The sequence below is a fragment of the Duganella sp. genome (assembly GCF_039595735.1).
Classification (GTDB): Bacteria; Pseudomonadota; Gammaproteobacteria; order Burkholderiales; family Burkholderiaceae_D; genus Rugamonas.
Window position 1 is genome coordinate 54816 of record NZ_JBCNLB010000015.1, and the last position, 102962, is coordinate 157777.

The window sequence follows — 102962 nt, forward strand, 5'->3', positions numbered from 1 at the left end:
TGTCGTCGCGCCTGAGCGACGATTGCCTGGCGCCGAAAGCGTCCGACAACTTCCCCTTCTTCACCACCTACGGCTACCACTTCGACGCCACCTTGCTGGGCCAGTTCCTGCAGCAGCGCGCCACCGCACTGGGCGTCCAGCACAAGGTCTGCCACGTCACGCACGCGGTGATGAACGAGCGCGGCGATATCGCCGCTGTCGCCACCCAGGAAGGCGAGCAGCTGGCGGCCGACTTCTTCATCGACTGCTCCGGCTTCTCCGCTCTGCTGATCGGCAAAACGCTGGAGACGCCATTTGTCAGCTATGCCGACAACCTGTTCAACGATGCCGCCATCGCTATGCCGAGCGGGATCGGCGACAAAATCCCGACCCAGACCGTATCGACCGCCATGCGGCATGGCTGGGCGTGGAAAATCCCGCTGACCAACCGCTATGGCAACGGCTACGTGTACAGCTCCGCGTTTGTGTCGGCCGACGAAGCCGAACGCGAACTGCGCGCCAGACTGGGCCTGCTGGAATCAGACACGCCGGCGCGCCACCTGAAGATGAAACTGGGCCGCGTGACCAAACACTGGAACCGCAACGTGCTGGCGGTCGGCCTGTCGCAAGGCTTCCTTGAACCGCTGGAAGCGACCGCGCTGTACCTGACCCAGATGACCGCGGCGATCTTCCTGCTGTTCCTCGAAAAAGGCGATTTGAGCGAGCGCGCCCAGGACCTGTACAACCAGGAAATCCACAACTACTTTGATGGCCATCGCGACTATATCGTGGCCCACTACAAGACCAACAGCCGCAGCGACACGCCCTACTGGCGCGCCAATGCGGAAAATCTCGGCACCGTGTCCGACTCGCTGAAGAGCATCTTCCAGACCTGGATCGAGGGCAAGGATCTGGCGGCGGAAATCCGTCGCCAGGACATCGAGCGCTATTACCCGGTCGGCTCCTGGTATGCGCTGCTGGCCGGCATGGGCTCCTTCCCTCAAATCGAGGCGACGCCCGGGCCGGACAGGCTGGCGCCGCTGGACGATTTCATGCGCCGCTGCGCCCTCAACTTCCGTGATCACCGCACCGTGCTGAATGAGCTGGGGCAGACGCCCGCTGCGTAACCGCTTCATTGTGTAGTCTGTTTCCCGCCATGGCTCCCCCGGCCTGGCGGGATTTTTTTTACGCCGCAGCCGCGCCAAAGATCAGCGAATGGTGCGCGCCGACGCCGGCCATGGCGCCGTCGGCCACCGCCAGCGCCACGCTGCCCGCCATGCGCGCAGCGTCGCCGCACACATAGACGCCGGCGATGCTGCTTGCCTTGGTCATGTCGGTGCGGACGTAGCTGCCCATCGGGCCTTGCTCCATATCGCAACCCAGCTGCTCCGCCAGCGGACTGGCGCTATGCAGGCGGCTGAGCACAAACAAGCCCGCCTGTTCCAGTGCGCGGCCATCCTGCAGTTCAACCGTGGCCACGCCGCTGATGGCGCGCAGCGGCGTGCGTTCAACCGTGACGCCCCGCTGCGCCAGCTTGCCCAGTTGCTCTTCGTCCGGCTCAAAAGCGCCGTTGAGGAACAGCGTCACCGTGCCCCAGTCGGGCAGCATCAGCGCATGGTGCATCGACAGCGCGCTGGTTGCCAGTACGCCGATGCGGCCCTGCTCCAGTTCATAGCCATGGCAGTACGGGCAGTGAAACACGCTGCTGCCCCAGCGCTCGGCCAGGCCCGGCACGGCCGGCAATTCATCGACCATGCCGGTGGCCAGCACCAGCCGCCGGGCGCGGAAGCTGGCGCCATCGGCGGTAGCGACGTCAAAGCCGTCATCCGCCGCAGCGGCCTGCGTGGCCGCGCCTTCCAGCCATTGCACGGTCGGATATTTCATCAGTTGCGCCTTGCCGTCAGCGGCGATGGCAGCCGCCTCGCGCCCATCCTGGCCAAGAAAGCCGTGCGAATGCAGGGCGTAACGATTGCGGCGCTGCCCGGCGTCGATCACCAGCACGCGGCGGCGTGCGCGCGCCAGTTGCGTGGCGGCCGAAATACCGGCATAGCTGCCGCCAATCACGGCGACGTCAAATTCATCGATGCTCATGGTGCACTCCTTTGTGATGTGTATTGAAACTGGCCGACAACTGCGCCAGCGTGACGTTGCGGAAGCGCGAAATCAGCAAGGCCTCGGCCTCGTCGAAGGCACTGCCCAGCGCTTCGTTGACGGCGCGCTCCACCAGACATTGCGGATGCTCGTCGCGGTTCCCCATCGCGAATACGGTGGGGGCACCCAACGCTTCGTAGATGTCGTATAGCGTCACCTTGTGCAGATCACAGGTGATGCTCCAGCCGCCGCCGTGGCCCTTGTCGGAGCCGACATAGCCGCGCTCACGCAAGCCCGCCAGCACGCGCCGCACCAGCACGGGATTGGTACCGAGGAAGCCCGCCAGCTCTTCGGAGGTGAATGGCCTGTCGCCGTGCGCCATGTGCAGCAGCACGTGCAGAATGGAGGATAATTTGCTGTCTCGTCTCATGTAACTAATGATAGTACATAATCGCAAAACGTGCACGCAACCCGCTAAACACATGCTCAAAATGGCAAAGTGATTGTCGCCGGCGCACGGCGGCGCTACATTGGACGGCATGAGATACCTTCCCTTGCTTCTGGCTCTGATCCTGCCGCTGGCCAGCGCGGCGCCGCGTGATGTGAAAACCCAGGCGGTCTACGATTACCTGCTCGGCATCTGGGGCAAGCAAACGCTTGCCGGCCAGGCCGACCTGACCTGGCGCGACGCCACCGACATGGCGCAGCGCGTGCATGACGACACCGGCAAATATCCGGCGCTGATGGGCTATGACTTCATGAACTATGTCGACGCCACCGAAGGCGATGGAAGGCATCAGACCGAAGAGGCCATTGCCTGGGACGCCAAGGGCGGCCTGGTGTCCTTCCACTGGCACTGGCGCATCGGCAACGGCAAGTTCTACACCAAAGAGACGCCCTACCGCCTGCCGGCGGCCGACTACCGCCAGATCGACGCGGACATCGACCGCATCGCAGTGGAGCTCAAGCGCCTGCAGGACGCCAAGGTCCCGGTGCTATGGCGTCCGCTGCATGAGGCGTCCGGCGGCTGGTTCTGGTGGGGTACTTCGCGCGAGGGCTACATCCAGCTCTGGCGCCACATGTATGAGCGCCTGACAAAGACGCATGGCCTGCACAACCTGATCTGGGTATGGAATGGACAAGACCCGGCCTGGTATCCGGGCGACGATGTGGTGGACCTCACCGGCTACGACGTCTACGAAAACAACTACGCCGAAGCATGGCGCAAGACCGCGCTACACGGCAAGCCGGTGGCGCTGTCCGAAACCAGCCATATTCCCGATCCGGTGGATGGCCAGCGCTGGCTGTGGTTCATGGTGTGGAACGATGGCGCCGGTCCTGCAGGCGTCACCAGCCCGGATAATTTCTGGACCGGTGAACACCACAACACCAACGCCCACAAGCGCAAGATCTATAGCGATCCGAACGTGATTACGCTTGAGCGGCTGCCGAAGTTTTAGCAGCGCGACGACGGGCCGCCATGCCCACCAATGCCAGGCCGCCCAGCATCATTGCGTAGGTTTCCGGTTCCGGCACGGCCGCCAGGATGAAGGCGTGGTTATCGGTTTCCATCGGATTGATGGTGTTGAATTCAATGCGCGTGAACACGCTGCCGGCGGTCGAGTACAAGCCGAGGTAATAGCTGCCGCCCACCGCGCCGGATGGCACCAGGCTTGCCAGTTCGCCTTCTGCGTACACGCGCGAGGTGCCGTCGCTGCTGTACACGGTCAGCGTGTTGCTGGCGTCGGCCGAACCGAGATAGAAACCGAAGTAGCTGGCGCCAAAGCCGCTGTCAAAGGTGACGGTGGTGCTGCCGCCGCAGCAGCCGGTGCGCAGGTATTTGGTGGTGTCGAAGGCTGGCGCCTCGTAGTTGTTCTGTTCCGAACCGGAGACCAGGTTCAGGCCTTCATAGTGAATGCCGGCCGGGATGTCGCTATCAAAGGTGACGGTGGTCGGCGGCGCGATTGGCGTGAACTGGCCGGCGGTGATCTGGGTTTTGGCTTCGTTGACGGCCGCGTTGGCGCCGATGGTCAACACCGACAGCAGCGCTGCCAGCAATGGTTTGCAAATACGCATAGGGAGATTTCCATAGTGGTTAATGAACAATATTATTGAATCATTTTCATCCCCCGGACGTAAAGCAGCCCATGTAGCACAAACGTGCTACATGGGCTGCAAATAAACCATTTGACGTTACGGCTTCTGGGCGGCGGCTGCGGCTTTGGCTTTGGCTTCATCGCCCGCCACCGCTACCGACAGCTTGTTCGGATCGATGTACTTGCGGAAGGCGGCGTTGACCTGTGCCAGCGTGGCTGCTTTCAGCTTGGTCTCGTAGTCCTTGCTCCAGGTGTAGGTGCGGCCCAGGTACAGGTTGCGGGTCCAGCCCGAGGCCACCACGTTATCCTTGGCGCGGTTCTGCAGGCGTTGTTGCAGCAGGCCCGATTTGGCGCCATCCAGCTCCGCTTGCGTGAAGCCGTCCTTCAGCGCGCGCTCCAGTTCTTCCTTGATCGCCGCTTCCAGCTTCTTCAGGTTCTGCGGCGCGGCGATGGCGCCCATGCCGAAGGCGCCGGCGCGGTCTTCATCGCCCGCGTGCACGCCGCTGCCGCCGCCGTAGGACAGGCCATCCTTCTGGCGGATGCGGTCCATCAGGCGTGATTTCAGCGCGCCGCCGCCGAACATGTAGTTGGCCAGGTCGAGCAGCGGATAGTCGGCGTCGTTGACGTTCAGGTCGAGCGGCTGGCGCGCGCTGTAGGAACCGTTTTCCTTGTCCGGCGCATTCAGCGACACATGCAACGGCGCCTTTTCCACATTGGTGTTCAGGATCGGCGCATACGAGACCTTGCTGTTCCAGCCGGTGAAGCTTTCATCGATGGTCTTGCTGATGGCGGCCTTGTCGAAGTCGCCGACGATCGCCAGCTCGCCGTGGCTGGCGCCATAGAACTCACGGTGGTAGGCAATCACGTCTTCCAGTTTCAGTGCCTTCACCGCTTCCAGCTTCTCGGCGGTGGTCATGGCATAGCGGATGTCGCCTTTCGGGTAGTGGTTGAAGTGCTGCTCGATGGCTTCATTGGCCAGCACCTGCGGCTCGCTGCGCGAGTATTCCAGGCCGACGATCCACTGCTGGCGCAACTGCTCGAACTCGGCCTGCGGGAAGCTGGCGTCCTTCAGGATGTGCGCCACCAGGCGCAGCGCGGCGTCCAGATTCGGACCGGTGGTTTCAAAGTTGTACGGGGTGCCGGTGATCTTCAGTTTGGAGAAGGCATCGGCCAGCTGCTCGCGCGTGTACTTGCTGGTGCCGCGCGTCAACATCTCGTTGGCAATGGTGCCCGCCATCCATTTGTTGGTCAGATTCTTTTCGTCGCCCCAGTGCAGGCTGAGATTCACGGCCACGGTTTCGCCGCGGTTCTTCTTCGGCAGCAGCGCCACTTTCAGGCCGCCGATGGTCTTGATCTCGGTGCGGGCGTTGATGTTGTCCTGGCTCGGATCAAACACTTCCGAAGTCAGCACGCTGTCCTTGCCCTTGAAGTCCTTCATCACCTCGGCCACCGATGGCGCGGGCGGGATGTCCGCGCGCTGCGGATTGTCTTCCGGGATGAACTCACCCACCACGCGGTTATCGCGCTTCAGGTAGCGCGCCGCCACCTCGGCCACCTGCTGCGAGGTGATGCTGGGCAGCTTGTCGCGGCCGGCGAACAGCAGGCGCCAGTCGCCCAGCGAGACCTCTTCCGACAAGGTCACGCCCACGCGCTGCGGATCGTTGAGCGACTTCTCGATGTAGTTGGCGAAGTTGCGGCGGGTGCGCTCCATCTCTTCTTCGGTCGGCGGCGTTTTGGCGAAGCTCTCCACCGCGTCGGTCAGCGCCTGGCGCACCGGTTCCAGCGGCTGGCCCGACTTGACCACGGCGCCAATGATCTGCAGGCCCGGCGCGTAGCCGGTCATGCCAAAGCTGAACACCTGCGCGGCCTTGCCGCTTTCCACCAGCTGCTTGTGCAGGCGGCCGGTCGGCTCGTCGCCCAGGATTTGCGACATGAAGCTGATCGCATCGCTGTCGGCCTGCAGCGCGCTTGGAATCTTGTAGCCCAACGCGACAATCTGCACGTCGCCCTTGCGGCGCACGGTGAAGCTGCGCTCACCGTCCTGGGTCGGCTCGACGGTCCAGAATGGCGGCAGCACGCGCTTCGGCTTTGGAATCTTGCCGAAGGAATTGGTGATCCACGACAGCGTCTGCGCCGGATCGAATTTGCCGGCCACCAGCAGCACGGCGTTGTCCGGCTGGTAGTAGGTCTTGTAGAAAGCCTGCAGGTTCTCGATCTTGACGTTCTCGATATCGCTGCGGTTACCAATGGTCGAGCGGCCATATGAATGCCAGTCGTAGGCGATGCTCTGCATGCGCTTCAGCAGCACGCCGAACGGGCTGTTCTCCCCCGCTTCGTATTCGTTGCGGACCACGGTCATTTCCGAGTCCAGATCCTTGCGCGAGACGAAGGAGTTGACCATGCGGTCGGCTTCCATCTCCAGCGCCCACTTCAGGTTCTCGGGGCTGGCCTGGAACACCTCGTAGTAGTTGGTGCGGTCGTTGGCGGTGGTGCCGTTGAATTCCATGCCGCGATCGGCAAACTCTTTTGGAATCGCCTTGTTCTTGGGCGAGCCCTTGAACAGCATGTGCTCCAGCAGGTGCGCCATGCCGGTCTCGCCGTAGTTCTCGTGGCGCGAACCGACCAGGTAGGTGACGTTGACGGTGACGGTCGGCTTGGAGGCGTCCGGGAACAGCAGCACTTTCAGGCCGTTTGGCAACCGGTACTCGGTGATGCCTTCGACCGATGGCCCTTTCACCACGCCGGCCGGCAGCTTGACGGCAGGTTCGGCAGCCCAGGCAGTGCCGGTGGCAACAAAGGACATCCCGCACAGCAGGAGGCTGGCGGCGGCGGCGTGTTTCAGACGGCTGTTGTTCATATTCTCTCTCGAAAAAAGATCAGAACACGCAGCATACGCCCACCCGGCGGGCGTGGGTAGATACTTAAGGAAAAATTAATTCTTTTCGGGAACGAGGCAGGCGTCGACCACTTGCAAATCGTTGTCCTTGGCGAAGGACAGCACGAAGTGATAGGCCATCGGTTCGAGCTGGCGCAGCTTGCCGTTGACCACCACCGATTTGACGCCGTTGACCACGGTCGGGGTCACGTACGGCGAGAACTGCAGGTGGGAATCGCGGCCGCCGCCGGAGCCTTCCGGCTTGAAGCAGGCCATCACACCGCACAGGCGCTCAGCCCAGTCGCTGGGACGGAACTGCCTGCCATTGCTGGTTTGGCCAAGGATGAAGAACGAATCTTGCTGTTCTGCCGGTTTTTGAACTGACATAGGCGCGGCTGCTTCTGCGTAGAGGAGGAAGGAATCTTACGTATTATATCTTATAGAAGACCTAAATAAGTAAGCCCTTGATAAAGCACGTCTTTTTCAAGGAGTATCCTACTTTGGTGCAGAAAAACTGCCTCCTGCACCAAGGCAATGCGCTATTGTACCCTGCTTACGGCGATCCCCCGAGCCAAACAGCGCTCGACAGCAGCAGCAGCAACATCATCCACAACAGCAGCGCGCGCCAGACCAGGCCGACGGTGCTTTGCAGGGCGCGGATATTCGGCTCGTCGCCCGGCATCACGTCCGGCTCGACCTCGACATCGACCGTGGTGGCATCGACAAATTGCGCCTTGACGGCGTTTTCCGCCGGCGTGCCGAGGCGCACGCCCATGGCGCCGCCGCCGGCCGACAGGATGATGCCGATCGCTTCATTCGACCAGCGGTGGGCGAAATTGCGCCAGGCGTAGATTGCGTCTTCGAAGTTGCCGACCACGGCAAACGCCACGGCGGTCAGGCGCACCGGAATCCAGTCGATCCAGTAAAAGGCGCGCGCGGCAAACTGGCCGAAAGCCTCGTTGCGCATGTGCTCAGGCTCGTTCCAGGCGCGCGCCAGGTGCTCGGCCACGCGGTACATCACGGCGCCGGCCGGGCCGAGCGGCATCAGGAACCAGAAGAACACGCCAAACACATTGCGGTGCGTGGTCACCAGCGACTTTTCCACCGCAATGCGGGTGATCTCGGACACTTCCATGCCGACCGTGTCCAGCCTGGTCCACTCGGCCAGCAGCGCGCGCGCGGCCGCCTCGTCGCCGGCATTCAGGGCCAGCTGGATCGAGGTGAAATAGTGGCTGTAATGGCGGAAGCCCAGCGTCAGGTAGACAATCAGCACATTCCAGGCAAACGCCGCCAGGAACCAGTCGTAGTGGCGCAGCACCCAGTAGATGGCCGCGGTCGGGATCATCAGGATGGCCATCATCAGGAACCAGCCCAGGCGGCCGTGGGTCGAGTGGCCGGCGTTAAACCAGGTCTCCATCCGCAACGCCAGCGACTTGATCTCGGCGTAAATCGGATTGTCTGCGCGCAGCGGTTTCATCTGCTCGATCAGCAGCGCGCATAAGATGGAAAGAAAAGTCATGTATGTCCTTAGTGTCGTCCTGCCCTTAATGGACGTTACGATAGCCTAGTTCTCACTCTGCACGCAAGAAATGGAACAGATTGCGCAGCATGCCGGCGGTGGCGCCCCAGATGTAATAACCCTCGTAGGGCATGGCGTAGAAACTGCGGCGCCCGCCCGGCAACTCGACCGACAGGCGCTGGTGGTTGGCGCCATCCATCAGGAAGGCCAGCGGCACTTCAAAGATGGCCGCCACCTCGTCCGGATCGGCGGTGACTTCAAACGGCGGCTGCAGCAGCCCCACCACTGGCGTGACGCAATAACCGGTGCCGGTCAGATACTCGGGCAAGGCGCCCAGCACTTCCACATGGCGGCGCGCCAGGCCGATTTCCTCTTCCGATTCGCGCAGCGCGGTGTCGATGGCGTCGCGGTCATAGTCTTCGGCGCGGCCGCCGGGAAAGCTGATCTGGCCGGCGTGGTCGGTCAGGTGGGCGGTGCGCTGGGTCAGCAGCAGGGTCAGCCCGGTGGGACGCTGCACCAGCGGGATCAGCACCGCAGCCGGGGTCGGCGCGCGTTCAGCGCGGCCGGGCATGACGCGTTCGCGGTCTTCCGGCGTCCAGGCGGCGGGCGGCGCGGCAAAGCGGCTGCGCAGCCAGGCCGGCGTCAGGCGCTGCGCGGGGACGGCGGCTTCGCCGGCAATGGCGTCGATGGGCAGCTGCTGCGGATCGAACGAGGGCTTGACCATGTGGAACTCCTTTGAAAACAAAAAGGCGCCAGTGGCGCCTTTCGTGGGCGCCTGCGAAGCGCCCTCTCCCAACACAACCGATATTACTCGGCTGCTTTCGCCGCTGGGCGACGGTTTGGCAGTTTTTCCTTGATACGTGCCGATTTACCGGAACGATCACGCAGGTAGTACAGCTTAGCGCGACGTACGTCACCGCGGCGTTTCACTTCGATCGAAGCGATCAGCGGCGAGTACAGCTGGAAGGTACGCTCAACGCCTTCGCCGGACGAGATCTTGCGAACGATGAAGTTCGAGTTCAGGCCGCGGTTACGACGGGAGATGACCACGCCTTCGTAAGCCTGGGCGCGCTTGCGGGTGCCTTCGACTACGTTCACGTTGACCACCACGGTATCGCCAGGAGCAAACTCAGGGATGTTTTTGCCCAGGCGAGCGATTTCTTCTTGCTCAAGTTGTTGAATCAGGTTCATTTTTAATGACTCCAAAAACCATCGTGCTGGCGCGCTGTAAAGAATGCCCAGTAGAGGATGGGGTTATAACAGACAGGCTTACAGGCCTGCCAAAAATTGCTCGTCGCGCTTGGTGAGCAGTCCTGCCTCACGCGCTTTGATAAGCAAATCCGGTCGCTTGCGCGCGGTCGCCTCCAGCATGCGCTGGCGGCGCCATTTTTCAATCTCGGCGTGGTTGCCGCCCATCAGCACCGGCGGCACGCCCACACCTTCATACGTTTCCGGCCGCGTGTAGTGCGGCGAATCCAGCAGGCCATTGACGAAGCTGTCCTCGATGGCCGAGGCGTCGGTGTTCAGCACGCCGGGAATCTGGCGCATCACCGCATCCATCAAGGCCATGGCCGGCAGCTCGCCGCCGGACAGCACGAAATCGCCGAGGCTGATTTCTTCATCGACCACGCGGTCCAGCAAACGCTGGTCCACCGCTTCGTAACGGCCGCACAGGATCACCAGACCGGGCTCCTGCTTCAGCTGCATCACGCGCGCATGCGTCAACTGCTTGCCCTGGGGCGACATGAACAGCACGCGCGGCGCCGGCAGACCGGCGTCGGTCTGGCGCCGCTTCGCTGCGTTGATGGTCAGCTCCAGCGGCTTGGCCAGCATCACCATGCCGGGGCCGCCGCCATACGGGCGGTCATCCACGGTGCGGTGATTGTCGGTGGTGAAATCCCGCGGATTCCACAGCGACAGGCCACATTTATTCTGTTCAAACGCGCGCCGGGTGACCCCCGACTGCGTAATCGCGGCAAACATTTCCGGGAACAGGGTTACGACATCAAATTGCATGGCGAACCGCCCTTCAATGTTGCGTGCTTAGTAATCAAGGCCCCAGTCGACGATGATCTTCCTTGCGTCCTTGTCCACCTTGTTGATGTACGCGTCCACAAACGGGATCAGGCGCTCCTGCGCCTCAACTTCTTCGGGATCGGCATCAGCGGCTGCGACCGGATTGACGCGCAAGATCGACTGCGGACCATTGCTCATCATGTCGGTCACCTTGCCGAGGTGCTCGCCTTGCAGATTCTCTACATCCAGACCGATCAGCTCGGCCCAGTAAAACTCATCGTCGGACAAGACCGGGAAGCGGCTTTGCGGAATATAGACAGCGGCGCCCTTGAGCGCTTCCGCCACGTTCCGGTCAGTCACGCCGACCAGGCGCGCCACGACATCGCCGCCATGCAGTTTGACCTGCTGGACATCCACAGCGCGCAACGCCGGCTTATCCAGCCACCAGGTTTTGACCTTGAGGAGTGCATCCGCATCTTCCGAGAAAGGACGTATCCTCACCCAGCCTGCGACGCCGTAGGCACCGAAGACAAAGCCTACCTGTGCCAGATCGTCGGGGATTTTCACCCCGGATGCAGTCTTATCGGTCAAACCCGTTACCAGCCAGACTTAGGCTGCTTTTTTGTTCTGAGCAACCAGACGAGCCACGGTAGGCGACAGTTGTGCGCCAACCGACTGCCAGTGCGCCAGGCGGTCTTCGGTAATGCGCAGGCCTACTTCGCCACCAGCTGCCATTGGGTTGTAGAAACCAATGCGCTCGATGAAACGACCATCGCGACGGTTACGCGAATCGGTTGCAACGATGTTGAAGAAAGGGCGCTTTTTGGCACCACCACGAGCTAAACGAATAACGACCATAATATTTCCAAAAATTGTGCTAGGACGGAAAAAGCCGCAAATTATAGCGCGCTTTGCCGCGAAGCAGCAAGCGTTAATGAAATAATTGGGCATGTTGGGGTAATCAAAGATTATCCCTTGTTCCGGCGTCCGGGGCAATAGCTTTGCCCGCAAAAAAGGCGTGCCGGGGGCCGTATTATGCCTGATACTGCTGGTTTACCGACTATTTTGCTAAACAACCATGCCTGTTTTGCATCGCCCCCGTCACAAAAACAAGACAATCGCCGCCCTGCTGGCCTTCCTGTTCGGCGGCCTCGGCCTGCACCGCCTGTACCTGGGCGGCTGGCGCGACCGCGGCCTGTGGCTGCATCTGAGCTGCCTGCCGCTGGCGCTGCTGGTGGCGCTGGCCGCGCCCGATGCCAACGGCTTCTACAAGCTGCTGCCGATTACCCTGTCCGGCCTGGCCGGCTTCCTGGAAGCGCTGCTGCTGGGACTGACGCCGGACGAGCAATGGGACGCCCGCCACAACCCGGCTTCCGGCCGGCAATCGGACACGCACTGGCCGGTGGCGGTGGTGCTGGTGGCCTGCATGATGGTCGGTTGCGGCAGTTTGATTGCCACCATCTCGCGCCTGTTTGACTTGTTGTACACTGGTGGCGCCTACGGTTAACAACAAGGAGAACAAACATGTCCAACCGTTCCATCATGGCCGCCATCCTGCTGGCCAGCCTGGCCACCGCAGCCCAGGCACAAAGCCCGAAAGAGCAATACAACGCAGAAACCAAGCGTCTTGCCACCCGCTACGCCGAAGACAAAAAGCTGTGCGCCGACGAGCAGGAATCCGGCCAGCGCATGCAATGCCTGCGCGACGCCAAGTCCGAGTACGACAAATCGCTGGCGCTGGCCAAGGCGCAATACAAAGCCAGCCCGGCCAAGCCAGGCGACTGCCGCGACTGCGGCAAGGTCACCTCGGTGGTGCTCGGTGAAAAAGCCGGTGAAGGCAGCGCGGTCGGCCTGATCGCCGGCGGCGTGGCCGGCGCCCTGCTCGGCAACCAGGTCGGCAGCGGCCATGGCCGCCAGCTGGCGACGGTGGCCGGCGCGGCCGGCGGCGCCTATGCCGGCAAGAAAATCGAAGAAAAAGCCAAGTCCACCAAGCAGTGGACCGTACACGTGCAGTACGACGACGGCCGCCAGGCCAGCTTCCACTTCGACCACGATCCCCAAATGCTGACCGGCGACCGCGTGCAAAACGCCAACGGCAGCATCGTCCGCCGCTAAGCGCCATATGACAGCCCCCACCTTCCCCACGGCGTGGCAGCCACTGGTCGACCAGGCGGCAGGCGCCTTGCGCGCGCTGGCGCTCGATGAGACGGCCAAAGAGAAATTCTGCAACGACCCGCTGCTGCGGCCGTACATGCACAAGGTGTCGCAGCGCTATGTGGCCGGACAGACGGTGGCGGAAGCGCTGCAACGGGTGGAGCAGATCATCGGGCGCGGCCATGCGGCGTCGGCCGAGTACATGGGCGAAAGCGTGCGCGACGAGGCGTTTGCCATGGCCGAGACCGAGGTCTTCATGGATCTGGTGCGCGCCATCGGCCAGCGCAACCTGAACTGCTCGATCTCGTTCGACCTGTCGCACGTGGGTTCGCTGGTGGATAGCGAACTGGGCTACCGCAACGCGCGCCGCATCGCGCTGGCCGCGGCCGAGATCAACCGCGAGGTGATGATCTCGATGGAAGGCATCGACCGTGCCGACCACATCTACGCCATCTACACCCGGCTGCAGCAGCAAGATGATTTGCGCAACGTCGGCATCACCGTGCCGGCCAGGCGCCACCGCACGGCGCAGGACTTGCCGGCGCTGATGAAACTGCCCGGGCGCATCCGGCTGGTGAAAGGCGCTTTCCTGGAACCGGACGGCGTGGCGTATGCGCGCAACAGCCCGGAACTGGCCACCGCCTACCGCCGCTACGCGCAGGAACTGCTGCTGAGCGGCCACAAATGCTCGATCGCCACCCACGACCGCAGCATCCAGGCCAATATCAGCGACCTGATCCTGCAAGAACGGATCGACCCGCGCTGGTTTGAATTTGAATCGCTGATCGGCCTCGGCACCGAGCAAATCGACGCCCTGCAGGCGCGCGGCTTCCCGACCCGCGAATACGCGGTGTTCGGGCAGGAACACTTCCTCTATGTGCTGAACCGCATTGCCGAAGAACCGGTGCGCGTGTACCAGGCCATCATTGACGTGATGGCTTAGCGTAGCCGGTGGCAATCGCGTGTGCCCAGTCCGGGCGGCCATTGCGCGCGGCCAGCGTGGCCATGGCCTGCCAGTCATAAGGCACCGCCAGCAGCGCCGCCGACCAGCCTTGGGCGCTGCGCTCGACGATGGCGTAGCGCGCATCGGTCGAACCATTCTGCATGACGTGATAGTGAAGATGATCATCGTCGTAGGCCTGCAGCCCCACACTGCCGGGATTGACGATCAGGCAGCCGGCCGCGGTACGCACCGCCCGCGGCACATGGGTGTGGCCGCAGACGATCAGCGCCGCCTCGGCGCCGGCCATGCGCGCCTCGATTTCCGCCGCCGTGGCCAGACGCACACCGCCCGGCTCGACCGTCTCAAGAAAATATTCATGATCGCTGCGTGGCGTGCCGTGGCACAGCAGCACTTCCGGGTTCAGGCGCAGGCTGGGCTGCAACGTCGCCAGCCAGGCCAATTCCGCGTCGCCCAGCTGGGCGTGGGCATGAACATCCGAAGCGGTGCGCTGGTGCGGATACAGAATCTGCCGTTCGTGATTGCCGGCCAGCTGCAGCCAATCCTGCGCCATCAAAAAGCGCGCCGTATCGCGCGCCAGCAGCGGCCCGGACAAGCTGTCGCCCAGATTGACGACCCTGTCCACGCCGCGCCGCGCGATATCGGCCGCGACCGCCTCCAACGCAGGCAGATTACCGTGAATATCAGAAACAGCAGCTATCCGCATAAAAACTCCGGGGTCAGGTCCAACAATTCTACACGGCCTGAGCAGTAGCAACGCCAGTGCAGAGCCCGTGTAGAAATGACGGACCTGACCCCGGAGTTAGAATTGCTCGATGTCCAGCGCCAGCACGCCGGCGCTGCCTTCGACGATCGAGGTGCGGATGCCCGACGATAGGCTCAGGAAGTGGTCGGCAAAGAAGCGCGTGGTGGCGATCTTGGCTTTGTAGAAGCTGGCGTCGCCTTCGTCGGCGCTCAGCTTCCGCTGCGCGATCACGGCCGCGCGCGCCATCTGCCAGCCGCCCAGCACGATGCCGGCCAGTTTCAGGTACGGTACGCTGCCCGAGAACACGCCCTTGATGTCGGCCTTGATGTTGCCCACCACGTAGTCCACCACCGCTTCCAGATCGGCCGCGCCCTGCGCAAGGTGCTTGCGGATGGCGGCGAAATCAGCACCGTCCAGCTTGGCCATTTCGGCTTCGGTCGCACGCACTTGCGCGATCAGCTCCTTGGCCACCTTGCCGGCGTCGCGCACGGTCTTGCGGCCGATCAGGTCGTTGGCCTGAATGGCGGTCGTGCCTTCGTAGATGGTCAGGATCTTGGCGTCACGGTAGTGCTGGGCCGCACCGGTTTCTTCGATGAAGCCCATGCCGCCGTGGATCTGCACGCCGTCGCGCGTGACGTCCTGCGACAGCTCGGTCGACCACCCCTTGATGATCGGCACCAGGTATTCGTACACAGCCTGGCTTTGCGCGCGCTCCTCGGCGTCGGCGCTGTGGTGCGCCTTGTCGTACAGCGAGGCGCCAACGTAGGCCAGCGCGCGCGCCGCTTCGGTCTGCGAACGCATATTCATCAGCAGGCGGCGCACGTCCGGGTGGTTGATGATGGCCACGCCGGCCGGCGAGCCGTTCAGGTCGCGCGACTGCACGCGGTCCTTGGCATAGGCCAGCGCGTGCTGGTAGGCGTGCTCGGACAGGCCGATGCCCTGCATGCCGACGCCAAAGCGCGCCGCGTTCATCATGATGAACATGTATTCCAGGCCGCGGTTCTCTTCGCCCACCAGGGTGCCGATGGCGCCGCCATGGTCGCCGAACTGCAGCACGGCGGTGGGCGAGGCCTTGATGCCCAGCTTGTGCTCGATCGACACGCAGTGCGCATCGTTGCGCGCGCCCAGCGAGCCGTCGGCGTTGACCAGGAACTTCGGCACGATGAACAGCGAGATGCCTTTCACGCCCGGCGGCGCATCCGGCGTGCGCGCCAGCACCAGGTGGACGATGTTTTCGGTCATGTCATGGTCACCGTAGGTGATGAAGATCTTGGTGCCGAAAATCTTGTAGGTGCCATCGGCCTGCGGCTCGGCGCGGGTGCGCACGGCGGCCAGGTCGGAACCGGCCTGCGGCTCGGTCAGGTTCATGGTGCCGGTCCACTTGCCGGTCACCAGCGGTTCCAGGTAGGTGGCTTTCTGCTCATCGCTGCCGGCCATCAGCAGCGCTTCGATGGCGCCGTCCGACAGCAGCGGGCACAGCGCGAACGACAGGTTGGCGCCGTGCAGCATCTCCACGCACGGCGTGCCGATCAGCTTCGGCAAGCCCTGGCCGCCGAAGTCGGTCGGATGCTGCAGGCCTTGCCAGCCGGCGTCGGCAAACTGGCGGAAGGCCTCTTTGAAGCCCCTGGACGTGATCACGCCATCCTTGGTCCAGTAGCTCGGTTCCTTGTCGCCGGCGTGGTTCAGCGGGGCGATTTCGCCGGCCACGAATTTCGCGCTTTCTTCCAGCACGGCTTCGGCGGTTTCCGGGGTGGCGTCCTCGCAGCCGGGCAGCCGGCTCACGGCTTGCAGGTTGGCCAGTTCGTTCATCACGAACAGCATGTCTTTGATCGGTGCTTGATATGGCATCTTATGTCTCCAAGAAAAAGGCCACGGGATCCGGCGTTCCGGATCAGCGTGGCCTGAGGGTGCTTTACGCGGGTTTAGCCCAGTTCAGCAACCAGTTGTGGCACGACTTCGAACAGGTCGCCAACGATGCCGTAGTCGGCAACGGAGAAGATCGGTGCTTCCGGATCCTTGTTGATGGCGACGATGGTCTTCGAGTCTTTCATGCCGGCCAGGTGCTGGATCGCGCCGGAGATGCCAACCGCGATGTACAGGTTCGGCGCGACAATCTTGCCGGTCTGGCCAACCTGCCAGTCGTTGGGCACGTAGCCGGCGTCCACGGCGGCGCGCGAGGCCCCCATGGCGGCGCCCAGCTTGTCGGCCAGCGGTTCCAGGATCTTGAAGGCTTCGCCCGAACCCATGCCGCGGCCACCGGACACGATGATCTTGGCGGCGGTCAGTTCCGGACGGTCCGACTTGGCCACTTCGCGGCCGACGAAGGCCGACTTGCCGTTGTCGGCCACAGCGGCCACGGTTTCCACCGCGGCCGAACCACCGGTGGTGGCAGCGGCGTCGAAGCCGGTGGCGCGCACGGTGATGACTTTGACCTTGTCGCTCGACTGCACGGTAGCGATGGCGTTGCCAGCGTAGATTGGACGCTCGAAGGTGTCCGGCGCATCGACTTTGGTGATTTCCGAAATCTGCGCCACGTCCAGCTTGGCGGCCACGCGCGGCAGGATGTTCTTGCCGTAGGCGGTGGCTGGCGCCAGGATGTGGCTGTAGGAACCAGCCACGGCCAGCGCCTGCTCAGCGACGTTTTCGGCCAGGCCGTCCGCGAAGTAAGCGGCGTCGGCGTGGAGGACTTTCGATACGCCGGCCACAGCGGCGGCGGCGGCGGCAGCGGCACCCGCGTTCGAGCCGGCCACCAGCACGTGTACCTCACCGCCGGCCTGGGCGGCAGCGGTTACGGTGTGCAGGGTGCTGGCCTTCAGGCTGGCGTTGTCGTGTTCTGCGATAACTAATGCGACCATGTTGGATTTCCTTTAGATGACTTTAGCTTCGGTGCGCAGTTTTGCGACCAGGGTGGTGGCGTCCGGAACGATGATGCCGGCCGAGCGCTTGGCCGGCTCGGCAACCTTGACGGTCTTCAGGCGCGGGGTCACGTCGACGCCCAGGTCTTCCGGCTTGGTCACATCCAGCGGCTTTTTCTTGGCCTTCATGATGTTTGGCAGGGTCACATAACGCGGCTCGTTCAGGCGCAGGTCGGTGGTGACGATGGCCGGCAGGGTCAGCGCCAGGGTTTCCAGGCCGCCGTCCACTTCGCGCGTCACGGTGGCTTTGCCGTCTTCCAGCACCACTTTCGAGGCGAAGGTCGCTTGCGGCCAGCCCAGCAGCGCAGCCAGCATCTGGCCGGTCTGGTTGGAATCGTCGTCGATGGCTTGCTTGCCCAGAATGATCAGTTGCGGCTGTTCCTTGTCGGCCAGCGCTTTCAGCAGCTTGGCCACGGCCAGCGGCTCCAGTTCGGTGGCGGTTTCCACCAGGATGCCGCGGTCGGCGCCGATCGCCATGGCGGTGCGCAGGGTTTCCTGGCACTGGGTCACGCCGGCGGACACGGCCACCACTTCGGTTACCTTACCAGCTTCTTTCAGGCGGGTCGCCTCTTCCACCGCGATTTCGTCGAACGGGTTCATCGACATTTTGACGTTGGCGATATCAACACCGGTGCCGTCCGACTTCACACGCACCTTGACGTTGTAGTCGACCACACGTTTGACGGGTACCAAGACTTTCATAGCTGTGCCTTTGTGGGAAAAATAAGAATTCGGGACAAATAATGTGGGCTAGATTATATGAGAAATCCAGCCCGCACAAGAAATTTAAGCACGATCGTGCGTTTTTTAGCTAGTAGAAATCGTCTAAAAAATAAATCGCTTAGACGCATTTCTTGAAGGAAAAATACAGCGGCTATTATTTGCGCTGCATCAAAAAGACAAACTCACGGCCGATCTGGACGTGGGACAACAGGGCGTTGCCGGTTTGCTTGCAGAAAGCCTGGAAATCGCGCACGGAACCCGGGTCGGTTGCCATGATGCGCAGTACTTCGCCGCTTTGCAGCTCTGCCAATGCTTTCTTGGCCTTAAGGATAGGCAAAGGGCAATTCAGGCCACGTGCATCCAATTCCTTGTGGAATTCGATGGTGTCGTTTTCAAGTATCGTTTCGCTCATCAAGAAACCCGCTCGTTTGTGGGGAGGTGTCGTCATACTACTCCTTTTCCGGGCTAATGACGCGCCGCACCAAAATAGTTCGTTGTACGTTGCAAGTTTGCAACGGGAACTGGAAAGTATACAACAGGACTCATCATACGACAACGGCCTGCGCACGCCCCGCAGGACACGCGCAGGCCGCATGGGCACTGCATTACAGCGGCTTGGCCAGCGTTATGCGCGCTCGCCCACCCAGGCCGCGACGCCAGCCAGCGCGCCTGCCAGACCACTTGGATCGGTGCCGCCGGCTTGCGCCATATCAGGGCGGCCGCCGCCTTTGCCGCCCACTTGTTGTGCGACAAAGTTGACCAGCTCGCCGGCCTTGACCTTGGAAGTGGTGTCGGCGGTGACGCCGGCAATCAGGCTGACCTTGCCGTCGTTGACCGAGGCCAGCACGATGGCGGCGGTCTTCAGCTTGTCCTTCAGTTTGTCCATGGTTTCGCGCAGGCCGGTCACGTCGGCGCCGTCCAGCGTTGCCGCCAGCACCTTGATGCCCTTGATTTCCACCGCTTGCGCGGCCAGTTCATCGCCCTGCCCTGCGGCCAGCTTGGACTTCAGTGCCGACAGTTCTTTCTCCAGCGACTTGACCTGATCCTGCACCGCGCCGATCTTGGCGGTCAGCTCGTCCGGGTTGGACTTCAGTGCGGCGGCCGCTTCGTTCAGCTTGCGGGCCATGCCCTGCACCAGCGCCAGCGCGCCTTCGCCGGTCACCGCTTCCACGCGGCGGATGCCGGCGGCCACGCCGCCTTCCGACACGATCTTGAAGAAGCCGATGTCGCCGGTGCGGTGCACGTGCACGCCGCCGCACAGCTCTTTCGAGGTACCGATGTCCAGCACGCGCACTTCGTCGCCGTACTTCTCGCCGAACAGCGCCATGGCGCCGTGCTTGACGGCGTCGTCAAACGACATGTGCTGGGCCTTGGTGGCGTGGTTTTCCAGGATTTCCTTGTTGACCTTGGCTTCCACTTCGGCGATCTGCTCGGCGGTCAGCGGGGCGTTGTGGCTGAAGTCGAAACGGGTCTTGTCCGGATCTACCAGCGAGCCCTTCTGCTGCACGTGCGCACCCAGCACTTCGCGCAGGGCCTTGTGCATCAGGTGGGTGGCCGAGTGGTTGCGGATGGTACGGCCGCGCTTGGCCTGGTCCACTTCCGCGCCCACGCTGTCGCCGACCTTCAGCACGCCGGCGGTGACTTCGCCGTGGTGGCCAAACACGTCGGCCTGGATCTTCAGGGTGTCCTGCACCTCGAATTTGCCGGCGGCCGCCTGGATCACGCCTTCGTCGCCCACCTGGCCGCCCGATTCAGCGTAGAACGGGGTGGTGTCCAGCACCACGATGCCTTGCTGGCCGGCTTGCAGTTCCTGCACCGGCGCGCCGTTGGCGTACAGGGCAATCACTTGCGAGTTGTGCTGCAGCTGATCGTAGCCGACGAACTTGTTCTTCTCGCCGCTGTATTCGACGTTGGCGGCCATCTTGAACTTGCCAGCGGCACGGGCGATCTTCTTCTGGTTTTCCATGGCGGCGGCAAAGCCTGCCTCGTCCAGCGTGATGTTGCGCTCGCGGCAGATGTCGGCGGTCAGGTCCAGCGGGAAGCCGTAGGTGTCGTACAGGGTGAAGGCGGTGGCGCCGTCCAGCTTGGTCGGGTCCTTGGCCAGCTGCGCTTCCAGGATCTTCATGCCGTTTTCCAGCGTTTCGCCAAAGCGCTCTTCTTCCGCTTTCAGGGTGGCGGCCACGCGCGCCTTGGCTTCGCGCAGTTCCGGATAGGCGGTGCCCATTTCCAGGTCCAGGTCTTCCACCAGCTTGTAGAAGAATGGCTTGGTCTGGCCCAGCTTGTGGCCGTGACGCAGCGCGCGGCGGATGATGCGGCGCAGGACGTAGCCGTGACCTTCCGAGCTCGGAATGATGCCGTCGACGATCAGGAACGAGGCGGCGCGGATGTGGTCCGCGATCACGCGCAGCGATTTCGATTCCAGGTCGGTGGCGCCGGTTTCGCGCGCGGCGGCCTTGATCAGGTTCTGAAACAGGTCGATCTCGTAGTTGGAGTGCACGTGCTGCAGCACGGCGGCCAGGCGCTCCATGCCCATGCCGGTGTCCACGCATGGCTTCGGCAGCTTGTGCATCACGCCGGCTTCGTCGCGGTTGAACTGCATGAACACCAGGTTCCAGATTTCGATGAAGCGGTCGCCGTCTTCTTCCGGCGAGCCCGGCGGGCCGCCCCAGATGTCCGGGCCGTGGTCATAGAAGATCTCGGTGCACGGACCGCATGGACCGGTGTCGGCCATCTGCCAGAAGTTGTCCGAGGCGTAGCGCGAGCCCTTGTTGTCGCCGATGCGGATGATGCGCTCTTTCGGCACGCCCACTTCGTTGGCCCAGATATCGTAGGCTTCGTCGTCTTCGATGTAGACGGTGACGGTCAGTTTTTCGGCCGGCAGCTGGTAGACCTTGGTCAGCAGTTCCCAGGCGTAGTTGATGGCGTCGCGCTTGAAATAATCGCCAAAGCTGAAGTTGCCCAGCATCTCAAAGAAGGTGTGGTGGCGCGCGGTGTAGCCGACGTTTTCCAGGTCGTTGTGCTTGCCGCCGGCGCGCACGCAGCGCTGCACGGTGGTCGCGCGCGAGTACGGGCGCGTGTCGAGGCCGAGGAAGACGTCCTTGAACTGCACCATGCCGGAATTGGTCAACAGCATGGTTGGGTCGTTGCCAGGCACCAGCGGGCTGGACCGGACAATGGTATGACCCTTAGATTCGAAAAATTTGAGGAACTTCTCGCGGATTTCAGATGATTTCATGTCGTTAGGGGTATAGAGCTGGCTGGTGCAAAAGGTTGATTATGCCACAGCCAGCGCCGTTTTCCGCCCCGACGCCCCACTAACGCGTTGCCAATCTCACCACTTGCTCGCCGATTTCACCGGTTTCCGCCACCCACACCGGCACCGCCATCAGCACTTCCCCGCCGGGCTCGCCATATTGTTCGCGGTCGATGCGCACCTGCAGCTTGCGGTCCAGCGCCACAAAGGTGTTGTGGTTGGCGGCGATCATGCGGTGTTCGCCCTGGTCGTCGATTTCGCCGTAAAGCACGGTGCCGACGCCGCGCAGCCGCAGGATCTGCCCGTTGGACAGTTCATACGCACCGCGGAATTCGTTCAGGTCCGCCACCGTCATGTGGTGCTGCTTTGCCGGCAGCTCGATTTTCAGGCGTGGTGCGGGAATGGTCACGCTTTCTTCGCCTTGTTGCGCCTGCGCTCCCAGCATGGCGGCGCACAGGGCGGCGCCCAACAGCCATTGGTTGTTCATGATGAATACTCCTAGTCTTGTTGATCTGGCGCCATGCGACAGTGGCGCTTTCACAAGTCTAGGCAGCCGCCGGCCGCAAAGCATCACTCAAACGACTGAGCCTGCCCCACCGCGGCCGGCATGCCGTGCAGGATCGAGACCAGCTCGCCCTGGCGCCGCGTGCCGGTCTTGCGGAACAGCTTTTGCAGATGGGTTTTGACGGTGTGCATGCTGATGTCAAGCGCCGCCGCAATATCTTCCAGCGCCTCGCCATGGGCCAGCGCCTGCGCCACGCCGGCTTCGGCCGGGGTCAGGTCAAACAGTTCCATCAGCAACTGGCGCGGCAGGCGGTGCGCCTCGGGATCGCTGGCCAGCAGGATGGCGCAGGGCGGCAAGGACGGCAGTTCCGGCGTGGGCACGTAAGGCACGGCTGTCAGCAGCAGCGGCTGGCGGTGACGCCGCGGCAGGCTGAGGGCATGCGGTGTATCGGCATCGGATGGCGCCGCCAGCACGGCAGCGACCAACTGCGCCAGTGTGCGCTCGCCGCCGATGGCGTCCTGCAGCAGTTTGTCGCCATGCCGGCGCAACGCCGTATCGCGTTCCAGCAAGGCCATGGCGGACGCGTTGGCGTGCAGCAGATGGAGTTCCGCATCCACCAGGAAGACCGCGATGTCCATGCGATTCAAGGCGGCGTCCAGATAGGTGGCGACCGCGTACGACGTAAGCGCCGGCTGCATGCTCCCCCCTCTTCATTCTTTTTTTCAGAATATATACCGGGAACGGGGCGCGGGGCGCGAAAAGATTTTTATGAAAATCGTCGGCTCAGAAGTTTGGGCCGATCAGATCGATGCGGTCGGTGCAAAAGCCGTCCACGCCCCAGGCCAGAATTTCACTGCCGCGCGCCCGATCGTTGACGGTGTAGCAGAACAGGCCGTAGCCGGCGGCCTTGATCTGCGCCGCCAGTTGCGGCGTCAGGTGCTTGTGGTTGGTGTGGATGGCCACCGCGCCCAGCTGTTGCGCCTGAGCTTGCCAATCGGCCGGGATCGTGTCCAGCAAGTAGCCACGCGGCAGCTCAGGGGCGCTATCGCGGGCCGCCGCCAGCGCCGCAAAGCTGAACGAGGACAGCAAGGGATAGCCGGCCGGATCGCCGGCCGCCAGCTCTGCGGCATAGCGCTCGCGTGTGATTTTTGCCACCCAGGCGCCGGTTTCTGTCTCAAAACCGTCAGCCGGCTTGATTTCCACGTTCATCCAGATGCGCTGCGCCTTGCAATAATCGATGAACTGGGTGTAGAACGGAACTGGCTCGCCGCGGAATTCCGCGCCGAACCAGCTGCCGGCGTCCATCCCGGCCAGCACGGCGGCATTGGTGCCGGCCACGCTGCCCTGCCCGGCCACGGTGCGGCCGAATTCGGGATCGTGCACCACCATGCCGATGCCGTCGCGCGACAGCATGACATCGAACTCGACGGCGCGGAAGCCGTAGGCCAGGCCGGCGCGCAGGCCGGCCACGGTGTTTTCCGGCGCCAGCGTGCCGCCGCCGCGATGAGCAACAATTTTAGGGTAAGGCCACATAGCGCGACTCGGAGGTTGTTATGGCAATGCGAGCAACGTTATCACGAATCACAGCCCTGCTGCTAGCCGCGCCTTTGGCCTGGGCCGCCGCCCCCACGCAGGACGAGGTGATGGCGCGCGCCGCCATCCTGTACGCCGGGCGGCTGGCCGAACAGGTCCTCGATCACAACGCCCAGTTCACCGAACGCGTGCGCGCCATTGCCGATGTGCTGATTGCGCAAGCCATGCACGATTATCCCGAGACAGCGGACTGGGCCTGGGAAGTCCACACCACCGACGACGCCGACCAGAGCGCCGACTGCATGGCCGGCGGCAAAATCCTGGTCAGCAAACCGTATGTCGACCGGCTGGGCCTGAACGATGCGGAGTTGGCCATGCTGCTGGCGCACGAAATTCAGCACGCGGCACTGCACCACAACCTGAAGGAGTACCAGGCGGCGCTGCGGCTGGAGCCGGCATGGGCGCAGCGTCCCTTCATCGAACTGGAGCACGCGGTCGACCACGACCACGCGCTGATGGCCAAGCTGGCCGCCACCAATTACGCGCAGGAAGAGGAAGCCGACCGCGAAGGCTTGCGGCTGGCATGGCGCGCCGGCTGGCCGGCCGAGCGCCTAGCCGGCTACTTCCGCAAGATGATGCGCGCCAGCGACTGGCCACGTTTAAGCAAGGCCGATTACCCCTCGCCGGCGCTGCGCTGGCGGGCCGCACAGGCGGTGGCGGCCGACTTGCAAAAAAAATGATGCCCCGCCACACTAGCGGCCTGCTTGTTATTTTAAAAATACTCAAAAGGTAAACATTCATGACAGCTCAAAAAGCGCTGGGCCATATCCGCGTGCTCGACCTGAGCCGCGTGCTGGCAGGACCATGGTGCTCGCAGAATCTGGCCGACCTCGGCGCGGATGTGATCAAGATCGAACGTCCCGGCAGCGGCGACGACACGCGCGCCTGGGGCCCGCCGTATGCACGCGACGCCGAAGGCAAGGACACCACTGAAGCGGCCTACTATCTGTCGGCCAACCGCGGCAAGCGCTCGGTCACGGTGGACATCGCCAGCGCCGACGGCCAGCAACTGCTGCGCGAGCTGGTCAGGCAAAGCGATGTGGTGCTGGAGAACTACAAGGTCGGCCAGCTCAAACGCTATGGCCTGGACTATGCGTCGCTGAAAGCCATCAAGCCGGACCTGGTGTACTGCTCGGTGACCGGCTTCGGCCAGGATGGTCCCTACGCGCACCGCGCCGGCTACGATTTCCTGATCCAGGGCATGGGCGGCTTGATGTCCGTGACCGGCGAGCGCGACGACCTGCCCGGCGGCGGCCCGCAAAAAGCCGGCGTGGCGCTGACCGACCTGATGACCGGCATGTACGCCACCATCGCCATCCTTGCCGCGCTGACGCACCGCGACCGCACCGGCGAAGGCCAGTACATCGACCTGGCCTTGCTGGACGTGCAGGTGGCCATGCTGGCCAACGCCGGCAGCAACTACCTGAACAGCGGCAAGCCGCCCAAGCGCTGGGGCAACGCGCATCCGAACATCGTGCCGTACCAGACCTTCCAGTGTGCGGACGGCTACATCATCGTCGCCACCGGCAACGATGGGCAGTATCAGAAGTTTGTGGAGGCCGGCGGCCGTGCCGACCTCGCCTTCCACGAACGCTACGCCACCAATCCGCTGCGCGTGAAGAACCGCGATGAACTGGTGCCGATCCTGGCCGAGATGGTGCTGCAACAGCCGCGTGATTTCTGGATCAGCAAGCTGGAAGAAGTCGGCGTGCCCTGCGGCCCGATCAACAACCTCGACGAGGTGTACAAGAACCCGCAAGTGGAAGCGCGCGGCATCGTGATGGAAGTGCCGCATCCGACTGCCGGCACCACCAAACTGGTGCGCAGTCCGATGCGCATGTCCGCCACGCCGACCGACAATGCCGTCGCGCCGCCGCTGCTGGGCCAGCACACCGATGCCGTGCTGCGCGAGCTGTTGGGCCGCAGCGACGATGACATTGCCACCCTGCGCGCGAAAGGGGTGCTATAGGCAGCTAGCGCTCGCGCCGGCGTTCAAGCTCAAGCTCGCGATCGTCACGCCGCAATTCCGCGCGAACGGCGCGGCGGACGCCGCGTATCGCCCCGGTCAACGGGGCGAAAAAGCGGCGCAGACTCTCCCTGAACATACGCTTGGCGTAACTTTCTTCAGCATCAGTTTTTTTCATAAGCTGCCCTTCGCCACAATTTGCGCGCTGCGTAGTAACAGACGGCCACCAGCAGCACGGCATCCATCACCAACAGCAGGTGCGCGGTCCCCGATAAAATATAGTACGAAAAGTCACTGACGCCGAACCAGCGCATGCCACGCGCGAACAGCTCGACAATGACCGCGCCTGCGGCCACGACCATAACGTACAACAGACTGTAGCCAAAGTGCATGATCAAGTCCTTGTGGATTTGCTTATCATCCATGTCACTCAGGCCCTTTGATGGCGGCCTGCTCCTTTAGACACTCATATCGCGCTTTAGTTCCTGCATCTGGCGGTGCAGCTGCGTGACGGCGCCCTTGATCTGGCCGGAGAGTGTGGGGATGTAATCGCAGATGCGCTTGGCGCGATCGGCTTGTAGTTCCATGTCACGGATCAGCTTGCGGATGCGCAGTTCATCATTGCCCGGCAAGACCTCGCGGGCGGCGTCGGCCTGCTTGTCGAGGCGTTCCAGGCAATCGCGCAGCTCGCGCGGCAGCCCTGGTTCGGCCGACGCAGCCTGCGCCGCCAGCCGTACCGCGCGGTCGACAAAATAAAAACGGTGCTGGATTTCGTTGGTATGCAACATGATGGTCTCCTCCGTGGTTCCGGATTCGACCGTCCTGCAGCTCAACAGTTGCACCAATCAGCCACAGCACTGACGCAGATCAAACCACTCCGGGGTCAGGTCCGCCATTTCTACACGGCCCCTGCCGTAGCGACTGCTACGGCAGGGGCCGTGTAGAAATGGCGGACCTGACCCCGGAGTTTTACCTACGCGCCATGTCGTTGAAGGCCGGCAGCGCCGGAGAAGGCAAGGACACCCAGCGCCTGGGCGCCGACGCAGTGCTGCTGCGCCGCGACCGCACCATGGCCATGGTCGGCGTGCTGACCGAACTCGATCCGCCGCCGGCCGGCTACAACCTGATCCTGGGCCGCAAGTCGGTGGCCGGCTCCGCCATCGGCGGCCTCAAGGAGACGCAGGAGATGATGGATGTCTGCGCCGAGCACAACATCGTCAGCGATGTCGAAATGATCGCCAGCCAGGATTTCAACCGCGCCTACCAGCGGCTGGTGATGAATGACGTGAATTACCGCTTTGTGATCGATATGGCCACGCTGAAAGCGCCGTCCTGAACAAAAGCGCGCCCGGTGCCGGCGGGGCGCGCGCATGAACTAGCCGTGCGACAAGTTTCTCCGGGCTTCTGCTAGTATCAAGCGACATCATCCTTGCCCGGGCACCCGAGATGGACAGACTCCCGCAGCCAGCATACAGCCGCGCCCCCGAGCGCCCGCGCAGCGCGCGCGCCAGGGGCAAGCGGCAAGCGGCGGCCTTCGACGAACTGTTCGACACCAGCCGCTACTTCGCGTTTGCCATCGACGAACGCGGTTGCCTGCTGGCGTACAACCAGCATGCGGCGTCCGTGCTCGGTCCGCTTTCCGCGCACACCCCGGCCAGCGCCCTGTACGCCGCCTGGGTATTGCCGATGCTGCAAAACGAGGCGCTGCCGGCCGCCCGTGTGCGCGGCTACTGGCGCGGCGAGGTGGAACTGGTGGGGCAGGACGGCAGCCACCACCCGGTCACGCAAACCATCGAGTGGCGCGCGCAGGCCGAGCCGCCGGCCTTTCTGTGCCTCGCCTATCCGCTCGATGATTACGACGTCTACGAGTCGCGCCTGCGCTTCAAGTACCTGTTTGAAGCCCACCCGCACCCGATGTGGGTGTACGACCTGGAGACGCTGCGCTTCCTGGTGGTGAACGCGGCGGCCGTGGCCCAGTACGGCCACACCGAGGCCGAGTTCCTGCAGCTGACCATCCGCGACATCCGCCCGCCGGCCGAGTTGCAGCGGCTGGCCGACAATCTGGCCGCGGCGCCCGCCAAGGGCGCCGAACAGTCGGGGGTCTGGACCCATATGCGGCGCGATGGCAGCCGCATGCGGGTGGACGTGTCCTCGCACTCGGTCACCCTGTCCGGGCGGCCGGCGCGGCTGGTGTTCGCGCACGACATCACCGAACGGGAACAACTGAAGCTGGCGCTGCAGCTGCGCAGCCGCGCGCTGGAAGCCAGCATCAACGCCATCGCCATCACCACCCATGCCGCCGAAGGCGAGCTGATCGAGTATGCCAATCCGGCCTTCGTGCGCCTGTTCGACCACAATCCCAGCGCCGTGCTGGGCCGGCGCCTGGAAACCCTGCTGGACCTGCCGCCGCACGACGAGCAATACCAGGCCCTGCAGTCGGCCATGCAGTCCCAGACCGAGCAGACGCTGCTGCTGCGCCCGCGCCATCGCGACGGCACGCTGCTGTGGACGCAGCTGCACGTGGCGCCGGTGCATACCCCCGAGCGCGACATCGGCCACCATGTCTGCGTGCTGACCGACATGACCGCCATCATGGAATACCAGGAACAGCTGGAGCACCAGGCCAACCACGACGCCCTGACCGGCCTGCCCAACCGCGTGCTGCTCAACGACCGCCTGGCGCAGGCGGTCACCTTTTCGCAGCGCTTCAAGCACAGCCTGTGGCTGGTGTACATCGACCTCGACAACTTCAAGATCATCAACGACCATCTGGGGCATCAGCTGGGCGACCAGCTGCTGTGCACCATCGCCAACCGTCTGCGTGCCTGCGCCAACGACGGCGACACCGTGGCGCGGCTGGGCGGCGACGAGTTCGTGCTGCTGCTGCCGATCGCCAATCAGCGGCCGATGACCAGCATCCTGCAGCTGGTGCAGGATGCGGTGGCGGCGCCGGTGACGCTGGAGCAGCAGGTGCTGACGGTGACCTGCAGCATCGGCGTCAGCGTGTTTCCGGCCGACGGCGCCGATGCGGCGCAATTGCTCAAGCATGCGGACATCGCCATGTTCCGCGCCAAGGAAGCGGGCCGCAACCAGGTGCAATTCTACGAAGCGGCGATGCACACCCGGGTGGCCGAGCGGGCCCAGATCGAGGCCGAGCTGCGCCACGCGCTGCCGCGCCAGCAACTCAGCCTGGTGTACCAGCCCAAAGTCGATCTGCACAGCGGCGCGGTGACCGGCATGGAGGCGCTGGTGCGCTGGCAGCACCCGACGCTGGGGGCGGTGTCGCCGGCGCGCTTCATCGGCGTGGCTGAGGAGACCGGCCTGATCGTCGCCATCGGCCGCTGGGTGCTGCGCACCGCCTGCGCCCAGGCCGCCGCCTGGCAGCGGGCCGGCCTGCCGCCGCTGCGGGTAGCGGTCAATCTGTCGGCGCGCCAGTTCCGCGATCACGCCCTGCTGGATGAGGTGCGCGCCGCGCTGGCGGACAGCGGCCTGCAGCCGCAATACCTGGAACTGGAGCTGACCGAGAGCCTGATGATGCACAACGTCGAGGAAGTGGTGGCCGTGATCGCCAGCCTCAAGCAGCTGGGCGTGGCGCTCTCGATCGACGACTTCGGCACCGGTTATTCCAGCCTGGCCTACCTCAAGCAGTTCCCGGTGGACTACCTCAAGATCGACCAGTCCTTCACGCGCGACATGCTGACCGAACCCAAGGTGGCGGCCATCGTGCGCTCGGTGATCGCGCTAGGCCACAGCCTGGGCTTCAGGGTGATTGCGGAAGGGGTGGAAACCGGCGCGGAACTGCATTACCTGCGCCAGCACGAGTGCGACGAGATGCAGGGCTACTACTACAGCCGCCCGCTGCCGGCGGACGCCTTTGCCGCGCTTATTTCTCAGCCTGTCCCAGCGGCGCCAGCGTCCGCAAGCGCAAGGCAATCAGCAGCGCCAGCAGCAGCGCACACGCCAGCACCGCCACCACTCCCGGCCACGCGGCGCGGCCCCACATGATGCCGGTGGCCGAGCCAATCACGCTGGACCCCAGGTAGTAGAAGAACAGGTACAGCGCCGAGGCCAGCGCCTTGTTGCTCAGCGCGCGCCGCCCTACCCAGCTGCTGGCCACCGAGTGGGTGGCAAAGAAGCCGTAGGTGCACACCGCCACGCCGGCCAGGATCAGCGGCAGCCAGTTCGACAAGGTCAGCAGCAGGCCGCCCAGCATGATCAGCGCCATCAGCCACAGCACGTTGCGGCGGCCATAGCGGTCGGCCAGCCGGCCGGCCCACACCGAGCTGTAGATGCCCAGCAGGTAGAAAAACGACACCGCGCCCACCACGCTCTGGCTCAGGCTGAACGGCCCGCCCAGCAGGCGGTAGGCGATGTAGTTGTACAGGCTGACAAACGCGCCCATCAGCAGGAACGCCAGCGCGAACAGCCACGGCAGGCCGGCATCCGACAGGTGCAGCCGGAAGCCGGCAGGCAGCGCGCGCCAGCCGCCATGGGCCGGCGCGAAATGGCGCGAAGCCGGCAGGCTGCGCCAGAATTCGATGGCGGCCGCGATGCCGGCCACGCCCACCATGGCCAGCGCCAGCCGCCACGAGAAGTGGTCGCTCAACACCGACGTGATCACCCGCCCCGCCATGCCGCCAAAGGCGCTGCCGCTGATGTACAAGCCGATCGACAGGCCCAGCGATTGCGGCTCGATTTCCTCGCCCAGGTAGGCCATGGCAATGGCCGGCATACCGCCCAGGGCCACGCCCAGCAAGGCGCGCATGGCCAGCAGTTGCGGGTAGTTGTGGGCAAAGGCGCACAGCACGGTCATGATGGCGGCAATGGCCATCGCCGCCATCATCAGCGGCTTGCGGCCCAGCCGTTCGGACACGGCGCTGGAGGCCACCAGCGACAGCGCCAGCGCGCCGGTGGAAATCGACAGCACCATGCTGCTTTGCGCCGCGCTCAGGGCGAATTCATGCGACAGCAGCGGCATCAGCGGCTGCACGCAGTACAGCAGCGCAAACGCGGAGAAGCCGCCAAAGAACATGGCGCGGTTGCTGCGTTTGAATTCCGGGCTGCCCAGGGCAATGCGGGGTGCGGCGGCGACTAACATGGCGGCGGTTCCTGCGAGGTACGATGACTCATCTTAGGATTGCCACAATAAGCTGTCCAATATATATTTAAACCGTCAGTCATACTTTTTATAGATAATGGAATTACGCCATCTGCGCTACTTCGTGGCTGTTGCCGAGGAGTTAAGCTTTACCCGCGCGGCCGAACGGCTGCACATCGGCCAGCCGCCGCTGAGCCATCAGATCCAGCAGCTGGAGGCGGAAGTGGGCGCGCAACTGCTGGAGCGCAGCAAGCGCTGGGTGCGGCTGACGGAGGCCGGCAAGCTGTTCCTGGAGGATGGGCGCCGGGTGCTGGCCCTGTCCGAGCAGGCGATGCAGACCGCGCGCCGGGCCGAGCGCGGCGAGGCCGGCGAACTGCGGGTCGGCTTCACCTTTTCCACCCCGCTGACGCCGCTGTTTGCGGCGGTGATCAACCGCTATCGCCAGCGCTATCCGGGCGTGCAGCTGACCTTGCAGGAGATGTCGACCGTGGGCCAGATCGAGGCGCTGGCGGCGCGGGAGCTGGATCTGGGCCTGGTGCGGCCGCCGGAACTGACCTTGCCGGTATCGGTGGAGTTGACGGTGCTGCGGCGCGATCCGCTGGTGATGGTGCTGCCGGTGCGCCATCCGCTGGCGAAAAAGAAAAGCATCGCCATCCAGGATTTGCAGGGCGAGCCGCTGGTGATGTATCCGGAAAGCGCCGGCACCGGCATCCACCCGCAGATCAACCGCTTGTGCCGGGAGGCCGGCTTCAAGCCGACGATTGCGATGGAGGCGGGAGAAGCGTCCACCATCATCGGCCTGGTGGCGGCCGGCTGCGGCGTGTCGGTGCTGCCGAGTTCTTTCGACATCATCCGCATGAGCGAGGTATGCTACCGGCCGATGGCCGACGCCTCGGCCACCACCGCGCTGTATCTGGCGAAACGCAAGGACGCCGTTTCGCCGTTGGTGGCGGCCTTCGTTGCGGTGGCAACGGAGGCCGCGGGGGCTCAGGAGTAATCCGCGTCCAGCTCGGAACCGGCGTAATTCTCCAGTTCCGCGAACAGCGTTTTCATGGCCGTGCGGCCCTTGATGTTTTGCAGCACGGTGCAGGTCTGGCGATAGCTGTCGATGCGGTCCAGCAGCACCGGATGATGCTGCACCGGCACCTTGGCCACCAGCTCCGCCCAGCCGGCCTCGTAGTCCGGCTTGTTCTTGCGCACCGCTTTCACAAAGCGCTCGAACTCCTTCTGGCCGGTACGCGCCACGATCATGCCGCCGCCCTCCACCGCAAAGATGATGGCCAGCGCGATCACGCCTTCCGCATTCAGGTCGGCATCGCTGACCGGGCCTTCGCTGTTGTGGCGGCGCAGCCAGTTGGCCAGCCGCACCACCGCCTGCACTTCCTTGCGCTGCTTGAACTGCAGCGCATAGCGCGCCGTGCCGTCCCAGTTCTGGTTCGGATCGGTCTGGCAGATGTCGATGAACTTGTCGCGCAGGCGGCGTTGCGCATACACCGGGTCGTTGTCGTACTCGCCGACCAGCGCATCTTCCGGCATGCCCGACAATTCCTTGATCATGCGGAAGCCGAGCTGGAACGCGTGTTCCGCGCCCTCGTCGATCAGCAGGTTCAGCGCGGCCAGGTCATCCTCGTCCGGCAGCGCATGGTCCAGCCCCAGCGACACGCAGCCGACCGTCAGCTGCAGTGCCTTCTGGATGCCTTCGGCGGTGCGGTCGTTGGTGAACTTCTCGGCCACCATGGCGGTGATGCCGGTCAGTTCATCGGCCAGCGTGTAAGCGGCGTCATCGTCCGGGTGCCTGGCGAACTGCTGGATCGCGCGGGTCAGGCGCGGCAGGGTTGCTACTACGATTGCTGGCAGCATCGATCCGGCACCCATCACGAGAAGATCTTGGTGCCGACCGAGCGGCGCGAGGTTTTCGCGGCGCGCGTGGACGGGACTTGCTTGCGCAGGCGGTACAGCAGTTCCTTGGTCGAGCGCTGCAGGATGCTCGGCTCGGCGTCCGGATCATCGTCGTACTCGGCGTCGGCCAGATCGGCGCTGTGGCGGAATTCCGGGAACAGCTCGAACAGCGCGCGGTCCCAGCCGTCTTCCGAGGCCTGCGCCAGGGCGATCGCCACCGGCACGATATCGCTGTCGGACGAGGTCTGGCCGGTCAGGTACGGGCCTTTGGAAATCACTTCGCCGGCCACTTCCAGAATCTCCTTCGGCGCCAGCGAGAACAGGATGGCAAACACGGTGGCGCCATGGTCGGTGGCCGAAGCGGCCGCCAGCAGCTCGTTGCGGCGCTCTTCGTCGTCGGTGGCAAACACCACGCCGTGCACGTGCGCGAACAGCGATTCGGCAATGCGCTCCGGATCGTCTTCGATCTGGTCGTCCGGCCAGGTGGCGGCGATGAAGGCCAGGCTGTCGGCCCAGGCTTTGGGCGGCACCAGCAAGGTGGTCAGCGACATCTTGCCGCCGTCAAAACCGGCCATGTGCAGCGCCGTCACTTGCGGTGGAATGTTGTTCAGCACTTCCACCACCGCCAGGTCGCCGAATTGGTCGGCCGCTTCGGCAAAGGCTTCCTCGGCGTGGCTCAGCGAGCCGGCCAGCACCAGTTCCGTCACTTGCTTGCTCAGTGCCGGCAGATTAGATTTCTCGGACATGCTTACTCTCCATCCTGGTCGAACATTTGCGCGAAGTCGTCGCTGGCCACATCTTCATCGTCGATATCGTCGCCATCGTCGTTGGCCGACAGCTGCTCCAGCGACTGGTCGTCGTCGTCCCACTTGCGCGGATTCTTGTGCAGGAAGGCGGTGATGATGGCCTGGCGCGCCAGGTCCGGCATGCTGTCGGCAATTGCCGCATACATTTTGGCCGCTTCTTCGCCCTTGCACTCGGCCATGGCAAACACGCGCGCGGCGTCGCCGAACTCGTAATCCTCGGCTTCCGCCAGCAGGGCTTTCGGGTTGTTGAACTCGATATGGTCGACCAGCGCGAACGCCAGCATGTTGACGTCTTCAATGCCGCCGCCGTCGGCATACTCGCCCACCAGCGCCTGCACCATGCGCTGGTAGTTCTTGTGATCCGGCGGATCGCCGAGGATGCCCTCGATCTGGCCTTCCAGTTCGCGCGCCTGATAGGCGAACTCTGGGTGTACTTTTCTCATTGCTTGCTTTCTTCTAAAACGGGATGGTTCACGCCGCCGGCAGCGTGGTGCCGTGCAGGGCGAACACCGAACGCCACAACTGATACGCTTCCGCCTCGGCGTCGATGATGATGCGGTGGTTGAGGCTCTGGTTGTATTCCTCGCGCTTGACCGGGTCCGACAGGATCTCGTAGGCCTTGGTCACTGCCTTGAAGCGCGCATCCGCGCCGGGTTCGGGATTGCGGTCCGGGTGGAACCGCATGGCCAGCGAGCGATAGACCTTCTTGATCTCATCTTCGCTGGCGTTCGGCGCGATACCCAGTGTATTGTAGTAATTTTCCATTTTGGAAACTCCGGGCCGTGGTGCCATGACAAATCAAATTAATCGATCATTATACCGTGCCGCCATGTCCCCACTGGCAATACGGTAAAATGCAGCAATATAGAACTTTTGCACAGCCAACTTTCAGATGAGCAACGATAAAAACAGCCCAGCGCCAGCACTACCATCCAATTTCCTGCGCGCCATCGTCGAACACGACCTCGCGGCCGGTACCCACGTCCGCGACGGCATGCCCAGCGTCATCACCCGCTTTCCGCCTGAACCGAACGGCTACCTGCACGTGGGCCACGCCAAGTCCATCTGCCTGAATTTTGGGCTGGCGCGCGATTATCAAGGCCGCTGCAACCTGCGTTTCGACGACACCAATCCGGCCAAGGAAGAACAGGAATACGTCGACACCATCATCGACAGCGTGAAATGGCTGGGCTTTGACTACGATTACCCACAGAAAGACGGCTCGGTCGAGCACCACCTGCACTACGCCTCGGACTATTTCGAGCAGCTGTACCAGATGGCCGAATGGCTGATCGAGCAAGGCTATGCCTACGTCGACAGCCAGTCGGCCGAAGACATGGCGGCCAACCGCGGCAACTTCAGCACCCCGGGCACCAACTCGCCGTTCCGCAACCGTCCGGCGGCCGAATCGCTGCAACTGTTCCGCGACATGCGCGCCGGCAAATACGCCGACGGCGAGCACATCCTGCGCGCCAAGATCAGCGAAGATGCCATGGCCTCGCCCAACATGAATATGCGCGACCCGGCCATCTACCGCATCCGCCACGCGCACCACGTGCGCACCGGCGACGCCTGGTGCATCTACCCGATGTATGACTACACGCACCCGATTTCGGACGCGCTGGAAAACATCACCCACTCGATCTGCACGCTGGAATTCCAGGACCACCGGCCGTTCTACGACTGGCTGCTGGAAACCCTGTCGAAAGGCGGCTTCTTCAAGCTGCCGGTGCCGCGCCAGTACGAATTCTCGCGCCTCAACCTGACCTATGTGGTGACCTCCAAGCGCAAGCTGCGCCAGCTGGTGGAAGAAAAGATTGTCGACGGCTGGGATGACCCGCGCATGCCGACCATCGTCGGCCTGCGCCGCCGTGGCTATACGCCGGAGTCCATTCATCTGTTCTGCGAGCGCATCGGCGTGACCAAGGCCGACGGCTGGATCGACATGAGCACGCTGGAAGGCTGCGTGCGCGAAGACCTCGATCCGAAGGCGCCGCGCGCCACCGCCGTGCTGCGTCCGCTCAAGCTGATCATCGACAATTATCCGGAAGGCCAGACCGAAGAGTGCAGCTCGCCGGTCCACCCGCACCACCCGGAAATGGGCGTGCGCACCTTCCCGATCTCGCGCGAGCTGTGGATCGAAGAGGAAGACTTCATGGAAGTGCCGACCAAAGGCTATTTCCGCTACTACCCGCCGATCGGCGACAATCCGGGCAGCCGCGTGCGCCTGCGTCACGGCTATGTCACCGAATGCGTCGGCTACGACAAGGATGAAAACGGCAAGGTCATCGCCGTGCACGTGAAGTACTTCGAGGATTCCAAATCCGGCACGCCGGGTTCGGACAACTACAAGGTCAAGGGCAACATCCACTGGGTGTCGGCCGCTGCCGCGCTGGAAGCCGAGGTGCGCCTGTACGACCGCCTGTTCACCGACGCCCAGCCGGACGCCGGCGGCAAGGACTTCCTCTCGCTGCTGAACCCGAACGCCAAGGAAGTGGTGCAAGCCTACCTGGAGCCGGGCATGGCGGCCGCGCAGGCCGACCAGCGCTACCAGTTCGAACGCCACGGTTACTTCGTGGCCGACCGCGTTGATTCGCAGCCAGGCAAGCCGGTGTTCAACCGCATCGTCACCCTGAAGGATAGCTGGGGGCCGGCCAAGTAAGCCTGTCCTGCCCTTATCAAACAACGGCACCTGCGGGTGCCGTTTTTTATTAACACTCCGTATAGGACAAATGCAATTTTTATAAAATTGCTTGACGGCTTGAACCAGTATTTCCTATATTCAAAAAACTATCGGTTGCACAAAGGGCGAGCAGTGCCTGCATTTCCCGGACTTAAACAGCTGTTGTCCTCTTCACGCCCCGCGTGGTGGGCCGGGGTGCTGTTGTCCTCCGCGATAGGCGGATTGTTCTACCTGGCGGCCGCCAAGACCATCGAGTATGACGCCGGCGAGCGCTTCATGCATCAGGCGCAGAACGCCCAGTACAACATCAACTCGCGCATCAACGCCTACACCGACGTGCTGCGCAGCACGGCCAGCTTCTTCCATGCCGCCGAACAGGTCGACCGCAGCAGCTTCCACCGCTACGTCAGCGGCCTCAACATCGAGCGCCAGTTCCCGGCGCTGGACAATATCAACTACGCCCAGTACGTGCGCCACGCCCAGCGGCCCGCCTTTGAAGCGGACCTGCGCCACAAAGCCGGCGACGCCGCGCTCGGTTATCCCGAGGTGACCACGGTGTCGCCGCCGGAGGCGCGCGACGAGTACTGGGTGCTGACCATGATCGAGCCGCTGGCCGAATTCCGCGAAAAGATCGGGCGCGACATCGCCTACCGCGCGCCGGTGGCGCGCGCGCTGGCGCAAGGCCGCGACAGCGGCGCCATGAGCGCTTCCGGCACGCCGATCGACAGCGTGCACCAGCCGCTGGGCGCCGGGCTGGCGCTGCGGCTGCCGGTGTACCGCAAGGACCTGCCGCTCAACACCGTCGAGCAGCGGCGGGCCGCCTGCATCGGCTCGGTGGGCATCGGCTTCAGCGTACCGCGCCTGGTGCAGGCGGCGCTGGAGCAGATGCAGGTGCGCGACGCCCGCCTGGTGCTGATCGACAGCGGCGACAGCATCACGCCGCGCCAGCCGGTGCAGCTGTTTGACAGCAAGCCCGACAGCGCGACGCTGGCCGCCGCCGACCAGTTCAACGTAGTGCTGCCGATCGACTTCAACAACCGGCATTGGAATGCCCATTTCAGCGCGCCCAAGGCCAGCTGGTACAGCCGCTTCGACAGCTGGCTGCCGTGGATGGCAATGGCGTCCGGCTTCACCGGTTCGCTGCTGTTTTTCCTGCTGTTCCACACCCTGTCGTCGTCGCGCATGCGGGCGGTCAAGATGGCCAAGGAGATGACGCGCGAATTGCGCAACAGCCAGGCCCGCTTGCAGCAGTCGCACCACAAGCTGCGCCGCCTGGCCGCGCACTCGGACCAGATCAAGGAGCAGGAGCGCAAGCGCATCGCGCGCGAGATTCATGACGACCTCGGCCAGAACCTGCTGGTGCTGCGCATCGATGTCGACCTGCTGACCTCGCGCACCCGCCACCGCCACCCGCGCCTGCATGCGCGTGCGTTGCACATGCTGGGCCAGATCGACAGCAGCATCAAGAGCGTGCGCCACATCATCAACGACTTGCGGCCGACCGTGCTGGACCTGGGCTTGAACGCGGCGGTGGAATGGCAGATCGCCCAGTTCCGCGCGCGCTCCGGCATGGTGTGCGAGCTGATCGATCACGACACCGACATCCGCGTCGACGACCATTGCGCCACCGCGTTCTTCCGCGTGCTGCAGGAATCGCTCAGCAATATCCTGCAGCATGCCCACGCCAGCCTGGTGCGGGTGGAACTGCGCCAGGCCGACGGCAAGCTGAGCATGACCATCAACGACAACGGCATCGGCGTCCACGACGCCCAGCGCAACAAGGCCGGCTCCTTCGGGCTGGTCGGCATCGAGGAGCGCATCAGCCTGCTGGGCGGCACCTGCTCCATCACGGGCAGCCCGAACGGCGGCACCACGGTGGCGGTTTCGGTGCCGACCGGCGCCGGCGCGGTGCCCCACACCATCACCGAGGCGATCGATCTGACGCTGTGAATTTCTTTTCAAACATTGATTAACCTCAAGGAACACTTGTCTCCCATGGGCAAAATCAAGCGTGTCTGTTGCTTCTTTCAACCCGCATCAATACGCAAAGGAAATCCTGATGAATGCCCAAGACATGCACGCCATCGCCGCCCTTGACCTGGAACCGATCAAAGTCAAGCTGATGCATGAGGAGTCCGGCGAAGGCTGGACGCTGGAACGCGCCAACGCGGTGGAATTCGAGTACCGCCGCTTCCTGTACCTGATGAAAAAATTTCCCAACGAGCAGACCGCGCCGCTGGTGGACGTGGACACCTTCTGGCATTACCACATCCTCGACACCATGAAATACGCCGCCGATTGCGACGCCGTGTTCGGCCACTTCCTGCACCACTTCCCCTACATCGGCCTGCGCGGCGAAGATGACGAGGCGGCGCACGTCCGCGTCGGCATGCGCATGAAGGAACTGTACGAAGCCACCTTTGGCGAGGATTATGTGCGCGCGGATGCGCCGGCCAAGGCCGCCCACTCGGGCGTGGCGGCGGCGTCGTTCGCGCATTCGGGCGTGGTGGGCACGCGGTTCGCGCACTCGGGCGTGGCGGGCGCGAAAATCGCGCACTCCGGTGTGGCCGGCGCGCAGGTGGCCCACTCGGGCGTGGTGGGCGCCCAGGTCGCCCATTCCGGCGTGGCGGCGGCCAGCTTTGCCCACTCGGGCGTGATCGGCGCCAGCGCGCTGCAGGCCGAAGCAGTGATCGCCGCGGCTCAGCAGTCGAGCTTTTACAGCCAACGCCCGCGCCTGACCACCTGACCAGCGACGGGACGAAAAAAAACGGCGCTGACTGGAAAGTGGGCGCCGTTTTTTTTTATCGTCCGTCCGGAAATCAGGACGCCATCATTTCGCGCAGTTCGCGAATGCTGAAATCGCTGATCTCGTGCATGCGGATCAGGATGGTGGCGCCGATCGGCAGCGTGTTGTGACGGATTTTGGAGATGACCGGTGGCGCCACTTCCAGCGCGCGCGACAGGGCGGCATCGTTTTTCAGCTGCAGCTTTTCAATGATCGCGTCCAGCACGCGGTTCGGGTTGTACGTAGGCGATGCGGTGATTTCTTTCAGGGACATGATATTTAGCAGGTTTCTTCGCCGCCTTTGGAAAAAAAACGACACAAAACCAATAAGAGTGAGAATTGGATAGATTCTAACCCTATTTTTTATGCTATGGCGAACTTTGTTGTAAAAAAAAGTATCAAACCATGTAAAGATCAGCTCGGCTGACGGACGCCAGCCGCCAGGAAACACCACTCGACCGCCATCAAAGTGGCCAGTTGTGCAATGGTGCTGGGAAGAAACAACGTAGAGGAGGAGAAGTGATCAGACGCGTCGCCGTAATGCCAGCCCAACTGCCGGCGGATTTCTTCCGGCATGGGTGGCGGGCGATGGCAAAACTCGCGCTGACGCTGGGCCATGTAGGCGCGGACTTGCTCCTTGGTTGGCTGCGAACTGGCTACCATGCGCGCACTCCTTCTTGGAAGATGGCTGACATTATCTTATCACGCGCGACGACTTGCTTGATCCTCGTCAAACGTGCAACTTATAATTTTGTCATAAAAAACTGACACCAGAATTACATTTCATTAATCATCATTACTTCTTTACATAACTTTACAACCCCTGCAGCAAGGCCCCGACGGTCGGATAGCGCAAGCGCACACCCAGCTCGCGTTTGATGCGGCCATTGCGCAGGCGGCGCGACTCTGACATGAACGACAGCAGCGCCGGCGTGACCACCTGCTGCAATTCGGCCCGCGGCAGGCGCGGCGGACGCGGCAAGCCAAAGGCATCCGCCACCGCGTCGAAATACTGCGCCATCTTCATATCGCTGTCATCCACCGCATGGTAGATACGGTTAGCCAACGCACGAAACAGGGCCCGGGCGATAATTGCCGCCAGGTCGTCGGCGTGGATATGGTTGGTGTAGACGTCATCCGCCTCGATCAGGGCCGGCGTGCCCTGCTGCAGACGCTTGAGCGGCAGGCGGTCGGCGGCGTAAATCCCGGGCACGCGCAGGATGGACAGCGCGGCCCCGCTGCGGCGCGCCCAGCCGCGCAACACGCGTTCGGCGTCAACCCGGCGCAGCGCGCGCGGGTTGCGCGGCGCGGTCGGACGGCTCTCGTCGAACAGCGCGCCGCCACAGTCACCATAGACACCGGTGGTGCTGACATAAACCAAGCGTCCTTGCTCGGGTAAAATGGCGGTCAAATTGCGCGTGCGGGTATCCAGTGCGCCCTCGGCAGGCGGCGGCGCCAGGTGGATCACCCACGGCGCCAGCCCGGCCAGACGGCGCAAACTGGCGGGCTGATCGAGATTGGCCACCAGCGGCACCGCGCCGGCGGCCCGCAATTCGGCGCAGCGCTCCTGCTGGCTGGTGGTGGCAAACACGCGGAAATGAGCGGTCAGCAGCGGCAACAGGCGCATGCCGACATCGCCACAGCCGACGATCAGCACGCGCGGCCGGTGGAATTTGTGATTTTTGAAGTTTTTCATCTGAAAGATTGTATGACGTTTCAAATAACTGTACAGCCTAGCGGCCATCAATTCAGCTGCGAGGAAGACGAAACCATCCTTGCGGCCGCCATGCGCGCCGGCATCGGCCTGCCTTACGGCTGCAAGAACGGCGCCTGCAGCTCCTGCAAGGGCAAGGTGGTGGCCGGCGCGGTGCGTCACAAGGCGCACCAGGAGCGCGCCCTGACCAAGGACGAGGAAGCGGCTGGCTACGCGCTGTTCTGCTGCGCCACCACCGAGGCCGACCTGGTGATCGAGGTGCGCGAAGTGGCCGGCAGCGACGACTATCCGATCCGCAAGATGCCGTCGCGCGTCAGCACGCTGGAAAAAGTGGCGTCGGACGTGATCATCATGACGCTGCAACTGCCGGCCAACGAAACGCTGAAATTCCGCGCCGGCCAGTACATCGAATTCATGCTGCGCGACGGCAAGCGCCGCAGCTACAGCATCGCCAGCGCGCCAGAGCAAGGCCAGCCGCTGGCCCTGCACATCCGCCACATGCCGGGCGGCCTGTTCACCGACCAGGTGTTCAGCACCATGAAGGAACGCGACATCCTGCGCTTTGAAGGGCCGATGGGCACCTTCTTCGTGCGCGAGGATTCGGACAAGCCGATGGTGCTGCTGGCGTCCGGCACCGGCTTTGCGCCGATCAAGGCCATCGTCGAGCACCTGCGCGCGCAAGGCTCGACCCGCCAGATGACGCTGTACTGGGGCGGCCGCCGGCCGCAGGACCTGTACATGGATGCGCTGTGCCGCGAATGGGCCAACCAGTTGCCGAACTTCCAGTACGTGCCGGTGCTGTCCAACCTGCTGCCGGAAGACCACTGGGCCGGCCGCACCGGCTTTGTGCACCAGGCGGTGATGGCGGACTTGCCCGACCTGTCCGGCTACCAGGTGTATGCCTGTGGCGCGCCGATCATGGTGGAATCGGCCAAGCAAGACTTCGTCGCCCAGTGCGGCTTGCCGGAGGATGAATTCTACGCCGACGCCTTCACCACCGAAGCCGACATCCACAAATAAGCATGCAACCCGCAGGGCCTTTCGGGATGCAGCGTCCCAAGCGGCCCTGCTCCTGAAAGTCCCAATGTCAGACAGTTCTTCCCACAACGGCTTCAGCGTCCTGCGCCACCGTAACTTCACACTCTACCTCTCCGCCCGTACCCTGGCCACCCTGGCCGTGCAAATGCAAAACGTCGCCATCGGCTGGCAAGTCTATTCGATGACGCACAACCTGTTCGACCTGGGCCTGATCGGCCTGGCGCAGTTCCTGCCGTTCCTGCTGCTGATCCTGATCGCCGGCCACGCCGCCGACCGCTACGACCGCCGCAACCTGATCGCACTGGCCATGGGCGCGCAGCTGCTGTGCGGCCTGATGCTGCTGGGCTTCACCTACACCGGGCTGAGCGCCGTATGGCCGGTGTTTGCCGTGCTGGTGCTGTACGGCAGCGCGCGCGCCTTCATGGGGCCGGCCACGCAGGCCATCCTGGTCAACCTGGTGCCGCAGGAAAGCTTCAGCAAGGCGGTGGCATTGAGTTCGTCCAGCTTCCACGTGGCGGTCATCCTCGGCCCCACGCTAGGCGGCCTGTTCTACCTGGCCGGGCCGAAAACGGTGTATATGATTTCCTCCGCCCTGCTGCTGGCGGCGGTGGTCATGATGTCGCTGGTGAAGTCGGTCAAGCAGGCCAGCGCCAGCGGCCCGGCTTCCTGGCACACGGTGCTGGAAGGCTTGCGCTTTGTGTGGAACAAGAAGGTGGTGCTGGGCGCCATCTCGCTCGACCTGTTTGCCGTGCTGTTCGGCGGCGCCACCGCCCTGCTGCCGGCGCTGGCGCATGACGTGCTGCATATCGGCCCCGGTGGCCTGGGCGCGCTGCGCACCGCGCCCGGCATCGGCGCTGCGCTGTGCTCCATCGTGCTGGCCTTCTTCCCCATCACGCGCCGTGTCGGCGCCTGGATGCTGGGCGGCGTGGCGGTGTTTGGCGTCTGCACCATCGTGCTGGGCGCCACCACCAGCTTCATCGTTGCGCTGGTCGCGCTGTTCCTGATGGGCGCCGGCGACATGATCAGCGTCTACGTGCGCCACCTGCTGGTACAGTACGAAACGCCGGATGAGATACGCGGCCGCGTCAGCGCGGTCAACTCGGTGTTCATCGGCGCCTCGAATGAGCTGGGCGAATTTGAATCCGGCATCACTGCCGGCTGGCTGGGCCTGACGCGCGCCGTACTGTTCGGCGGCGCTGCCACGCTGGCCGTGGTGGGCGCGTGGACCGTGCTGTTCCCGGTGCTGTCGCGCATGGACCGTTTCCCGCACGAGGATAAAAAATGAAACTGCGCCTGCCGCTGCCCGCCATCATCCACAGCCGCCCGCACCTGAGCACGGCCATCGTGCTGGCGGCGGCGACGGCCCTGTTGCTGCCGGACGCCTGGCCCTGGGTCACGCAAGTGCTGGCCTGCTGGGACGTGCTGGTGTGGAGCTACCTGGCCATGATGGTGTGGATGATGGTGCAGGCCGACCACCACGACATCAAGCGCGCCGCCTGCAAGCAGGATGAAAAAGGCCCGGTGATCCTGGCCGTGCTGTCGCTGGCCGTGATGCTCAGCCTGGCCGCCATCGTCTCGCAACTGGCCACCACCAAAAATCTGCCGGACGAAACACTGGCGCTGCGCTACGGGCTGGGCGTGCTGACGCTGATCGGCTCCTGGTTCATGGTCGGCATCATGTTCTGTTCGCATTACGCCCACCTGTACTACACCGACGACAGCGGCGACAAACCGCTCGGCTTCCCGGACCGTGACCTCACGCCCAACTACTGGGATTTCCTGTACTTCTCGTTCACCATCTGCGTGGCGGTGCAGACCTCCGACGTCACCGTGCGCAACCGCCGCCTGCGGCAGGTGGTGCTGGGCCAGTCGGTGCTGTGCTTCTTCTACAACCTGGCCATCCTCGGCCTGTCCATCAACACCGCCGCCTCTTTGCTCAATGGGTGACTTATTTAACGTGCACTTAAGGCAGGAAGGAGTAAGATGGTTACGCAGTTCAACAACAGGAGCAAGCGTATGCAAATCCAAATCAATACCGACAAAACCATCGATCGTCATTCTGGTCTTGACGAACACGTGCAATCTGTCGTGAGCAATGCCCTCCACCGCTTCGGCGAGCAAATCACCCGCGTCGAAGTCCATCTCAGCGATAACCTGGGCCAAAAGTCGGCCGACGGCGATAACCGCTGCCTGATGGAAGCACGTCTTACCGGTCTTCAACCTATTGCCGTCAGCGACCATGCGGCCACCCTGCACCAGGCCATCAGCGGCGCCACCGACAAGCTGAAACGCGCGGTCGACAGCGCGGTGGGCAAGCTGCATGACAACAAGCGCCATGCCGCCGGCGTGGCCACGGCCTCGGCTGCCGTCGTCGCCGACGAGGAGTAAACGGACGCGGGGGCTAGCGCTGCGCCAGCTCCCGCAAGTATTTCAGGCCCTGCAGCGAACGGCTGCCGTACCACGACATCATTTCCCCATCCACCAGCAGCACCGGCTTGCCGATCTGCCGCTCCAGCACGTCCGCATGGGCCTCGGTAAAGCGATACGGCTCGCTCGACAGCAAGACGCCGTCTATGCCCGCAATCAGCTCGGACGACCAGCGGAATTCCGGGTAGCGCGCGGCGCCCAGGTCCGGCACGCTCCAGCCGATTTCTTCCAGCATGCGCGCGATGTAGGTGTCTTGCGAAATCGTCATCCACGGGTCCTGCCATATGCAATACAACATCTTTTGCGGCGGCCCTTTGGGGGCGGCCTGCAGCAGCGCGTATTCCGTCTCAAACGCGGCGCACCACTCGGCGGCCGGCCGCGCGCGGCAGAATATCCCGCCCATCAGGCGCGCCAGTTCCAGATTGTCGCGCGGACGCATGGGATGGGTGACCACGATGTTGGGCACGAATGCGGCCAGCGCGTCGGCGGTCGGCTTTTCGTTTTCATCGATATTCAGCACCACATGGGTCGGCGCCAGCTTGCGGATCTTGTCCAGATTGACATCCTTGGTGCCGCCCACCTTGGGAATGGACTGCACCACATCCCAAGGATGGATGCAGAAACCGGTGCGCCCCACCACCTGTCCGGCCAGCCCCAGATCGCACAGCAGCTCGGTAATCGACGGCACCAGCGAGACGATGCGCGCCTCTGGATACGGTTGATGCTCAATGCCCAGCGCGTCAATGTAAGCCATGTTGTATCCCGTCAGGTTGCGATGCCGATATTGAAGCACTCCTCACCGCATTCGTGCAACAATATGACTACTATTGAACCATCGATTGCTTTTTTGCATGAAACAAATCAGTACCTTCGGCTCATCGAGCTACCAGATCAGCGATTTGCAGCTGCTGCGCAACTCCAACGATGACGCCGCCGTCGCGAGGCTGCTGGCACACTGCCCCATCATGCAACTGGAAGCCGATGAAGCCGTCACCGAATCCGGCCGCGCGCGCCTGTACATCCTGCTGCGCGGCGCCCTGTCGGTGGCCAGCGATACCCGCACCGGCATGGCCGACGGCACCATCAGCAAAATCCTGCCGGGCGAAAGCGTGGGCGAGCAATCGGTGCTGGATGAGGAAGCCAACCTGTCCAGCATCGTCGCGCTGGAGCAGAGCCAGGTGCTGGTGGTCGAGGCCGACCTGGTGTGGCAGCTGATCGATGAATCGAATGTGCTGGCGCGCAACCTGCTGCGCCTGCTGTCCTTCCGCATCCGCGCCGCCAACGCCCAGTTGCGCCGGCGCCAGAAGCTGGGCGAGTTCTACCGCCAGCTGTCGATGATCGACGGCCTGACCGGCCTGTACAACCGGGCCTGGCTGAACGACCTGCTGCCGACCATGGTGGCCACCGCGCACGGCTCCAACGCCCCGCTGGCGCTGATCATGATCGACCTCGATCACTTCAAGAAATTCAACGACAGCCACGGCCACCTGGCCGGCGACGAAGCCTTGCGCTCGGCCGCGCAGGTGCTGAGCGGCGCCTTGCGTCCGACCGATTTTGCGGTGCGCTACGGCGGCGAGGAAATGATGGTGCTGCTGCCCGATACCAGCGACAAGGTGGCGGCGTCGGTGGCCGAGCGCCTGTGCGAGCGCATGCGCCAGGCCAAGGTGTTTGGCGACATGCGCCTGCCGCTGCCGCACATCACCGCCTCGCTGGGCGTGGCGGTGCTGCAGCCGCAGCAGAACGAGCACGACCTGATCGCCAGCGCCGACGCGGCGCTGTACCGTGCCAAGGAAAACGGCCGCAATCAGGTTGCGGCCGAAGCCTCTGGTTCTGCTTCGGCCGGCTTGGGCTGATGGGCGGCGATGAAATCGGCAAAGCCTTGCTGCACCAGATCGTAGGTCTTGTCGATATTGCTGGCGATGTCGCCATTCAGCACCTTCAGGCCTTGCAGCACGTCGCGCGCCTCCTTGAAGCCCTGGTCCACGCCTTTTTTCAGCGTATTGATGAAGTTATTCAGCGTTTCAGTCTCATCCCCGCCGGGATGCTGCTGTTTATAGGCTTCGTAAAATGCGGTGGACAACGATACAATGCGGCTCGCGGTGCCTTCCGGCGTATTGTCCTGCGACACGGCGTTCTGGATGGCGTTATCGCCAAAATCGTCCTTGAGCGCCTCGTTAATGCCGGTCAGCGCGGTTTTCAGCACCACCGACAAGGGTTCATTGGAAGAATTAAGCGATACCGTCAAGGAAGCTTGTACGATAGACACGTTTAAGTCCGCCTTGGCCCGGGCGGCCGGCGACAGCGGCTTGTCATCCTTGGACTGGACCGCGGCGGCCGTATTGCCTGAAGTAGCAGAGACTGGAGTAGCCATAATATTGCTCCTCATTGAACACGCTGGAATTATCGGCAGAATTTAAAATTACTGTAGCACCTATGACCAATCAGACCTTCCTCTGGCACGACTACGAAACCTTTGGCGCGGTGCCGCGTCGCGACCGTCCGGCCCAGTTTGCCGCGATCCGCACTGACGCCGACCTGAACGAGATCGGCGATCCGATCATGCTGTACTGCAAGCCGGCCAATGATTTCCTGCCCGATCCGCAGTCCTGCCTGATCACCGGCATCACGCCGCAGCAATGCCTGGAATGGGGCGTGCCGGAGCACCAGTTCGCGGCCACCATCGAGCAGGCGTTCTCGCAGCCGGGCACCATTGGCGTGGGTTACAACACCATCCGCTTTGACGATGAGATCACCCGCTTCATGTTCTGGCGCAACCTGATCGATCCGTACGCGCGCGAGTGGCAAAACGGCTGCGGCCGCTGGGATCTGCTGGACGTGGTGCGCATGACCTATGCCCTGCGTCCGGATGGCATCCAGTGGCCGGCCAGGGAGGACGGCAAGCCCAGCTTCAAGCTGGAAGACCTCGCCAAGGCCAACGGCCTGCTGCACGAAGCCGCGCACGATGCGCTGTCCGACGTGCGCGCCACGATTGCGCTGGCGCGGCTGATCCGGCAGCGCCAGCCGAAGTTGTTCGACTTCTGCTTCGCGCTGCACAAGAAAGACCGCGTGGCCGACGAGATCGGCATGCACCTGGCGGCCAATCTGCGCCAGCCCTTCCTGCACGTGAGCGGCATGTTCCCGGCCGAGCGCGGCTGCATCGCCCTGGTCTACCCGCTGGGCACGCATCCGACCAACAAGAACGAAATCATCGTCTGGGATTGCAGCTACGATCCGAGCGAGCTGTACACGCTGGATGCGGACACCATCCGCACCCGCATCTTCACCCGTTCGGAGGCGCTGCCGGAAGGCATGACGCGCCTGCCGGTCAAGAGCATCCACCTGAACAAATCGCCGATGCTGGTGTCCAACCTGAAGACCTTGTCGCCGGCCATGGCGGCCCGCTGGGGCATTGATCTGGAACAGGGCAAGGCGCATGCGGCCATTGCCGCGGCCGGCCGCGATCTGGCGCAGGTATGGGAAGAAGTATTTTACCGTCCGGCCGGCGAGCCGCTGGATGTGGACGAGGATCTGTATAACGGCTTCATCAGCAAGGAAGACCGGCGCCTGCTGGACAGCTTGCGCCGTGAATCGCCGGCGCGGCTGGCGGTGGCGTCGCCATCGTTCAGCGATGGGCGGCTGGCCGAACTGCTGTTCCGCTACCGCGCGCGCAACTTCCCGGAGACCCTGTCGGACACCGAAATGGAGCATTGGGAACAGCACCGCGCCGCGCGCTTCTACGAAGGCGCGGGCGGCGCGCGCACCATAGACGATTTCTTCGCCAGAATCGATGAGCTGCAGCAGCACGCCGACGAACGCGCCGAGCAAATCCTTGGCGAGCTCTACGAGTATGCCGAGCTAGTCGCACCGCCGCATTAACACTCCGGGGTCAGGTCCGTCATTTCTACACGACCTCAACCGTACGCAAGCGTACGGTTGAGGTCGTGTAGAAATGACGGACCTGACCCCGGAGTTTTGACCCCGGAGTTTAGGTGCGGTGGTGGTTGATGGCGTCGCGCGTTTCCTGGGCGACGCGGCGTGCCGCCATGGCGAAGTCCTCGCCGGCCTGCGGCGGCGCATACAGGATGGCGCGCGAGGAGTTGATCATCATGCCGCTGCCATTCGCGCTGCGGCCCGATTTGACGGTCGCGGCGATGTCGCCACCCTGCGCGCCAATGCCCGGCACCAGCAGCGGCATGTCGCCCACAATCGCGCGCACCTGCGCCAGTTCTTCCGGGAAGGTGGCACCCACCACCAGCGCGCACTGGCCATGCTGGTTCCACTTCTGCGCCACCAGCTGCGCCACGTGCTGGTACAGCGGCTTGCCGCCCACATCCAGGAACTGCAGGTCCGAACCGCCAGCATTCGAGGTGCGGCACAGGATGATCACGCCGCGCTCGCTCCATTCCATGTACGGCTCGACCGAATCAAAGCCCATGTACGGGTTGACGGTCACCGCATCGGCGCCGTAGCGGTCGTAGGCCTCCCGCGCATACTGGCGCGCGGTGGCGCCAATGTCGCCGCGCTTGGCGTCCATGATCAGCGGAATGTGCGGGTAGTTGGCGCGCACGTAGTCGCAGATCTGCTGCAGCTGGTCTTCCGCGCTCAGGGCGGCAAAGTAGGCGATCTGCGGCTTGAACGAGCACGCCAGGTCGGCTGTCGCGTCGATGATCTCGCGGCAGAAGTGGTAGATGCCTTGCGGGTCATGCTGGAACTGGGCCGGCAGCTTGGCCATGTCCGGATCGAGACCGACGCACAGCAGGGAGTCGTTAGCCGTCCACGCGGCGGATAATTTGTTGATAAAAGTCACGACGGCCCCCTAATGAAAATTGCAAACCCTCTATTGTAACCCGCCCACCGGTGGCTGTTAAAATTTGCCATCTCCACCCAAGAAAGACACCCCCATGAAATTATCGAACAAAGTCGCTGTCGTGACCGGCGCCACCCAGGGCATCGGCCTGGCCTGCGCCCAGCGCATGATTGCCGAAGGCGCCAAGGTCATGTTGGTGGACATCAAGCCGGAAGGCGCCGAGGCCGCCGCCAAGCTGGGCGAACACGCCCGCTTCTTCGCCGCCGACGTCAGCCAGAAGGCCGATGTCGATGCCATGGTGGCCGCCACCGTCGCCGCCTTCGGCCGCATCGATATCCTGATCAACAACGCCGGCGTCACCCACGCCGCCAATTTCCTCGACCTGTGCGAGGAGGATTTCGACCGCGTCATGCGCATCAACCTGAAGTCCATGTTCCTGTGCGGCCAGGCGGTGGCGCGCGTGATGGTCAAGCAGCACAGCGGCGCCATCATCAATATGTCCAGCGTGAATGCGGAACTGGCGATCCCGAACCAGGTGCCGTACGTGGTGTCGAAGGGCGCGATCAACCAGCTGACCAAGGTTATGTCGCTGAACCTGGTGTCGCACGGCATCCGCGTCAACGGCATCGGCCCCGGCACCATCCTGACCGAGCTGGCCAGGCAAGCCGTGATGGCCAGCCCGGAATCGCGCCACACCATCTTGTCGCGCACGCCGATGGGCCGCTGCGGCGAGCCGGAAGAAGTGGCGTCGATCGCCGCCTTCCTCGCCAGCGACGACGCCAGCTACATGACCGGCCAGACCCTGTATGTCGATGGCGGCCGCCTGGCGCTGAACTACACGGTGCCGGTCCAGGACTAATTCCCGGCCAGCGTGGCCGCCTGCTCCAGCCAGCGCGCCACCACCGCCAGCTCGGCCGCCGTGAAGCCGGCCGTGAGATGGTGGTTCATTTCATCCAGCAGACGGCGCGACTGGCGGCTGGCGCGCTCGCCATCGGTGGTCAGGCGCAGACGGGTGGCGCGGCCGTCGCTGTCATCGCCGGCGCGCTCGATCAGGCCGGCCGCCTGCATGCGCTTGGACAGGTTGGTCACGGCCGCCGGCGCCACCTGCAAGGCCTCGGCAATCTCCCCGATCTTGGCGTCGCGGTGCGCCTCCAGAAAGAACAACAAGCCGACCTGGGCCGAACTGATGCCCTCCCACGCATTGGGACGCGTTTCCACCCAGCGCTGCAAAGCGCGCTGGGCCCGGTTCAACAGGAATCCAAACCGTGGCGCGCTCATGCCGCCGCCAGCAGCCAGTTGCCCACCTGCGGCCACAAGGCACTGGCGCTGCGCTGGCGGAAAAAGCCCATGTGGCCGATGGCCGGCAGGCCCGCCTCGACCGGCGCCACATGGCGGCGCTCGATCTGCGCATGGATCAGCGGCCGCAACAGCAGATCCATGGCATGCCGATTGGCCCAGGGATCATCCTCAAAGCCCAGCACCAGCAACGGCAGGCGCACGCGCGCCGCGCGCCGCGCGGCGTCCATGGCCGGATCGTCGTAGAAATACTGCGGCAAGGTGGTCCAGCGGCTCCATTGCAGCATCACCGGCCCCGGCAGGTCTTCGCCCAGCCCCAGGCGGCGTCCGGGCATATAGCCGAACAGGCGGCACAACAGCGGCGCCAGCAGCCGCATCACGCACCACACCCGTAGCCGCTCCACGGCGCCGCGGATGGTGCGGGTAACGCCGGCATGGGCCGCCACCAGGACCGCCGCGCGCAAATGCGGCGTGGCCGACGACAACGCGATCGCATGGCCGCCAACGCTGTGCCCCACCGCCAGCAGCGCCAGCGCCGGAAAGCGCGCAGCCGCCCAGCGCGTCACGGCGCCGACATCCTCCTCCATCCAGTCGGCCATGGAAACGGCGCAATCGCGCAGGGAGCCGCGCCGCGAGCGCCCGGTGCCGCGGTAGTCGTAGGTCAGCACGTGCAGGCCCAGCCCGTGCAGATAGGTGGCGAACGCCTGGTAGTAGCGTTGCGTCACGGCGGTGGCCGGATGCAGCAGCACCACGGCGCGCGGCTGCGCGGCCTGCCACAGGGTGGCCGCCACCACGCCGGCGTCCGCCACGGGAATGTCGAATTGCTCCATATACCTCGCCCGAATTAGTTAACGTGTTAACTAATTTAGTGCGGAGCACGGCCGCTGTCAACCGCGAGGACAGAGTTATGTCCTAACCTGATGACTGGTATCTGAAACAACAATTAGACACATATCTGGCGACGCAGCATAATTACACCTGTCTCCACTATTCTCCTCCAAGAAAATAGTTTTAAGCCCGCTCCCAGACAGCGGGCTTTTTTTTTGCGTGCTGTCATGATGGCGTCACAAAGGCTGCCTATACTGGCTACATCTTAAGTACATGCAACCGATACGCATGACTGAAGAAAAGGCGCGCCGGGCCTGCCCGGTGCGCCACTCCCGTTTTCTCGCAGCGCATGGTATCGTCTGCCCATGCTCAAACAAATCCTCCTCACCACTTCCCACGCCCGCCTGCGCTACTGGACCGCCATCGTGCTGTACCTGCTGATCCTGATCCTGGGTTCGATTCCCGGCGCGCGCCAGGACATCGGCCAGGTCGCGACCGGCGTGATCCTGCATTCCATCGCCTACGCCGGCCTGGCTTTCCTGATCTACACCGGCAGCCGCGGCAGCCTGGCCCAGCGTGCAGTCAAGGCCGTGCTCACCATCGCGCTGATGGGCGCGCTAGACGAGTTTGTGCAAAGCTTCTTCCCGTACCGCCACGGCGCAGTGTCGGACTGGCTGGTGGACTGCAATGCGGCGGTGCTGGCGTCGGCTTTCATGTGGGTTCTGTGGAGTCGCTATCGCATCCTTCCAGCAAACTGACCGGACCGGTTGCGAGCTCCACGTCCAGACGCATTTCCTGGAGTTGTTCGGCCTTGGCCACGCGAACCAAGCCGTGCAGTGCATGAAGAAAAAAGTGCCGGGTGCGAACATCATTGCAAGTGGCATCAATTAACTCTTCGATAATAGTGTCTGTCACGCGTGTCAACATATCGATGTCCTTTAAAGTGATACCGGACAATTATTGCGTGTAGGTAGCATGTTTCAATTGATGTACATCAATTCGAGACTGAAGTCAGGGAACCATACGCCGCCGCGCCTCTCTCACGCTATTTAAGGGGAGGTGAAGATGAAAAAGATGACACTGTGTGCCATGGCGCTGTGCGCGCTTTCCATGGCAGCCTGCGCCGACAGGATGAATAACGGCTCGCGCGGCAGCGGCAGCTATGCGCCCAGCAGCATGACCGGGCCGTCGACCACCAGCACGTCGCAAACCACCTATGGCGTGGTGCAGGCCATCGATCAGATGCAGCGGCAAGATGTGGGTGTCGGTCTGGTCGGCGCAGCGGCGGCCGGTGGCAGCACCGGCACGCCCACCGACAAAGTCTACCGCGTTACCGTGCGCATGGACGATGGCAGCAGCCAGATGGTGGTGCTGGACTCCACGCCCAGCTACAAGATTGGCGACCGCGTCCGCTACAACAACGGCACGGTGCAGGCCTATTAATACAACTGCTCGACCTGGTAGCCGCGCCGCTTGAGCAATTGCGGCAGGCCGTCATCGCCGACCAGATGCAGCAGGCCGACGCCAACGAAGGCCACCTGGTCCTGCTGCATGATGCGTTCGATGTTGGCGGCCATTTCGGGGTTGCGCTTGCCAAGCAGGACCCGGTTCATGAAACCGGCGGAGACGCTGTCGCCGCTGATGGCCGACTGCCACGCGGCGTTAATGCCGGCGCCGTCGGCGGCGCTCCACGCCTCAAGCAGCGCCATGGATTTTTTCAGCGAATCGCCATCGGCCAGGTCGGCCAGATTCTCCAGCAGGTATTGCTCCTGCTGGCGTTCGTCCAGGCTGTCGAACAAGCCCAGTTGATAATCCGCGCTCTCCAGTTCGCGCACCGTCTTGTCCTGCTTTTGCGCGGCGGCCAGCAGCGCGTATTCCACCGCCTGGCTGCGCTGGTAGCCGTGACGGTCAAGCTCGGCGCCCACCAGCAGATTGGCGATCAGCCACGGCTTGTACTGTTGCACCGATTGCAGCGAAATGCCGGCGCGCGACAGCGCCTGCACCAGCAGTTCCAGTGTGGCCGGGCTCAGATGGCGTTGCACCGAATCGCCCTCCGGATAACGCGCATGGCGCGCCAGTGCCAGCTGAAAAGATTTGTCTTCGCGAATATCCAGCTCAATTACCAGCGCCTTGGAATCCAGCAGCGCGCGCGACGCCACCGCATCCAGCGGATACGTGCCATCGCGCCCGACGTGGACGGTGCCATACAGATAACTGGTTTTACCTTCGTGGGTGACCCGGTACAGCTGACCGGCGGCAAAAACGGACTGGCAGCAAGCCAGCAGCAAGGCGAGAAAAAGAGTGCGTGCCATCGCAGTAGTGGTGACATTGGAGAGTTTCCAATGGTAAAGCAGGATTATACGGCCGCAGAAACTTTTTTTAAAAAGCGTCGGCAAAATAAAACATTATCTCGGGCCATTTTGATAATACTGAATATTTTGCTCACATTTAATTTTTAAAATAATATTATTTATTATTCATTCGCCTTATTAATATTTTATCGTTTCCCAAATCAGCCGGTCGCCAGCAGGATTAGACCAACCTGTGTAGGATTGCCAGATCACTTCAGATTAGGTAGCACCATGATTCCATTTTCCATCCTCGATCTGTCCCCGATTGCCGAGGGCAGCAATCCATCCGCCTCGTTCCGCAATACGCTGGATCTGGCGCAGCACGGCGAACGCTGGGGCTATCAGCGCTACTGGCTGGCGGAGCACCACGGCATGCCGGGCATCGCCAGCGCCGCCACCGCCGTGGTGATGGCGCACGTGGCCGGCGGCACCAGCAGCATTCGCGTGGGCGCCGGCGGCATCATGCTGCCGAACCACTCGCCGCTGGTGATTGCCGAGCAATTCGGCACGCTGGAAGCGCTGTTCCCCGGCCGTATCGACCTTGGCCTGGGCCGCGCGCCCGGTTCCGACCAGACCACCGCCCGCGCCCTGCGCCGCAACCTGGAAAGCGATGCCGACGCCTTCCCGCAAGACGTGCTGGAACTGCAGGATTACATGTCCGACACGCCACGCGGCCGCGTGCTGGCCGTGCCCGGCAAAGGCGCCAAGGTGCCGCTGTGGATACTCGGCTCCAGCACCTTCGGCGCGCAACTGGCGGCGCATCTCGGCCTGCCGTTCGCGTTTGCCTCGCACTTCGCGCCGCAGATGATGATGCAGGCGCTGTCGCTGTATCGCGCCAACTTCCAGCCATCCGCGCAACTCGGCAAGCCTTACGTCATGCTGGGCTTTAACGTGTTTGCCGCCGACACCAACGAGGAAGCACACTTCCGCGCCACCTCCATGCAGCAAGCCTTCGTCAACCTGCGCACCGGCCGCCCTTCGCAACTGCCGCCGCCGAAAGCCGGCTACCTCGAATCGCTGGGCCTGCCGGAACGGGCCATGCTGGACTCGGTGCTGTCATGCACCGCGATCGGCGCGCCAGACACCGTCCGCCAGCAGTTGCAGGACTTCATCGCCCGCACCGGCGCCGATGAGCTGATGATCACCTCGCAAATCTACGAGCACGCGCAACGCCTGCGTTCCTATGAAATTACCGCTGAAGTGCGCCAGGCGCTGTCGCGTGCGGAAGCGGGGCTGTAATCGATGACGGATGCAAAACACGAGCTTTCCCCCGCCATGGTCTGGCTGTTTGCCATCGCAACCGGCCTGATCGTCGCCAATCTCTACTACGCGCAAACCCTGATCGGCCCGATCAGCAAAGCCACCGGCCTCGATCCCGGCGCGGCCGGCCTGATCGTCACGCTGACGCAAATCGGCTACGTGATCGGCCTGCTGTTCATCGTGCCGCTGGGCGACTTGCTGGAAAACCGCCGGCTGATCTTCATCGCCCTGCTGACCACGGCAGTGGCCTTGCTGGCGGCCTCGATGACGGGCAGCGCCAACCTGTTCCTGTTTGCCGCGCTGTGCATCGGCATCGGCTCGGTGGCGGCGCAGATCGTGGTGCCGTTCGCGGCGCACTTGTCACGCCCGGAAACGCGCGGCAAGACCGTCGGCAAGGTGATGAGCGGCCTGCTGATGGGCATCATGCTGGCGCGGCCTGTCGCCAGCCTGGTCACCGACGCGCTGGGATGGCACGCCATCTTCGTGCTGTCGGCCATCACCACGGCCGGCCTGGCCTTCCTGCTGCGCGCCAGGCTGCCGGAACGCCGGCCGGAAGGCGGCATGCACTACTTCGCGCTGCTGGCGTCTATGTGGCATTTGCTGCAGAGCACGCCGATCCTGCGCCGCCGCGCCGCGTATCAGGCCTGTATGTTTGGCGCCTTCAGCGTGTTCTGGACCTGCGTGTCGCTGGAGCTGACCGGGCCGTATTTCGGCATCAGCCAGAGCGGCGTGGCCATCTTTGCGCTGGTGGGCGTGACTGGCGCGCTGGTGTCGCCGATTGCCGGCCACCGCGCCGATCAGGGCAAAAGCCGCTCGACCACCTTTGCCGCACTGACGCTGGGTGCACTGGCGTTCGCGCTGCCGTTGCTGATCCACAGCAGCCGGCTGGTGGATCTGGGCTTGCTGGTACTGGCCTCGATCATTCTGGACATGGGGGTCTCGGCCAACCTGGTGACGGGCCAGCGCGCCATCTTCGCGCTGCCGGCCGAAGTGCGCAGCCGTCTGAACGGCCTGTACATGGCCTTGTTCTTCATGGGCGGCGCGATCGGCTCATCGCTGGGCGGCTGGATGTTTGCGGCGCACGGCTGGACTGGCGTGCTGTGGACCGGCCTGGCTTTCCCGCTGATCGCGCTGTGCATCTTCGCCACCGAAAAGCGTTAGTGCCCCCAGAAGCGCACCTGTCCCTGTAGCGACACCGTGCCGTTGATATTCAGGCTGCCGAGGCTGTTGGTCACCGGCGCGACGGGGTCGTTCTGCACGCTCAGCGACTCGAAGCCGAGGTTGGTGTAGTGCACATAGCCCGGCAGCCCGATGGCGATGTAATCGCCGCCGCCGTCGCTGCGCGTCTGCACGCCCAGGCTGACGGCAAACATGTCCACCGTGCCGCGCACATTCTTGAACACGATGTAGCGATTTTGCCCGCCGCCGCTGAAGCCCAGCGACAGGCGGCTGTCGCTGACCGCGCCCACCAGCGTCGGATCGTTCAGCACCACGTGCGCCGCAAAGCTGATGCCATCGCCGCCGCTGACCTGCGACAGCTCCCGGTCATCCAGCGCGCGCAGCTCACCGGCCTGCGCCGCGCCGGCCAGCATCAGCAGGAACAGGGCACGCTTCATCATTGCTTGAATTTGATATCCAGATACTGGATCTGCACCGACCCAATGCGCGACGAGCCGAGATCCACCGCCGGCTGCCCCGGGCTGACAAACGAGATATTGTCGACCACGATGCTGCCCGCCGACGCCTGGCCATTGCCATAGCGCGCATCCGGCCAGTCAATGCCGATATGCAGACGCGGTCCGCTCTCATCGTTCAGCGCATTGATCACCGCCGGCTGCGCCGCCACATGCGCGATCACCCACGGGTTGCCGTCCACGCCGCCGATATGCACGCCGCTCAGCACCATGGCTTCGGTCGCGTCATCCCGCCCGCGCGGCTGGAACGACAGCTGGCCGATATCCATCTTCAGCGCCGCCCCAAAAGCGATGCCGTCATTGACTTGCGGCGTGGTGAACTGCAGGCCGCCGCCATAAAACACCATGTCCTTGACCACCACACTGCCCTGCTCGCGCACCACGCCGTTGGCGCCCACGCCCCAGTCATAGGCCAGTTGCCAGCGCTGGTCGCCGTTGGCATTGGTCGGGAAAGCGATGTTGATGTAGTCCGCCAGCCCCGGCGCGGACGGCAGGATGTCGAGGCGGTAGGGATCGGAAAACGGCAGCGGATTGTCGCTGCGCGCGGCGTGGAATTTTTCCACGTACAGACTGGTGCCGAGCGGGGTGGTATAGCTGACGCGCGCGTCGCCGGTCATGGCAAAGCCATGCAGATCAAAGCTGACGCCATCGCGTCCGCGCACCGCCGACAGCGCGTTGTCGCTCAGCGGCTCCATGCCCCACGCTTGCGTGCACAGCATCAGGCCCACCGCCAGCGCGCAACGCATTACCGCCCCTTCGGCAGGTTGGGCGGCGTGACGCCGTTGGTGGACAGCGCCTGCAGTTTGTCGCGCCAGTTCAGCCACATGCCGGCTTGCGCCGTGTCGGCGGCCGGCGCGCCGTTGGTGGTGGGGAATTGCACGGCTGTCTTCAGCATCGACATCCAGAAGTCACGGCTGCCGCCGCTGGCGTCGCCGGCCGTCACGCCGCCCAGTTGCGACAAGGTCAGGCATGGCGCGGTGCAGGAACCATCCCAGCGCTTGCCGCCCAGCGCATCGGTGCGCGAGTCCAGCGTGATGGTGCTGCCATCGGCAGCGGTGCCGCTCACCTGCATCGAGCCGGACAGCGTGGTGATCTGCAAACCGATGTCGCCCTTGATCGATTCAAAACCGAAGCGCATGCCGATTGCCTCGCGCGAAGTGTTGTCGGCGGCATTGCGGTACACGAATTCAAAATACGGATTACTGATCTGCACCAGGCGCTGGGCGTCGGTGCCATCGCTGCGGCCGAATTGCAGCAGCGGGATATCGAGGTCGGCGCCGCTGCCGTTGCGGGCGGCGTAGGTGTACTCGCCCAGCCGCATATTGCGCAGGTTGGCGCTCAGCGTGATATCGGCATCGAGCGCGATCTTGCTGAAGTCGAAGCCGTTCAAGCTGGTGTTGGTCATGCTGACCAGGCCCTGGCCATTGACGGCCGCCAGCTCGTCTTCGCTCAAAGGCTGCATCTGCGCCGACCCCGCGTGCATGCCGCACAGCAGCGCCGCGCCCGGCAGCAGCCGGCGCAATAGTGTAGAAGTCATGATAGGGAGCAGCGGCCCCGCCCCCGGGGCCGCCGCCGCTCAACTGATTAGTGAGCGAAGATCCACACGGTGGTGCCGCGCATGTCGATCTGGTTCATGGCGACCGAACCAAACGAGGCAGCATTGTTGCCCATCTTGATCGAGTCGACCGACACGTTCAGATAGTGGCCATCCGCCACCACGGTCGATGGAATGGCGATCTGCACCACGTCGCCGCCGGTGGCCGGGTTGTAGAAGGTGCCTGGGTTGGTCACGCCAGCGGCGCCGGCCGCGGCCAGGAAGGAGTTCTTCGACAGGATGTCGATGTTGGCGGCGATCAGGCCGTTGACCTTGATGCCGTTGAACGAGACCGAGCCGCCGCCCAGGCCGTTGGCGTCCAGCGCATCGGTGTCGGTGTAGGTGAAGGAGTTGATCTTGATGTTCAGGTTGGCCGCGATCGACACGCCATCCTGGCCGCTGACAGTGCTCAGCTCTGCGTCTTGAATAGGGGTCATGGCCGATGCCGAGAAAGCCACGGTTGCCAGGGCTGCTGCAATGGCGGTTTTGAAGAATTGCATGTGATCGTCTCCGTTAATGGTTTTTTATCGCTGTGTGTTTTTTTGATACTGCGGGACCAGTGTATGGCCCCGCAGTCAGTACCGTCCATGACTCCTCAGGCCAAGCTACAGGCCTGGGAAGCCGCGCCGATCAGTGCGCGAAGATCCACACGGTGGTGCCGCGCATGTCGATCTGGTTCATGGCGACCGAACCGAACGAGGCAGCGTTGTTGCCCATCTTGATCGAGTCCACCGACACGTTCAGGTAGTGGCCATCCGCCACCACGGTCGAAGGGATGGCGATCTGCACCACGTCGCCGCCGGTGGCCGGGTTGTAGAAGGTGCCCGGGTTGGTCACGCCAGCGGCGCCGGCCGCGGCCAGGAAGGAGTTCTTCGACAGGATGTCGATGTTGGCGGCGATCAGGCCGTTGACCTTGATGCCGTTGAACGAGACCGAGCCGCCGCCCAGGCCGTTGGCGTCCAGCGCGTCGGTGTCGGTGTAGACGAAGGAATCGATCTTGATGTTCAGGTTGGCAGCGATCGACACGCCGTCCTGGCCGCTGACGGTGCTCAGTTCGGCGTCCTGGATCGGGGTCATGGCCGATGCCGAGAACGCCAGGGTTGCCAGGGCTGCTGCGACTGCGGATTTGATGATGTGCATTTGGTATCTCCGGTTGTATGAGTAAGTTTTTTATCTGGCTCACGGCCGTGCGGCGCGCCCAACGCTCCGGGTAGGAGCCCCGGCGCGCCGCGCTCCGGTCCGTGAAAATCTTAATATTTGAATATTAATTAAATTAATCATATGAGTCGGTCGCGCCACGGGTCCAGCATGGCGCGCTGACCGCGAAAGCCAACGACTTGGCCCTGAGAGCCATCCAGAGTGAGCGCTGTGTTGTGCGCCTGTTGCGTGCCGTAGCATAAGTTCCAAGCCAAAACCTAGAGTCACGTTTCTAAAAAAGGAGATGCGGCGGCGCGGAAAACCATGCGTTAATGACTTACAAAAATGAAAAGACGAGTTGTCGCTTAAATAAAGCACGACCGTTCTAATCGAGAACATTGGAGACACAGCATGAAATCAGCACTGGGGCGCCGGACGCCTCTGGGCGCAGCCTACGCCCGCACTTTTTCCCGCCTGCGCGCGCACGTGGTCTACGTGGTCTGAACCATGCTGGCACTACTGCTGGGCGTACTCGCCGCCATCATCGGCGGCGCCGGTGTCATGTCCCGACACGAACCACAAGACCGTCCCAAGGACCAGTACGAGATGCCGCAGCCCCTGCTGGGCGGCGGCGCCTACGTGCAATCGGTGCGGCTGGAGCCGTTCTCCGAGCTCAAGTACAAACACATCGTGCGCCAGGCCTTTGACTACAGCTGCGGCTCGGCCGCGCTGGTGACCATCCTCAACTACCACCTCGGCGTGATGGTCAACGAACAGCAAGCCATGGAAGGCATGCTGGAGAAAGGCGAGAAGGACAAAATCATCGAACGGCGCGGCTTCTCGCTGCTGGACATGAAGCGCTATGTCGGCTCCATGGGCCTGTCCGGCGCCGGCTTCAAGGCCGAGATCAAGGACCTGAAAACGCTGGACGAACCGGCCATTGTGCCAATTGACTATGCCGGCTCCAAGCACTTCGTGGTGCTGCGCGGCATCCGTGACGGCGTGGTCTACATTGCCGATCCGTCGGCCGGCAACATCGTGTTCTCGGTGGAGGAATTCGCCCGCTGGTGGGACAAGAACACCCTGTTCATCATCTCGCCGGCCCAGGGCCAGCAACCGGTGCGCCAGCTGGCCCTGAGCGACCAGGAACTGGGCGTGGTGGACATGGACCGCGTGACCGGCAAGGGCCGGCAGGACCCTCTCAGCAATTCCGCACAGCTGCTGATGCGCGCCGTGAACTCGGGCGCAGCCGGCACCTGGATGCACCGCAATTAATCCCCTCTTTCAAGGAAGCCGACATGATGTTACGCACCATCCCTTTCGCTGTCGTTCTCGGACTCATGGCCGCGCCCGCGCTGGCACAGCAAGCTGCCACCGCTGATGCCGCGCGCGACGCGCTGGCCAAGAAAGAAGGCGAAGGCGACCAGAGCGCCCTGCTCAAGCAGACCCTCACCGCGGTCGACAAGCAATATACCCTGATCCGCCGCAACCAGCTGGCGCTGACCTATGACCTCAGCTACAGCTATGTGGGCGAAGAACGCATCGTCACCGACATCGCCAACGGCAGCGCCAGCCTGTTCAACATTGAAAACAACAACTCGCACACGGTGACCAACACCTTCTCGGCCGACTACGGCGTGCGCGACAACCTGACCGCCAACCTGACCCTGCCGCTGATCTCGCGCTACGCCGACACCGCCGCGCGCAGCGGCCTGTCGAATTCGATCGGCGACATCGGCCTGGGCGCGCGCTGGCAACCGTTTGAAGCGCGCCGCGACCAGCCCGGCCTGACGCTGACCGGCAATGTGCGCCTGCCGACCGGCCGCAGCCCGTTCAAGATCATCGCCGGCAGCGGCGAAGCTACCGGCAGCGGCGTCGGCGCCGCCACCGTCGGCGTCAACGTCAACAAGATCGTTGATCCGGTCGCGCTGTTCGGCTCGCTCAACTTCACCGCCAGCCTGCCGGCCAGGAACCTGTGGCAGGTGAACGGCACGCGCATCCTGACGCGCGTGGCGCCGGGACCCAGCGTCGGCTTCGGGCTGGGCTTCGCGTACGCGCTGTCGTATGGCATCTCCACCACCGTCTCCTTCCAGGAAGCGATTTCGGCCGGTTCCAAGCTGCGCTTTGCCGACGGCCTGGAAGCCAAGACCCATATGCAGACTTCCGGCATCCTCAACCTGGGCCTGGGTTACCGCATCTCGCCCAAGACCACGGTCAACTTCTCGGTCGGCATCGGCCTGACGCCGGACTCGCCCAATCTGATCGTGGGCATGAACCTGCCGCTGAGCTTCTGATATGCGCCGCCTCGCCATCGCTACCGCCGTGGCCGGCACGTTGAGCGTGCCGGCGCATGCCGCGCTGACCGAAAACCTCACCACCAGCGTGGTGGCGATGGCGCTGGGGAATGCGGTGACGGCCGACCCGCCGGGCATCGCCTCGATCCACTTCAACCCGGCCGGCCTGGCGCGGCTGGAAGGGGACAGTGAAAGCATCCACAACTTCGTGGCCTCGATCCGCACCAGCGCCAGCTTCAAGCCGGGCGAGGGCTTTGACGTCGGCGGCTGGCGCGACGATCCGTTGTCCAACACCTCCACCGGCCCGGTGCGGCAAGTGATGTACGTGCCCGGCTACGGCATGCCGGGCTGGCGTCTGCCGGCGGTGGCCGTGCCCGGCATCGGCATGGCATGGAACAAGCCCGGCTCGCCGTGGACTTTTGCCACCGACAGCTATATGTCGCAGGCCATGAGCCTGGACCGCACCACCGATCCCAACGATCCCGGCCAGTACCAGGGCCGGCAACAGCAGATCCAGCGCCTGGTGTACGCCGCGCCGTCGGTCGGCTACAAGTTCTCCGACACGCTGCGCTTTGGCGTGTCGGTACCGATCGCGCACGCGGCCTTTGTGGTCGACACCAATATGCGCTTCCCCAACGAACTGCTGGGCGTGTTCGGCCAGCTGCAAAAAGGCTGGTGCCCGGAAAACGGCGGCAACATCATCGACGTGTTCGGCTTTGGCGTGTGCGGCGGCGGCAAGGACGGCATGGTCAGCCCGTTCAAGAAAGCGGCCAATATGCGGTTGGAAATGACCGCGCCATTCGACCCGACCATCAACATCGGCGTGCTGTGGGAACCATCGCCCAAATTTGCGCTGGGCGCCGTCTTCCAAAGCGGCTCCAAAACGCACTACACCGGCAGCTACGTGTTCAAGGCCGAGCCCATGCTGCGCAACTTCGTGCGCGGCATGAATGCCAGCCTGCTGGGGCCGATCGCCGGCGCGGTGCTGGGCTTCCCCTCGTCGATCCCGGCCGAACAGAAGGGCAATATGAGCGCCACCATCCCCTTCCCTGCGCACCTGCAGGTGGGCGTGAAACTCAAGCCGGTGAAATACATCCAGTTGAATGTGGATGCCAGCTACGCGCGCTGGAGCGACTGGGATGCGCTGCGCTTCCAGTTCGACCAGAGCGTCAAGCTGCTGGAAGTGGCACGGCTGTACGGCATACCGGATTCCGGCAAACTGATCATCCCGCGCGGCTACAAGAGCGTGGTCAACCTGGCCTACGGCCTGCAGCTGAACCCGATCGAGCGCCTGACCGTGCGACTGGGCTACGAGCCGCGCAAGACCTCCATCCCGGCCGACAAGATCGACCTGCTGGCGCCGCTGCCCAACACCAGGCTGCGCAGCGCCGGCATCGGCTTCCGCATCAACAAGAACCTGGACATCAACGTCACCGGTTCCTACATGACCGGCAAGTTCACCACGCCGGCCAACACCAGCTGCAATATGAACTGCAACACCTTCCTCAACGTGATTTACAACCCGTACGCGGGACAAGACGTACGCGGCGACATCCACGTCCGCTACTTCGGCTTTGAATTGAACAAGCGTTTTTGATTTACCCTTGGAGGAGCACATATGAAACAAGCCAAACACGGTCTGATGCTGCTGGCCTTGAGCGCAGCCTGCCTGAGCGCGCACGCGGCGCCGGTTACGCCGGCCAAGCAGGCGCTGGTGGATCAAGTCCTCAAGCTGTGGAACATTGACACCATCGGCCAATCCATGCTGCAGGTGCCGGTGGCCGACGCGGTGCAGCAGGCACGTGCCATGCTGCAGGGGCGCGCCACGCCGGACAAGCGCGACGCCGCCATGAACGACATCGTCGGCGCGGCCAAACAATTCATGGCCGACGCCACGCCGATCACGCGCGCCAGCGCCGACAGGCTGATTCCCACCACCATCGCCCCGCTGCTGGCCGAGCGCTACACAGAAGAAGAACTCAGGCAGCTGATCGCCATCCTCGAATCGCCGGTCAAGAAAAAATTTGAAGCCATGCTGCCGGAAATGCAGAAAACCCTGGGCGAAGGGGTGGCCGCCGACACCCGGCCGGTGATCGATCCCAAGCTGCAGGGCCTGAAAGAAAAAATCGGCCTGCGTCTGCGCGCTGCGGTCACGCCATGACGTACTGTTCCGCCCTGCATCTGGTGCGCGGCGTGAAATCGCGCCTGGCGCAATCCGGCGTGCAAGCAGAAGCGCTGTTTGCACAGGCCGGACTGGACGAAGGCGATGGCATCGCGTGCGACGCCCTCACCCTGTCGGACAAACTGAGCCACCTGTGGCAACTGCTGGTGGAACAATCGGGCGACCCATTGATCGGGCTGAAAATCTCCACGCCGCACCGGCTCGGCTGGCTGGGCGTGATGGGCCACATCATGCTGGTGTCGCCCACCGTGCAAAGCTCGATCGAGCGCTGCCATGGCCACACGCGCGTGGGGCTGGTGTTGCCGGGCGCGCGGCGCGAGGTGCCGCAGCAGCGCTACGACTTCGTCTGGTGCGTGCTGCTGCGCTCGCTGCGCTGCGCCGCCGGGCGCGACGACATCGCCCCGGTGGTGGTCGAATACAGCTTCCCGGCGCCGGCCAACGCCCGCGCCTACGAGGCAACCTTCGGCTGCCCGGTGCATTTCGACATGCCGCACAACGTCATGGAATTTTCCGACACCGACCTGGTCTCGGCGCTGCCGGCCAGTCCGCCGCTGATGAACGGCGGCGGCGAAGGCGTGCTGGCCACGCTGGCGGCGGCGCAACCGCCGACCTTCAGCGCCAAGGTGCAAACGCTGCTGGCCGGCCTGCTGCCGAAAGGCCCGCCGCACCGCGACGACGTCGCCGCGCAAATGATGATGAGCGAGCGCACCCTGCAGCGCCGGCTGGCCGAGGAAGGCACCAGCTTCACCAACCTGGTCGACGACACCCGGCGCGAACTGGCGCGGCAATCGCTGAGCGCCGGCGAACTATCGTTGAAAATGCTGAGCTTCCAGCTGGGCTTTTCCGAGCCGAGCGCGTTCTACCGCGCCTGCAAGCGCTGGTTCGGCATGGCGCCGTCGGACATCCAGCATCTGGCGCACCAGCCGGGGCCGGGGCCGGACGTGCTGCAGGCGCCCACCACACCGCGCAAATCCGCCTGAGGAGAACGAGATGGGATGGCTATCAAGCAACCAACACAAATCGATGCTGGGTCAGCTGCTGGTCAAGCAACAGCTGATTACCGAAGAACAGCTGGCCAGCGCAATCGAACTGCAGCGCAAGACTGGCCAGCGGCTGGGCGACATCTTTGCCGACCTCAACCTGATCACCCAGGAGCACATCGAAAGCGCCCTGCGCAAGCAGCGGCGATTGCGGATGGCGGCGGCGCTCGCCACCTCGCTGCTGGCGCCGCTGGAAACCTACGCCGCCTCGGCGCTGCCGGCGGCGGCGCTGACGGCCAGCGCGCCGGTCAGCAACCGCGCGCTGCGCGCCATGAGCGAAGAAGAGCTGGGCGGCACCTCGGCGCAAGGCCTGAGCGACGAGCTGGTCAACGCCGTCAAACGCGCGCGCGGCAGCAACCTGGAAGTGGTGGGGGAAATCAGCAAGGTGCTCAACCCGGTGCTGGGTTTTCTGGAAGCCGACACCAGCATGAAAAACGTCGTCTACGACCCGGGCAAGGCGGCGGCCACCATCAACAAAGACGGTTCACTGACGCTGAGCCTGCCGTCCTCGATAGGCGAAATCGCCTTCAACAACATCCGGGTAAAAGGCACCGAAGGCAGCAGCTTTGGCAGCATCTCCATCAAAGGCATCGACCTGACCGGCACCACCATCACCCTCAGCGTCCGCTAACTCCGGGGTCAGGTCCGCCATTTCTACACGGCCTCTGCCGTAGCGACGCTACGGCAGAGGCCGTGTAGAAATGGCGGACCTGACCCCGGATTGTTAGTTGCGGGGGACGGCGAAGGCGTCGCCGGCTTTCCACTCGGGCAGCTTGGCGCCGTTGGCGATCAGGCGCCCCAGGTTCAGCGTGTATTGCGCGGTCTGGACCATGCCGGACAGGTCCCAGCCAGGGTCGTATTCGTCGCTGGCCTGGTGGTAGCGCTTGCCGTAGGCGTCGGCCTTGGCTTTGGCGCCCGCCGGGTCCTTGATGTAGTCGCGGCCCGAGGTGACCGAGAACGCCGGCACGCCATTTTTCGCGAAGTTGAAGTGGTCGCTGCGGAAGTAGCCACCCGCCAGATCCGGCTTGGCCGCCGCGATCTGCATGCCCATGGCCTTGGCCGCCGTTTCGGCCAGCTTGCCCAGCTCGGTACGCTCGCTGCCTTGTGTGCCGATGTCACGCGTGGTGCCGATGAAGTTCAGGCTGTCCAGGTTGAGGTTGGCCGCGGTTTTCGCCAACGGCCACAGCGGCGACGAGGCATACGCCGCGCTGCCCAGCAAGCCCTGCTCTTCCGCCGCCACCCACAGGAACATCTGGCTGCGCCTGGCCGGCGCCTTGCGCGCCTGTTCGGCCATCGCCAGCAGTGCCGCCGAGCCGGAGGCATTGTCAACCGCGCCATTGAAGATCGTGTCGCCACTGTCGCCCTGCTTGCCCAGGTGGTCCCAGTGCGCGCTGTAGATCACGACTTCGTCTTTCAGTTTCGGATCCGTGCCCGGCACCACCGCCGCCACGTTGAACTGCTCGACCTTGCGCACCGCCGCCTTCATGTCGCCATGCAGTCTGGCGGCCAGCGGCACCGGCTTGAAGTCTTTCTTCTCGGCGGCGGCGCGCAGCGCGTCCAGGTCCTGGCCCGCCGCGCTAAACAGGGCGCGTGCCGTGTCGTCCGTGATCCAGCCCTGCAGCGGCGTGCCCAGCGTGCCCGCCGCCAGCTGGAAGCGTTCCACGCCCGACCAGCTGTTCTGGATCACGCTCCAGCCGTACGATGCCGTCGGCGTGGTGTGGATCAGCAGCACGCCGGCCGCGCCCTGGCGCTGCGCTTCCTCAAATTTGTAGGTCCAGCGGCCGTAGTAGGTCAGGCCTTTGCCGTTGAAGCGGTTCGGCTGCTCGGCGCTCGGCTGCGGGTCGTTGACCATCATGACCAGCACTTTGCCTTTCAGGTCCATGCCCTTGAAATCATTCCACTGCTGGTCCGGCGCGGTGATGCCATAGCCGACGAATACCAGCTCCGCATTGAAGCTGTGCGCGGCGGTCGCGTCGCCCGGCGCAAATACCCAGTCCCTGCCAAAGGCGAGGTCCAGCGGCTTGCCGCCCGCTTCCAGCTTCAGCGTGCTCTCGGCCGGCTGCGTTTTGACGCCGGCGATCAGTACCGACTGCCGGAAGCTGTCGCCATTGCCCGGCTTCAGCCCCAGCGCCATGGCCTGCGCTTCCAGGTACGCCACGGTCAGGTCGCCGCCGCGCTGGCCGGTGCCGCGGCCTTCCAGCAGGTCGCTGGCAAGGAAGGCCAGGTGCGCGCGCAGCGGCGCTTCCTGCACAACGGCGGTCTGACCCGCGTCTGCGTGGGCCGGGAATGCCAGCACGAGGCTCATGGCCAGTGCCGAGGCAGCTAAGGATGTCTTCATTTTTGTCATGATGTCCTGAGAGCGTAAGTGGTCGGTGCGGGATTTCCGCGCGCACATTGTATGCGAAAATATCGGCATGACTGCTCGACTTCCCTACATCGGCCGCTTCGCGCCCTCGCCTACCGGGCCATTGCATATCGGCTCGCTGGTGGCCGCCATCGCCAGCTATCTCGATGCCAAGGTGCATCACGGCCAGTGGCTGGTGCGCATCGAGGATGTGGACGGCGCCCGCAATGTGGACGGCGCCGATCAGCACATCCTCAATTCGCTGCAGCGCTGCGGCATGCTGTGGGATGGCGAAGTCACCTGGCAAACCCAGCGTTATCCGCTGTACCAGCAGGCGCTGGAACAGCTGGGCGACCTGGTCTATCCCTGCGGCTGCTCACGCAGGGAGATCGCCGACTCGCAAGTGAACCAGTCGCTCAGCCCGCACCACGCGCCGATTTATCCCGGCACCTGCCGCAACGGCCTCGCGCCCGGCAAGGTCGGCCGCGCCCTGCGCCTGAAAGTGCCGCAGTCGCCGCACTGCGTGCTGTCGTTCGAGGACCGCTGGTTCGGCCGTTACAGCCAGGATCTGACCACCGAGGTGGGCGATTTCATCATCGTCCGCGCCGACCGTTACTGGGCCTATCAACTGGCGGTGGTGGTGGACGACGGCGCGCAAGGCATCACCGATATCGTGCGCGGCGTCGATCTGCTGGATTCCACGCCACGCCAGCTTTACCTGCAACAGGTGCTGGGGCTGCCCCAGCCCAGCTATCTGCATGTGCCGGTGGTGCTGAACGAAAACGGCGACAAGATGTCCAAGCAAACCGGCGCCATCGCCTTTGACGATGGCAGCGATCCGCAGCAATTGTTGCGCACCGCCATGCTGCCGGCCGCCCGCTTCCTCGGTCTGGATATACAGGCGGAAACGATCGATGCCTTCTGGCGTGCCGCCGTTCCTGCCTGGGCGCAACTATTGCAGACCTTGCCGCGGCAGCCGTAAAAACGTGCGCCACCGGTCTCCGCTTTTGCCTACACTGAGCTGATGGAAGTCGAACTCAAACTCTTGCTCGCCCCCGAGGATAACGACAAGCTGCTGCATCACCCGCTGCTGGACACGCCCGCGCGCGTGCAGCGGCTGACCGCGCGCTATTTCGATACACCCGACCTGCATCTGCTGCGCCACGGCGCCGGCCTGCGCGTGCGCAAGGAAAACGGCGAGTGGGTACAGACCATGAAGGCTGGCGGCAGCGTGCAAAGCGGCCTGCATCGCCGTAACGAATGGGAAGGCGTGGTGGATCGCTGCTGGCCGCGTCTGGCCAGGCTGCGCAAGCTGATCGGCAATGATGAACACTGGCTGTCCGTACTGGGCACGCCGGATCTCAAGGACCGGCTGGATTCACTGTTCGTGGTTGATGTAGAGCGCCACAGCTGGGAAGTGGAAAGCGCCGGCAACCGCATCGAAGTGGCGCTGGACGTCGGCCACATCGAGCGCAAGGCGCACAAGGTCGCCGTCAACGAGATCGAACTGGAATTGAAGGAAGGCGATCCGGCCGGCCTGTATGCGTTTGCGCTGCAGCTGCTGGACGATATCCCTCTGCGCATCAGCAACATCAACAAGGCGCAGCGCGGCTACCTGCTGGTGCGCGAAACCGGCCACGCGCCCTTCCGCGCGCAGGCCTTGCAGCTCGACGCCGGCACCACGCTGGCCGAGGCCCTGCCCGCCGTGCTGGGCAACTGCCTCGAACACATCCAGCGCAATGAAGTCGCGGTGGTGGAAGGCCATGATCCGGAAACGCTGCACCAGATGCGTGTCGGCGTGCGCCGCCTGCGCTCGGCGCTGAAGCTGTTTTCCAGCGTGGCGCCCTGCCCGCCGGCGCTGCAGGAAGATATCGATTGGCTCGGCACGCAGCTGGGCGCGGCGCGCGACTGGGATGTGCTGCTGACTTCCACGCTGTCGCGCATCGATGCGCCGCAGATGGAGTTGCAGGCGCTGGCACTGGAAGCCGCGCACGCCAGGCGGCGCGAGGCGGCGCAAGCCATCCTGTCGCCGCGCTACACGCATCTGATGCTGACCTTGGGGTCGTGGATGCTGCAGGCGGCGCCGCTGCTGAATGGCTCGGCGGCCAGATTCTCGCGCCAGAGCATGCAGCATCTGCATAAGTCGCTGATCAAGCGCGCCAACCGCATGAGCGAGGAGGACGCCACCAGCGCCCACCGCACGCGCATCGCCGCCAAGCGCGCCCGCTACGCATTGGAGTTCTTCCATTCGCTGTATCGCGCCAAGGGCACGCATACGTATCTGAAAACGCTGGCGGCGGTACAGGAGGAGCTGGGGCAGCACAACGATGTGGTGGTGGCCGAACGGCTGCTGCAGGAACTGGCGCTACAGCATCCGCAATCGGCGGGGGCGATCCAGTTCGCGCGCGGCTACCTGCTGGCCCAGCAAGCCACCCGGCACGCCGACCTGGATCAGATTTGCGACCGCCTGCATGCACTGCGGCTGCCGCACATCAAACACTGATCAGCGGCGCGCCTGTTTTACGCTGACGTTCCAGCTCAGGGTGCCGGGACATTTGGCCTGCCGCACAGCGGCCAGCGTGTCATCCGCTTCAGTGCTGGCCTGCGCATATTCCTTGTGGCCGGCGACCTTGAAGTGCAGCGATGGCGCGGCTGTGCTGGCGGTCTTGGACAGCGTCGGCACGAAGCCACGCTCGGTCAGGATCTTGCGGCAGGCATCCATGCCGGTCAGCTTGTCCGATTCGATCTCGATGCTGAACACCCAGCTTTCCACATAGCCGCGCGCGGCGCGTTCCGGCACCGGCAGCATCAGGTCCGACGGCAAGGTGGCGGCGTGGGCGGCGCCGGCCAGCAAGGCAGCAATCAACAGCGCGGTGCGAGGAAACATGGGCAATCCTTCGAAAATCCGGTAAAGCCGCTATGGTATCAGGCCAGCATAGGATACAGGGTTGCCACCAGCAGCAGTGCCATCACAATATTGAAGACGCGGACCGAACGCGGGTCCTGCAGCACGCGGCGCATCGCCACGCCAAACAGCGCCCAGGCGCCGACACAGAAGATACCGATGATGCCGAACACGCCCGCCAGGGTGGCCACGTCGGCCACCTTGAAGCCCTGCGGCAGATAGGTGGTCAAGGCGCTCAGCGACATCACCCACGCCTTCGGATTAATCCACTGGAAGGCAGCCGCGCCAAAGAAGCCCATCGGCTTGGACAGGCCGGCCTGCTCGCCGCTCATCGGCGCCGCGTGCGCCAGTTTCCACGCCAGCCAAAGCAGGTAGATGGCGCCACCGTATTTAAGAACAATCTGCAGCATCGGCACCTGTTCGAACACCGCGTGCAGCCCCATGCCGGTGGCGAAAATCATGAACGCAAAGCCGCAGGTAATACCGAACAGATGCGGCAGCGATCGCACAAAGCCGTAATTCAGGCCGGAGGCCAGGATCATGGCGTTGTTCGGGCCGGGCGTGATGGAACTGACGGCGGCAAAAGTGCACAGGGGCAGCAGCAATTCAAGCGACATTGGAGTGGTTCCTAGGCTAAGTGTATTTGCATTGTACGGTCAAGTGTACTGGTATTGACCAGTACACTTATGCAAACAGTGAGCACCACTGTATTGGTCACTTTACCGATACGATTTGCGTTTTCCCAGCCGTTTGGTGAAGCCTTCCAGCTCGCGCGCCACCAGATCCTGGCCGTTTTCAATCACAAAATCCTGGAACGACGCCGCCACTTTGGGAATGGGCTGGTCGGAAAGGTGCATGATGTGCCAGTCCGCTTCCACCAGGTTGATCGGCAACGTGGCCAGCAGGCCGGCTTCAAATTCCAGACCGCAGGCGTGCACCGACAGGAAGCCGACGCCCAGCCCGGCCGCCACCATGCGCTTGATTGCCTCGTTGCTCGATACCTCGGAGCCGAATTCCGCCGCATGCCCCTCTTCGCGCAGCAGCTTTTCCACCGCCGTGCGCGTGCCTGAGCCGCGTTCGCGCACCAGCAGGTTGGCCGCCATCACATCGTTGAGGGTGATTTTTTTCTTCTTCATCAGCGGGTGCGACGGGCTGGCGACAAAGGCCATCGGATGGCGCGCGAACTTGGCGGCGTTGGTGCGCAGCTCACGCGGCGGCGTGCCCATGATGGCCAGCTCGATCTCATGCCGCGCCAGCATGTTGATGATCTCCGTGCGGTTCCCCACCTGCAGCTTGAGGCGCACGTCCGGGCGCTCCAGCGTGAACGGCACCAGCATCGGCGGCAGCAGGTGTTCCGCCGTGGTCACCGCGCCGATGCGCAGCGTACCGGAAGTCACGCCCTGCAGCGCCGCCAGTTCATCGGTGGCCTGCTCCCACAGGCGCAGGATGCGCTCGGAGAATTCCGCCATCACTTCGCCGGCCGCCGTCAGCTGGATGTTGCGGCCCACCTTGCGCGTAAGCGCGATGCCGGCGATCTCCTCCAGTGTGCGGATTTGCAACGACACCGCAGGCTGCGTCAGGTGCATGGCGTCCGCCGCCCGCGACACGCTCTCGTGGCGCCCCACCAATACCAGCGACTGGAGCTGGCGAAAACTCGCGTGATACATAAGCATTCCTTATCGTTTATCGAAAATCTTTAATTTTTCTTTTGTTCATTCTACCTCTATATTGATAATCATCTGACATCGTTGAGCGAGAATAATATGAGCATAGACGTGATCTTCATGGGCCTGGACGGCGTTCTGTTTGATACCGAAGCGCTGCACCTTGCAGCCTGCAACGCGGCGTTCGCCAACGCCGGCCTGTCGGTACGCTGGACCTTGCCGGCGCTGCGCGCTGCCGCCGCCGCACATGGTTACGCCCGTGCCATCGCTGCCGTTGTCGGCGTGCCGCCACTGTCGCGCGAGAAGCAGCGCGTGGCGGAGCTGTATGAAGACAAGCACCGCCAGTTCCATCAGGCGATCCTGACGAAACCACCGCAGGCGCAAGCCGCCGCGCTGGCGCTGATCGAGGACGCCACCGCTGCCGGCTGCAAGATCTGCATCCTGACCGACCTGCCGGCGCCCGCCACGTCTGCGCTGCTGGATCGCTATTTCGGCGCCGATGTCACCAGCCTGTTCAGCGTAGTCGCCGGCGGCGTGAACTTCGACAACGCCAGCGGCGCCGGTCCTTATGTCCACGCGCTGAACGCGGTCGGCGCAGCGCCGCACAACGCCATCGCCATCGACACCGCGGTGCCTGCGCTGCGCGCCGCCGCCGATGCCGGCCTGTGGACCGTCTCCGTCGCGCCATACGGCACCGACGTGGTGCGTCCACGCCAGTTCATCACCTTCGATGCCCTGCACGAGCTGCAGGCCAGCCCCTACACGCCGGATCAGCGGCGCCCCGCACCGGGGCTGCACCGAGCCGCATAGTTTTTTAATCTGTACTGGAGGCGCAATATGGAAACCATCGTCATCGTCGGCGGCGGTGCGGGCGGGCTCGAACTCGCCACCCGCCTTGGAGACACGCTCGGCGCCAGCAAGCGCGCGCGTATCGTGCTGGTGGACCGCTGGCCCGGCCACTTCTGGAAGCCCTTGCTGCATACGGTCGCTTCCGGCAAGTGCGACCCGCAGGTGAGCGAACTGCCATTCAGCGCGCAGGCGCTGGATCACGATTTTGAATTCGTGCAGGGTGATATGCTGTGCATGGATCGCGCACATCAAACCATCACCCTGTCGCCACGCAACGGCGGCGATGGCGCCTGCCGCGTGATCGCTTACGACAAGCTGGTCCTGGCGCTGGGGTCCGTCACCAATTTCTTCGGCGTGCCGGGCGCGCAGGAGCATGCGCTGACACTGGACAGCGTGGCCGATGCGGAGCACTTCCGCCGCCGCTTCTTCGACGTCTGCATCCACGCCGGCGAAAACAGGCAGCCGGTCAATGTGGTGATTGTCGGCGGTGGCGCCACCGGCGTGGAACTGGCGGCGGAGCTGAGCAACACGGCGCGCACGCTGGCCGCGTACCGTGTGCACGCACTGGACCCGGAGCAGGATATCCGCATCACGCTGATCGAACGCGGCCAGCATCTGCTGCCGCAACTCGATCCGCTGCAGGCGCAGCGCGCTGCGCGTCATCTGCGCTCGCTGGGGATCGATGTGCTGACTTGCACTGCGGTAGCCAGCGTCAGCACCGATGCGGTGACCGATGCCGAAGGCAAGGCCCATCCGGCCGACTTGACCTTGTGGGCCGCCGGCGTGGAAGCGCCGCCGTTGTGTGCGACATTGGGACTGAGCGTCAATCACCTGAAGAAGATCATGGTCGATGGCAGCCTGCGCTCCACCAACGACGGCCGTATTTACGCGCTGGGCGACTGCGCCAACTACGTCTGCCCGGTCAAAGGCCCGACACCGCCGCGCGCGCAGGTGGCGCACCAGCAGGCCATGTTCCTGGCCGATCTGCTGGCGCGCAAGGACGATACGCCGCGTCCGGACTTCCGCTATCACGACTACGGCTCGCTGATCTCGCTGGGCCAGCAGGCGGCGGTCGGCGCGCTCACCGGGCCGGTTACCGGCAGGAGCTACCGCGTTGGCGGATCGATGGCCAGTGTGTTGTACCGGCTGCTGTATCAGAAGCATCTGCTGCAGCTGCATGGCACCTTGCCGATGCTGACGCACACGCTGGCCGACTGGCTGCGGGCCAAGGTGCTGCCGCCGGTAAGACTGCACCGCTAAAACCACCGCGCCGGAATGACGGCTTACGCGACATTGAGCCTATAATGGGTCCATGACGACGATAACCTCTCTGACCCGGACCACCCCGGCCGCTGCCAACCCGGCGACGGCTGGTGTCAGCACGTCCACCTCCGGCGCTACCGGCAGCAGCGGCAGCGGCTCCTCCACCGTGGTATCGCTGGGCGGCGCGACCGGCGACACACCGGCCAAGGCGCTGGTGTGGGAAAACCGCACCCGCAGTACCGCCGCCAATATGATGGCGCGTAATTTCAACGAGCAGCCCGCAGCCGGCCGCCTCAAAGGCCTGGGCGGCGAGCTGCTGAAACAGGTGGCATATGACGGCGAGGACTTCTCCCAGGCCGTTCAGCAGGCGCCTGGCGGCGTGCAAGCCAATACCTACGACATGCTGGTCGCGCCGACGCAGGTGTCGCAGCACGGCATGGGCGACAACCAGATCGCGCTGACCGTCACCACCCGCAGCGGCGTGAAGGTCGAATTCAAGCTGGACGCCGGCGACAACAGCATCGCCATTGAAGCGCACAGCAGCGGCAAGTTGAATGAGGCAGAGCGCAAGGCGCTGGGCAAATTAGCCGAGGCCTTCCAGAAATCGATCGACGGCCTGACTGAAGATCCGCCGCGCATCGACGTAGGCGGCCTGACCCAGTTCGATCAGGGCGCGCTGTCGTCGGTGGATTTGAAGGGGCAGATCAAGCTCAGTCCAACCCAAACGCAGCAACTGGAATTCCACGCTGACGCCGCGCAGCGCACGCTCAGCTTCAACGGCCCTGCCGGCAGCGCCAACATCAAGGTGGACCTGAGCCAGCCGGCCAGTTGGGGCAGCAAGGAACAGCAAGCCAAGGCGCTCAACAAATATCTGCAGCAGGTCGACCAGGCCGGCGCGCGCGGACAAGGCAACGGCGCCATGATCTCCATGTTCAAGGACGCCTTCACCGGCATGAACAGCGACTACGGCACGCCCGCCATTGCACCGCGCGGCATTGTGCTGACCGACCAGGATCGTGCCATGACCACCGGGCTGGCCGACTTCAACGCATCGTTCGCGCAGACCGAGGTGGCGTCCAACCCGGCGCGCATCACGGAGAAGGACAGCTTTGCCTACGAACTGTCGCAAAAGACCACCATCACCGGCACCTCGCAGCTGGACCGCGGCATCTCGCAACAGCAGCAGTCGCACCTGAAGGCGCGCTACCACGCGCCGGTGAAGGCGGACGCCCGACTGGCGCTGGACCTGTCGCCCAACTCGCAGAATTACAAATACATCACCATCGATGACTCGGCCAGCAGCACCACCAACATCGCCTACGACAAAGGCGCACTGGCCAAGGCCACGCTGGAGATGCAGGCGCAACAGACCACCCGCGTACTCACCTACACGCTGGGCAAACTGAAAGACGACCAGACCACGCCGTCCGGCAAAACCATGACGCGCGACCTGCTCTCCACGCTGGAGCCGGAGCGCGACGGTCTGCCGGCACTGAGCAGTGAAGAGCGCACGCTGGTGCTGCAAAAACTGAACGACCAGATCTTCCTGCAATCCAATCCTTTCGCCCTACCGAATGAGCACACCTGAGTACTTCGCCCTGTTGGCCCGCTACAACGCGGACATGAACCAGAAGCTGTACGATGCGGCGGCCCAGCTGCCGCCGGACGAATTCACCGCCGACCGCAAGGCTTTCTTCGGCTCCCTGTGCGGCACCCTCAACCACCTTCTGACAGCCGATACCATCTGGCTCAGGCGATTCAGCGCCCACCCGGCCGGTTTCGCGGCACTGCAAGCCGCAAAGGCGCTGCCGCAGCCAACCAGCCTGACGCACGCCTTCGGCACCGAGCTGGCGACGCTGCGCGCTTACCGCGAACAGCTGGACGCTATCATCCTGGCGTGGGTGCCGCAACTGACCGAGGCCGAGCTGGCGCGTACCTTTGAATACCGCAGCATGCGCGGCGACGCCTACCGCCGCCACTTCGGCAGCGTGCTGCTGCACTTCTTCAATCACCAGACGCACCATCGCGGCCAGGCTAGCACGCTGCTGTCTCAAGCCGGCATCGATATCGGCGTCACCGACCTGCTGGTGTGGGCGCCGGAACTGCCATGAAAATCGCCGTCTACAGCGCCCAGCCCTACGACCGCCGCTTTCTCGACGAAGCACGTCCAGGCGGCGTTGAAGCGGTCTATTTCTCCGACCGGCTGGAGCTGGACACCGTGCCGCTGGCGCAAGGCTGCAGCGCCGTCTGCGTGTTCGTCAACGACAAGCTGGATGCGCCAGTGCTGCAAGCCCTTCAAGCACTGGGCGTGCGCGCGGTGCTGCTGCGCTGCGCCGGCTTCAATAACGTCGATGTAAAAGAAGGCGCGCGTCTGGGCCTGTTCATGGCCCGCGTGCCGGCCTACGCGCCGGAAGCAGTGGCGGAACATGCGCTCGCCCTGGTCATGACCTTGAACCGTCGCACCCACCGTGCCTACGCGCGCGTCCGCGAAGGCAACTTCGCGCTGGACGGCCTGCTGGGCATGACGCTGCACGGCAAAACCGTCGGCATCGTCGGCGCCGGCCAGATCGGTGCTGCCGCTGCGCGCATCTTCCACGGCATGGGCTGCAAGGTGCTGGTCAGCGATCCCGCACCGACGCCGCAACTGGATGGCGTGGCCGAACGCGCCGGGCTCGATGCGGTGCTGGCGCAGTCGGACATCGTCTCGCTGCATTGCCCGCTGCTGGACGCCACCCGCCACATGATTAACACCGCCAGCCTGGCGCGCATGAAGCGTGGCGCCATGCTGGTCAACACCTCGCGCGGCGGCTTGATCGACACCGCCGCCGTCATCGACGCGCTGAAGTCCGGGCAACTGGGCGCGCTGGCGATCGACGTCTACGAGCAGGAAAGTACCCTCTTCTTCCACGATCACTCCAGCGACATTATTACCGATGATGTCTTCCAGCGACTGATGACCTTCCCGAATGTACTGGTCACAGGGCATCAAGGCTTCTTCACCATTGAAGCCATGCGCGAAATCGCCGCTGTCACATTCGCCAATCTGGCCTGCTTCTTGCAGGGCTCCCATTGCGCCAATGCGCTAAACATACCCGGTTAATAAAATAAGGAAGTCCATGTCGCTCGCCTATCGTGCCAACGCCGATTTCGCCAAGCTCAATCACCCGATGCGCGTCCCGCTATCGGCTGAAATCCACTCTCGCCCCTTCCTGCAATTGCAGGCGCCCGAGAGCATCACCCATTTCGCGCTCTATCTTCAGCAAGACCAGCCCTCGCGCCAGAACCACCGCAGCAGCCAGCACCAGATCCTGGAACAGCTTTGCCTGCACTACGGGGTGGCCGGTCCGCACGAACAGGCGCGCTACTTCTTTCACGATTTTGGCCGCTTCCGCCTGAAGTGGGAGTGCCACACCGAATTCGCCACCTACACCTTCGTCGAACGCGGCGAAGCGGGCATGGACTTCCGCGCCGCATTCGAGCGCATGCCGGTGCAGCACGTGCCGCAGGAATGGCTGGCCGGCCTGCACGGCAAGATCATCGTTGCCGCCCATGTCCTGCTGTGCAAGGACGCCTCCGATGACGACAGCTTCGCCGCCAGCATCCGTGATCTGTACCAGGGCAAATCGCTGGTGGGCAGCAGCGGCGGCGGCAACGCTGAAGTATGGACCGACTTCCTGATCCATCCGGATGGCTTCAGCCGCTTTGTGGTGCGCGACCAGCATCTGCGCGAATTCCAGCCCGGCCGCCTGGTCGGCCGCCTGCTGGAAATCGAAACCTACCGCATGATGGCGCTGCTCGGCCTTCCGCAAGCCGAGGCCACCCAGCCGGCGCTGAACGGCATCGAGAACGAACTGGCCGACCTGACCGCCACCCTGGTCAAAAACCAGGCCAACGGCGACCAGGAAATGCTGCAACGGATTACCAGCCTGGCCGCGCAGCTGGAGAAAATCTCGGTCAACAACAGCTACCGCTTCGCTGCCTCGCAGGCTTACTTCAACCTGGTGCAGTCGCGCATTCAGGAATTGCGCGAAGTGCGCATTCCCGGCACGCCGACGCTGGCGGAATTCATGGGACGACGCCTGGCACCGGCCATGAACACCTGTACCTCGGTGACGCAGCGGCAGGAAGGCCTTGCGAAACGTATCGCCCGCACCAATGACCTGTTGCGCACGCGGGTCGGCATCGAACAGGAACAGCAGAACCGAAAGATCCTGCAATCGCTGGACGCGCGCGCGGCGCAGCAACTGCGGCTGCAGCAGGCGGTGGAAGGCCTGTCGGTGGCGGCGATCTCGTACTACACGCTGGGATTGGTGGGCTATGTCGGCAAGGCCCTGAAGGCCAGCGGCACGCCGGTCAATCCGGACCTGATGACCGGCATCGCCGTGCCGCTGGTGATCGGCGCCGTGTGGCTAGGCCTGCGCCGCCTGCATCACCAGCTCACCGGGAAGCATTGAAACGGCTCGCCAGGAAACTGGCGATGCGGGTCTGCGTGGATTCCAGATAGGGGATGTTGATGTGGTCGGAGTCGGGCACGATTTCGTCCGCATGCAGCGCCCCCAGTTTTTCCACCAGCAGATCGGTATGCGAATGCGGCACGATGTCATCCACCGCCGCGCGCAGCACGTAGGTCGGCGCCTTGATCTGATGCGCGTACTTGATCGACTCGAATTTATGCTGCAGCACATACTCCACCGGAATCGCCTTGAACTTGCGCTTGGCGATCGCCAGGATCGAGTCGTAAGGCGTAATCAGCACGATGGAATTGGCGTCGCGCTCCATCGCCACCTGCACCGCCACGCCGGAGCCAAGGCTGCGGCCAACCACCGCCATGCGCTTTGGATCGACGTGATGGCGTTCGCTCAGCCAGTCGTACAGCATGCGGCCATCTTCCACGAAGTGTTCTTCCGCCGGGTCGCCATGCGAATCGCCATAGCCGCGGTAATTCACCGCCAGCACCGCCATGCCGGGAAACAGCTTGCCGGCGTCGCGCGCCACCCAGGACACTTCTTCCGAGCGGCCGCCGAAATACACCACGCCTGGCGTCTGGCCGGCCAACGGAGGTGTCATCAGCCAGCCGGACAAGCGTGTGCCATCCTTGGCCCGCACCACAATAGGACGGGTGCGATGGCCACTGCTATAAGGCTTGAGTACCTCACGCTTGCTGCCAAGGGGGTTGAACAGCAGCCGCTTCTGACTCGCGGCCACCGCTGCGGTTACCCCCATCCACAACACGCTGGCGAGACCTGCCAGGCCTGCGAATTTTTTAGAATTATTCATAGCTTCTACTCTACTCCTGTCCCGCGCAAAAAGTGCACGGAGTGGTATAGACAATACACAGGTATAATCCCCGCTTCGCTTTTTTCATACCAGGCTGATAATGAAACCTGCTGTCGTCCTGCTGCATAGCTCCATGAGTTCCAAGTCCCAGTGGTCGTCGCTGAAAGCGCAACTGGGTGATGCTTACCGCTGCATCGCGGTCGATCTTCTTGGCTATGGCGCATCGCCGTTCCCGGCCGATGCCGCCGAAGATTATACCCATACGCTGGCGCACGAGGTGGACGCGGTGATCGCCGCCACCGCCTCGGAGCTGGAGCCGGGCGAAGCGTTCCATTTGATCGGCCATTCCTTCGGCGGCGCCTGCGCCCTGCACATGGCGCGCCGCATGCCTCAGCGCGTGCTGTCGCTCACGCTGTTCGAGCCGGTGGCCTTCCACCTGCTGCCGGCGCAGCATCCGGCCAAGAGGGAGATAGTCAGCGTGGTGGAAGGCATCAAGGCCAGTGCGTCGGATCGCGACGCCACCCGCATTTTCATCGATTACTGGAATCGCCCAGGGGCCTTCGAGGATGCGCCGCGCGGCGCGCAGGACAAGATGGTGGCGCAGATCGCCAAGGTGCGGCTGGACTTCGAGGCGCTGTTGGGTGAACCGGCAACGTTGGCGGATTTGTCCATGTTGACCATGCCGTCGCTGCTCATGTCCGGCGAACGCAGCCCGGCCTCCACCCGCCTGCTGGTTGAGCAGCTGGGGGCCGCGCTGCCGAATGCCACCGCCATGCAGACACGCGGTGGCCATATGGGGCCTGTGACCCACGGCGATGTGGTGAATCCCGTCATCGTCAACTTCGTCAACGGCGCGGAAGTCACCACGGACTAAACCGCCGCAGCGCTCTAGTTAGGCGAGGTGCCGTAGATGATGCCTCGCCCGCTGTTAGGCGCGATATAGACCGTGCCGAAGGTCTTGGGATCGCCCACCACCAGCGAGTAGCCGCCCCACTGATGCGCATTGTCGTTGATGCGCACCCAGGTGGTGCCGGTATCGGTGGAGCGGAATATCCCCTGCACGCCGTTCACGGTTCCCGCCAGGTACATGGCCGGATAGGAAGCGCCGCTGGCCGCCTTGCCAAAGCCGATCGAGTTAGCCGCCGTCACCACGCCGGAATACATCTGAGTCCAGCCGGAGCCGGAACTGGTGCTGCGATACAGGCCCGACGACGTGGCCAACCAGACATCGCCCTGATTGCCCGCCACCGTGACCGCCTTGCCGCCCGTCCCCAGCCCGGATGCCGCCGTGTACCAGTTCACGCCCTTGTTGGAGCTGGCGTAGAAGATGCCGGTGGCGGCGTTGTAGGCGTAGAACAGGTTGGCGTTCAGCCCATCCGACAGGATCTGCCACGATCCGCTGACCGGCAGCCCGGTCGAGGTCCAGCTGGCGCCGTTGTTGGTCGAGTAAGCCGGCGACACATCCTTCGGCCCCCAGACAATGGTGCCGCCGTCGGCCGAAATGGCCACCGTGCCGTCGCCCTGGGTGGAGCCGGCCTGGCTGGTGAACGGCGACCAGCTGGTGCCGCCGTTGGTGGACACCGCGCCGAACACCGAGCCGCCCGTTCCCACCCGCACAATCTTGGACGGCAGCGCTTTGGCGTAATCCAGGCCGGTGCCGTTGCCGCAGATCGGGTTGCTGTGCATGCCAGCCGGCGGCGACACCGTCAGGCTGGTATGCACGAAACCGCAGATATCCCCCAGACCGCTGATCAGCGGCGCGCCGGAGGTGGGCGAAATCAGCGCCAGCGTGGCGGTTTCCTCGATACCATTGGCGCCGATGGTCCAGCTGGTGCCCTGGCCGGCATCGGCATTGGTCAGGTTGGTGGTGGTCCACACCGTCTGGCCGGTGCCATAGAATGCGCGCGCCGAGTTGGTCGGGTCAATCACCACCTGCCCCCAATTGCCAAAGGCTGCCGTGGCGGCGCCAAACTTCACCCATGGCGACACGCTCGGATCGCGGCTGGACGCGGCGCCCACATCAACCCAGTTGGTGCCGCCGTTGACGCTGCGGAACATGGTGTCGCCAGGCCACCAGCGGTCCATGGTCATCACCACCAGCGTGCTCGGCTTTTGTGGATCGACCGACAGGCCGCCGTAACCGAAGCTGTAATTGTTCGGATTGGGCGGCGTGATGTTCTGCCAGGAGTTGCCGCTGATGCTGTACTTCCATACCTGGCCGCTGGTCATGCCGTTGGGGCCAATCGCATTGCCGTAGGTGATGTACAGATTGCCGTCCGGGGCGATCTGGCCGTGGTTCGGATACTGGCCGGTGGGGCCGCCAGTAATCGCAGACCAGTGGCTGCCGCCGTCGGTACTTTTATACAGGGTGACGCCGGCCGAGGCGGCTCTGGCGCTGGAGACGCCGGCGAAGACGACCGGTGTCGCGCTGCCGTTGTTACCGGACGTCTTGTGATAGGTGACGAAGGCCACGCCGGCGCCGCTGCCGCTGGTATCGTTGTCCAGCGCGGTGAAGCCGCTCAGCCGGGTCCAGCTCTGGCCGCTGTTGGTGCTCTTCCAGATGCCGTTGGTGGCAGTCTGCGAGGCATCGTTGAAGGTGCCGTACATCAGCACGGAGCCAAAGTTGGGATCGACCTGCAGGCGTTCACCGGCATTGCGGCCGTCGTTATTGCCGCCGGTACGGAAGCTGAGCGGGTAGGAGCTGAAGCTGGCGCCCTTGTTGTTAGAGACCAGAACCGTCGCGTTGCCATCCCAGTTCTGGGTGTACATGCCCGCCACCATGTACAGCATATTGACATTGCGCGGATCGATCGCGATCGACTCGATGCCCATATGATGCCAGTTGGACGGCGCGGTCCAGTCATTGAGCGGCACCCAGGTGCCATTATCGTAGCGATAGGCGCCGCCAATGTCGGTGCGTGCATAGAACAGGCCGGACTGGCCGGGATGGCCGACGATGCCGTCGACGTAGCCGCCGGCCACCACCCGCACATTGTTCCAGGTATAGCTGGCCGCCTGCGCCGACGGCATTGCGGCCGTCGCCAGCGCCAGCGCCGACACCGCCAAGACACGGCGCCAGCGCCCGCCTCCTGCGCCAGCTGCGCTCGGAGCGGAAAGATTTTTCTTCATGAATTGTCTCCTCTATGTTATTGGTGGATACCACAAGGTACGCACGCCCCACACATGGCTGGGCGAACGCGTCATCCGTCCATGCGAACGGAATCCTGGGATCCAGCGACCGGGCGCTGGCGGCATGCGAGGCAGATCAGGTTGAGAAGGCTGAGGCGGGGCGGGAAGGTATCGCGGCGCGGTGTACGCCGGGCGACGCAGCGGGCATTGACGCAGCAAGGCGTCCGGCACAAGTCTTCATTGCGGCTGTCTCCACATTGTTATCTCCGCGCGATTCTGGTCGCGCGGGTTTGTCAACATTGTGCGCAGCTCGGCAATCGTGCGCAATTATGAAAAACGCCAACTGGCAAACAAAATTACACACGCCCTTTCACGGCGCCGGCGGCTGTCCCGTCACGATATCGATGGTGTTTTCCAGCCAGATGCCAAGGTTGGGCGTGCGCGCCTGCTGCGCCGCCGGCCCCAGCTCGCCCGGCGGATTGAACTTGGTGCCGATCGGCAGAATCGCGTTGAGGAAGGAGATATCGCCCGGCGGGAAGTCCATATGCGTGCCCTTCGGCTCGAAGCCTTCGCCGCTGGCTTCCCTCGGCGTGAACACGCGCAGGGCGATGTCGTCCGCGTGGTTGATGAAGGTGATCGGCAGGTTCCTGGTCGCCAGCGTGGCCCAGTAGACTTTATCGTGGAAGCCCTTGAATTCCGGATAGTTCCACGAAAGGCCGGTGACCGAGTCGTTGTAGTCCTTTTGCCAGACGTCGAACTCCACGCCTTGCGTGCGGTTCTTCCATACGCGATAAGGGCCGCGTCCCAGCCAGCGCATGGATTTCACTTCACTTTCGGGATAGTCGAAGGTTACGCCCAGCGCATCGACATAGCGGCTGGCTTCCATCTGGTAGCCATAGTTCACGCTCAGCTGGCCGGCCGCCGTCAGGCGCCAGTTCACCTTGCGCAGATTGCCGCTGTATTCGGCCGCCACCAGCACGTCGTTGCCCTGGCGCGTGGCCTGTATGCGCTTCAGCTCAGCTTTGCCGCTCACCAGGCGCGGACCGTTGGTCAGCGGTGCAATGACATCGCCTTTTTTCAGCTCGCGCAGATAGCCGGTGGCTTTGTCGATGGTCACGCTGAGCGCCCCCGCCTGCAGGCGATAGCCGTCGGCCAGCTCGGTCAGCGTGGCCTGCGCGGCTGGTGCCGGCTGCAAGGCCATGCGCTGCGCCACCTGTTGCGGACTGGCGATCATCCATGACCAGGTGTAGATCTGGCGGCCGTCGGCGCCGGTGGCGGTCAGGTACAAGGCATCCTGCTGGCGCCAGTCGGGCGGCAAGACAATGTTGGTGACGCCGCGCATGCCGGCCGCCACGTCGGGCGCCTTGGCGCTGCCCTGCGCCACGACCGCATGGCCTGGCTCCTGGCCAAAGCGCACCAGCTGCCAGCTGAATTTCAGCTGTTTGAGGTTGGTGAAATCGTAGCGGTTTTCCAGCGTGATGACGCCATCAAACGTCGGTGGCAGCGATGCCATTTCCGACAGCGGCAGATACACCGGCGACCAGATCTTCTTGACCGCGAAGTAGCTGCCCTCTTTCTCGCGATATGGTCCCACGATGCCATCCGGCGCCAGGTTGCCGGCAACGTCGATCGCGCCGCCACGGTCTTCGCGCACAATCCCCTCGTCGGCAAACGACCAGATAAAGCCGCCCGCGCTGAGCGGATTGGCCAGCATGGCGTTCCACCAGTCATTCAGGCTGGCGCCGGCGCCGCCGTCATACAGGCCGTGCAGGAACTCGGTCGGCATGAACACGTCGCGGCCATTGAACAGCGAGGTGGCGCAGCAGTTAAAGGTGGGATAGTGCGCGGTGTCGATGCCGCCAAAGTTCTCCCATGGGTGGATCACCGGCCGTTTTTGCACATCCCAGGTGGCATACAGGCGATCGAGGTCACGATTGAAGCCGCCCTCATTGCCATTGGCCCAGAAGATGATCGACGGGTGGTGCTGGTCGCGCTGCACCAGCTCCTTCACCAGCGGCGTGGCGACGTCGGTATCGTAGGCTTTCTGCCAGCCGGTCAGTTCGTCGATCACGTACAGACCCACTTCGTCGGCCACGTCCAGGAAATGCGCGTCCGGTGGATAGTGCGACATGCGCACTGCGTTCATGTTCATGTCCTTCATCAGCTTTGCGTCCTCGTAGCTGAGCGCTTTGCTGGTGGTGCGGCCGGTGGTGGGCCAGATGGAATGGCGGTTCGAGCCTTTCAGGCGCACCTTACGGCCATTGACGTAGACGCCGTCGCGCGGGCGCAGCTCGATGGTGCGGAAGCCGATGGTTTTGCTGACTTCATGCACGGTCCTGCCGCCGCCAAGCAGCTGGAAGCGGACCTGGTAGCGTTGCGGATTCTCCGCCGACCAGGGCACGATACGGTCCACATGGCCGCGCAAATGGGCTTTGCCGTCAACCACCTCCGCACGCATCTCCTTGCCCAGCGGGGCACCTGTCAGTGTGGTGATGCGCGCACTGACCTGGCCGCCGCTGGCGCCGGCCAGAAACACGTCTGCCTCAAAGTCACCGGTGTGGCGCGCATCGAGGCTGATGCGTTCGATATTGGTGGTCGGCTTGGCCTCCAGCCACACTGGCCGGTAAATGCCGCTGAACAGCCAGAAGTCGGCGCTGCGCTCGGCGCGGTTCACCGACCTGTTGGCGGAGTAGCGGTTGACCGTTACTTCAAGCTGGTTGTTCTCACCCGGCTTGAGCAGGCGCGTGACGTCGTAGCGGAACTCATAAAAGCCGCCCTGATGCACCGGTCCCGCCGGCTGGCCGTTGATCTTGACCAGCGTGTCGGTCATTGCCGCGCCGAATACGATCTCGATCTGCTTGCCGCGCCAATCAGCGGGCACATTGAATTGATGGCGGTAGATGCCGGTGTTGTCCGGCGCCGGGTCCTGCTCCCAGTCGCTGAAATAGCGGTAGGTGCCGAAACCCTCCATCTCCCAATTGGAGGGCACCGGGATCTTCTTCCACACGCCGCTGTTGCGGCCACCGTTCACATGGAAATCCCACTCGACACGGTGATCCTTGTCGGTGCCGCTCAGGTACTGGATCTGGGTGGGAACCGCAACACACTGGCTGCTCAGGGCCAGTAATAAAGCACTCAGCAGCCAACGCATTACAAACTCCTTCCGAACTGTTTACTCTCGCCTGCCTTGAGATTTAACGGCACGACCTTGTCGCCATAACGCACCGCACCCGCACCTGTGCCCGCGGTGCGGCGGATGGTGGCGGAGGTCAGCTTGCCGTTTGCCCAGCGCAGGTCCACCTCGTAGCCGCCGCGCGCGCGCAGACCTTTGACCGAACCATTGGCCCAGGCGGATGGCAGCGCTGGCAGCAGATGAATTTCACCGGTCTGCGATTGCAGCAGCATTTCGCAGATGGCGGCCGTGGCGCCGAAATTGCCATCGATCTGGAACGGCGGGTGAGCGTCCAACATGTTCGGGTAGGTGCCGCCGGCGTTATTGCTCTCGGTGCCCGGCCCGTTCTGCTGAGCGGCGCGCGCGCCTGGCTTGGCCAGCTGGCCACGCAGCATTTTGTAAGCGTGGTCGCCGTCCAGCAGGCGCGCCCAGAAGGCGGTCTTCCAGGCCATCGACCAGCCGGTGCCGGCGTCGCCGCGTGCTTCCAGCGATTTGCGTGCGGCGGCGGCAAGGGCCGGCGTTTTGGTTGGCGAGATCTGGCGCCCCGGGAACAGGCCAAACAGATGCGAGACGTGGCGGTGCGTATCGCCCGGCGTGTCCAGCACCTTGTCTTTTTTCTCTTCCATCCACTCCAGCAGTTGGCCCCAGCTGCCGATGCCCGGCGTGGCCAGCCTGTCGCGCAATGCCGCGACGTGATTGCGATAAGCGGTGTCGCCCAATGCTTCCGCCGCTTCCACGGTGTTATTGAACAGGTCCCAGATGATTTCCTGGTCATAGCTGACGCCATCTTCAATCGGGCCGTGTTCGGGCGACCAGCCGAGAGGCGCGGCCAGGCGGCCGTCCGGCAGCTCCTTCAGGTAGTCCTCCCAGAAGGCGACCGCCTCCTGCATCAGCGGATAGGCGGTGGTGCGCAGGAAGGTCTGGTCCCGGGTGTAGGCGTAGTGCTCCCAGAAGTGCTGCATGTACCAGGCGTTGCCAGTTTTGTTCCAGACATAGCCCATGCCGCCGAAAGGATTGGATTCGGTACGCACGGTCCAGCCGCGCACCGGCTTGCCGGACTTGCCGACAAAGGTCTCTTCGCGCTGCACGGCTTCGCCGCTCAGATCCGGCTGCGCCATCTGCACAGATTCCGGATGGGCGATGGCTTGCGCCGCGGTGTCGGCCACCAGCTTGCGGTAGACCGGGGCGACGCTTTGCACGAAATCGAAGAACGGCTTGTGGTGCTCGGACAGATTGGCGGGTTCGGCCGGCCAGTAGTTCATCTGCACGTTGATGTTGGTGTGGTAGTCCGACCTCCACGGCGGCGTGGGGTTGTTGTTCCACAGGCCTTGCAGGTTGGCGGGCAGCGAACCGCGCGAGCTGGAGATCAGCAGGTAGCGGCCGAACTGGAAAAACTGCGCTTCCAGTTCGGGATCGTTGCCCTCGGCGGTGTAGGCCTCGATGCGCTGATCGGTGGACAGCTTGCGGCGCGCGGCCGATGCGGCGCCAAAGTCCACCTCCACACGGCCAAACTGCGCCGCATAGTCGCGCTGATGCGCGGCCAGCAGCACATCCCAGACCCGCGATGCCGGCGCGGCAGGTGTGCGGCCCGGCGCGGCTGAAGTGCGGCCCGGCGCGGCGGCGGGCAGTGCGGTATTGCGGGTAGTGCTCGTCGCAGCGGCGACTTGCGCGGCCACGCGCGGCAACGGCGCCTCGCCCTGGAAGCGGCGGGCGGCGTCGATGCTGTAGCTGGTGCCGGCGCCGAGAATCAGCGTGATCGCATCGCTGCCGGTGAAGGTGATCTTACTGCCCTCGACCACCAGCTTGCCGCCCTCGTTCAGCACCTGCACCTGGCTGGCGTACTGCATCGCATTCGGCAGCGCACCCATGGCCACGATGCGGCCATCCTGCGCGCTGATTTTCGCTCCATGCATATCGGTCAGCTCGATGGCGCCGGTGTACTGACCACGCTTGCTGGCAGTCAGCCGCAGCGCGATCACCTGCGCCGGATAACTGGCCAGCGCCTCGCGCTTGAAATGCACGCCATTGTGCGTGTAACTCACCGTATGCACGCTGCGGCTGATATCCAGCCGGCGCGCATACGCTGTGGTGCCCTGCTCATGCCCTGGCAAATGGATGTAGACGTCGCCAAACGGCTGGAACGCGCCCATCTCCTTGTCGTCGCCGGTCCACAGCGTGATGTCATTGAACTGCAGGCGCTCACGCGCCAGCTGCCCGAAAATCATCGCGCCGATCCGGCCATTGCCAATCGGGAGCGCTTCTTTTTCCCAACCCGCCGCCGTGTCCGGAGCGGGCTGGGAATAACGCAACGTCAAATCCGGTGCGGCAGCCGCGCTGGCGGCCACCAATGCCAGGGCCAGCAGCTTCATTGAGGATTAATCTTGATCAGCACCACGTCGTTGACTCGCATCTTCACCTTCACCGACGCCGCGCCGGAAGCCGGTACGCGCACCGTGCTGTTCTGCGGACGATCCATGGTCAGGGCATTCAAGCGCTCGATCTCTTTCGGGGTCAGCGTCTTTGGCGAACCCATTTTCAGGTACGCCGTATGCGCATCATTCGCCTCGAAGCCGGTGCGGTAAACGCTGACCGTGTAAGCACCCGGCTTCAAGCCTCTCAGATCGAGGCTGACCGGCGCGCCATCACGCGTCGGCTGCACGGTGGTGTAGAAGCCGCGATTGCTGCGGCCTTGCTTTGGCGTCTGGAAATCCCAGGCCAACACCTGCACGCCACGGCCATCCTTGGCCGCATAGCTCTGCGTATCGGCAGTCTTGATCGCCTCATTGCCCAGCTGATTCAGATACTTGTAGGCGAACCACGACGGCTTGCGGATGCCCTGCGGATTCATCAAACCAAAGCCGCCTTCAAACGGTGCGGTCGGCGGACCTGGCTCCTCAAACAGATCGCTGTAAGTCCAGTAGCTCATGCCCTGCACGATGCCTTCGGTCGCTTTCAGTTTGCTCAGGATGTAAGGTGCGCTCATGTAGGAATCGTGCACCGGATCGCGTGGCGTGTAGCTGGTGCTCCACTCGGTGAAATACAGCGGCATGTCCGGATGGCCGGCCGCCTTCATCTCATTGCGCACCTTGCGCACATCGCCCACGATGGCGTCCGGCGACGGCGACAGCTTGGTGTCATCCTTGCCATTCTCGTCGAGGAAGCCGCCATCCACGCCATAGGTGTGCGTGGTCACAAAGTCCACCACCGAGCCGGATTGCCTGGTGTGCGCCAGGAATTCCGGCACCCACGCCGCGCCCGCAGTCGACGGACCGCCCACGCGCAACGCAGGATCGATCGCCTTGATGGTGCGCGAGGTATTGTCGTACAACTCAAAGTACGCCTTCTGATCCGCCTTCTCCCAGAAGCCATCCAGATTCGGTTCGTTCCACACTTCGAAGAACCAGGAGCGCACTTCTTCCTTGCCGTAGCGCTCCTGCACGTGGCGGATAAACGCATCGACCAGGCCCGCCCACTTCTTAGGATCGGGGTGCGAGGTATTACCCTTCCAGTAGAAGATGCTCAGGTCCGAGCTGCGCATGGCCAGCGGCGTGAAGCCCAGCTCCACGAAGGGCTTGACGCCCATCTTCAACAGACGGTCATACAGATAATCGAGCTTGGTCCAGTCGTAGACAGGCTTGCCGTCCACTTCCTTGTAGGTGCCCAGCACGTCGTGGAAGATGGCGTGGAAGCGGATATAGCGGAAGCCCAGTTCGTCCTTGGCGGTCTTCAACTGCGCCAGGCTGTCGTCGCGGATCAGCGTGCCCGGATAGTCCGAGCCTACCGACAAATCGGCAAAGCGGTCACGCGGGGTGGTGGGTGCGGCGGCATCCACCACAATGTGACGCACATCGGCCGCGCCGGCAACACCGGCCAGCGCCATCAGAAACAATGCAACGGAAGTCTTCATTTTTTCACCGTGATGGATTTACCTTCATAGCTGACTACCTTGTCAGCCGCGTCGAAATTATCGGTGCTGGAGTCGCCAGGCTTGATGAAGCGCACCTTGAACTGGCGCTTGGCCACCATGCCTTTGTACTGGCCAGTGCGATCGCCGATGGTCACCACGCCGGTCTTGTCGTTGTAGCTGAGCGGAATGCGGCTGAACTCACCACGCAGATACGCATTGCTGACGCCATCGTCTTCATACAGGCTGAATTTGCCGTCCGCGCCGGTGTAGATATTCAGCGTGATCGGCGCATCCGGTTTCTCATCCACGTATTGCGTCACCGGACCGACCGGCAGGATGGCGCCGGCCTTCACCAGCACAGGGATGCGCGTTTCCGCCGCCTTGATGGTGGCCGTGCTGCCGCCCTTGTACAGTTCACCGGTATAGAAGTCATACCAGTTGGCGCCCTTCGGCATGTAGACGCTGCGCTCGCGTGCGCCGTACGCCGTCACCGGCGCCACCAGCATGCTGCGGCCGAACAGGTATTGGTCTTTGATGTCCTTTACCGCTTCGTCGTTCGGGAAGTCCATCACCAGGCCGCGCATGATGGCGCCGGACTCGTAGTGAATGTCGGCAGCGGCCGAGTAAATGTAAGGCATCAGGCGATAACGCAGCTTGTCGTACCAGACCATGGACTCGCGCATCGGCGAGCCTTCCGGCGAAATCTCATGAATCTCGCGCTTGACCACTTCACCGTGGGAGCGGAACAGCGGCGAGAAGGCGCCGAACTGGAACCAGCGCAGATTCAGCTCACGCCATTCCTTGATATCCTCCGGATTGCCCTGCTTGACGCCGGTGCTGCGGTTCTCCTGCGCCGAGCCGACCTCGCCGACCTGGAAGCGCGTCTCCTGCGCGTAGCCGCCAATATCGTGCGTCCAGTTGGCGATGCCCGACATGGATGCGCTCACACCCGCCGAAATCTGGTCGTACAGATTGTTCCAGCGGCTGGCCGTGTCGCCGCTCCAGATGGCGGTGGCGTTACGCTGGATGCCGGCAAAGCCCGAACGCGACAGGATGAACTGGCGCTTCTCCGGCTGGTCCTTTTTCAGGTGGCTGTAGAAGCCCTCCGTATGCACCAGGCTATACGGGTTGAAGGTGATCTCGCCGGCGCCGTAAATGGTCGGGCCGATCAGCTTCTTGAAATCGGCGGGACGGGAGTTGGACAGCACGTCCGGCTCGGTGTTATCCATCCACCAGGCGTCAAAGCCCAGGTCCACCAGCTTGGACTTCATCTGGCGGTAGTAGATATCGCGTGCTTCCGGCGCATACGGCGAGTAGTGGCTGTTCTTGTAGCCAGGACCGACCCAATCCAGCGCGCCATCTTCGACGTTCTTGGTCCACATATGGCCTTTCGCCGCCAGCTCCTTGTAGTTGTCGGTGTTGGAGTAGAACTTGCCCCAGATCGAAATCATGATGCGCGCATTGGCCTTGTGGACTTCATCCACCATGGCTTTCGCGTCAGGGAAGCGCGCCTTGTCGAAGTCGTGCGAACCCCAGCCGTTTTCCGGCCAGTAGAACCAGTCCTGCACCATGTTATCAACCGGCCAGCCCTGCTTGCGGTACTCGCGCAGGACGCCCAGCAGTTGCTCCTGCGTCTCGTAGCGCTGGCGCGATTGCCAGAAGCCGTAGGCCCACTTCGGCATCATCGGCGCCTGGCCGGTCAGGTGGTGGTAGCCGGCGATGACCTTGTCGATGCTCTCGCCGCTGATCACGTAGTAATTGATGCTCTGCGCGACTTCCGACGAGAAGGTCAGCGAGTGGCGCTCGGCTTCCGGCAGCGGGTCGTTGTGGGTCATCGCCACCATGCCGCCGCTCGGCTTCCATTCAAGATGCAGCTTGACCGGCTTGTTGGCCTCGAACTTCACTTCGAAATTGTGATACCACGGATTCCAGCCCTGGCGCCACACATCCATGACTTCCTTGCCGTCCACGCTCAGCTTCGCATAGTCCGACGAATACAGCTGCATCTTGTGCACGCCCGCTTTCGGCGACGACATCGTGCCTTCCCACACCACCTTCAGGTTTGCCGCTTTTGGATCGCCGGCTTCCTTCGGCCAGTTCTCCGCCACGTCCTTCAGGTATTGATAGGCGATGTCCTTTTCCTGACGGGTGAACACCAGTTTGTCGCCCACGTAATAGCGTGCCGTCAGGCCGCCGGTCTTGCCGTCGGCGTCGGTCAGCTGCAGATCGCGGCTCAGCCACGCATACGGTTTGCTGTCGCCAAAGCGCGAGATCGAGTTGTTATCCCACAGGACGCCGTAGTTTTTATCGGAGACCACGAACGGCACGGCAATCGCCATATTGTGCTGCATCAGCAGCACGTCTTCGCCGTTCAGGTTCATCTGGTGATTCTGGTGCTGGCCCAGGCCATAGAACGCGTCCTTGGTGCCGTAATTGAAGCCCTGCTTCACCGCCAGGAACGGCTTGCCATCGACATCCACCGGCGCCATGCTCTCGGCCTGCTGCGTCAGGAATGCTTTGCCGGCGGCGTTAAAGAACTGCACCTGGCCGGTGGCCAGCGAGACCGCCACCGAAATCTTCTTCGCCTTCAGCGTGACCTTGTCCTTGCCCGATGCGGCGACACTGAAGTTACCGCTAACAGGTGCAGCCACGGTCATCAGCGATGGGGTGAGCGCTTTGCCCGCCTGATCCAGCTTCACCACGTGGATGATGTTGTCGGCCATGACTTCGAGCCGCACTTCCCTGGCGGCGCCGCTGTCAGGCTTGACCACCACGCCGGTGGCGGTCTTCTCAAACGAACCGGCCAGGGCGTGGCCGGACATCATCACTGCCAGGCATGAAGCCGCGTGAGCGATGGTTTTGATACGCATAATGTCTCCGTATTTTTTAGTAAGTACCAAGCTTCACCTTCAACACCACCGGATTGCCGGTCAGGTTGAGGCCATAATCGGTCTGGTCGCCGTTCCAGTTGCGCTCCATGATCCATTTGCCGGAAGGGTCGTAGCGGCCCTCCTCCACGCGCGCCCACATCGACGGCTTGCCGCCGGCATGGTCAATCTTCACGCGCGCGCGCTGGCCGACGATGATGAATTCGTTCTCGCCGATCTGCGCGATGGCGACGCCGCCGTTCGGCTTCTCGGTGCCGGCCGGCAGATCCTTCACATCCTTGAAGTATTTGCTCTCGCCGAACTGCCACTCGCGGAACGAGATGGTCGCCTTCCAGCCCTTCATGTCGACCGTTTGCGGCTGGCGATCGTCGCCTTCCGCCACGCCGTAGGTACGGCCTTCAAACGCCCACTTGGCCCACTGGCGTTCCATCGGACGGAACACGGCGTAGATTTTGCCGAACGGTTCCACCATGGTCTTGTCGGTGGCCTTGTTCCCAAGCGGGAAATTGCTGTAGTCCGCATAGTCGATGCCGAACGGCGAGAAGCCGATGGCGCCGCGGCCCAGCACCTGCCAGGTGTAGCGCACGTATTCCGAGGCGTTGCTCATCTCCGGCACCATCAGCGGATTGTCCGGGCGCTGGAAGCGATCGAGCGTGGCCGTGAATTTGTTCGACTCCGGACCATAGATGTCCGGGCCGGCGAAATCGATATGCGGCGCGGCGGCGCGGTAAATATCGAGCACGTCATAGGTCGGGCCGCCGCTGGCAAAGTTTTCCTTCCACGGTTTGACCGGATTTTCCAGCGGGTCGCGGATCGCGTTATTCACGTACATCGGCAGGTTGTAAACCGCGCGGCCTGCCTTGGCGATTTCCTCGATATAGCTGGCGATGGAATACGCGTGGAAGTACTCGTCGGCGTAGTCGCCGTAGACCTGCTTCCAGGTGCCGCTCTTCGCCAGTTCCACCGGCGATTTTTTATGGTCCAGCACCACTTGCGGCACCGGCTGATTGAACAGCGCTTCCGCCTTTGGCGCGTAGTCGCGCGCGAAGCCGTAGGTGCCGACTTCATTCTCGACCTGCACCATGATCACGGTGCGTTGTGCTTCGTCGATTTTCTTAATGTGGGTCATCAGCGCCACAAAGGCCTTCTTGTCGGCCTTCAGCGTCTCCTCGCCCTGCGGCGACAGGCAGTAGGTGATCTTGCCGTCCTTGGAGACCATGCGCGGGAAGCGCGCGTTGTTGAACTTGACCCACTCCGGCGCATAGTTGGCGCCGGTGTTCTTCCAGGTGCCAAACCACAGCAGCACCAGTTTCACTTTATTCTTGCGTGCTTCGGCGACCAGCGTGTCGACGTAGCTGAAATCGAATTTGCCTTCCACCTGCTCGATCTGTTCCCAGGCCACCGGGATTTCGAGGGTGTTGGCATTCATGTCCTTGATCGCCGCGAAGACCTTGTTCAGGGCCAGCGGGTAATTACTGGAATTCTGCGCCTGTCCGCCGAGGATGACGAAGGGCGCGCCGTCCACCATCAAGGCGAAACGGCCGTCCTTCTTCACTATCTGCGGGATGTCGGCGGCCGCCGCGCCAGCTGCGGCCATCAAAAAACTGAGGGAGGTAACCAGCTGGCGGGCGGATTTCTTCATCTAGATAGAACCTTTCAATTAAAAGTCATAGCTGAGTTTAGCAACCACGCGACGGCCGGTCTTGAACCATGCGCGACCCATCATACCGATATTTTGCTGCATCAGCTGTTTATAGGTCGAATCGGTCAGGTTTTGCGCTTCCACGCCCAGCTGCACCTTGTCGCTGAACTTGTAGAACACCGACGCATCCAGCTGGCCGTATGCATCCGACCAGGTAGGCAGCGCCCAGGCGACGTTGGTCTGGCCGTAGGTCGGGCTGGCCGGATTGGAGTCCGTGGCATCGCCGCCCTTGGTGCCGTTGACGTTCACGCCTTGCAGCGACTTCGAACGCCAGTTGTAAGCCAGGCGCGAGGACCATGGGCCTTTGTCGTACAGCAGCGCGATGTTATACGACTGGCGCGACAGGTTTTCCAGCGGCAGGTTGCCGAAGGTGGTGCCGTTGGTATCGCAGCCATTCAGGTTCAGGTTGACGTTGGCCGCGTTGTCGCCGCCGGTGCAGTACTTCGAATACACCGGGTTGTACAGATCGCGCTTGCTGTCGACGAAGGTGAAGTTGGCTTGCAGACCCAGGCCGGACCAGGCGCCAGGCAATTGGTCGAAGTACTGCTGGTATGCCAGTTCGACGCCGCGTGCATGGCCTCTGGCGCCGTTGACCGGACCGGTGACCGTGAAGTTCTGCATCTTGCCGGTGCTGTCTGGCAGCTGATAGTTGTACACCTGGTTGACGATGATGTCTTTCAGGCGCTTGTTGAACACCGCCACGGTGAACGAACCAGTCGGCGCGAAGTACCATTCGGCCGTCAGGTCGACCTGCTTGGAGGTGGTTGGGCGCAGCAGCGGATTGCCGGTGCCGGTGCCGCTCTGGGTCACGCTGTTGACGTTGGTGACGCCAGTGCCGGTATTGGTCGTGGTGTCGGCGGTCTGCGACAGCACGGTGTAACCCTGCAGCTGGGTGAAGTCAGGACGCGACAACGCCGATGCGGCGGCGAAGCGGAACTGCAGCTTGTCGCTGGCCTTGAGGCGCAGGTTCAGGCTAGGCAGGACGTTGTGGTAGCTGTTCTCGAAGTCCTGGGCCTTGGAGAATGGCGCGATCGCCGGAATCGGCACGCCGGTCAGGTTGCCGCTTGGGACGGTCGAGCTGAACACGGTGTAGCCATGCGCGGTCGAATCGGTCTTCACATAACGCACGCCGACGTTACCATCCACCGGATACTTCAGCTCATCCCAGCCGAAGCGCAGCTGGCCATACAGCGCCTTGGTTTTTTCCGACTGATCGTTGGTGCCCGCGGGATCGGTGCCGAAGGTGGCTGGCGTCCATGGCGAGCAGGTGTTGCCCTTCTCCGCGCACAGGATGTCGTGGTAGGTGTGCAGCTGTGCGTAGGTGCTTGGATAGCCTTGCGCCAGCGATGGGTTAGGGAACACCACCGATGGCACCGACACGCCGCCGTTGAAGAAGTTGTCGAAGCTGTGCAGGCTGGTGTTGCCGGCGAAGCGTGGATCGCCCAGGTAAGCCAGGTGCGAGATCTCGCCCTGCCATGGCTGGGTGATGGCCGCCCAGTTGTAGCTTGGGTTGGAGTTGGTGGTGGTGGCCGAACGGTCGGTCAGGCGCACACCAAAGCGCACGTCGCGCAGCACCGGATGATCGAAGTCATATTTGACGTCGGTCTTCCACGCGGTTTCATCCGCCTTGCTGCGGTCCAGGTGTTCCATGGTGAACGCCCAGTAGTAGTTGTTCGGATTCGCCAGGTAGGCGCGGTCCGCATCGTCGAAAATCAGCTTGGGCACATTGCCGGTCAGGTCCAGCTGCTCTTTCGGCATCTGCACGCCGGTGGCCACGGTGGAGTCGAAGCTGTGGGTCTTGGCCTTGATGTGCTGCAGGTCGGTGGTGACGGTCCAGCTGTCCTTGCGCCAGCGCAGGTTCCACGACACGTCGGTGGTATCGGAATTGCGCTTGGCCGAACGGGTGTCGTCGCCGAAGTTGATGCCGGCGCCGGTCGAATCGGTCAGGGTGCCGGTCAGCAGCTGGCCATTGGAGCCAAAGGTGGCGTCAGGCGAGACACGGATGTTGTAAGGGCTGGACTGGGCGAAGATCGCCTGCTCGTCCCACTGCATCTGGTACTTCGATTTGAAGTAGGTCAGGCCGCTGGACCACTCATCTTTTTTCCATTGCAGCGCGCCGTATGCGCCTTCGCGCTTGCGGTTGAATTCCAGCGTACGCCACTGCGCGCCTTTCGGTACGTAGACCGGGTTGCCCTTGGCGTCTTTCAGCGGATAGTAAGGCTCGACCTGGAAGGCGTCGGTACGGGTGCCGCTTTCCGAGTACGCCAGGTCCAGCAAGGCGCCCACTTCACCGATCGGGGTTTTCCAGCGGTTCGACACCAGGCCCGAATACGATGGCGAGGTCTTGCCCTTCTTCAGTTCCGACCAGGTACGGTCGGCCGAGATGGACGCCTTGAAGCCCTTGTAGTCGAATGGCATGGCGGTACGCAGGTTCACCAGGCCGCCGACGGCGCCTTCGATCTGCTCGGCCGACGGGTTCTTGTAGATATCGACGCCTGCCACCAGTTCCGGCGGCACGTCTTCAAAGTTCAGCGAGCGGCCGCCGTTGGCCGAGAACGAATCGCGGCCGTTCAACTCCGAGCGCACATAGCTCAGGCCACGAATCGATACGCCCGAACCTTCCACCGAGAAGTGCTCCGGGTCGCCCTTGGCCATGGTGCGGTCGATGGTCACGCCGACCACGCGTTGCAGCACCTCGGTCACCGAACGGTCAGGCAGCTTGCCCATGTCCTCGGCGACGATGGAGTCAACGATTTCGTCGGAATTCTGTTTAATCTTCTGTGCCGATTGCAGCGCTGCGCGCTGGCCGGTCACGATCACCGCTACCGGTTCAGCGGCAGCATCGGTTTTAGGGGTGTCAGTCGTCTGGGCTACGGCTGCGCCGCTCAGCATCATCGTCATCTGGGCCAGGCCCATTGCGATGGCTGTTTTCTTGAGATGTTTCATCTACGCTCTCCAAAGTTGTACGAATTGGCGATAGCTCTGTGGCTATTCATTTTGTATTTCTCGTCGTCTGTGGGGTGAATCTGGATGCGGGAGGTTGAGCTGTCCCGCCGGCGCTGCATCAGCGCGCAAATCTGGTCTTCATTGAATGTCGTCTCACTCGCTGTATTTTTTATCGCGGCGGCCAGCTGGCCGGGTGCCAGTGCGCGCGAATTTGAATCATTGTGCAAGTTAGACCATGAAGCGGCAATTGCGAAATTCACCAAGGGGGCGAATGATAATAAGCAATCGTAGCGTGCGGAACACAGATGCACGGGACCGGGCGGCCCCGTGTTGCAAACTTACTTACTCATTTATTTATCCCGAGCTGCGCCTGGGTGTAGAAGCCATCCTTCACCACCAGGTCCACATTGGCCTTGGTCAGCGCGATGGGCTTCAAGAATACTGAATCCACGTCCTTGAAGCCATTGTTGTACTTGGCGTTGAAGGCCGGCTTCTCATTACGCACCAGCTGCACCGACAGCTTGGCCGCTTCCGACGCGATCAGCTTCAGCGGCTTGTACACCGTCAGCGTCTGGGTGCCGGCGATGACGCGTTTAACCGCCGCCAAATCGGAGTCCTGCCCCGACACCGCCACCTTGCCGTCCAGCTTTTGCGCAGCCAGCGCCTGGATCGCACCACCGGCGGTGGCGTCGTTGGAAGCCACCACGGCATCGATCTTGTTGCCGTTGGCAGTCAGCGCATTCTCAACGATGGACATCGCCTCGGACGGGCTCCAGTCCTTCACCCACTGCTTGCCCACCACCTTGATGTCGCCCTTGTCGATCAAGGGCTGCAGCACCTTCAACTGGCCTTCGCGCAGCATCTTGGCGTTGCTGTCGGTCGGCGCGCCGCCCAGCAGGTAGAAGTTCCCTTTCGGCTTGGCCGCCAGCACGCCTTGCGCCTGCAACTGCCCCACCATGTTGTTATCGAAGGAGATGTAAGCGTCGATATCGGCGTTGAGAATCAGGCGGTCGTAAGAGATCACCTTGATCTTCGCTTTCTTCGCTTCGCGCACCGCGTTGGTCAGCACGGTGGCGTTGTAGGGAACGATGACCAGCACGTCGACACCGCGCGAAATCAGATTCTCGATCTGCGCGATCTGGCGCTGCTCGCTGGCGTCGGCCGACTGCACGAATACCTTGGCGCCCTGCTGCTCGGCGGCGGCGACAAAATAGTCGCGATCGCGCGCCCAGCGTTCAAGGCGCAGGTCATCGATGGAAAAACCGATCTTCGGATTCTTGGCGTCGGCCATGGCGTTACCGCCGGCAAAAGCCATCATGACGGCGATGGCCGCCGTGCTGAGTATTTTCTTCATCGTTCCTGTCTCCGCTGTTGTACCTAGTGATTGTGGCGCGCCATGTTATCGGCCACGCCACGATATGGTACAGCGAGTTCCATGCAGGCGCCCGATTCCATCTGGCCTACCGTGCTGCGGTAGATTTCCTGCCATGGCGTCTGGCTGGCAGGGACTGGCGGAACGCCATCCTGCTTGCGGCGCTCCCACTCGGCCGGATCGACCAGCGCGTCGCAGCGGCCGGCGTTGAGGTCCACGCGGATACGGTCGCCGGTGCGCAGCCATGCCAGCCCGCCGCCCACCGCGCTTTCCGGCGAGGCGTTCAGGATGGACGGGCTGTCCGAGGTGCCGGACTGACGCCCGTCGCCCAGCGTCGGCAGCCAGTTGACGCCGCGCCTGACCAGCGCATCGGGCGGCTGCATGTTAACCACTTCCGCCGAACCGGGCCAGCCCACCGGGCCGGCGCCGCGGATCACCAGCATGCAGTCTTCATCAATATTGAGCGAAGGGTCGTTGATGCGCGCGTGGTAATCGCCCGAGCCATCAAACACAATCGCGCGGCTTTCGAAGATATTCTCCTGTCCCGGCTTGCTCAGGTAGCGCGCGCGGAAGGCCGGCGAGATCACGCTGGTTTTCATGATGGCGAAGTCGAACAGGTTGCCACTCAGGACGAAGAAGCCAGCGTCTTCCTTCAGCGGTGCGCTGAACGGATAAATCACTTCGCGGTCGGCCGTCTCGCGGCCCACCAGGTTTTCCTTCATGGTGCGGCCGGTGACGGTGGCACGCTCCGAGCGCAGCATGCCCTGCTGCTCCAGCTCCCACATCACCGACGGCACGCCGCCGGCACGGTGGAAACGCTCGCCCAGGAATTTGCCGGCCGGCTGCATGTTGAGCAGCAGCGGCACCTTGTGGCCATATTCCATCCAGTCGCTCGATTTCAGCTCCACGCCGGCGTGACGCGCCATGGCCACGATATGCTGCTGCGCGTTGGTGGAGCCGCCGATGGCGGCATTGACCACGATGGCGTCAAGGAAGGCTTCGCGCGTCAGGATGCTGGACGGCTTGATGTCCTGCTTCGCCATCTCGACGATGCGGCGGCCGGTCTCGTACGCCATCTGGCCGCGTTCGCGGTACGGCGCCGGAATGGCCGAGCAGCCGGTCAGCGACATGCCCAGCGCTTCCGCGATGGCGTTCATGGTCGATGCCGTGCCCATGGTGTTGCAGTGGCCCGCCGATGGCGCCGAGGCGGCGGCGATCTGCAGGAACTTCTCGTTGTCGATCTGCCCTGCCGCCAATTGCCGGCGGCCCTTCCAGATGGCGGCGCCGGAACCGGCCAGCTCACCTTCGAACCAGCCGTCCAGCATCGGTCCGCCGGACAGCACGATGGCGGGAATGTCCACCGTGGCCGCGGCCATCAGCTGCGACGGCGTGGTCTTGTCGCAGCCGGTGGTCAGCACCACCGCGTCGATCGGGTAGCCGTGCAGGATCTCGACCAGCCCCATATACGCCAGGTTGCGGTCAATGGCGGCGGTCGGACGGCGGCAGTTTTCAAAGATCGGATGCAACGGGAATTCCATCGCAATCCCGCCCGCATCGCGGATGCCGTCGCGCACGCGCCTGGCCAGTTCCAGGTGGATGCGGTTGCACGGGCTGATGTCGCTGCCGGATTGCGCGATGCCGATGATGGGGCGGCCGGAGCGCAGTTCTTCCGGCGTGATCCCGTAGTTCATGAAGCGCTCCAGGTAGAGCGCGGTCATATCGATGTGGTCCGGATTATCGAACCAGTCCTGCGAGCGGTAGCGGCGCGTCATGTCATGCCCCGTACCAGCCGGCGTCGACGAAATATTCGCGGCCGGAGCAGCGCGCCGCGCTGTCCGATGCCAGGAACAAGGTCAGCGCCGCCACGTCGGCAATCTCCACGCGCTGCGGCAGGCACTGGCCGGCCAGGATGCGGGCTTCTTCTTCCGGCGTATGCCACAGCGCCTCCTGGCGCGGCGTGCGTACGCCGCCAGGAATGATGGCGTTGACGCGGATGTTGTCGCGCCCCAGATCACGCGCCATGCCGCGCGTCATGCCTTCGATGGCCGCCTTGGCGGTCATGTACAGGGTCAGGTCCGGCAAGGCCAGATGCCAGGAGATGGAGCTGAAGTTGAGGATCACGCCGCCGCCCGCTTCCTGCATGCCCGGCACCACGGCCTGAGCGCAGAAGTACAGGTGGCGCAGGTTGACCGCCATGCGGTTTTCCCAGTACGCCGGGGTCACATCCTTGATGGCGTGGCGGTCGTCGTTGGCGGCGTTGTTGACCAAAACATCTACCGGGCCGATGGACGCGAACACCTTGCCGACTTTTTCCAGATCGGTCAGGTCGCAATGCACGAACTTCGGCGGCGCCGACAGGGTCGACAGGCGCGCCTGCAGCTCCAGCGAATCCTTCTCCGCGATATCAAGGAAAGTCACCTGCGCGCCCTGGCGCGCGAAGGCTTCCACAATGCCGGAACCGATGCCGCTGCCGCCGCCGGTGATCACCACGCGCTTGCCGGCCAGGCTGGGATAGATGGCCTGCTCCGGGGTGGTCTGCGGCTTGGCTTTGGTGCTGACAGAACGCGCGCCGATGCCGCTGCGCGCACGTTCCAGCAGCGCGCGCACGCCATAGGTCCACGGCGCGATGGCATCGCTGCGCTGCACGTGGTTGACCAGCGCGCCCAATGCCGGCGTGGAGATGGTCACGCGGTCGCCCAGGTGGTGGGTGAAGCCGCCGCCCGCCGCATCGCGGTCCTTGATCGGCGAGAACATGGTGCCCAGGAAGAGCATGAAGCCATCCGGGTATTGATGGTGGCGGCCGCACACCTGGCTCACCAGGTCGAGCGGATCGCGGCTGATCTCGCGCATGCGGCTGGTGCCGGCCAATTGGAAGTCGTCATCCTTCCCTTCGATCAGCATGCTCAGTTCCGCATCGCGCACGGTGTCGATGGTGAAGTGCTCGTCGAACAAACGGATGAACGGGCCGATAGCGCACGAGCCGTTGTTGTCCTTGGCCTTGCCCAGCAGGAGCGCGCTGCGGCCTTCGATGTCGCGCAGATTAACGTCGTTGCCGAGCGTGGCGCCCAGCACCTGCGCCTTGCTGTTGACGGCCAAAACGACTTCCGGCTCGGGGTTGTTCCATTTCGAATCCGGGTGCAGGCCGACGTCCGCGCCCACGCCCACCGCCGACATCGGCTGCGACTTGGAGAACACTTCCGCATCCGGGCCGATGCCCACTTCCATGTAAGGCGACCACAGGCCGCGCGCGATCAGGTCTTCCTTCAGCTTGAGCGCCGCCGGCGAACCGGGCTTGATGGCTGACAGGTCGGAGCCGATGATGTTCTGGATTTCCGCGCGCAGCGCGTGGGCGCGCGATGGATCGCCCGCCGCCTGCTCTTCAATCACGCGTTCCAGCAGACTGACGGCGAAGGTCACGCCGCACGCCTTGATGGCCTGCAGGTCGCACGGCGCCAGCAGGCGCGGCACACTGGTCTCATTGATGTCGTTGCGCAGCGCCGCGGCCAGCAGGTCCTGCACACTGCCGAGCGATACGCCCGGTGCGGAACGGGCGATTTCCAGTGCGTCCTGGCGTTCCAGCAGGTCGGACATGGTGGGTGCATGCGCGGAGATGTCGAACACCTCGCCGGCACGCACCGCCACCACGCAAGGTCCATTGATTTCACCGTGGCGCCATACACGGCCCACCAGTACAGCGCGTGCCGCGTCTACGGGCAGCAGCGAATTGATTTGTGTTTCCAAGGTCTATTCTCCAGGCATCTAGCGGTTAGCTGGAGAATTCTGACCCGCCTAAATATTAGCCGCAATTATGAAAATCACCAATCGCGGTCATAATTTACGCCGCCAGTTCAGGCGCTGGCAGCGCCGAGCCGTCATCCACGATGCCCATCATGGCGCGGTCCTGGTAGGTGCGCGGCGTGCACCCAAGCTCGCGCTTGAACACCGCGTGCATGTACTGCACCGAGGTGAAGCCGCAGCACAGCGCCACCTCGGCTATGCTGCGCTCACCGCGCGCCAGCATCGATGTCGCGGCATCGAGCTTGAAGCGCAGGATCACGTCATGCACGCTGCAATTGAGCTCCTGCCGGAAGTAGGACTCCAGCGAGGAGCGCGAAATGCCCACGTATTCAGCCACCTGGTGCGTCTTGATGCCCTGGCAGGCGTACTGGCGGATAAAATGGCGCGCGCGCATCACGTGCGGATGCTTGGGCGCTTCGTGCTGGGTCGAGGCCAGCACGTTGATGCCGACCGGCGGCACCAGCACGCGCGTACCGCTCATGCGCACACCGTGCAGCATCTGGTCCAGCAGGTGGGCGGCGGTGCGGCCCATCTCCTGCGCGCCCTGAATCACGGAGCTGAGCGGAATACGGGTCAGCATGCGCGCCAGCGGATCGTTGTCGATACCGATCAGCGCCACCTGTTCCGGCACGGCGATGCCGGCCATGATACAAGCCTGCATCAACTGGCGCGCGCGCGCATCGGTCACGGCAATGATGCCGACCGGCTTCGGCAAACTATGCAGCCACTTGATCTGCTGCTCCACCGCCTCGTCCCACGACGGCGCGCTGGTGCCCAGGCCGCGGTAAATATGCGGCTCCATCTTGTCCGCGCTCATGAGCGTGCGGAAGGCGTGCTCGCGCTCCTGCGCCCAGCGGTTCTCCTGCGCCTCCGGCAGCGAGAACATGGCAAAGTGGCGCAGGCCGGCCTCGATCAGGTGATCGCGCGCCATTTTGATCAGCTTGAAGTTATCAGTGGCGACGTAAGGCACATCCTCCGGATAGGCCGACTGGTTTTCATACGAACCGCCCACCGCCACCACCGGGATGCGGCTGCGCGTCAGGGCCTCGGCCACGGCCGGATCGTCAAAGTCGGCAATGATGCCATCGCCCTGCCAGTGCTCGATGCCGGGCAGGCGCAGGCGGAAATCCTCTTCCAGGAACAGATCCCAGGACGCACGCGTGGAGCTCAGGTACGCGGCAATGCCGGCGATGACTTCGCGATCAAATATCTTATTTGCATTAAACAGCAGCGCAATCCGGTGTGACTTCATCTGCATATCAACTACCCCGCTCCAGGACGTGTGTGGCCGTCTTGATGGTACATGGCGCCCGGATGGTGCAGATATGAAAAATTTCGCTTGATCCATAACGAAATTGACTAAATTCTTTAAAGAAATTACGTTTTCGGCTTACCGTACACGATGCCGCGGCCGGCCGTGCT

96 protein-coding genes and 1 pseudogene (1 of these 97 only partly in view) are annotated in these 102962 nt (G+C 63.4%); 39 read left to right on the top strand and 58 right to left on the bottom strand.

Annotation, left to right across the window (positions count from 1 at the left end):
- Positions 1-1106: the 3' portion of a tryptophan halogenase family protein gene (locus tag ABDW57_RS21140; RefSeq protein WP_343732132.1), read on the top strand. 406 nt of this gene lie to the left of the window's left edge; only the last 1106 of its 1512 coding nucleotides appear in the window; its start codon lies beyond the left edge, outside the window; its stop codon occupies positions 1104-1106.
- A 58-nt stretch (positions 1107-1164) separates the two neighbouring features.
- Here ABDW57_RS21140 and ABDW57_RS21145 read toward each other — a convergent pair whose 3' ends face one another.
- Both ABDW57_RS21145 and ABDW57_RS21150 read right to left on the bottom strand, forming a co-directional pair.
- Entirely contained in the window at positions 1165-2070 is a 906-nt protein-coding gene (locus tag ABDW57_RS21145; protein ID WP_343732133.1) for an NAD(P)/FAD-dependent oxidoreductase, read from the bottom strand.
- Positions 2057-2500 carry an Rrf2 family transcriptional regulator gene (locus ABDW57_RS21150; protein WP_343732134.1) on the bottom strand — a complete coding sequence of 148 codons (444 nt, stop codon included), beginning with the start codon at positions 2498-2500 and terminating at the stop codon, positions 2057-2059. Before ABDW57_RS21150 ends, ABDW57_RS21145 begins: the two co-directional genes overlap by 14 nt.
- Positions 2501-2624: 124 nt before the next feature.
- Here ABDW57_RS21150 and ABDW57_RS21155 point away from each other — a divergent pair, with 124 nt between their 5' ends.
- Positions 2625-3530, top strand: a complete 906-nt coding sequence (locus tag ABDW57_RS21155) for a glycosyl hydrolase (protein WP_343732135.1) — start codon at positions 2625-2627, stop codon at positions 3528-3530.
- On the opposite strand, the gene ABDW57_RS21160 is transcribed toward ABDW57_RS21155, so the two are convergent.
- From ABDW57_RS21160 to rpsP, 9 genes are all read right to left on the bottom strand, one after another.
- Positions 3502-4146: a PEPxxWA-CTERM sorting domain-containing protein gene (locus ABDW57_RS21160; RefSeq protein WP_343732136.1), complete on the bottom strand. Its 645-nt coding sequence runs from the start codon at positions 4144-4146 to the stop codon at positions 3502-3504. The two genes, ABDW57_RS21155 and ABDW57_RS21160, sit on opposite strands and share 29 nt — an antisense overlap.
- A gap of 117 nt (positions 4147-4263) precedes the next feature.
- Positions 4264-7023 carry a pitrilysin family protein gene (locus ABDW57_RS21165; RefSeq protein WP_343732137.1) on the bottom strand — a complete coding sequence of 920 codons (2760 nt, stop codon included), beginning with the start codon at positions 7021-7023 and terminating at the stop codon, positions 4264-4266.
- A gap of 75 nt (positions 7024-7098) precedes the next feature.
- Entirely contained in the window at positions 7099-7428 is a 330-nt protein-coding gene (locus ABDW57_RS21170; RefSeq protein ID WP_343732138.1) for a DUF3579 domain-containing protein, read from the bottom strand.
- 166 nt (positions 7429-7594) lie between these two features.
- Entirely contained in the window at positions 7595-8560 is a 966-nt protein-coding gene (locus ABDW57_RS21175) for a CobD/CbiB family protein (RefSeq protein ID WP_343732139.1), read from the bottom strand.
- A 52-nt stretch (positions 8561-8612) separates the two neighbouring features.
- Complete coding sequence (locus ABDW57_RS21180; protein WP_343732140.1) at positions 8613-9284, bottom strand: CoA pyrophosphatase; 672 nt, start codon at positions 9282-9284, stop codon at positions 8613-8615.
- A gap of 83 nt (positions 9285-9367) precedes the next feature.
- Complete coding sequence (gene rplS, locus ABDW57_RS21185; protein WP_155463638.1) at positions 9368-9751, bottom strand: 50S ribosomal protein L19; 384 nt, start codon at positions 9749-9751, stop codon at positions 9368-9370.
- Between the two features lie 78 nt (positions 9752-9829).
- Positions 9830-10576: a tRNA (guanosine(37)-N1)-methyltransferase TrmD gene (trmD, locus tag ABDW57_RS21190; RefSeq protein ID WP_343732141.1), complete on the bottom strand. Its 747-nt coding sequence runs from the start codon at positions 10574-10576 to the stop codon at positions 9830-9832.
- Positions 10577-10603: 27 nt separating this feature from the next.
- Entirely contained in the window at positions 10604-11167 is a 564-nt protein-coding gene (gene rimM, locus ABDW57_RS21195) for a ribosome maturation factor RimM (RefSeq protein WP_343732142.1), read from the bottom strand.
- Positions 11168-11185: 18 nt separating this feature from the next.
- Positions 11186-11434: a 30S ribosomal protein S16 gene (rpsP, locus tag ABDW57_RS21200; RefSeq protein ID WP_176646534.1), complete on the bottom strand. Its 249-nt coding sequence runs from the start codon at positions 11432-11434 to the stop codon at positions 11186-11188.
- A gap of 220 nt (positions 11435-11654) precedes the next feature.
- On the opposite strand from rpsP, the gene ABDW57_RS21205 reads away from it, so the two are divergent.
- Genes ABDW57_RS21205 through ABDW57_RS21215 form a run of 3 tightly spaced genes read left to right on the top strand, consistent with a single transcriptional unit; the run spans position 11655 to position 13673 of the window.
- Positions 11655-12083, top strand: coding sequence for a TM2 domain-containing protein (locus tag ABDW57_RS21205; protein ID WP_343732143.1), 429 nt, complete (start codon positions 11655-11657; stop codon positions 12081-12083).
- Positions 12084-12100: 17 nt separating this feature from the next.
- Entirely contained in the window at positions 12101-12691 is a 591-nt protein-coding gene (locus ABDW57_RS21210; protein WP_343732144.1) for a glycine zipper 2TM domain-containing protein, read from the top strand.
- Between the two features lie 7 nt (positions 12692-12698).
- The gene (locus tag ABDW57_RS21215) at positions 12699-13673 is read left to right on the top strand and encodes a proline dehydrogenase family protein (RefSeq protein ID WP_343732145.1); all 975 of its coding nucleotides are present in this window, start codon (positions 12699-12701) and stop codon (positions 13671-13673) included.
- On the opposite strand, the gene ABDW57_RS21220 is transcribed toward ABDW57_RS21215, so the two are convergent.
- The 9 genes from ABDW57_RS21220 to ugpQ all read right to left on the bottom strand — a co-directional run bounded on the left by ABDW57_RS21220 (position 13654) and on the right by ugpQ (position 23365).
- A complete protein-coding gene (locus ABDW57_RS21220) occupies positions 13654-14397 on the bottom strand; it encodes a metallophosphoesterase family protein (protein WP_343732146.1) in 744 nt (247 codons plus the stop codon). The two genes, ABDW57_RS21215 and ABDW57_RS21220, sit on opposite strands and share 20 nt — an antisense overlap.
- Before the next feature lie 96 nt (positions 14398-14493).
- The gene (locus tag ABDW57_RS21225; RefSeq protein WP_343732147.1) at positions 14494-16284 is read right to left on the bottom strand and encodes an acyl-CoA dehydrogenase; all 1791 of its coding nucleotides are present in this window, start codon (positions 16282-16284) and stop codon (positions 14494-14496) included.
- A 74-nt stretch (positions 16285-16358) separates the two neighbouring features.
- Positions 16359-17291 (bottom strand): FAD-binding protein, encoded by a 933-nt coding sequence (locus ABDW57_RS21230; protein WP_343732148.1) that lies wholly within the window; start codon positions 17289-17291, stop codon positions 16359-16361.
- A 12-nt stretch (positions 17292-17303) separates the two neighbouring features.
- The gene (locus ABDW57_RS21235; RefSeq protein WP_155463628.1) at positions 17304-18053 is read right to left on the bottom strand and encodes an electron transfer flavoprotein subunit beta/FixA family protein; all 750 of its coding nucleotides are present in this window, start codon (positions 18051-18053) and stop codon (positions 17304-17306) included.
- 175 nt (positions 18054-18228) lie between these two features.
- Entirely contained in the window at positions 18229-18486 is a 258-nt protein-coding gene (locus ABDW57_RS21240) for a sulfurtransferase TusA family protein (protein ID WP_155463666.1), read from the bottom strand.
- Between the two features lie 213 nt (positions 18487-18699).
- A complete protein-coding gene (alaS, locus tag ABDW57_RS21245; RefSeq protein WP_343732149.1) occupies positions 18700-21309 on the bottom strand; it encodes an alanine--tRNA ligase in 2610 nt (869 codons plus the stop codon).
- 79 nt (positions 21310-21388) lie between these two features.
- On the bottom strand, positions 21389-21814 hold the full coding sequence (locus ABDW57_RS21250; RefSeq protein WP_343732150.1) for a hypothetical protein: 426 nt from the start codon (positions 21812-21814) through the stop codon (positions 21389-21391).
- 83 nt (positions 21815-21897) lie between these two features.
- On the bottom strand, positions 21898-22530 hold the full coding sequence (locus ABDW57_RS21255; protein ID WP_343732151.1) for a helix-turn-helix transcriptional regulator: 633 nt from the start codon (positions 22528-22530) through the stop codon (positions 21898-21900).
- An 85-nt stretch (positions 22531-22615) separates the two neighbouring features.
- Positions 22616-23365: a glycerophosphodiester phosphodiesterase gene (ugpQ, locus tag ABDW57_RS21260; RefSeq protein WP_343732152.1), complete on the bottom strand. Its 750-nt coding sequence runs from the start codon at positions 23363-23365 to the stop codon at positions 22616-22618.
- A gap of 74 nt (positions 23366-23439) precedes the next feature.
- Here ugpQ and ABDW57_RS21265 point away from each other — a divergent pair, with 74 nt between their 5' ends.
- Both ABDW57_RS21265 and ABDW57_RS21270 read left to right on the top strand, forming a co-directional pair.
- Positions 23440-24105: a M48 family metalloprotease gene (locus ABDW57_RS21265; protein ID WP_343732153.1), complete on the top strand. Its 666-nt coding sequence runs from the start codon at positions 23440-23442 to the stop codon at positions 24103-24105.
- Positions 24106-24164: 59 nt separating this feature from the next.
- Positions 24165-25394: a CaiB/BaiF CoA-transferase family protein gene (locus ABDW57_RS21270; RefSeq protein WP_343732154.1), complete on the top strand. Its 1230-nt coding sequence runs from the start codon at positions 24165-24167 to the stop codon at positions 25392-25394.
- A gap of 4 nt (positions 25395-25398) precedes the next feature.
- On the opposite strand, the gene ABDW57_RS21275 is transcribed toward ABDW57_RS21270, so the two are convergent.
- From ABDW57_RS21275 to ABDW57_RS21285, 3 genes are read right to left on the bottom strand one after another with little or no spacing between them, the layout of a single operon-like run.
- Positions 25399-25569, bottom strand: a complete 171-nt coding sequence (locus tag ABDW57_RS21275) for a hypothetical protein (protein WP_343732155.1) — start codon at positions 25567-25569, stop codon at positions 25399-25401.
- Positions 25556-25816 (bottom strand): hypothetical protein, encoded by a 261-nt coding sequence (locus ABDW57_RS21280; protein ID WP_343732156.1) that lies wholly within the window; start codon positions 25814-25816, stop codon positions 25556-25558. Before ABDW57_RS21280 ends, ABDW57_RS21275 begins: the two co-directional genes overlap by 14 nt.
- A 33-nt stretch (positions 25817-25849) precedes the next feature.
- On the bottom strand, positions 25850-26179 hold the full coding sequence (locus tag ABDW57_RS21285; RefSeq protein WP_343732157.1) for a hypothetical protein: 330 nt from the start codon (positions 26177-26179) through the stop codon (positions 25850-25852).
- A 158-nt stretch (positions 26180-26337) separates the two neighbouring features.
- Between ABDW57_RS21285 and ABDW57_RS21290 the strand changes: the two genes are divergently transcribed.
- Together ABDW57_RS21290 and ABDW57_RS21295 are read left to right on the top strand one after the other, a co-directional pair.
- Positions 26338-26727 carry a hypothetical protein gene (locus tag ABDW57_RS21290; RefSeq protein ID WP_343732158.1) on the top strand — a complete coding sequence of 130 codons (390 nt, stop codon included), beginning with the start codon at positions 26338-26340 and terminating at the stop codon, positions 26725-26727.
- Between the two features lie 350 nt (positions 26728-27077).
- Positions 27078-29237: pseudogene (locus ABDW57_RS21295) on the top strand (EAL domain-containing protein); the annotation flags it as partial.
- A 37-nt stretch (positions 29238-29274) separates the two neighbouring features.
- On the opposite strand, the gene ABDW57_RS21300 reads toward ABDW57_RS21295, so the two are convergent.
- The gene (locus tag ABDW57_RS21300) at positions 29275-30489 is read right to left on the bottom strand and encodes an MFS transporter (RefSeq protein WP_343732159.1); all 1215 of its coding nucleotides are present in this window, start codon (positions 30487-30489) and stop codon (positions 29275-29277) included.
- A 97-nt stretch (positions 30490-30586) separates the two neighbouring features.
- Between ABDW57_RS21300 and ABDW57_RS21305 the strand changes: the two genes are divergently transcribed.
- On the top strand, positions 30587-31486 hold the full coding sequence (locus ABDW57_RS21305) for a LysR substrate-binding domain-containing protein (protein ID WP_343732160.1): 900 nt from the start codon (positions 30587-30589) through the stop codon (positions 31484-31486).
- Here ABDW57_RS21305 and ABDW57_RS21310 read toward each other — a convergent pair.
- The 4 genes from ABDW57_RS21310 to ABDW57_RS21325 are packed head-to-tail and all read right to left on the bottom strand — an operon-like array spanning position 31477 to position 33959.
- Entirely contained in the window at positions 31477-32349 is an 873-nt protein-coding gene (locus ABDW57_RS21310) for a hypothetical protein (RefSeq protein WP_343732161.1), read from the bottom strand. The two genes, ABDW57_RS21305 and ABDW57_RS21310, sit on opposite strands and share 10 nt — an antisense overlap.
- 14 nt (positions 32350-32363) lie before the next feature.
- Complete coding sequence (locus ABDW57_RS21315; protein ID WP_176646514.1) at positions 32364-33134, bottom strand: hypothetical protein; 771 nt, start codon at positions 33132-33134, stop codon at positions 32364-32366.
- Between the two features lie 2 nt (positions 33135-33136).
- Positions 33137-33637: a hypothetical protein gene (locus ABDW57_RS21320; protein WP_343732162.1), complete on the bottom strand. Its 501-nt coding sequence runs from the start codon at positions 33635-33637 to the stop codon at positions 33137-33139.
- 28 nt (positions 33638-33665) lie between these two features.
- Entirely contained in the window at positions 33666-33959 is a 294-nt protein-coding gene (locus ABDW57_RS21325; RefSeq protein ID WP_176646512.1) for a DnaJ domain-containing protein, read from the bottom strand.
- Between the two features lie 127 nt (positions 33960-34086).
- On the opposite strand from ABDW57_RS21325, the gene ABDW57_RS21330 reads away from it, so the two are divergent.
- From ABDW57_RS21330 to ABDW57_RS21340, 3 genes are all read left to right on the top strand, one after another.
- Positions 34087-35856 carry a glutamine--tRNA ligase/YqeY domain fusion protein gene (locus ABDW57_RS21330; RefSeq protein WP_343732163.1) on the top strand — a complete coding sequence of 590 codons (1770 nt, stop codon included), beginning with the start codon at positions 34087-34089 and terminating at the stop codon, positions 35854-35856.
- A gap of 216 nt (positions 35857-36072) precedes the next feature.
- Positions 36073-37827 carry a CHASE domain-containing protein gene (locus ABDW57_RS21335; protein ID WP_343732220.1) on the top strand — a complete coding sequence of 585 codons (1755 nt, stop codon included), beginning with the start codon at positions 36073-36075 and terminating at the stop codon, positions 37825-37827.
- A gap of 109 nt (positions 37828-37936) precedes the next feature.
- Entirely contained in the window at positions 37937-38623 is a 687-nt protein-coding gene (locus ABDW57_RS21340; RefSeq protein WP_343732164.1) for a glycine-rich domain-containing protein-like, read from the top strand.
- A 73-nt stretch (positions 38624-38696) separates the two neighbouring features.
- Here the strand turns inward: ABDW57_RS21340 and ABDW57_RS21345 are convergent, their stop codons facing one another.
- From ABDW57_RS21345 to ABDW57_RS21355, 3 genes are all read right to left on the bottom strand, one after another.
- Entirely contained in the window at positions 38697-38936 is a 240-nt protein-coding gene (locus ABDW57_RS21345) for a hypothetical protein (RefSeq protein ID WP_092278423.1), read from the bottom strand.
- Positions 38937-39076: 140 nt separating this feature from the next.
- Complete coding sequence (locus ABDW57_RS21350) at positions 39077-39325, bottom strand: hypothetical protein (RefSeq protein WP_343732165.1); 249 nt, start codon at positions 39323-39325, stop codon at positions 39077-39079.
- A gap of 151 nt (positions 39326-39476) precedes the next feature.
- Complete coding sequence (locus ABDW57_RS21355) at positions 39477-40358, bottom strand: SDR family oxidoreductase (RefSeq protein WP_343732166.1); 882 nt, start codon at positions 40356-40358, stop codon at positions 39477-39479.
- Positions 40359-40370: 12 nt separating this feature from the next.
- Here ABDW57_RS21355 and ABDW57_RS21360 point away from each other — a divergent pair, with 12 nt between their 5' ends.
- The 4 genes from ABDW57_RS21360 (at position 40371) to ABDW57_RS21375 (ending at position 43802) form a co-directional block, all read left to right on the top strand.
- Complete coding sequence (locus ABDW57_RS21360) at positions 40371-41396, top strand: CDP-6-deoxy-delta-3,4-glucoseen reductase (RefSeq protein WP_343732167.1); 1026 nt, start codon at positions 40371-40373, stop codon at positions 41394-41396.
- Between the two features lie 64 nt (positions 41397-41460).
- Positions 41461-42699 (top strand): MFS transporter, encoded by a 1239-nt coding sequence (locus ABDW57_RS21365; protein WP_343732168.1) that lies wholly within the window; start codon positions 41461-41463, stop codon positions 42697-42699.
- Entirely contained in the window at positions 42696-43361 is a 666-nt protein-coding gene (locus tag ABDW57_RS21370) for a DUF1345 domain-containing protein (protein ID WP_343732169.1), read from the top strand. The genes ABDW57_RS21365 and ABDW57_RS21370 overlap by 4 nt, the downstream gene beginning before the upstream one ends.
- Positions 43362-43430: 69 nt before the next feature.
- Positions 43431-43802 (top strand): HPF/RaiA family ribosome-associated protein, encoded by a 372-nt coding sequence (locus tag ABDW57_RS21375; protein ID WP_343732170.1) that lies wholly within the window; start codon positions 43431-43433, stop codon positions 43800-43802.
- 13 nt (positions 43803-43815) lie between these two features.
- Here ABDW57_RS21375 and ABDW57_RS21380 read toward each other — a convergent pair whose 3' ends face one another.
- Entirely contained in the window at positions 43816-44595 is a 780-nt protein-coding gene (locus ABDW57_RS21380; protein WP_343732171.1) for a helical backbone metal receptor, read from the bottom strand.
- Between the two features lie 97 nt (positions 44596-44692).
- Here ABDW57_RS21380 and ABDW57_RS21385 point away from each other — a divergent pair, with 97 nt between their 5' ends.
- Positions 44693-45694, top strand: coding sequence for a GGDEF domain-containing protein (locus tag ABDW57_RS21385; RefSeq protein WP_343732172.1), 1002 nt, complete (start codon positions 44693-44695; stop codon positions 45692-45694).
- Here ABDW57_RS21385 and ABDW57_RS21390 read toward each other — a convergent pair.
- Positions 45646-46212: a DUF5610 domain-containing protein gene (locus ABDW57_RS21390; RefSeq protein WP_343732173.1), complete on the bottom strand. Its 567-nt coding sequence runs from the start codon at positions 46210-46212 to the stop codon at positions 45646-45648. The genes ABDW57_RS21385 and ABDW57_RS21390 overlap by 49 nt on opposite strands.
- Positions 46213-46274: 62 nt before the next feature.
- Between ABDW57_RS21390 and sbcB the strand changes: the two genes are divergently transcribed.
- Entirely contained in the window at positions 46275-47717 is a 1443-nt protein-coding gene (sbcB, locus tag ABDW57_RS21395) for an exodeoxyribonuclease I (RefSeq protein ID WP_343732174.1), read from the top strand.
- Between the two features lie 109 nt (positions 47718-47826).
- Here sbcB and pyrF read toward each other — a convergent pair whose 3' ends face one another.
- Complete coding sequence (gene pyrF / locus ABDW57_RS21400; protein WP_343732175.1) at positions 47827-48648, bottom strand: orotidine-5'-phosphate decarboxylase; 822 nt, start codon at positions 48646-48648, stop codon at positions 47827-47829.
- A 94-nt stretch (positions 48649-48742) separates the two neighbouring features.
- Between pyrF and ABDW57_RS21405 the strand changes: the two genes are divergently transcribed.
- Positions 48743-49507 carry an SDR family oxidoreductase gene (locus ABDW57_RS21405; protein WP_343732176.1) on the top strand — a complete coding sequence of 255 codons (765 nt, stop codon included), beginning with the start codon at positions 48743-48745 and terminating at the stop codon, positions 49505-49507.
- Here ABDW57_RS21405 and ABDW57_RS21410 read toward each other — a convergent pair.
- Together ABDW57_RS21410 and ABDW57_RS21415 are read right to left on the bottom strand one after the other, a co-directional pair.
- Positions 49504-49926 (bottom strand): MarR family transcriptional regulator, encoded by a 423-nt coding sequence (locus ABDW57_RS21410; RefSeq protein WP_343732177.1) that lies wholly within the window; start codon positions 49924-49926, stop codon positions 49504-49506. The genes ABDW57_RS21405 and ABDW57_RS21410 overlap by 4 nt on opposite strands.
- Complete coding sequence (locus tag ABDW57_RS21415) at positions 49923-50774, bottom strand: alpha/beta hydrolase (RefSeq protein ID WP_343732178.1); 852 nt, start codon at positions 50772-50774, stop codon at positions 49923-49925. Before ABDW57_RS21415 ends, ABDW57_RS21410 begins: the two co-directional genes overlap by 4 nt.
- Before the next feature lie 363 nt (positions 50775-51137).
- Here ABDW57_RS21415 and ABDW57_RS21420 point away from each other — a divergent pair, with 363 nt between their 5' ends.
- On the top strand, positions 51138-51530 hold the full coding sequence (locus ABDW57_RS21420) for a VanZ family protein (RefSeq protein ID WP_343732179.1): 393 nt from the start codon (positions 51138-51140) through the stop codon (positions 51528-51530).
- Between the two features lie 307 nt (positions 51531-51837).
- A complete protein-coding gene (locus tag ABDW57_RS21425; protein WP_343732180.1) occupies positions 51838-52215 on the top strand; it encodes a hypothetical protein in 378 nt (125 codons plus the stop codon).
- Here ABDW57_RS21425 and ABDW57_RS21430 read toward each other — a convergent pair.
- The gene (locus ABDW57_RS21430; protein ID WP_343732181.1) at positions 52212-53084 is read right to left on the bottom strand and encodes a TraB/GumN family protein; all 873 of its coding nucleotides are present in this window, start codon (positions 53082-53084) and stop codon (positions 52212-52214) included. The two genes, ABDW57_RS21425 and ABDW57_RS21430, sit on opposite strands and share 4 nt — an antisense overlap.
- 270 nt (positions 53085-53354) lie before the next feature.
- On the opposite strand from ABDW57_RS21430, the gene ABDW57_RS21435 reads away from it, so the two are divergent.
- The gene (locus tag ABDW57_RS21435) at positions 53355-54362 is read left to right on the top strand and encodes an LLM class flavin-dependent oxidoreductase (RefSeq protein WP_343732182.1); all 1008 of its coding nucleotides are present in this window, start codon (positions 53355-53357) and stop codon (positions 54360-54362) included.
- A gap of 36 nt (positions 54363-54398) precedes the next feature.
- Positions 54399-55544: an MFS transporter gene (locus ABDW57_RS21440; RefSeq protein WP_343732221.1), complete on the top strand. Its 1146-nt coding sequence runs from the start codon at positions 54399-54401 to the stop codon at positions 55542-55544.
- Here the strand turns inward: ABDW57_RS21440 and ABDW57_RS21445 are convergent.
- From ABDW57_RS21445 to ABDW57_RS21465, 5 genes are all read right to left on the bottom strand, one after another.
- Positions 55541-56002 carry a hypothetical protein gene (locus ABDW57_RS21445; RefSeq protein WP_343732183.1) on the bottom strand — a complete coding sequence of 154 codons (462 nt, stop codon included), beginning with the start codon at positions 56000-56002 and terminating at the stop codon, positions 55541-55543. The two genes, ABDW57_RS21440 and ABDW57_RS21445, sit on opposite strands and share 4 nt — an antisense overlap.
- Positions 55999-56823, bottom strand: a complete 825-nt coding sequence (locus ABDW57_RS21450) for a hypothetical protein (RefSeq protein WP_343732184.1) — start codon at positions 56821-56823, stop codon at positions 55999-56001. Before ABDW57_RS21450 ends, ABDW57_RS21445 begins: the two co-directional genes overlap by 4 nt.
- Positions 56823-57614: a hypothetical protein gene (locus tag ABDW57_RS21455; RefSeq protein WP_343732185.1), complete on the bottom strand. Its 792-nt coding sequence runs from the start codon at positions 57612-57614 to the stop codon at positions 56823-56825. Before ABDW57_RS21455 ends, ABDW57_RS21450 begins: the two co-directional genes overlap by 1 nt.
- Positions 57615-57661: 47 nt before the next feature.
- Positions 57662-58171: a DUF6160 family protein gene (locus tag ABDW57_RS21460; RefSeq protein WP_176646486.1), complete on the bottom strand. Its 510-nt coding sequence runs from the start codon at positions 58169-58171 to the stop codon at positions 57662-57664.
- Between the two features lie 130 nt (positions 58172-58301).
- Positions 58302-58811, bottom strand: a complete 510-nt coding sequence (locus tag ABDW57_RS21465) for a DUF6160 family protein (RefSeq protein ID WP_343732186.1) — start codon at positions 58809-58811, stop codon at positions 58302-58304.
- A gap of 504 nt (positions 58812-59315) precedes the next feature.
- Between ABDW57_RS21465 and ABDW57_RS21470 the strand changes: the two genes are divergently transcribed.
- From ABDW57_RS21470 to ABDW57_RS21495, 6 genes are read left to right on the top strand one after another with little or no spacing between them, the layout of a single operon-like run.
- Positions 59316-60083: a C39 family peptidase gene (locus tag ABDW57_RS21470; protein WP_343732187.1), complete on the top strand. Its 768-nt coding sequence runs from the start codon at positions 59316-59318 to the stop codon at positions 60081-60083.
- Between the two features lie 23 nt (positions 60084-60106).
- Positions 60107-61102, top strand: coding sequence for a transporter (locus ABDW57_RS21475; protein ID WP_343732188.1), 996 nt, complete (start codon positions 60107-60109; stop codon positions 61100-61102).
- 1 nt (position 61103) lies between these two features.
- The gene (locus ABDW57_RS21480) at positions 61104-62699 is read left to right on the top strand and encodes an outer membrane protein transport protein (RefSeq protein WP_343732189.1); all 1596 of its coding nucleotides are present in this window, start codon (positions 61104-61106) and stop codon (positions 62697-62699) included.
- A gap of 21 nt (positions 62700-62720) precedes the next feature.
- Positions 62721-63263, top strand: coding sequence for a DUF2059 domain-containing protein (locus ABDW57_RS21485; RefSeq protein ID WP_343732190.1), 543 nt, complete (start codon positions 62721-62723; stop codon positions 63261-63263).
- Entirely contained in the window at positions 63260-64264 is a 1005-nt protein-coding gene (locus ABDW57_RS21490; RefSeq protein ID WP_343732191.1) for an AraC family transcriptional regulator, read from the top strand. The genes ABDW57_RS21485 and ABDW57_RS21490 overlap by 4 nt, the downstream gene beginning before the upstream one ends.
- 10 nt (positions 64265-64274) lie before the next feature.
- A complete protein-coding gene (locus ABDW57_RS21495) occupies positions 64275-64955 on the top strand; it encodes a hypothetical protein (protein ID WP_343732192.1) in 681 nt (226 codons plus the stop codon).
- Between the two features lie 93 nt (positions 64956-65048).
- Here ABDW57_RS21495 and ABDW57_RS21500 read toward each other — a convergent pair whose 3' ends face one another.
- A complete protein-coding gene (locus tag ABDW57_RS21500) occupies positions 65049-66671 on the bottom strand; it encodes a M28 family peptidase (protein ID WP_343732193.1) in 1623 nt (540 codons plus the stop codon).
- A 67-nt stretch (positions 66672-66738) separates the two neighbouring features.
- Between ABDW57_RS21500 and gluQRS the strand changes: the two genes are divergently transcribed.
- Both gluQRS and ABDW57_RS21510 read left to right on the top strand, forming a co-directional pair.
- Positions 66739-67650, top strand: coding sequence for a tRNA glutamyl-Q(34) synthetase GluQRS (gluQRS, locus tag ABDW57_RS21505; protein ID WP_343732194.1), 912 nt, complete (start codon positions 66739-66741; stop codon positions 67648-67650).
- A 42-nt stretch (positions 67651-67692) separates the two neighbouring features.
- Positions 67693-69171 carry a CHAD domain-containing protein gene (locus ABDW57_RS21510; RefSeq protein WP_343732195.1) on the top strand — a complete coding sequence of 493 codons (1479 nt, stop codon included), beginning with the start codon at positions 67693-67695 and terminating at the stop codon, positions 69169-69171.
- Here the strand turns inward: ABDW57_RS21510 and ABDW57_RS21515 are convergent, their stop codons facing one another.
- From ABDW57_RS21515 to ABDW57_RS21525, 3 genes are all read right to left on the bottom strand, one after another.
- Positions 69172-69555, bottom strand: coding sequence for a hypothetical protein (locus tag ABDW57_RS21515; protein WP_343732196.1), 384 nt, complete (start codon positions 69553-69555; stop codon positions 69172-69174). It lies immediately after the preceding gene.
- Positions 69556-69593: 38 nt separating this feature from the next.
- Positions 69594-70190 carry a LysE family translocator gene (locus tag ABDW57_RS21520; RefSeq protein WP_343732197.1) on the bottom strand — a complete coding sequence of 199 codons (597 nt, stop codon included), beginning with the start codon at positions 70188-70190 and terminating at the stop codon, positions 69594-69596.
- 102 nt (positions 70191-70292) lie between these two features.
- Positions 70293-71240: a LysR family transcriptional regulator gene (locus ABDW57_RS21525; protein ID WP_343732198.1), complete on the bottom strand. Its 948-nt coding sequence runs from the start codon at positions 71238-71240 to the stop codon at positions 70293-70295.
- A gap of 96 nt (positions 71241-71336) precedes the next feature.
- Between ABDW57_RS21525 and ABDW57_RS21530 the strand changes: the two genes are divergently transcribed.
- The 6 genes from ABDW57_RS21530 to ABDW57_RS21555 are packed head-to-tail and all read left to right on the top strand — an operon-like array spanning position 71337 to position 77803.
- Positions 71337-72047, top strand: a complete 711-nt coding sequence (locus ABDW57_RS21530) for an HAD family hydrolase (RefSeq protein WP_343732199.1) — start codon at positions 71337-71339, stop codon at positions 72045-72047.
- A gap of 27 nt (positions 72048-72074) precedes the next feature.
- Positions 72075-73346 (top strand): NAD(P)/FAD-dependent oxidoreductase, encoded by a 1272-nt coding sequence (locus ABDW57_RS21535; RefSeq protein WP_343732200.1) that lies wholly within the window; start codon positions 72075-72077, stop codon positions 73344-73346.
- A gap of 52 nt (positions 73347-73398) precedes the next feature.
- Positions 73399-74937, top strand: coding sequence for a hypothetical protein (locus tag ABDW57_RS21540; RefSeq protein ID WP_343732201.1), 1539 nt, complete (start codon positions 73399-73401; stop codon positions 74935-74937).
- Positions 74924-75460: a DinB family protein gene (locus tag ABDW57_RS21545; protein ID WP_343732202.1), complete on the top strand. Its 537-nt coding sequence runs from the start codon at positions 74924-74926 to the stop codon at positions 75458-75460. The genes ABDW57_RS21540 and ABDW57_RS21545 overlap by 14 nt, the downstream gene beginning before the upstream one ends.
- Positions 75457-76449, top strand: a complete 993-nt coding sequence (locus ABDW57_RS21550) for a 2-hydroxyacid dehydrogenase (RefSeq protein WP_343732203.1) — start codon at positions 75457-75459, stop codon at positions 76447-76449. Before ABDW57_RS21545 ends, ABDW57_RS21550 begins: the two co-directional genes overlap by 4 nt.
- Before the next feature lie 16 nt (positions 76450-76465).
- A complete protein-coding gene (locus ABDW57_RS21555; RefSeq protein WP_343732204.1) occupies positions 76466-77803 on the top strand; it encodes a DUF3422 domain-containing protein in 1338 nt (445 codons plus the stop codon).
- Here ABDW57_RS21555 and ABDW57_RS21560 read toward each other — a convergent pair.
- Positions 77787-78626: an alpha/beta hydrolase gene (locus ABDW57_RS21560; RefSeq protein ID WP_343732205.1), complete on the bottom strand. Its 840-nt coding sequence runs from the start codon at positions 78624-78626 to the stop codon at positions 77787-77789. The genes ABDW57_RS21555 and ABDW57_RS21560 overlap by 17 nt on opposite strands.
- Positions 78627-78726: 100 nt before the next feature.
- Between ABDW57_RS21560 and ABDW57_RS21565 the strand changes: the two genes are divergently transcribed.
- Positions 78727-79500 (top strand): alpha/beta fold hydrolase, encoded by a 774-nt coding sequence (locus ABDW57_RS21565; RefSeq protein WP_343732206.1) that lies wholly within the window; start codon positions 78727-78729, stop codon positions 79498-79500.
- Between the two features lie 14 nt (positions 79501-79514).
- Here ABDW57_RS21565 and ABDW57_RS21570 read toward each other — a convergent pair whose 3' ends face one another.
- From ABDW57_RS21570 to ABDW57_RS21620, 11 genes are all read right to left on the bottom strand, one after another.
- Positions 79515-81755 (bottom strand): hypothetical protein, encoded by a 2241-nt coding sequence (locus tag ABDW57_RS21570; protein WP_343732207.1) that lies wholly within the window; start codon positions 81753-81755, stop codon positions 79515-79517.
- A 370-nt stretch (positions 81756-82125) separates the two neighbouring features.
- Entirely contained in the window at positions 82126-84906 is a 2781-nt protein-coding gene (locus ABDW57_RS21575; RefSeq protein ID WP_343732208.1) for a glycoside hydrolase family 2 TIM barrel-domain containing protein, read from the bottom strand.
- Positions 84906-87296 (bottom strand): glycoside hydrolase family 95 protein, encoded by a 2391-nt coding sequence (locus ABDW57_RS21580; protein ID WP_343732209.1) that lies wholly within the window; start codon positions 87294-87296, stop codon positions 84906-84908. Before ABDW57_RS21580 ends, ABDW57_RS21575 begins: the two co-directional genes overlap by 1 nt.
- The gene (locus tag ABDW57_RS21585; protein ID WP_343732210.1) at positions 87293-88834 is read right to left on the bottom strand and encodes a beta-xylosidase; all 1542 of its coding nucleotides are present in this window, start codon (positions 88832-88834) and stop codon (positions 87293-87295) included. Before ABDW57_RS21585 ends, ABDW57_RS21580 begins: the two co-directional genes overlap by 4 nt.
- Positions 88831-91704 (bottom strand): TIM-barrel domain-containing protein, encoded by a 2874-nt coding sequence (locus ABDW57_RS21590; protein WP_343732211.1) that lies wholly within the window; start codon positions 91702-91704, stop codon positions 88831-88833. The genes ABDW57_RS21585 and ABDW57_RS21590 overlap by 4 nt, the downstream gene beginning before the upstream one ends.
- A 16-nt stretch (positions 91705-91720) precedes the next feature.
- Positions 91721-93364: a DUF5597 domain-containing protein gene (locus tag ABDW57_RS21595; RefSeq protein ID WP_343732212.1), complete on the bottom strand. Its 1644-nt coding sequence runs from the start codon at positions 93362-93364 to the stop codon at positions 91721-91723.
- Between the two features lie 18 nt (positions 93365-93382).
- Positions 93383-96370: a TonB-dependent receptor gene (locus ABDW57_RS21600; RefSeq protein ID WP_343732213.1), complete on the bottom strand. Its 2988-nt coding sequence runs from the start codon at positions 96368-96370 to the stop codon at positions 93383-93385.
- 346 nt (positions 96371-96716) lie between these two features.
- Positions 96717-97724, bottom strand: coding sequence for a D-xylose ABC transporter substrate-binding protein (gene xylF, locus ABDW57_RS21605; RefSeq protein WP_343732214.1), 1008 nt, complete (start codon positions 97722-97724; stop codon positions 96717-96719).
- Positions 97725-97747: 23 nt separating this feature from the next.
- Positions 97748-99514 (bottom strand): IlvD/Edd family dehydratase, encoded by a 1767-nt coding sequence (locus ABDW57_RS21610; protein ID WP_343732215.1) that lies wholly within the window; start codon positions 99512-99514, stop codon positions 97748-97750.
- Between the two features lies 1 nt (position 99515).
- Positions 99516-101483: an SDR family oxidoreductase gene (locus tag ABDW57_RS21615; protein ID WP_343732216.1), complete on the bottom strand. Its 1968-nt coding sequence runs from the start codon at positions 101481-101483 to the stop codon at positions 99516-99518.
- A gap of 94 nt (positions 101484-101577) precedes the next feature.
- A complete protein-coding gene (locus ABDW57_RS21620) occupies positions 101578-102792 on the bottom strand; it encodes a XylR family transcriptional regulator (RefSeq protein ID WP_343732217.1) in 1215 nt (404 codons plus the stop codon).
- Between the last annotated feature and the right edge of the window lie 170 nt (positions 102793-102962).

What these genes read in the sequence shown, in the direction of transcription:
- ABDW57_RS21285 (WP_343732157.1), bottom strand. Translation starts at nt 26,179, where the DNA reads ATGTTGCATACCAACGAAATCCAGCACCGTTTTTATTTTGTCGACCGC.
- ABDW57_RS21525 (WP_343732198.1), bottom strand. Translation starts at nt 71,240, where the DNA reads ATGTATCACGCGAGTTTTCGCCAGCTCCAGTCGCTGGTATTGGTGGGG.
- ABDW57_RS21595 (WP_343732212.1), bottom strand. Translation starts at nt 93,364, where the DNA reads ATGAAGAAATCCGCCCGCCAGCTGGTTACCTCCCTCAGTTTTTTGATG.
- ugpQ (WP_343732152.1), bottom strand. Translation starts at nt 23,365, where the DNA reads ATGTGGCCTTACCCTAAAATTGTTGCTCATCGCGGCGGCGGCACGCTG.
- ABDW57_RS21270 (WP_343732154.1), top strand. Translation starts at nt 24,165, where the DNA reads ATGACAGCTCAAAAAGCGCTGGGCCATATCCGCGTGCTCGACCTGAGC.
- ABDW57_RS21275 (WP_343732155.1), bottom strand. Translation starts at nt 25,569, where the DNA reads ATGAAAAAAACTGATGCTGAAGAAAGTTACGCCAAGCGTATGTTCAGG.
- ABDW57_RS21360 (WP_343732167.1), top strand. Translation starts at nt 40,371, where the DNA reads ATGACGTTTCAAATAACTGTACAGCCTAGCGGCCATCAATTCAGCTGC.
- ABDW57_RS21385 (WP_343732172.1), top strand. Translation starts at nt 44,693, where the DNA reads ATGAAACAAATCAGTACCTTCGGCTCATCGAGCTACCAGATCAGCGAT.
- ABDW57_RS21240 (WP_155463666.1), bottom strand. Translation starts at nt 18,486, where the DNA reads ATGAGCGAAACGATACTTGAAAACGACACCATCGAATTCCACAAGGAA.
- ABDW57_RS21510 (WP_343732195.1), top strand. Translation starts at nt 67,693, where the DNA reads ATGGAAGTCGAACTCAAACTCTTGCTCGCCCCCGAGGATAACGACAAG.
- ABDW57_RS21560 (WP_343732205.1), bottom strand. Translation starts at nt 78,626, where the DNA reads ATGAATAATTCTAAAAAATTCGCAGGCCTGGCAGGTCTCGCCAGCGTG.
- ABDW57_RS21435 (WP_343732182.1), top strand. Translation starts at nt 53,355, where the DNA reads ATGATTCCATTTTCCATCCTCGATCTGTCCCCGATTGCCGAGGGCAGC.
- alaS (WP_343732149.1), bottom strand. Translation starts at nt 21,309, where the DNA reads ATGAAATCATCTGAAATCCGCGAGAAGTTCCTCAAATTTTTCGAATCT.
- ABDW57_RS21220 (WP_343732146.1), bottom strand. Translation starts at nt 14,397, where the DNA reads ATGCGGATAGCTGCTGTTTCTGATATTCACGGTAATCTGCCTGCGTTG.
- ABDW57_RS21495 (WP_343732192.1), top strand. Translation starts at nt 64,275, where the DNA reads ATGGGATGGCTATCAAGCAACCAACACAAATCGATGCTGGGTCAGCTG.
- ABDW57_RS21545 (WP_343732202.1), top strand. Translation starts at nt 74,924, where the DNA reads ATGAGCACACCTGAGTACTTCGCCCTGTTGGCCCGCTACAACGCGGAC.
- ABDW57_RS21160 (WP_343732136.1), bottom strand. Translation starts at nt 4,146, where the DNA reads ATGCGTATTTGCAAACCATTGCTGGCAGCGCTGCTGTCGGTGTTGACC.
- ABDW57_RS21470 (WP_343732187.1), top strand. Translation starts at nt 59,316, where the DNA reads ATGCTGGCACTACTGCTGGGCGTACTCGCCGCCATCATCGGCGGCGCC.
- ABDW57_RS21490 (WP_343732191.1), top strand. Translation starts at nt 63,260, where the DNA reads ATGACGTACTGTTCCGCCCTGCATCTGGTGCGCGGCGTGAAATCGCGC.
- ABDW57_RS21315 (WP_176646514.1), bottom strand. Translation starts at nt 33,134, where the DNA reads ATGTCCGAGAAATCTAATCTGCCGGCACTGAGCAAGCAAGTGACGGAA.
- ABDW57_RS21480 (WP_343732189.1), top strand. Translation starts at nt 61,104, where the DNA reads ATGCGCCGCCTCGCCATCGCTACCGCCGTGGCCGGCACGTTGAGCGTG.
- ABDW57_RS21450 (WP_343732184.1), bottom strand. Translation starts at nt 56,823, where the DNA reads ATGCGTTGCGCGCTGGCGGTGGGCCTGATGCTGTGCACGCAAGCGTGG.
- ABDW57_RS21600 (WP_343732213.1), bottom strand. Translation starts at nt 96,370, where the DNA reads ATGAAACATCTCAAGAAAACAGCCATCGCAATGGGCCTGGCCCAGATG.
- ABDW57_RS21580 (WP_343732209.1), bottom strand. Translation starts at nt 87,296, where the DNA reads ATGAAGCTGCTGGCCCTGGCATTGGTGGCCGCCAGCGCGGCTGCCGCA.
- ABDW57_RS21380 (WP_343732171.1), bottom strand. Translation starts at nt 44,595, where the DNA reads ATGGCTTACATTGACGCGCTGGGCATTGAGCATCAACCGTATCCAGAG.
- ABDW57_RS21180 (WP_343732140.1), bottom strand. Translation starts at nt 9,284, where the DNA reads ATGGTCAAGCCCTCGTTCGATCCGCAGCAGCTGCCCATCGACGCCATT.
- ABDW57_RS21550 (WP_343732203.1), top strand. Translation starts at nt 75,457, where the DNA reads ATGAAAATCGCCGTCTACAGCGCCCAGCCCTACGACCGCCGCTTTCTC.
- ABDW57_RS21355 (WP_343732166.1), bottom strand. Translation starts at nt 40,358, where the DNA reads ATGAAAAACTTCAAAAATCACAAATTCCACCGGCCGCGCGTGCTGATC.
- rplS (WP_155463638.1), bottom strand. Translation starts at nt 9,751, where the DNA reads ATGAACCTGATTCAACAACTTGAGCAAGAAGAAATCGCTCGCCTGGGC.
- ABDW57_RS21175 (WP_343732139.1), bottom strand. Translation starts at nt 8,560, where the DNA reads ATGACTTTTCTTTCCATCTTATGCGCGCTGCTGATCGAGCAGATGAAA.
- ABDW57_RS21300 (WP_343732159.1), bottom strand. Translation starts at nt 30,489, where the DNA reads ATGTTAGTCGCCGCCGCACCCCGCATTGCCCTGGGCAGCCCGGAATTC.
- ABDW57_RS21515 (WP_343732196.1), bottom strand. Translation starts at nt 69,555, where the DNA reads ATGTTTCCTCGCACCGCGCTGTTGATTGCTGCCTTGCTGGCCGGCGCC.
- ABDW57_RS21280 (WP_343732156.1), bottom strand. Translation starts at nt 25,816, where the DNA reads ATGGATGATAAGCAAATCCACAAGGACTTGATCATGCACTTTGGCTAC.
- ABDW57_RS21520 (WP_343732197.1), bottom strand. Translation starts at nt 70,190, where the DNA reads ATGTCGCTTGAATTGCTGCTGCCCCTGTGCACTTTTGCCGCCGTCAGT.
- ABDW57_RS21230 (WP_343732148.1), bottom strand. Translation starts at nt 17,291, where the DNA reads ATGGTCGCATTAGTTATCGCAGAACACGACAACGCCAGCCTGAAGGCC.
- ABDW57_RS21145 (WP_343732133.1), bottom strand. Translation starts at nt 2,070, where the DNA reads ATGAGCATCGATGAATTTGACGTCGCCGTGATTGGCGGCAGCTATGCC.
- ABDW57_RS21445 (WP_343732183.1), bottom strand. Translation starts at nt 56,002, where the DNA reads ATGATGAAGCGTGCCCTGTTCCTGCTGATGCTGGCCGGCGCGGCGCAG.
- ABDW57_RS21430 (WP_343732181.1), bottom strand. Translation starts at nt 53,084, where the DNA reads ATGGCACGCACTCTTTTTCTCGCCTTGCTGCTGGCTTGCTGCCAGTCC.
- ABDW57_RS21305 (WP_343732160.1), top strand. Translation starts at nt 30,587, where the DNA reads ATGGAATTACGCCATCTGCGCTACTTCGTGGCTGTTGCCGAGGAGTTA.
- ABDW57_RS21465 (WP_343732186.1), bottom strand. Translation starts at nt 58,811, where the DNA reads ATGCACATCATCAAATCCGCAGTCGCAGCAGCCCTGGCAACCCTGGCG.
- ABDW57_RS21375 (WP_343732170.1), top strand. Translation starts at nt 43,431, where the DNA reads ATGCAAATCCAAATCAATACCGACAAAACCATCGATCGTCATTCTGGT.
- ABDW57_RS21365 (WP_343732168.1), top strand. Translation starts at nt 41,461, where the DNA reads ATGTCAGACAGTTCTTCCCACAACGGCTTCAGCGTCCTGCGCCACCGT.
- ABDW57_RS21575 (WP_343732208.1), bottom strand. Translation starts at nt 84,906, where the DNA reads ATGCGTTGGCTGCTGAGTGCTTTATTACTGGCCCTGAGCAGCCAGTGT.
- ABDW57_RS21330 (WP_343732163.1), top strand. Translation starts at nt 34,087, where the DNA reads ATGAGCAACGATAAAAACAGCCCAGCGCCAGCACTACCATCCAATTTC.
- ABDW57_RS21390 (WP_343732173.1), bottom strand. Translation starts at nt 46,212, where the DNA reads ATGGCTACTCCAGTCTCTGCTACTTCAGGCAATACGGCCGCCGCGGTC.
- ABDW57_RS21345 (WP_092278423.1), bottom strand. Translation starts at nt 38,936, where the DNA reads ATGTCCCTGAAAGAAATCACCGCATCGCCTACGTACAACCCGAACCGC.
- ABDW57_RS21555 (WP_343732204.1), top strand. Translation starts at nt 76,466, where the DNA reads ATGTCGCTCGCCTATCGTGCCAACGCCGATTTCGCCAAGCTCAATCAC.
- ABDW57_RS21585 (WP_343732210.1), bottom strand. Translation starts at nt 88,834, where the DNA reads ATGAAGACTTCCGTTGCATTGTTTCTGATGGCGCTGGCCGGTGTTGCC.
- ABDW57_RS21235 (WP_155463628.1), bottom strand. Translation starts at nt 18,053, where the DNA reads ATGAAAGTCTTGGTACCCGTCAAACGTGTGGTCGACTACAACGTCAAG.
- ABDW57_RS21170 (WP_343732138.1), bottom strand. Translation starts at nt 7,428, where the DNA reads ATGTCAGTTCAAAAACCGGCAGAACAGCAAGATTCGTTCTTCATCCTT.
- ABDW57_RS21320 (WP_343732162.1), bottom strand. Translation starts at nt 33,637, where the DNA reads ATGAGAAAAGTACACCCAGAGTTCGCCTATCAGGCGCGCGAACTGGAA.
- ABDW57_RS21570 (WP_343732207.1), bottom strand. Translation starts at nt 81,755, where the DNA reads ATGAAGAAAAATCTTTCCGCTCCGAGCGCAGCTGGCGCAGGAGGCGGG.
- ABDW57_RS21165 (WP_343732137.1), bottom strand. Translation starts at nt 7,023, where the DNA reads ATGAACAACAGCCGTCTGAAACACGCCGCCGCCGCCAGCCTCCTGCTG.
- ABDW57_RS21500 (WP_343732193.1), bottom strand. Translation starts at nt 66,671, where the DNA reads ATGACAAAAATGAAGACATCCTTAGCTGCCTCGGCACTGGCCATGAGC.
- ABDW57_RS21420 (WP_343732179.1), top strand. Translation starts at nt 51,138, where the DNA reads ATGCTCAAACAAATCCTCCTCACCACTTCCCACGCCCGCCTGCGCTAC.
- gluQRS (WP_343732194.1), top strand. Translation starts at nt 66,739, where the DNA reads ATGACTGCTCGACTTCCCTACATCGGCCGCTTCGCGCCCTCGCCTACC.
- ABDW57_RS21225 (WP_343732147.1), bottom strand. Translation starts at nt 16,284, where the DNA reads ATGCCATATCAAGCACCGATCAAAGACATGCTGTTCGTGATGAACGAA.
- ABDW57_RS21255 (WP_343732151.1), bottom strand. Translation starts at nt 22,530, where the DNA reads ATGCAGCCGGCGCTTACGTCGTACGCGGTCGCCACCTATCTGGACGCC.
- ABDW57_RS21565 (WP_343732206.1), top strand. Translation starts at nt 78,727, where the DNA reads ATGAAACCTGCTGTCGTCCTGCTGCATAGCTCCATGAGTTCCAAGTCC.
- ABDW57_RS21440 (WP_343732221.1), top strand. Translation starts at nt 54,399, where the DNA reads ATGGTCTGGCTGTTTGCCATCGCAACCGGCCTGATCGTCGCCAATCTC.
- ABDW57_RS21405 (WP_343732176.1), top strand. Translation starts at nt 48,743, where the DNA reads ATGAAATTATCGAACAAAGTCGCTGTCGTGACCGGCGCCACCCAGGGC.
- sbcB (WP_343732174.1), top strand. Translation starts at nt 46,275, where the DNA reads ATGACCAATCAGACCTTCCTCTGGCACGACTACGAAACCTTTGGCGCG.
- ABDW57_RS21250 (WP_343732150.1), bottom strand. Translation starts at nt 21,814, where the DNA reads ATGAACAACCAATGGCTGTTGGGCGCCGCCCTGTGCGCCGCCATGCTG.
- ABDW57_RS21425 (WP_343732180.1), top strand. Translation starts at nt 51,838, where the DNA reads ATGAAAAAGATGACACTGTGTGCCATGGCGCTGTGCGCGCTTTCCATG.
- ABDW57_RS21350 (WP_343732165.1), bottom strand. Translation starts at nt 39,325, where the DNA reads ATGGTAGCCAGTTCGCAGCCAACCAAGGAGCAAGTCCGCGCCTACATG.
- ABDW57_RS21610 (WP_343732215.1), bottom strand. Translation starts at nt 99,514, where the DNA reads ATGACGCGCCGCTACCGCTCGCAGGACTGGTTCGATAATCCGGACCAC.
- ABDW57_RS21340 (WP_343732164.1), top strand. Translation starts at nt 37,937, where the DNA reads ATGAATGCCCAAGACATGCACGCCATCGCCGCCCTTGACCTGGAACCG.
- ABDW57_RS21620 (WP_343732217.1), bottom strand. Translation starts at nt 102,792, where the DNA reads ATGAAGTCACACCGGATTGCGCTGCTGTTTAATGCAAATAAGATATTT.
- ABDW57_RS21215 (WP_343732145.1), top strand. Translation starts at nt 12,699, where the DNA reads ATGACAGCCCCCACCTTCCCCACGGCGTGGCAGCCACTGGTCGACCAG.
- ABDW57_RS21485 (WP_343732190.1), top strand. Translation starts at nt 62,721, where the DNA reads ATGAAACAAGCCAAACACGGTCTGATGCTGCTGGCCTTGAGCGCAGCC.
- ABDW57_RS21325 (WP_176646512.1), bottom strand. Translation starts at nt 33,959, where the DNA reads ATGGAAAATTACTACAATACACTGGGTATCGCGCCGAACGCCAGCGAA.
- rpsP (WP_176646534.1), bottom strand. Translation starts at nt 11,434, where the DNA reads ATGGTCGTTATTCGTTTAGCTCGTGGTGGTGCCAAAAAGCGCCCTTTC.
- ABDW57_RS21310 (WP_343732161.1), bottom strand. Translation starts at nt 32,349, where the DNA reads ATGCTGCCAGCAATCGTAGTAGCAACCCTGCCGCGCCTGACCCGCGCG.
- ABDW57_RS21410 (WP_343732177.1), bottom strand. Translation starts at nt 49,926, where the DNA reads ATGAGCGCGCCACGGTTTGGATTCCTGTTGAACCGGGCCCAGCGCGCT.
- ABDW57_RS21535 (WP_343732200.1), top strand. Translation starts at nt 72,075, where the DNA reads ATGGAAACCATCGTCATCGTCGGCGGCGGTGCGGGCGGGCTCGAACTC.
- ABDW57_RS21210 (WP_343732144.1), top strand. Translation starts at nt 12,101, where the DNA reads ATGTCCAACCGTTCCATCATGGCCGCCATCCTGCTGGCCAGCCTGGCC.
- trmD (WP_343732141.1), bottom strand. Translation starts at nt 10,576, where the DNA reads ATGCAATTTGATGTCGTAACCCTGTTCCCGGAAATGTTTGCCGCGATT.
- xylF (WP_343732214.1), bottom strand. Translation starts at nt 97,724, where the DNA reads ATGAAGAAAATACTCAGCACGGCGGCCATCGCCGTCATGATGGCTTTT.
- ABDW57_RS21530 (WP_343732199.1), top strand. Translation starts at nt 71,337, where the DNA reads ATGAGCATAGACGTGATCTTCATGGGCCTGGACGGCGTTCTGTTTGAT.
- ABDW57_RS21460 (WP_176646486.1), bottom strand. Translation starts at nt 58,171, where the DNA reads ATGCAATTCTTCAAAACCGCCATTGCAGCAGCCCTGGCAACCGTGGCT.
- ABDW57_RS21590 (WP_343732211.1), bottom strand. Translation starts at nt 91,704, where the DNA reads ATGCGTATCAAAACCATCGCTCACGCGGCTTCATGCCTGGCAGTGATG.
- ABDW57_RS21415 (WP_343732178.1), bottom strand. Translation starts at nt 50,774, where the DNA reads ATGGAGCAATTCGACATTCCCGTGGCGGACGCCGGCGTGGTGGCGGCC.
- ABDW57_RS21540 (WP_343732201.1), top strand. Translation starts at nt 73,399, where the DNA reads ATGACGACGATAACCTCTCTGACCCGGACCACCCCGGCCGCTGCCAAC.
- ABDW57_RS21455 (WP_343732185.1), bottom strand. Translation starts at nt 57,614, where the DNA reads ATGACTTCTACACTATTGCGCCGGCTGCTGCCGGGCGCGGCGCTGCTG.
- ABDW57_RS21290 (WP_343732158.1), top strand. Translation starts at nt 26,338, where the DNA reads ATGGCGGACCTGACCCCGGAGTTTTACCTACGCGCCATGTCGTTGAAG.
- ABDW57_RS21370 (WP_343732169.1), top strand. Translation starts at nt 42,696, where the DNA reads ATGAAACTGCGCCTGCCGCTGCCCGCCATCATCCACAGCCGCCCGCAC.
- ABDW57_RS21150 (WP_343732134.1), bottom strand. Translation starts at nt 2,500, where the DNA reads ATGAGACGAGACAGCAAATTATCCTCCATTCTGCACGTGCTGCTGCAC.
- ABDW57_RS21475 (WP_343732188.1), top strand. Translation starts at nt 60,107, where the DNA reads ATGATGTTACGCACCATCCCTTTCGCTGTCGTTCTCGGACTCATGGCC.
- ABDW57_RS21205 (WP_343732143.1), top strand. Translation starts at nt 11,655, where the DNA reads ATGCCTGTTTTGCATCGCCCCCGTCACAAAAACAAGACAATCGCCGCC.